Annotated in this window: 85 protein-coding genes, 1 tRNA gene and 1 pseudogene; 46 read left to right on the top strand and 41 right to left on the bottom strand. The window is 42.3% G+C overall.

What is annotated here, in order from left to right:
• Positions 1-237 precede the first annotated feature (237 nt).
• Positions 238-2,190 carry a DNA primase gene (gene dnaG, locus V7K61_RS09725; RefSeq protein WP_335053215.1) on the bottom strand — a complete coding sequence of 651 codons (1,953 nt, stop codon included), beginning with the start codon at positions 2,188-2,190 and terminating at the stop codon, positions 238-240.
• Between the two features lie 210 nt (positions 2,191-2,400).
• Between dnaG and tftA the strand changes: the two genes are divergently transcribed.
• From tftA to V7K61_RS09750, 5 genes are all read left to right on the top strand, one after another.
• Positions 2,401-3,753 (top strand): hormogonium tapered terminus morphoprotein TftA, encoded by a 1,353-nt coding sequence (gene tftA / locus V7K61_RS09730; protein WP_335053132.1) that lies wholly within the window; start codon positions 2,401-2,403, stop codon positions 3,751-3,753.
• A complete protein-coding gene (locus V7K61_RS09735; RefSeq protein WP_335053134.1) occupies positions 3,731-3,883 on the top strand; it encodes a hypothetical protein in 153 nt (50 codons plus the stop codon). The genes tftA and V7K61_RS09735 overlap by 23 nt, the downstream gene beginning before the upstream one ends.
• 535 nt (positions 3,884-4,418) lie before the next feature.
• Positions 4,419-5,300: a TauD/TfdA dioxygenase family protein gene (locus V7K61_RS09740; RefSeq protein ID WP_335053136.1), complete on the top strand. Its 882-nt coding sequence runs from the start codon at positions 4,419-4,421 to the stop codon at positions 5,298-5,300.
• A gap of 181 nt (positions 5,301-5,481) precedes the next feature.
• On the top strand, positions 5,482-6,489 hold the full coding sequence (locus tag V7K61_RS09745; protein ID WP_335053138.1) for an aliphatic sulfonate ABC transporter substrate-binding protein: 1,008 nt from the start codon (positions 5,482-5,484) through the stop codon (positions 6,487-6,489).
• A gap of 243 nt (positions 6,490-6,732) precedes the next feature.
• Positions 6,733-8,004, top strand: a complete 1,272-nt coding sequence (locus V7K61_RS09750) for an MFS transporter (protein WP_335053140.1) — start codon at positions 6,733-6,735, stop codon at positions 8,002-8,004.
• Here V7K61_RS09750 and V7K61_RS09755 read toward each other — a convergent pair.
• From V7K61_RS09755 to V7K61_RS09785, 7 genes are all read right to left on the bottom strand, one after another.
• On the bottom strand, positions 8,001-9,101 hold the full coding sequence (locus V7K61_RS09755) for an LLM class flavin-dependent oxidoreductase (protein WP_335053142.1): 1,101 nt from the start codon (positions 9,099-9,101) through the stop codon (positions 8,001-8,003). The two genes, V7K61_RS09750 and V7K61_RS09755, sit on opposite strands and share 4 nt — an antisense overlap.
• A gap of 145 nt (positions 9,102-9,246) precedes the next feature.
• Entirely contained in the window at positions 9,247-10,026 is a 780-nt protein-coding gene (locus V7K61_RS09760) for a class II aldolase/adducin family protein (RefSeq protein WP_335053144.1), read from the bottom strand.
• Positions 10,027-10,483: 457 nt separating this feature from the next.
• The gene (locus V7K61_RS09765; protein ID WP_335053146.1) at positions 10,484-11,059 is read right to left on the bottom strand and encodes a putative molybdenum carrier protein; all 576 of its coding nucleotides are present in this window, start codon (positions 11,057-11,059) and stop codon (positions 10,484-10,486) included.
• Between the two features lie 79 nt (positions 11,060-11,138).
• A complete protein-coding gene (locus V7K61_RS09770) occupies positions 11,139-12,041 on the bottom strand; it encodes a hypothetical protein (RefSeq protein WP_335053147.1) in 903 nt (300 codons plus the stop codon).
• Positions 12,042-12,244: 203 nt separating this feature from the next.
• A complete protein-coding gene (locus V7K61_RS09775; RefSeq protein ID WP_335053148.1) occupies positions 12,245-14,089 on the bottom strand; it encodes a tetratricopeptide repeat protein in 1,845 nt (614 codons plus the stop codon).
• Positions 14,090-14,212: 123 nt separating this feature from the next.
• Entirely contained in the window at positions 14,213-14,983 is a 771-nt protein-coding gene (locus tag V7K61_RS09780; protein WP_335053149.1) for a WecB/TagA/CpsF family glycosyltransferase, read from the bottom strand.
• Between the two features lie 217 nt (positions 14,984-15,200).
• Positions 15,201-16,268, bottom strand: a complete 1,068-nt coding sequence (locus V7K61_RS09785; protein ID WP_335053150.1) for a glycosyltransferase family 4 protein — start codon at positions 16,266-16,268, stop codon at positions 15,201-15,203.
• A 339-nt stretch (positions 16,269-16,607) separates the two neighbouring features.
• On the opposite strand from V7K61_RS09785, the gene V7K61_RS09790 reads away from it, so the two are divergent.
• Together V7K61_RS09790 and V7K61_RS09795 are read left to right on the top strand one after the other, a co-directional pair.
• On the top strand, positions 16,608-18,110 hold the full coding sequence (locus V7K61_RS09790; protein WP_335053151.1) for an acyl--CoA ligase: 1,503 nt from the start codon (positions 16,608-16,610) through the stop codon (positions 18,108-18,110).
• Between the two features lie 74 nt (positions 18,111-18,184).
• Complete coding sequence (locus V7K61_RS09795) at positions 18,185-18,346, top strand: hypothetical protein (protein ID WP_335053152.1); 162 nt, start codon at positions 18,185-18,187, stop codon at positions 18,344-18,346.
• Here the strand turns inward: V7K61_RS09795 and V7K61_RS09800 are convergent.
• Positions 18,328-18,966: a HesA/MoeB/ThiF family protein gene (locus V7K61_RS09800; RefSeq protein ID WP_335053153.1), complete on the bottom strand. Its 639-nt coding sequence runs from the start codon at positions 18,964-18,966 to the stop codon at positions 18,328-18,330. The two genes, V7K61_RS09795 and V7K61_RS09800, sit on opposite strands and share 19 nt — an antisense overlap.
• Before the next feature lie 23 nt (positions 18,967-18,989).
• Positions 18,990-19,820, bottom strand: coding sequence for a hypothetical protein (locus V7K61_RS09805; RefSeq protein ID WP_335053154.1), 831 nt, complete (start codon positions 19,818-19,820; stop codon positions 18,990-18,992).
• A 478-nt stretch (positions 19,821-20,298) separates the two neighbouring features.
• Here V7K61_RS09805 and V7K61_RS09810 point away from each other — a divergent pair, with 478 nt between their 5' ends.
• Positions 20,299-21,153, top strand: a complete 855-nt coding sequence (locus V7K61_RS09810; protein ID WP_335053155.1) for a DUF6602 domain-containing protein — start codon at positions 20,299-20,301, stop codon at positions 21,151-21,153.
• 64 nt (positions 21,154-21,217) lie between these two features.
• Here the strand turns inward: V7K61_RS09810 and V7K61_RS09815 are convergent, their stop codons facing one another.
• The 5 genes from V7K61_RS09815 to V7K61_RS09835 all read right to left on the bottom strand — a co-directional run bounded on the left by V7K61_RS09815 (position 21,218) and on the right by V7K61_RS09835 (position 24,602).
• Positions 21,218-22,651: a vWA domain-containing protein gene (locus V7K61_RS09815; protein WP_335053156.1), complete on the bottom strand. Its 1,434-nt coding sequence runs from the start codon at positions 22,649-22,651 to the stop codon at positions 21,218-21,220.
• A gap of 223 nt (positions 22,652-22,874) precedes the next feature.
• Complete coding sequence (locus tag V7K61_RS09820; protein WP_335053157.1) at positions 22,875-23,090, bottom strand: hypothetical protein; 216 nt, start codon at positions 23,088-23,090, stop codon at positions 22,875-22,877.
• A 77-nt stretch (positions 23,091-23,167) separates the two neighbouring features.
• Positions 23,168-23,236: transfer RNA gene (locus V7K61_RS09825), tRNA-Phe, on the bottom strand.
• A gap of 32 nt (positions 23,237-23,268) precedes the next feature.
• Entirely contained in the window at positions 23,269-23,991 is a 723-nt protein-coding gene (locus tag V7K61_RS09830) for a hypothetical protein (protein WP_335053158.1), read from the bottom strand.
• A 410-nt stretch (positions 23,992-24,401) separates the two neighbouring features.
• Entirely contained in the window at positions 24,402-24,602 is a 201-nt protein-coding gene (locus tag V7K61_RS09835) for a hypothetical protein (protein ID WP_012407952.1), read from the bottom strand.
• Positions 24,603-24,762: 160 nt separating this feature from the next.
• Here V7K61_RS09835 and V7K61_RS09840 point away from each other — a divergent pair, with 160 nt between their 5' ends.
• Positions 24,763-24,903: a hypothetical protein gene (locus V7K61_RS09840; protein WP_194044144.1), complete on the top strand. Its 141-nt coding sequence runs from the start codon at positions 24,763-24,765 to the stop codon at positions 24,901-24,903.
• Positions 24,904-24,977: 74 nt separating this feature from the next.
• On the opposite strand, the gene V7K61_RS09845 is transcribed toward V7K61_RS09840, so the two are convergent.
• Both V7K61_RS09845 and V7K61_RS09850 read right to left on the bottom strand, forming a co-directional pair.
• Positions 24,978-25,103, bottom strand: coding sequence for a hypothetical protein (locus V7K61_RS09845; protein ID WP_335053159.1), 126 nt, complete (start codon positions 25,101-25,103; stop codon positions 24,978-24,980).
• A gap of 50 nt (positions 25,104-25,153) precedes the next feature.
• Positions 25,154-29,845, bottom strand: coding sequence for a GAF domain-containing protein (locus V7K61_RS09850; RefSeq protein ID WP_335053160.1), 4,692 nt, complete (start codon positions 29,843-29,845; stop codon positions 25,154-25,156).
• A 236-nt stretch (positions 29,846-30,081) separates the two neighbouring features.
• Here V7K61_RS09850 and V7K61_RS09855 point away from each other — a divergent pair, with 236 nt between their 5' ends.
• The 4 genes from V7K61_RS09855 (at position 30,082) to V7K61_RS09870 (ending at position 34,846) form a co-directional block, all read left to right on the top strand.
• Positions 30,082-30,405, top strand: coding sequence for a YnfA family protein (locus V7K61_RS09855; protein ID WP_335053161.1), 324 nt, complete (start codon positions 30,082-30,084; stop codon positions 30,403-30,405).
• 698 nt (positions 30,406-31,103) lie between these two features.
• Complete coding sequence (locus V7K61_RS09860) at positions 31,104-32,456, top strand: ammonium transporter (protein WP_442936307.1); 1,353 nt, start codon at positions 31,104-31,106, stop codon at positions 32,454-32,456.
• A gap of 197 nt (positions 32,457-32,653) precedes the next feature.
• A complete protein-coding gene (locus tag V7K61_RS09865; RefSeq protein ID WP_335053163.1) occupies positions 32,654-33,520 on the top strand; it encodes an SGNH/GDSL hydrolase family protein in 867 nt (288 codons plus the stop codon).
• A gap of 117 nt (positions 33,521-33,637) precedes the next feature.
• Positions 33,638-34,846, top strand: coding sequence for a 4-hydroxy-3-methylbut-2-enyl diphosphate reductase (locus V7K61_RS09870; RefSeq protein ID WP_335053164.1), 1,209 nt, complete (start codon positions 33,638-33,640; stop codon positions 34,844-34,846).
• A gap of 387 nt (positions 34,847-35,233) precedes the next feature.
• Here the strand turns inward: V7K61_RS09870 and V7K61_RS09875 are convergent, their stop codons facing one another.
• Positions 35,234-35,386 carry a lmo0937 family membrane protein gene (locus V7K61_RS09875; RefSeq protein WP_335053165.1) on the bottom strand — a complete coding sequence of 51 codons (153 nt, stop codon included), beginning with the start codon at positions 35,384-35,386 and terminating at the stop codon, positions 35,234-35,236.
• A 1,424-nt stretch (positions 35,387-36,810) separates the two neighbouring features.
• Here V7K61_RS09875 and V7K61_RS09880 point away from each other — a divergent pair.
• The 8 genes from V7K61_RS09880 (at position 36,811) to V7K61_RS09915 (ending at position 44,353) form a co-directional block, all read left to right on the top strand.
• Entirely contained in the window at positions 36,811-37,305 is a 495-nt protein-coding gene (locus tag V7K61_RS09880) for a DUF2231 domain-containing protein (protein WP_335053166.1), read from the top strand.
• The gene (locus V7K61_RS09885) at positions 37,302-37,907 is read left to right on the top strand and encodes a DUF2231 domain-containing protein (RefSeq protein ID WP_335053167.1); all 606 of its coding nucleotides are present in this window, start codon (positions 37,302-37,304) and stop codon (positions 37,905-37,907) included. Before V7K61_RS09880 ends, V7K61_RS09885 begins: the two co-directional genes overlap by 4 nt.
• Positions 37,908-37,991: 84 nt before the next feature.
• Entirely contained in the window at positions 37,992-38,915 is a 924-nt protein-coding gene (locus V7K61_RS09890) for a cytochrome c oxidase subunit II (protein ID WP_335053168.1), read from the top strand.
• A complete protein-coding gene (locus tag V7K61_RS09895) occupies positions 38,905-40,560 on the top strand; it encodes a cytochrome c oxidase subunit I (RefSeq protein WP_335053170.1) in 1,656 nt (551 codons plus the stop codon). The genes V7K61_RS09890 and V7K61_RS09895 overlap by 11 nt, the downstream gene beginning before the upstream one ends.
• A gap of 125 nt (positions 40,561-40,685) precedes the next feature.
• Positions 40,686-41,351, top strand: coding sequence for a cytochrome c oxidase subunit 3 (locus V7K61_RS09900; RefSeq protein WP_335053216.1), 666 nt, complete (start codon positions 40,686-40,688; stop codon positions 41,349-41,351).
• A gap of 38 nt (positions 41,352-41,389) precedes the next feature.
• Positions 41,390-41,635 (top strand): hypothetical protein, encoded by a 246-nt coding sequence (locus tag V7K61_RS09905; protein WP_099100767.1) that lies wholly within the window; start codon positions 41,390-41,392, stop codon positions 41,633-41,635.
• Between the two features lie 147 nt (positions 41,636-41,782).
• The gene (locus tag V7K61_RS09910) at positions 41,783-43,150 is read left to right on the top strand and encodes an NAD(P)/FAD-dependent oxidoreductase (RefSeq protein WP_335053171.1); all 1,368 of its coding nucleotides are present in this window, start codon (positions 41,783-41,785) and stop codon (positions 43,148-43,150) included.
• 792 nt (positions 43,151-43,942) lie between these two features.
• Positions 43,943-44,353, top strand: a complete 411-nt coding sequence (locus V7K61_RS09915) for a peptidoglycan-binding domain-containing protein (protein WP_335053172.1) — start codon at positions 43,943-43,945, stop codon at positions 44,351-44,353.
• Positions 44,354-44,514: 161 nt separating this feature from the next.
• Here V7K61_RS09915 and V7K61_RS09920 read toward each other — a convergent pair whose 3' ends face one another.
• The 4 genes from V7K61_RS09920 to V7K61_RS09935 all read right to left on the bottom strand — a co-directional run bounded on the left by V7K61_RS09920 (position 44,515) and on the right by V7K61_RS09935 (position 47,311).
• Positions 44,515-45,150, bottom strand: a complete 636-nt coding sequence (locus V7K61_RS09920; protein ID WP_335053173.1) for a nucleotidyltransferase family protein — start codon at positions 45,148-45,150, stop codon at positions 44,515-44,517.
• Positions 45,151-45,155: 5 nt separating this feature from the next.
• Positions 45,156-46,313 carry an XdhC family protein gene (locus tag V7K61_RS09925; protein WP_335053174.1) on the bottom strand — a complete coding sequence of 386 codons (1,158 nt, stop codon included), beginning with the start codon at positions 46,311-46,313 and terminating at the stop codon, positions 45,156-45,158.
• A 360-nt stretch (positions 46,314-46,673) separates the two neighbouring features.
• Positions 46,674-46,952: an HNH endonuclease gene (locus V7K61_RS09930; RefSeq protein WP_335053175.1), complete on the bottom strand. Its 279-nt coding sequence runs from the start codon at positions 46,950-46,952 to the stop codon at positions 46,674-46,676.
• On the bottom strand, positions 46,949-47,311 hold the full coding sequence (locus V7K61_RS09935) for a hypothetical protein (RefSeq protein WP_335053176.1): 363 nt from the start codon (positions 47,309-47,311) through the stop codon (positions 46,949-46,951). Before V7K61_RS09935 ends, V7K61_RS09930 begins: the two co-directional genes overlap by 4 nt.
• A 426-nt stretch (positions 47,312-47,737) precedes the next feature.
• Here V7K61_RS09935 and V7K61_RS09940 point away from each other — a divergent pair, with 426 nt between their 5' ends.
• The 6 genes from V7K61_RS09940 (at position 47,738) to V7K61_RS09965 (ending at position 52,367) form a co-directional block, all read left to right on the top strand.
• Positions 47,738-48,037 carry an ArsR/SmtB family transcription factor gene (locus V7K61_RS09940; RefSeq protein ID WP_335053177.1) on the top strand — a complete coding sequence of 100 codons (300 nt, stop codon included), beginning with the start codon at positions 47,738-47,740 and terminating at the stop codon, positions 48,035-48,037.
• A 28-nt stretch (positions 48,038-48,065) separates the two neighbouring features.
• Positions 48,066-48,917: a phosphate ABC transporter substrate-binding protein gene (locus V7K61_RS09945; protein ID WP_335053178.1), complete on the top strand. Its 852-nt coding sequence runs from the start codon at positions 48,066-48,068 to the stop codon at positions 48,915-48,917.
• Positions 48,874-49,752, top strand: a complete 879-nt coding sequence (pstC, locus tag V7K61_RS09950; RefSeq protein ID WP_335053179.1) for a phosphate ABC transporter permease subunit PstC — start codon at positions 48,874-48,876, stop codon at positions 49,750-49,752. The genes V7K61_RS09945 and pstC overlap by 44 nt, the downstream gene beginning before the upstream one ends.
• Positions 49,745-50,599: a phosphate ABC transporter permease PstA gene (pstA, locus tag V7K61_RS09955; RefSeq protein ID WP_335053180.1), complete on the top strand. Its 855-nt coding sequence runs from the start codon at positions 49,745-49,747 to the stop codon at positions 50,597-50,599. Before pstC ends, pstA begins: the two co-directional genes overlap by 8 nt.
• On the top strand, positions 50,596-51,390 hold the full coding sequence (locus V7K61_RS09960) for a phosphate ABC transporter ATP-binding protein (protein WP_335053181.1): 795 nt from the start codon (positions 50,596-50,598) through the stop codon (positions 51,388-51,390). Before pstA ends, V7K61_RS09960 begins: the two co-directional genes overlap by 4 nt.
• 608 nt (positions 51,391-51,998) lie before the next feature.
• Positions 51,999-52,367, top strand: coding sequence for a cupin domain-containing protein (locus tag V7K61_RS09965; protein ID WP_335053182.1), 369 nt, complete (start codon positions 51,999-52,001; stop codon positions 52,365-52,367).
• Here the strand turns inward: V7K61_RS09965 and V7K61_RS09970 are convergent.
• A complete protein-coding gene (locus V7K61_RS09970; RefSeq protein WP_335053183.1) occupies positions 52,348-52,524 on the bottom strand; it encodes a hypothetical protein in 177 nt (58 codons plus the stop codon). The genes V7K61_RS09965 and V7K61_RS09970 overlap by 20 nt on opposite strands.
• Positions 52,525-53,086: 562 nt before the next feature.
• Here V7K61_RS09970 and V7K61_RS09975 point away from each other — a divergent pair.
• Positions 53,087-53,458, top strand: a complete 372-nt coding sequence (locus V7K61_RS09975) for a hypothetical protein (protein ID WP_334933115.1) — start codon at positions 53,087-53,089, stop codon at positions 53,456-53,458.
• 144 nt (positions 53,459-53,602) lie between these two features.
• On the opposite strand, the gene V7K61_RS09980 is transcribed toward V7K61_RS09975, so the two are convergent.
• From V7K61_RS09980 to V7K61_RS10025, 10 genes and pseudogenes are all read right to left on the bottom strand, one after another.
• Positions 53,603-54,532: a cation diffusion facilitator family transporter gene (locus tag V7K61_RS09980; protein ID WP_335053184.1), complete on the bottom strand. Its 930-nt coding sequence runs from the start codon at positions 54,530-54,532 to the stop codon at positions 53,603-53,605.
• Between the two features lie 424 nt (positions 54,533-54,956).
• Complete coding sequence (locus V7K61_RS09985) at positions 54,957-57,170, bottom strand: xanthine dehydrogenase family protein molybdopterin-binding subunit (RefSeq protein WP_335053185.1); 2,214 nt, start codon at positions 57,168-57,170, stop codon at positions 54,957-54,959.
• Entirely contained in the window at positions 57,167-58,150 is a 984-nt protein-coding gene (locus V7K61_RS09990; RefSeq protein WP_335053186.1) for an FAD binding domain-containing protein, read from the bottom strand. Before V7K61_RS09990 ends, V7K61_RS09985 begins: the two co-directional genes overlap by 4 nt.
• Complete coding sequence (locus V7K61_RS09995; protein WP_099103683.1) at positions 58,137-58,760, bottom strand: (2Fe-2S)-binding protein; 624 nt, start codon at positions 58,758-58,760, stop codon at positions 58,137-58,139. The genes V7K61_RS09990 and V7K61_RS09995 overlap by 14 nt, the downstream gene beginning before the upstream one ends.
• A gap of 623 nt (positions 58,761-59,383) precedes the next feature.
• Positions 59,384-59,725, bottom strand: coding sequence for a cupin domain-containing protein (locus V7K61_RS10000; protein WP_335053187.1), 342 nt, complete (start codon positions 59,723-59,725; stop codon positions 59,384-59,386).
• Positions 59,726-59,867: 142 nt separating this feature from the next.
• On the bottom strand, positions 59,868-61,037 hold the full coding sequence (locus V7K61_RS10005; protein WP_335053188.1) for a zinc-dependent alcohol dehydrogenase: 1,170 nt from the start codon (positions 61,035-61,037) through the stop codon (positions 59,868-59,870).
• 328 nt (positions 61,038-61,365) lie between these two features.
• On the bottom strand, positions 61,366-61,755 hold the full coding sequence (locus V7K61_RS10010) for a hypothetical protein (protein ID WP_335053189.1): 390 nt from the start codon (positions 61,753-61,755) through the stop codon (positions 61,366-61,368).
• 115 nt (positions 61,756-61,870) lie between these two features.
• Positions 61,871-62,026: pseudogene (locus V7K61_RS10015) on the bottom strand (zinc-binding dehydrogenase); the annotation flags it as partial.
• Positions 62,027-62,038: 12 nt separating this feature from the next.
• Positions 62,039-62,737 (bottom strand): SRPBCC family protein, encoded by a 699-nt coding sequence (locus V7K61_RS10020; RefSeq protein WP_335053190.1) that lies wholly within the window; start codon positions 62,735-62,737, stop codon positions 62,039-62,041.
• Between the two features lie 206 nt (positions 62,738-62,943).
• Positions 62,944-64,041, bottom strand: coding sequence for a DJ-1/PfpI/YhbO family deglycase/protease (locus tag V7K61_RS10025; RefSeq protein WP_335053191.1), 1,098 nt, complete (start codon positions 64,039-64,041; stop codon positions 62,944-62,946).
• Between the two features lie 484 nt (positions 64,042-64,525).
• Between V7K61_RS10025 and V7K61_RS10030 the strand changes: the two genes are divergently transcribed.
• Positions 64,526-64,918: a DUF6335 family protein gene (locus V7K61_RS10030; RefSeq protein WP_335053192.1), complete on the top strand. Its 393-nt coding sequence runs from the start codon at positions 64,526-64,528 to the stop codon at positions 64,916-64,918.
• Positions 64,919-64,924: 6 nt separating this feature from the next.
• Here V7K61_RS10030 and V7K61_RS10035 read toward each other — a convergent pair whose 3' ends face one another.
• Positions 64,925-65,341 (bottom strand): response regulator, encoded by a 417-nt coding sequence (locus V7K61_RS10035; RefSeq protein WP_335053193.1) that lies wholly within the window; start codon positions 65,339-65,341, stop codon positions 64,925-64,927.
• 615 nt (positions 65,342-65,956) lie between these two features.
• A complete protein-coding gene (locus V7K61_RS10040) occupies positions 65,957-66,754 on the bottom strand; it encodes a peroxiredoxin-like family protein (protein ID WP_335053194.1) in 798 nt (265 codons plus the stop codon).
• Positions 66,755-67,020: 266 nt separating this feature from the next.
• Between V7K61_RS10040 and V7K61_RS10045 the strand changes: the two genes are divergently transcribed.
• The 11 genes from V7K61_RS10045 to V7K61_RS10095 all read left to right on the top strand — a co-directional run bounded on the left by V7K61_RS10045 (position 67,021) and on the right by V7K61_RS10095 (position 76,357).
• Positions 67,021-67,218, top strand: a complete 198-nt coding sequence (locus V7K61_RS10045; RefSeq protein ID WP_335053195.1) for an NblA/ycf18 family protein — start codon at positions 67,021-67,023, stop codon at positions 67,216-67,218.
• A 125-nt stretch (positions 67,219-67,343) separates the two neighbouring features.
• The gene (locus V7K61_RS10050; protein ID WP_335053217.1) at positions 67,344-67,556 is read left to right on the top strand and encodes an EamA family transporter; all 213 of its coding nucleotides are present in this window, start codon (positions 67,344-67,346) and stop codon (positions 67,554-67,556) included.
• 89 nt (positions 67,557-67,645) lie between these two features.
• On the top strand, positions 67,646-68,074 hold the full coding sequence (locus tag V7K61_RS10055) for a hypothetical protein (protein WP_335053196.1): 429 nt from the start codon (positions 67,646-67,648) through the stop codon (positions 68,072-68,074).
• Between the two features lie 622 nt (positions 68,075-68,696).
• Positions 68,697-70,055, top strand: coding sequence for an APC family permease (locus V7K61_RS10060; protein WP_335053197.1), 1,359 nt, complete (start codon positions 68,697-68,699; stop codon positions 70,053-70,055).
• A gap of 33 nt (positions 70,056-70,088) precedes the next feature.
• Positions 70,089-70,247 (top strand): hypothetical protein, encoded by a 159-nt coding sequence (locus tag V7K61_RS10065; protein ID WP_335053198.1) that lies wholly within the window; start codon positions 70,089-70,091, stop codon positions 70,245-70,247.
• A 77-nt stretch (positions 70,248-70,324) separates the two neighbouring features.
• Positions 70,325-70,987, top strand: coding sequence for a methyltransferase domain-containing protein (locus tag V7K61_RS10070; RefSeq protein ID WP_335053199.1), 663 nt, complete (start codon positions 70,325-70,327; stop codon positions 70,985-70,987).
• 346 nt (positions 70,988-71,333) lie between these two features.
• The gene (locus V7K61_RS10075; protein ID WP_335053200.1) at positions 71,334-72,143 is read left to right on the top strand and encodes a glucose 1-dehydrogenase; all 810 of its coding nucleotides are present in this window, start codon (positions 71,334-71,336) and stop codon (positions 72,141-72,143) included.
• A 63-nt stretch (positions 72,144-72,206) separates the two neighbouring features.
• On the top strand, positions 72,207-73,610 hold the full coding sequence (locus tag V7K61_RS10080; protein WP_335053201.1) for a glycoside hydrolase 100 family protein: 1,404 nt from the start codon (positions 72,207-72,209) through the stop codon (positions 73,608-73,610).
• Positions 73,611-74,085: 475 nt separating this feature from the next.
• On the top strand, positions 74,086-74,388 hold the full coding sequence (locus tag V7K61_RS10085) for a hypothetical protein (RefSeq protein WP_099102090.1): 303 nt from the start codon (positions 74,086-74,088) through the stop codon (positions 74,386-74,388).
• Between the two features lie 103 nt (positions 74,389-74,491).
• On the top strand, positions 74,492-74,959 hold the full coding sequence (locus V7K61_RS10090) for a hypothetical protein (protein WP_335053203.1): 468 nt from the start codon (positions 74,492-74,494) through the stop codon (positions 74,957-74,959).
• Positions 74,960-75,715: 756 nt separating this feature from the next.
• Positions 75,716-76,357 (top strand): DUF938 domain-containing protein, encoded by a 642-nt coding sequence (locus tag V7K61_RS10095; protein ID WP_335053204.1) that lies wholly within the window; start codon positions 75,716-75,718, stop codon positions 76,355-76,357.
• Positions 76,358-76,656: 299 nt separating this feature from the next.
• Here V7K61_RS10095 and V7K61_RS10100 read toward each other — a convergent pair whose 3' ends face one another.
• The 3 genes from V7K61_RS10100 to V7K61_RS10110 form a co-directional block, all read right to left on the bottom strand.
• A complete protein-coding gene (locus V7K61_RS10100; protein ID WP_335053205.1) occupies positions 76,657-78,921 on the bottom strand; it encodes a glycoside hydrolase family 10 protein in 2,265 nt (754 codons plus the stop codon).
• A 181-nt stretch (positions 78,922-79,102) separates the two neighbouring features.
• A complete protein-coding gene (locus V7K61_RS10105) occupies positions 79,103-79,375 on the bottom strand; it encodes a Precorrin-3B methylase (protein WP_335053206.1) in 273 nt (90 codons plus the stop codon).
• A 124-nt stretch (positions 79,376-79,499) separates the two neighbouring features.
• Positions 79,500-80,699: an NACHT C-terminal helical domain 2-containing protein gene (locus V7K61_RS10110; RefSeq protein ID WP_335053207.1), complete on the bottom strand. Its 1,200-nt coding sequence runs from the start codon at positions 80,697-80,699 to the stop codon at positions 79,500-79,502.
• 780 nt (positions 80,700-81,479) lie between these two features.
• Here V7K61_RS10110 and V7K61_RS10115 point away from each other — a divergent pair.
• Positions 81,480-81,659, top strand: coding sequence for a hypothetical protein (locus V7K61_RS10115; RefSeq protein WP_335053208.1), 180 nt, complete (start codon positions 81,480-81,482; stop codon positions 81,657-81,659).
• 57 nt (positions 81,660-81,716) lie between these two features.
• Here the strand turns inward: V7K61_RS10115 and V7K61_RS10120 are convergent, their stop codons facing one another.
• Complete coding sequence (locus tag V7K61_RS10120; protein WP_335053209.1) at positions 81,717-83,000, bottom strand: MFS transporter; 1,284 nt, start codon at positions 82,998-83,000, stop codon at positions 81,717-81,719.
• A 1,093-nt stretch (positions 83,001-84,093) separates the two neighbouring features.
• Between V7K61_RS10120 and V7K61_RS10125 the strand changes: the two genes are divergently transcribed.
• Complete coding sequence (locus V7K61_RS10125; protein WP_335053210.1) at positions 84,094-84,675, top strand: NADPH-dependent FMN reductase; 582 nt, start codon at positions 84,094-84,096, stop codon at positions 84,673-84,675.
• Positions 84,676-84,852: 177 nt separating this feature from the next.
• Positions 84,853-85,041 carry a hypothetical protein gene (locus V7K61_RS10130; RefSeq protein ID WP_099101969.1) on the top strand — a complete coding sequence of 63 codons (189 nt, stop codon included), beginning with the start codon at positions 84,853-84,855 and terminating at the stop codon, positions 85,039-85,041.
• A gap of 81 nt (positions 85,042-85,122) precedes the next feature.
• Here the strand turns inward: V7K61_RS10130 and V7K61_RS10135 are convergent, their stop codons facing one another.
• The gene (locus V7K61_RS10135) at positions 85,123-85,305 is read right to left on the bottom strand and encodes a hypothetical protein (protein ID WP_335053211.1); all 183 of its coding nucleotides are present in this window, start codon (positions 85,303-85,305) and stop codon (positions 85,123-85,125) included.
• A gap of 586 nt (positions 85,306-85,891) precedes the next feature.
• On the opposite strand from V7K61_RS10135, the gene V7K61_RS10140 reads away from it, so the two are divergent.
• Positions 85,892-86,872 carry an aldo/keto reductase gene (locus V7K61_RS10140; protein ID WP_335053212.1) on the top strand — a complete coding sequence of 327 codons (981 nt, stop codon included), beginning with the start codon at positions 85,892-85,894 and terminating at the stop codon, positions 86,870-86,872.
• Between the two features lie 176 nt (positions 86,873-87,048).
• Here V7K61_RS10140 and V7K61_RS10145 read toward each other — a convergent pair whose 3' ends face one another.
• Positions 87,049-87,246 carry a hypothetical protein gene (locus V7K61_RS10145; RefSeq protein WP_335053213.1) on the bottom strand — a complete coding sequence of 66 codons (198 nt, stop codon included), beginning with the start codon at positions 87,244-87,246 and terminating at the stop codon, positions 87,049-87,051.
• Positions 87,247-87,280: 34 nt separating this feature from the next.
• Between V7K61_RS10145 and V7K61_RS10150 the strand changes: the two genes are divergently transcribed.
• A complete protein-coding gene (locus V7K61_RS10150; RefSeq protein WP_335053214.1) occupies positions 87,281-87,781 on the top strand; it encodes a DUF4174 domain-containing protein in 501 nt (166 codons plus the stop codon).
• Positions 87,782-88,309: 528 nt separating this feature from the next.
• The gene (locus V7K61_RS10155; protein WP_104909288.1) at positions 88,310-88,582 is read left to right on the top strand and encodes a GlsB/YeaQ/YmgE family stress response membrane protein; all 273 of its coding nucleotides are present in this window, start codon (positions 88,310-88,312) and stop codon (positions 88,580-88,582) included.
• Positions 88,583-88,927 lie beyond the last annotated feature (345 nt).

Consider the following 88,927-nt stretch of genomic DNA (forward strand, 5'->3'; position numbering starts at 1 on the left):
ATTTCTCGGTTTTCGCACTATCCCTCAAGCTCAACGTGCTTTAGCCAATCAAATCCAAAAGGTTTTTTCTTTCTTTGTATGAAACCACCCTGCCTTCTCCCTTGGGAGAAGGGGTTAGGGGATGAGGGCGTGAGGAATTTGCAAAACGCCTGTCTGATATTTTTCCCCACAATGCCAAGAAGTCTACTGAACTATCTTGAGGTCTAATCAAGATTTAGGTTGAGCGTGAGTGCAAGGCTATAACAACTCGGTGATGGAAAATAACCGTTGTCGGTCTATTTGTTGAAGCTTGATTTTTTCCGCGTAAAAAGCCTGATAATAATATTCATAGCGGTCTGGTTCCGCTTCTGGATCGGTTTGTTGCCATAGTTCTAAAAAGTGACGATAGCGTTTTTCAAGCATCACCAAATCCATACAAGCGATCGCAGCTTGAACTACTTGCGGAGTCCGCAGTATTTCTTTTTGGTTTTTTTCATCCACATGAAATAAATGGGAAATTAACCCGATCTCGCTGTCAAATTCTAAGAACCGATCTTGGAGGCGGGAAATTAAATTTGGTAGAGACGAAAAACTTTGCGTCTCTCCATCACCGGATGAAATTTCTAAAATCTGTTGCCATAAAAATCGATGGTGGGAAAGGCTAAATTGCAAATCTCGCTCCTCTAGTTCGTCAACAATCATTTGACGCTGTTCGGGACAATGCAAGTAAATTCGCAATAATAATGCCTCTGCGTGTTCTAAAAGGCTGCGTTCTGTCGGGAGTGGGGAGTTGGCGGAGAGTGGGGATTTGCCACCTCCCCATGCTTTCTTCGCTGATACGGGCTTAGAATATGTAGCCGCAGCTGGAGCAATTTGAGTTAACAGATTTTCGACTCTTAGGGGTATAAGTCTGGTATCTCCCAAGCTGAGTATTTCTGCACAATAAGAAACGTAATAGTTGCGTGTATCGCTGTTAGCTATATTTTTAAGTAATTTGACTATTTGCTGAGTTACTTGCTGAAAATCAGTAGCCTGTTTTAAGTCTCGGTCTTGAATAATTTGCTGAATCTGCCAGTCTAGCCAAAGTGGCGCATTTTTTAGCAGTTCTCCATAATCTTCTGGAGTGTGACTATGCAAATATTCATCAGCATCTTTGCCATCAGGTAAATTGAGAATTTTTAGCTGAACTTCCCCCTTGTATGCTAATTCAGCAATTTCACCAATCGCCCGTTCGGTGGCATTGGTTCCAGCTTTATCAGCATCAAAGTTGAGTACTAATTGTTTCGATTCGGTGTAGCGTAATATTAACCGGACTTGTTCTAAGCTTAAAGCTGTACCGAGTGAGGCGACGGCGTTATTTATACCAGCAGCGTGGAGAGCGATCGCATCAAAATATCCCTCTACCACCACGGCTTGATCGAGTTGGGAAATCCCACCTTTGGCTCGATCGAGGGCAAATAATGTTTTACCTTTACTAAAAAGTTCGGTTTCGGGTGAATTCAGATATTTAGGCTGTTCATCAGTGAGAGTTCTACCACCAAAGGCAATGACGCGTCCTTGAACATCGCGGATGGGAATCATCAAGCGATCGCGAAATACATCATAATATCCGCCTCCTTCCTTGCGTGGCTTAATCAATCCCGCTTTTTCCAGTATTTGCACTGGGTAATGTTTATCTTCCACTAAATAACGATAGAGAGTTTCCCAACCTGCGGGAGCATAACCTAAACCAAATTGCTGTATAGTTTCTTCTTTGAATTGGCGGTTAGATTGCAAATATTGAAGTGCTTTTTGCCCTTGGGATTGTCTCAAGGCGTGTTGATAAAACTGTGCTGAAGAAGCCAGAACTTCATATAACTGCTCACGCAAAGATAGCTGACGCTGTAATTCTTGGCGTTGTTCGGGTTCGAGAGTTTGCACAGGTACTTGGTAACGCCGTGCTAAATCCAGCACCACATCAGCAAAAGAACGCTTTCCCAACTCCATGACAAACTTAATGGCATTTCCCCCGGCTTGACAGCCAAAACAATAGTACATTTGCTTGGTTTGACTAACAGTGAAACTGGGAGATTTCTCATCATGGAAGGGGCACAAACCGACAAAATCCTTTCCTCGTTTGCGTAAAACTACGTATTCCGAGACGACATCTACAATATCAGCCCGTAGTTTAACTTCCTCAATTGTGTCTGGGTGCAAGCGGGGGATTTGCATGGCTTTGTTATTAGTCACTTGTACTGAGCGTTCGCGTAGCGTCTCGAAGAGAAGCCGAAGTATTGGTCATTGGTCATTGGTCATGAACTTTGGAGAAATACCAAAGGACAAATGACTTTAGACTTCTGATAGCTATTATATTCTTGTTGCCAAACCAAGAATGATGTATACAATTGCTTAGACTTAATTTTATCAGAGGAAATACTGAAAATGGGGCGTATTTTTATATCAGCAGCTCATGGAGGCAAAGAAGCGGGAGGAATAGATCAAGGTGCGATCGCAGGTGGTACAAGTGAAGCAAAAGAAATGATTCTGCTGCGGGATTTGATTGTTACGGAACTAAGGGCGCGGAGTTTGGAAATTTTGGCGGTTCCTGATGACTTGAGCGCCGCCCAAACTATCACCTGGATCAATTCCCGCGGCCGCCGGGGTGATGTCGCCCTAGAAATTGCAGCTAATGCGGCTAACAGCCCTTCTGTGCGTGGGGCTAGCGTTTTCTACATTGCTAATAATAGCGATCGCAAGAGTAATGCTGAACAGTTACTAGTGGGATTGTTGCGCCGCGTACCCCAATTACCGAATCGGGGAGTCAAGCCAGATACAGATAGTGGATTGGGTAGTTTAGCATTCTGTCGTCAGACAACGCTGCCAGCTTTGGTAATGCAAGTGGGGTTTCTCAGCAATCCAGAAGATCGGGCTTTACTGCAAACTCGTCGCCGCGATTTTGCTTTGGGAATTGTCGATGGATTGGTTACTTGGAGTCGTGTAATTGACCCCACTCCTGGAACTCCGACAGAAGCAAATTATCCGCCAATTAATATTAATATTAATGGACAAAGTTACACAGAACAAGGAGTTTTAGTTAATGGTAATGCTTACATCCCCATTGATTTAGTAGACCTTCTCCGAATTGACCTTTCAAAAGCAGCTAATGTCAATAAAATTACCTATCACAAAATAGTTTATGTCAAAGCCATCGAACTACGAGATTTTAATGTTGCAGTCAGTTGGGATGCGGCAAGTCGTACTGTCAGCTTGCGCTCGAATTTGATGGTTTGCCCTGGTCAATTTTCGCGGGTGATGTCAAACGGTAATACTTCCGAAATACAGTTACAATTATTCCTCAGAAACAATAATGAAAATGCCTTAACAAAGTTTCCTGACATCCCAAAACTGTATCGGGAAGAAGCAGGTATAGAAGGAGTGAACTATGATATTGCCTTTTGCCAAATGTGTGTAGAAACGGGATTTTTACGGTTTGGTGGTGATATTAAACCTGAGCAAAATAACTTTGCCGGCTTAGGTGCGATCGGTGGCGGTTCGGAGGCTGCATCTTTTCCGAGTGCCAGAATTGGAGTCAGGGCACACATCCAACATTTGAAAGCTTACGCCAGTTTAGAACCTTTGGTACAAGAAGTAGTAGATCCAAGGTTTCGCTTTGTTACACGCGGGATTGCGCCATTAATCGATCAGCTATCAGGGCGGTGGTCAGCAGATTTGGATTATAGTACAAAGATTTCAGCAATGCTCAAACGATTATATGAATCAGCAGGACTTCTTTGAGTCAGGAAAGGAAAATTACTCAGGTTCTGCACAGTGCGATCGCCTATGGTGGGCGAAACGCGATCGCAAACACGATCTGCTTCAGCTGTTTTTTGACAAACCGCTTCCTAATTACTTGATTAACCGTTGATTCCACAAACTCAGTTGCAATAGCTTCACCATTTCGCCAACGTTCTTCATAGTTGGGGATATATATAGGAATCCGGTTTGATTTCTGAAAAAAATTAAGTATTTGTAGGGTGCGTTATGACTTTAGTCTAACGCACCAAACCCTTGAAAATGGTGCGTTACGCTTCGCCATAACACACCCTACGTGTTGTTCAAAAATCAAATAGTAATCCTATAGCAGATTTCAAAGTTGTGAGGTACAGAAATACTCCAGCCGTATATTGCTGTAAACATTGGTTTACTTTTTGCCAGTCAAAATGGTCAAGCATTAACCATTAGCGTAGTTCGTCTATCTCTTCAATCTTGTCAGAGATATCACCTTAGCCCGTAATTTGACTGGATAACTTTGCTATATATTTTACTAAGTATTTCTGCTTTGATTCCAGCAGTCTAAAAATATAGTCATTGCATACTACTGTAAATCTATCGGCTTAGTGTATTATGTTGAAAACTACCATCGCTTCCTTACCAACTACAAAGTACAAGGAGAAATTTTTATGACATTTACTGCAACACGAATTGAGATTACGCCTACTGGAGCAGCTTTAGGAGCAGTTGTTACTGGTGTTGACGCCAGTATTGCAGCAGAACCAGAAGTAATCTTGCAACTCAAGCAGGCGTGGCGCGATCATCACATCCTCATCTTCAAAAATCAACAATTGACTGACGACCAATTATTAGCGTTTGCGAATTACTTTGGCGACATTCTCCAACAGCCTGCCTATATCCGTAAAGGAGAAACCGAGCCGTACCTGCCGCCTCTTGTTCTTACCCTTGCAAATGCTGCCTCTGAAGAAAGTTCCGTCAATCTTGCACCCAACCATCGTAAACTTTTACCCCATATCGATCATGACTGGTTGCCTACACCATCTAGCGGTTCATTTTTATATGGGGTAGAACTGCCTGAAAATGGCCCTGATACCTATTGGGTGAATTTGATTCAGGCTTACGAAGAACTAGATGATGCTACTAAAAAGCAGATTGCTGGTTTGCAGTTACGCCATTTTAATTTATATGGCAAGTATCGGGATGAGTATCCTGAACCTGGCTACGCAGCTGGGCGTTCCGTTGAACCCGGTGAACAAGTTGCTACCCATCCTTTGGTTCGCACTCACCCGGATACTGGCAAGAAAGTTCTCTTCTTAAATGCCGCTAGCGAGGTAGATATTGTTGATTACGACCCAGTGGAAGGGGCAAAGCTAATTGAGCGGTTGCGGGAACATATTAAGCAACCTCACTTTGTTTATCAACACCACTGGAGTAAGGGCGACCTGCTTTATTGGGACAACCAGGCAACGGCTCACTATCGTCCCGAATTTAATTCCAACGCAACCCGTGTTTTGAAGCGGGTTAGCATTCGAGGAAGCCGTCCTTTCTAAAGTTCAGCTAGCTAAAGATTGTGAATTCTTTCAGATACAAAAATCTACTCCCCCTTTCCTTCTCCACTTTAGAGAGCAGAGGGGGTTAATTAACAAACAGTACTAAAAAGCTATGGTCAGACTGCAAATTGGAAAGCACTCAATATCCAGGCGTGATTTACTTTACACTTTTTATGGATTAATGTCTTTTACTGCCTTAGTCAGTTGTGGAACAAACAACGGCAGCACAGGTAATAACAACAACACAACCTTGAGTGCTAATGCCACTAGTAACAATAAAGGCAGTACCAAGCTGGTTCGACTTGGCTACCAAGTTTCTGGGGATCTAACCCACGAAAAAGGCGCGATCGAAAAACGCTTGGCTCCTGAAGGAATAGGTGTTACTTGGTCGCAATTTGTGTCTGGGCCCCCGCTATTGGAAGCCTTAAATGTGGGTAGCATTGACCTTGGGCCTGCTGGCGAAACGCCACCCATTTTTGCTCAGGCAGCTGGTACTAATCTGATTTATGTAGTTAATATGCCACCAGGTACTGGAGAAGGTTCAGCAATTGTTGTGCTAAAGGATTCTCCAATCCAAACATTGGCAGGTCTTAAAGGTAAAAAAGTTGCTTATTCTAGAGGGACGGCTCAGACCTTTTTTGTGGTGAAAGCGTTTGAAGAGGTAGGGCTAAAAATCAGTGATATTGAATCAGTGAATCTACCCATTGCAGATGGAAGAGCAGCGTTTTTGAACAAGACGGTTGATGCTTTTGTAGAAGGCGATCCTAGTCTGATCAAGCTGCAACGGGAAGGCACTATCCGAGTCTTACGAGACGCGCAAGGAATTAAGACGCCAGGAAGTTATTACCTAGCTTCACGAGATTTTGCAATTAATAATACTGAACTCTTGAAAGCAATTTTGTCAGAGTACTACCAAGTTGGGCAGTGGGCAAACAAAAACAGGCGGGCTGCTGCCGAAATCCTCGCACCGAAGGTCAAGACTGATGTCGATACTATGGAGTTGGCGCTGACGAGAAGAAAATATGACATGAGACCAATTACTGAGGAAGTAATTAGCGCCCAACAAAAGGTTGCGGATCTTCTGTATGAACTGAAAGTTGTACCAAAACAAGTTGATGTTAAAGGAGCAACCTTAACTGCCCAGCAGTATGCAGCGATTACACCGGATGCCGTTAGGAATAAGGCTTAACCTTTGAATCAGCAAGCTTGCTACAAAAACGCGATGCCTGCGGTGGTCACTGAGCCTTGCCGTACCACTTGCCTACGGCAGGCACGCTGCGCGAACGTGGAAGCAAGCTACGCGCAGCGTCTGTCTGCGACACGCTGCGCGAACGTAGAGAAGTGCGGTAAACTACGCAATTACCCTATAATTATTAGATAAACTAAGTATTAGGTTATCTAATACTTAGTAAAACACAATAGAACTTTCCTGATGAAAATTTGGAACGGACAATTAGGCGATCGCGTAAGTAATCTCATCTACCAGTATTTACCCGCTTTTCGCTGGCGTAATTTTCGCCTATTTTTTGGGGGACAGTTACTATCAATGTCTGGGACATTTATGACCCAGCAGTTAACTATTCCTTGGCTGGTATACGAATTAACTCAATCGGCTTGGTTGTTGGGAATTGCAGGGTTTGTGCAATTTTTGCCGACGTTATTAGTGATTCCCTTTTCGGGCGTATTGTCAGATCGCTGGAGTCGTCGTGACTTGTTGATGCTGGTGCAGATATTGGGAATTAGCGTTTCCTTGACTCTAACGATTCTTACCTTTACAAATTGGATTACGTTTCCCATCCTATTGGTACTAAGCGTTCTCAATGGTTTCCTCAAGGGATTAGATATGCCCGTGCGTCATACAATCGTCACCGAAACCGTAGACGATCGCGCCGATTGGAGTAATGCGATCGCTTTGAATTCAGTGATGTTAAGTTCCTCGCTGGTATTGGGGCCGGCTATGGGTGGGATTTTGATTGCAACGCTAGGGGTGAAATATTGTTTTCTCTACGATACTCTCAGCTATATCCCTGCCATCTTTACCCTGCTAGCGATGCGGCTGAAAGTCAGATCCATGCAAACTCTTACGAGCCTTAGTGATACTTTGCAGAAATTGCGAGAGGGCTTTGAATATGTCTCCAAGTTCCAACCCATTAGAGCAATTTTATTAATACTGGCATTACAAGGTTTAGTCGGGATGTCTCATATCGCGCTCATGCCCGTCTTCGCGGCGAAGATTTTAAATGGGGATGCAACTACGATGGCTCAACTCAGCACCTCAGCGCCCATTGGCTCGTTGTTTGCTTGTTTGTATCTGAGTGTTAGGCGAGGAATTGCCGGCTTAGAACGTTTGATTGTAGTCGCTCAAGTCTTGATTGGGATAAGTTTGATTTCCTTCTCACTATCGCGTCAAGTTGGATTATCCATAATCATATTGGTGTTTACAGGCTGCTTTTCCATCCTCCTGATTACCAGTAGTAATATGATTATCCAAACCCTAGTTGCCGAAGATAAGCGCGGACGGGTGATGAGTTTTTATGCCCTAGCAATGGTGGGTATGATGCCCTTTGGGAATCTGTTAGCTGGAACTTTGGCACAGAATTTTGGTGCGACTAATGCCTTGATTGTCTGTGGCAGTCTGAGTACCTTAGGTGCGCTATGGTTCTCTACACAACTGCCAGCAGTGAGGCGTTGGATCGATCGCTAAACCCCAACTCCAACTGTTTGCCGTTCTCGTCGCGCAACTTCCGCACGTACTAAAGGAATGACATCACGCCCATAAGCGATCGCATCCTCTAAAGGATCAAAGCCCCGGATCAACAAGGTAGTCACACCTGCATCGTAATAATCAACCAAAGCCTCTGCTACTTGTTCTGGTGTACCCACTAGAGCAGTAGTGTTACCTGCCGCACCAGTAGCTGCGGCGATCGGTGTCCATAGGCGTTTATCGTAAATCTCATTTTTGGCGGCAAAATCTAGCAGACGTTGCGATCCTACCGCCTGGGGTCTAGCTGGGGCAGCTAATTTTGTGCCTCCTCGCAACTCTTGAATTCGCGCTAAAATGCTATGTGCTTTTTCCCAAGCCTCTTGTTCTGTAGCACCAAGAATCGGTCGCAGAGAGACGCTGAAGCTAATGGAGCGATCGGGTGGTAAGGCAGCACGCACCTCTGCAATTCGTTCTTTAACTGCGGCAATTGGCTCACCCCACAAAGCATAGACATTACTGTGTTTGGCTCCTACCTGTACGGCTGGCCCAGATGCACCACCAAAATAAAGGGGGATATGAGGCTTTTGCAGCGGCTTGATCGCAGAGAAAGCACCCTTGATGCGGTAAAATTCACCTTCGTAGTCAAAGGGAGTGTCGCTTGTCCAGACGCGACGAACAATTTCTAAATATTCATCGGTGCGACGGTAACGGCTGTCATGATCTAACCAGTCGCCATCTCTTTGTTGATCGGTATCACTGCCACCTGTAATGATATGTATTGCGATCCGACCGTTGGTAAAATGGTCAAGGGTAGCTGCCTTGCGAGCTGCCAGAGTTGGTGCGACAAAACCCGGACGATGAGCAATTAAAAAGCCCAATCGCTCGGTTGCTGAAGCAGCGAAACTAGCAACAGTCAAACCATCAGGGCTACTAGAACTATAGCCAATCAATACTTTGTCAAAGCCTCCTTCTTCATGGGCTTTGGCAAATTCACGAACATAAGCTGTATCAATGATGTCATCTCCCAGACCGCCTGATGCACTATTTAATTCCGAAGTCGGTTTTGTCCGAATCAATCCAATAAATTCAATTGGCATAATTAATTCTCCTGAAAGTGTTGGGGAGTAGAGGGAGCAGGGGAGCAGAGGGGCAGGGGAGGCAGGGGGAGCAGGGGAAGAAGAACTATTGATCAATGCCCAATCCCCAATGAATGCCCAATGCCCAATCCCCAGTCCCCAATACCTAATCCAATAAGTCTGGTTGCTCGTGGGTAATTTCATCCCATAAATATTGGAATCCACCCCAGCCTGCTTGATGAGTACCACCGCGTTGTTGGATCTTTAAGGCGATGTCGTGGTCAATTAGGATGGGTTTTCCTACGGCTTCTGCTATCAATTGCGCTTTCGCAGTATCTTCTAACCTGATGTACCACCAAGCGGCTTCATCCACACTGTGTCCCACGGTCAATATTCCGTGGTTGCGTAAAATCGCAGCTTTGCGATCGCCTAGTGCCTGAGCAATGCGTTTTCCTTCGCTTGTCTCTAAGACAATGCCTGTGAAATCATCAAATAGAGCATGATCTTGGTAAAAAGCACAGGAATCTTGGGTAATCGGATCGAGCAACCGACCTAAAGATGACCAAGTTTTGCCATAGAAGGAATGGGCATGAGCCGCTGCAATGACATCAGGGCGGGCTTCGTGGATTTGAGAGTGAATGGCAAACGCTGCTTGACTAACTTTGCCTTCACCTTGGACTACCTGACCTTCACTATTCACTAGTATCAGGTCTGATACCCGAATGCGACTGAAATGTATCCCAAAGGGATTTACCCAAAAATGATCGGTAAGTTCGGGATCGCGGGCAGTGATATGTCCTGCCAATCCTTGAGCAAAACCCAAACGCGCAAATACCCGAAAGGCTGCTGCCAAGCGTTCTTGACGATGGCGACGCTCTGATTCAATGGAAACGAAGGTTGGTGGCTGAAAGGGATTGCTGGGGCGGACGAGAGAAGTTTGCACCATAATTTTCAACTCCTACGTATGGATTGGGTAGACCTACAGTGCTGCCTCACTGCTGCTGAAAGCGTCAAGGTTTATCGATAGGCATCGGTTCACCATTAAACTAGCGAGACAACAAAGGATTTATGGTTATGGCTCGGTGGGCGATGTCTACGACAGGCTGCGCCTACGCAGTTTTTATCGCTGCAAAGACGTATTGTTCAATCATGTCCAGCGGACAATGCTACAAATAACTTTTGGCTGATAGCCATGAATACCTTACTATTTACGGTTTTTCAACTACCTAGTGAAAACAAATTTCTTAACTAGAATAATGATGCTATCAAGTAAACTACGGTTAGTCAATCGACTTAAAGGTATTTAGGTTAAAATGAAACTATCACAGTTCATTTAAATAAGCAAGCTCAATATGGAGTTCTGCTAAAAAAATATACTGGGGGAAAGTTTTATCTCTTTCTTTTTACGACTCCAAGAGCTGCTTAAGAACATATCGGGCACGGTTATAAATAACACCTGGTTGTGAACTTTCTCGTGGGCCAGCAACATTCAAAATGCGAATGTTGTGCTTCTGAATCCAACTCCAGAAACGAGCAGCGTCATTTTCACTGAAGGACAGCGCGTTAATGATCAGGACAGGGCGATCGTACTTATGCGCCAGGTCAGCCGTAAGCTTTGTTCCTCCTTCAAGCGATCCATACGCTAGGACGAGCGTCCCGTCTGAATCTCGAACGTTCCACTCGGTACGTAATGCATAGTCAGTACTCGTTGTCTCTTGAAGCGGGTATACAGGTGGTATCTTTCCATCCTCTGCAAGCCGCCCTTTTGGACACCATCCACGAACTGGTAACAAAAGTGACAAAGCTGTATCGAGCGCAGCTCTGTCAACTCCTGTCTGACCTCCAGTTACAACCCAAAGCCGTTGATGAGACGATATTGACTCTCCTTTCTCAGATGGTGTGGCGATCGGAAGTGCGATCGCTTTACTCTGCATAAGTCCTCCAACGATGAACAATACAAGTACAACGCCTCCGATCATAATGACGTTGTTAACTGCCATGAGTAATAACTTTCCTTTCACGTTTGGTCACGACCTTTAATGACAAATAGTTCTATTTTCAATATCTGACTGTTATACGGAATGCACCTGCATTATCAGAGAAAAACACAAGTGGCAATGACCCCAAATGCATTTTCTTGCGACCATCACTTAAATCTGGATAGGCTCGTTGTAGAGCCTTATAGTAGTCTTTTGCATTTTCTGATGGCGAATATTGTGAGATGACAGCTTCATTAACTATAAAAGTTAGCCAGCCGTCTTGGTCAGCTGTGAATTCTGTGTTGTTAGTAACGGAAAAAAGTTGGCTAGACTTCAATTGATTATCGTTCAAAACTTCAAATGGATCAGATTGTGTAAAATCTTTAGGTATTTTAGAAAAATCTTTTCCAGGTATTATAATCGCTAGCAATCTACCCCAAGGCATATCTTTTTGGAGCTTGCAATCTTCAAGAATATCACTTGCTTCAGAATCTCCCTCTGGACCAACCCAATCTCGATAAAAAACATTCTTGTCAGAGGGTTTAGACTGGTATCGCTGTTTGATTTGAGCAGACCACCTGTTTGCGAGTTCTTTATCGTTAACTATTAGGGGTTTCACTGACTTGGCAAAGTCATAAATTTGCTCTGAGGCAAGATGTATACGCCCTTCTGGGAAAAGAGAAATTTTCTGTCCTGTCTTCAGGAAAATGCCTGAATTCTGGAATCCGGCAGTTGCATCGACCGTCACGTGTGCCCCAAGACTTTGATAGTTGGGATCAAGAAAGATTTGCCCCGCTAAGATACGTAGTCCAAAGAATCGGGTACTGATAAAAAGTAGAGACATCAAGATAAAAAGCGTGCCTAGCACGGTTACGAGCATGAGAGCAAGAAGGCGTAGCCATTGATCTCGTCGCAATGATGTAACAGAACTGAGAATGGATAGCCATGTATGCCTCCTTCTCGGTGGTCTATTTTGTGCCATTGTAGAAAATTCCTAATCTAATGATTTCTACCTAATCTTCCTACACAACTTAATAAACCCATTACAGAAAAATGCGTTTAAAAACACTCAATAAACCACAACGTCAGTTGAAAGTCGAGCGATGTCTACGACGGGCTACGCCTACGCATTTCTTGCTTCTCTTTTCAAACTTGGGAGCAGTTAAACCTGAATCCTTACCTTTCTTACATATCTCCTTTATATTCTTCTAACAATTGCGGAATGTGATCGTACCCATCTACACCGATAACCGCAATAATTTTTGGGCGATGTTGCTGTAAAAACTTTTGGAAAGCTTCTGCACCGATTTGTCCTTGCAAAATTATCAGTAACCCTGCTGGTTGTCGCCACTCACTAGAAGCTATTTGCTCCAAAAGATACATTCCCAAGCAGCCCGTGTAAACAGTTTTTTCGGAATTTTGCAGATGATAATAAGCTTCTGCTAAATAAGCTAAGTTCCGCCCTTGGAGATACAAATCACCGGAAACTTGCGCTGTTTTAAAACCATCTTCCAGATATTTAATTGCAGTTTGGTGTTCTCCAATTACTAGATAGGCAATTCCTAAGCTGCTGACACATAAGGCTTTACTTTGAAGATCGCCTAATTTTTCGGATAATTTTAAACCTTGTTCCAAATAATTAATTGCGGCTTCATAGGTTTCTGGTTCTAAGTTTTCTAATTCTTGAGCTTGCATGACTTCGCTGTAACCTAAATTTACCAGCGCGTTTGCTTCCCCTGTGCGATCGCCTGCTTGCCGACTCAGTATTAATGCTCGTTGACTGTAGTTAATTGCCTCAGCATAATTTTGCTGTTGCACGTAGGTGCGGCTGAGGTGATTGAGATTGGCAATTTCACAGGTGCGATCGCCTGCATTCCTGGCTATCTCTAGCGCCTGCTGATGAAAATCAATTGAGCGCTGGTATTGTCCCAAAGCACGCTGAGAATAGCCCAAAAGGGTCAAAATTCGAGCCTTTTCTTGGGTTCCCTCACCTCGCCGTAGCGGTTCATCCAGATAATCTAGGGCATCTCGTAAATAGGTGCCAGTAAAAGAAGCAAAAATCCCGCCGTAAAAGGGAAAATACGGACGCTGGGCAAAGGTTCGCAAAATCTGAAGCATGATTTGAGAACAGGCATCGCTATATACTGTCCCAATGCTCCTAAAACCACTTGCTAACTGACTCCAAATCACTGCAAAGGTCAAAAAAGTGGAAATGGACAACTTTGGCCCCGCTTTCACATCGTAAGCTTGTTGGTCAAACCAGTTAATTAGTCCCCGTTGCAAGAACTGTAAAATCAATGCCATTTCCACCCAATCTCTAAGGGTGATGCCTCGTTGTCGTTCGGCAAACTCGATTGCGGATTCTTCCCTAGCTAAGGTGCGGAGCAGTGCTTGGGGTAATTCACTATTAAGTTGTTTAGCCCAACTTGCCCAAGGGCCACTTTCTCCCGGTACGCCGCCAAATCCCAAAGATTCCTTTCGCTCGTACATCCAACTGAGCAAGTTGTCTTGCAATCGCTGCCAAGAAGCTAAACCACGGGTAATCCCTTCGGAAAATTGTTGTAAATCAGCATCTGCCTGAGCAAATTGCTGCAATGCCTTTGATAACTGCTGTAACTGTTGCAAATTTAGCGGATACTTCTGATTCGGGTCAGTAACCCGGATAAATACCGCTAGACGATCGCCAGCAGGGGCTGTAGTTATTTCTGTAGCTGCGGAGGCGATCGCTTCTGTGGCTTTATTTTGCTCTTGCCAGCGTTGCCATTGACTTTGAATCGTCTTAATGGCTCTCAAACTGCGAGTCGCCTTGGCTTTCTTGAGTTCGTCTTTTTCGCTATCTACTTGGCTTTGGAGAGAATTCAGGCGATCGCTCAAAGCTAGCTCAAAGACTTCCCCTGTCCCGGAAGTGATACCTTTTAGCAGCATTTGATACACCTGTTCTACAGAGCTAATTTTGCCCTTGAGGGTGGTTTCGACAATTTCATCGATTAAGGCAAGATAGCGATCGCTTAATGGCAGAGAGTCTGGCACTTTGGCTACTAGGAGAATGTCACGTCAATTCTAATTCTAGTCTTGGCCGCAGAGGTAGGGGAAACAATTGGCCACTTTTCATCAGTCATGGTCATAACAAACGCGAAATTTAGAAAAATTTATTTAGCGATTTGTTATCATTCCTTGAGTGATTCGCTGTTTAACTACACGATAAAAAAATAATGGAATGCCTACAAGATAACGGTCTGCTAGACGAGTGGGTTCAGTAACTAAGCGTGTTAACCACTCCAGACCATTATCAGTCAGCCAACGCGGGCCGCGATATATAGAGTCAGTATAAAAATCTAGACAAGCACCCAAAGGTAAAAATACAGTATTTTCAATTTTATTGAAGTTATCTAAAATCCAGCGTTCCTGTAATGGCATACCAAAACCAATATATAAAATATCTGGTTGGAATTTATTAATTTTTTCTATTACCAAATCATTCTCTTTTCCTGATTTATCAAAATAACCATGATGTCCCTGTACGCGTAAATTAGGCGCAATTGATCCTAACTTAGTAATTGCCTTATCTACTACACCAGGTTTTCCAGCTAACAAAAATAAAGAAAGGTTTTCTTTCTCACACTTTAATGCTAAATCTTCTATGTAATCTGGTGCTGTCATTCGATGTGCAGATTGCATTGAATAACCGTTGAATCTAGCTCCTACCATTACACCAAATCCGTCACAAAATACTAAATCAGCCTTATTCAAAAAATCTCGATACCAAGACTTTTCGTAAGCAAAATTCATTGCTCTGATATTAACATGTCCTACAACTGTCTTTTTTTGGCTTTTTGCTGCTTCTATTAAATAGTCAACTAATTCTTGTACTTTAACTTTATGGAATCTTGTATCAAACAATTTCACTTCAGGAAAAGTTTTCATTTCTGCACCTATCTCACTTATTAGCCAGTATACCAAGTTTAGAATAATCCGAACAACAAAAGAATAATACTTTTCTCGTTTTCTTGACTTTTCCTAATATTAAATCCATACCTTTTCAACGCCTATTATCCTTATACAGAATCAATTCTGTCGTTTTCAAGTTCGGTATTTAATACATAGTGTAAATCACTTAAGCCTATTTTTATCAAGATGGCTTTCAATTGATAACTGCTGTATAGATGCATCTTAAAGATGTAAAATAATTATTTATGTCCAAGGGTTTAACTCTGACTCGTGCGTTATTTCCCAAAGATATTCTCAGATTTTCGTCTGCAATTAAGGATTGCATTGCCTCTGACAGTTGTTGAATATTCCCCGGATTAACTAATAAACCATTCTGGTTTTGAGTCACTATTTCGGGTATTCCTCCTACTGGGGTAGTGATAACTGCCAAACCCCAACTCATTGCTTCTAGTAGTGCCATAGGCAGACCTTCGTTGTAGGAAGGTAACACAAAGACATCAGCTTTAGTTAAAAGATCGTCGCGTTTTTCTTTATCTACCCAATCAAGAATAGTGATGTAGTCAGTAAGATTTAGAGTTGGGATCAAACTACGAGCTTGTTCTACATCTCCATCCCCCGCTATAACTAACTTGGCTTGGCTTTGTTGAGCAACAGGCATAGAAGCAAATGCTTTAATTAAATCAAAAGCACCTTTGCGCTCACCAATGCGCCCTAAAAATAAGAAAAATATCTGTTTGGAATCTATTCTCTGTGGAATTTGTGCAGGAATTTTTACTGGGTTAGGGAGAACAATAACTTGCTCTGACTTCAAACCAAGATTCTCAATGTAAAAATTTTTCCAGCTATCTGATAAAACAATGAAACGGGTACATTTACAAAACGACCAACTTAGCCACCGCTGAAGCAATTGAGGTAGTTTAGAGTAAAATAAATGAAAATCAGCACTATGAGTATGAATAATTACTGGTTTTTTAAATAACCAACCAATCAGAGTAGTAATTGAATGGCGAAAAGCACTACCTCTATCTGAAACATGGATGTGAATTAGGTCAGTTCTTTGGTTTAATAAGTTCCAAAATAACTTACCTATTGCCTGCAAAAACACTAATACTTTATGGAAAGTAGAACCATTCGGTAAAGTCGTAATGTGTTCAATTTGAATATCAGAGGTAGTTTCTTCAAGAATGAGCTTCTCCACAGAAACTATTCCACCTTGGCGCTCTAAGCTTTCGCCCAACATAGTAATCTTTATGGAACTCATTATTGCTATTAATATGTTTTGGAAATTGAGTACACGGCTATTTATATAAACTATTGAAGAATTTCTTCTAGTTTATATCCAAAGGCGCACTCCAAGAGCATTTTGAGAATTAATGCTAATAACTCTATCTGCTTGAGCGCAACTCCATAAATTTATTCAATGTACACTTTTATGATTTTACAGGATGATCTCCATAACAAAATTCTGCCATAGGGATTGTTATGAGGATATTTAAAACATTGTTGTTAATAACAGCATTCTAGCACTCTCTCACAACTCAAAGCTAAGTAACAATTTTTTGTTTAAGCTAAATCATGTATTTACAGGTCGGAAAAACTAATGAATTTATTTGAGCTTTTAGTAGGAAAAGACAATCATCCAGCCCTAGTTACACCTGAGGGGCGATCGCTAACTTATAAGCAATTACGCGAGAATGTCATTGGACTGGTATCTCAACTCAACAGCTTTGGATTGAAACGGGGAGAACGCATTGCCATTGCCATGACTAACGGTTCACCAATGGCGATTACCTTTTTGGCTGCTGCCCTATCTGGCACTGCTGCACCCTTAAATCCCAAATACAAACAAGAAGAATTTGCCTTTTACTATCAAGATACCCAAGCAAAAGCACTGATTACGTTGTCTGAGGGGTCAGAAGCAGCCATTGCTAGTGTCACACCCGATATGATGCTGATTAATGCCAAGGTAAATACTGACGGCACATTAACCTTTGAATTAGTCAAAACAGGCTCAAAACCAGCAGAATCCGCGAATCCCGTAGCCCCCAACGCTGATGATATAGCGATGATTCTTCACACTAGCGGCACTACCAGTCGTCCCAAGCGTGTGCCGATTCGTCATCGTAACTTAATCGCTTCAGCCGGCAACCTGATTAGTGCTTACTCACTCACAGCAGATGATACTACACTTTGCCTAATGCCCCTATTCCATGTTCACGGATTGGTGGGCTGTTTGCTGGCAACTCTGGCTTCGGGTGGTACATTAGTTTGTCCCAATGGTTTTAATGCTTTGGAGTTTTGGAAACTGGTAGATACCTACAAACCCACTTGGTACTCCGCAGCGCCAACCATGCACCAGACAATTTTGGCGCGCGCTAGCCGCAACCCAGAAATTGTCCAAGCAAACCGCTTTCGTTTTATTCGCTCTAGTAGTGCTTCTTTGCCGCCGATTATCATTGAACAGCTAGAGGCAACTCTGAATGCTCCTGTGGTGGAATCTTACAGCATGACTGAAGCATCTCACTTAATGACCACCAACCCCCTACCGCCAAAAGTCAGGAAACCAGGTACTGTAGGTTATGGCTTCGGTGTGGAAGTGGGCATTATGGACTCCGAAGGCAACCTATTATCTCAGGGAAGCTTGGGCGAGGTGGTGATAAAAGCACCCAACGTTATAGATGGCTACGAAAACAATCCAGAAGCTAATGCCACTGCTTTTGTGAACGGTTGGTTCCGTACAGGGGATCAAGGTGCAGTGGATGCAGACGGCTACCTCCGCTTGACTGGACGGATTAAAGAATTGATTAACCGGGGTGGGGAAAAAATTTCTCCTTTAGAAGTGGATGATGTCTTGCTGCGCCATCCCGCCGTCGCCGAAGCCTTAGCCTTTGCCGTCCCCCACAAATCTTTAGGAGAAGATATCCACGCGGCTGTGGTTCTGAAAGCAGAAGCTGGTGAAAAAGAACTTTTAGCACACTGTGCAACTATGCTGGCAGACTTCAAAGTTCCCAAGCAAATTCACATTTTAGATCAACTACCTCGTGGTGCTACCGGTAAACTGCAACGGTTGGCGATGGCGAAATTGCTGAATATAGGGGAGTAGGGAGTAAAGGAGCAGAGGAGCAGGGGAGCAGAGGAAGCAGGGGAGCAGGGGAAGTGATTTGTATCAGTAATTTCGTGAATTGGTATCAGCAATTGGGAGATGGCGATCGCTATACCAATTCAATTAATGATTGCAACACATCCTTGGGTAAAGACGCGATGAATCGCGTCTCTACAAATGGTCAATTTATCGTCAAAATCACAAACGTCTACGCAATCTACAAAAACAGAGATTGAACAGTCAGATCCTTCTGGGTAATACTGAAGTTACGCTGTTCTGCTGTCGCAATGAATGAAACGATCGCTTCACATGCCACAGCCACGGTTAACATCACTAGGTTTCTTGCCAACGGATAATCACAAACATCATCATTCACCTCGGAAGGAACGCGATAAACGTCATTCCAAATCACTTCTGCATAATCTGCTGATAGTCCAGCATGAAGACAAGGTATGCTTAATTGTTCAGCATAATCTTTCACTGCTTGACGTGCCACACTATTATCAAAGACATCGATAATTAGCTGGCTGTCTTGAAGTAATTGATTTGTATTTGCTGGTGTCAACTCCTTTGTTTTGGCATCAACTTTAGTACCAATTGCTCGATATAAATTATTCGCCAAAATCTTCGCCTTGAACGCTCCCACATCAGAACGGTAGTAAGGCTGAGTCGAAAGGTTACGCTCCTCAATGCGATCGCGATCTATCACTGTAAGTTTATCAAAACCAGACCGAGCTAAGTTTTCCGCAATGTTAGCTCCTAATGCTCCAGCCCCACAAATTGTTACAGAATAGTTTTTTAACTTTGTCATCACAGCATTAGTGCGGTAAAGCTGTTCGTGAAAAAAGATACTCATAATAATTCGTAATTCGTAATTAACTACTCTTGTTGTTCTATGACAGCCACTAAGGATTGCAAGTCAAAATCGCGATCGCGTCCACTCAGACAAATGCCAGAACTGACAACAGTCAAGTCAGTTTTTGCGATCGCACTACTATGGCGAACACCATCAGCAGTTGTCCAATCGACTGTCCAGTAATCGTTGCGATCGTGGAATTGATTTAAGGTACCGCCACCCATTTGCAATGCCTTTCTCAATCGCTTTTCATCCTGTTGGGGTTGAGTAAATCCCTCAATGCGCCGAGTTGCTAATTCATACACTGCGCGGATTTCTGGAGTAATGCCCTTAAACTGTAATTCCTCAGCAGGAATAAGTTGCTTGACGGTAGATTGCAGAGTTTCCACAATTTCCGGATCGGTACGGCGATCTACTTCCTCAAACCAGCATGAATGTCCATTCCATCGGGCAATGATTTGCTCAAAGGTAACGCCCTCGGTAACTAAGTGGACTGCGATCGGCTTAACTACCTTCAACCGTTGACGCATATCTACTTCATTTACGGGGTATGCTAACCAAGTTTGTCCCCGCAGTTGGTGTGCTAACCGCAGTCGTATTTGGGAAAAATGTTGCAGATATTCCACAATTTGGGGTAAGTCTGCTTCTTCTACAACCGTTGCTGTCTTTTCATCCACAGCCTGAAATATTCCCCAACCCTCAAATTTACTAGGCTTTGGCGTAAAGGTGTAGATCATCCCGGCTACTCGTGTGCGAACTCGTCCACCTTTGACACAGGGTGCAAGGAATTGGGTGGTATGTAATTGCGCTTCTGCGATCTCTATTTGGTTGATTAGCTTAAATATGTTAGTCATAGCTCACACCAAGGCGCAAAGACGCAAAGAAGAGTTTATACGTCAATTCAGCAAAGTTAGAGATTTATATAATTATTTCCCGCGTGCAAGTTGGTGGAGCATTGCGTGTTCTCAGTTACTAGAGGGACTCCGCTGGTGAGTTTTTACACACTCTTTCAAGGATGGCTACTTTTAAGCCTACCTCCCAGGTTCTTCGCACTCCCCGTTCACACACGCCCACTGTATTTGACAGTGTTACTTTTCCTCTCGTACTAGTATGTAGGCTCCAAGAGTTGGGGCACGCAGGATATTATCATAATACAATATACTACATAAGATTGGAAGAGATGAAAAAAAAGATTTTGGAGTAGAGCGATCGCTAAATTAATCACAACATTTTTATACTACAAAACACTACATGACTTAAGATAAAACAAAAACAATTTAGACTGAGGAGGGAATACTAAATTTTAGTATTGATATCTTTAAGCAGACAGTTATGGGTGAAGCAAAAAGACGTAAGAAAAATGATCCTGATTTTGGTAAACCTAAAGGAGCCAGTGTGCTTGAAAGGAAACTAGATTTGCTTCAAAAACAGATGGAATTAAGGCTAGAGGAGATTAGAGCTTCTTATCAACACAAAGGCAATATGGGGAGCAATGTAGAAGAAGTGATCCGTGAGTTCTTGCGAGAATTTTTACCACCTCATAACAGAATTGGCCAGGGAGAAGTAGTAGATTTTGATGGTAATTCATCTACACAACTGGATTTAGTAATTACTAATGAGTATCATCCCTATCTAAACGATTTAACAAAACCAAGTGTTTTCTTCATAGAAGGGATAGCTTGTGTTGGTGAAGTTAAAAGTGTTCTAAACAGCAATGATTTTGATAGCATACTTAGAAATTGTTTAACTTATAAACAGCTTAAAGTAAATCTCCAAGATGGAATGCGTACTTTTATAAATCCATCTGATTTAAAGAGATTTGTTGAAAAGCGCCCATATTTTTTATTTGCATTTGAATCACAGTTGTCATTGAGTACACTTTTAGAGAAAACAAAACGCTTTAATACTGATAACAATCTTGATTTCTGGCAACAGATCGATGGTATATTTATATTGAATAGAGGTCAAGTTATTAATTTCGGAGATGGTCAAGGTACCTTTCAGTTTGCGGATCATAAAGGCAATACTATACCAGGATTAATATCCATAGATATAGAAGAAGATCCCAAAGTACTGTTTGGTTTCTTATCCTGGCTAAACTCGGCAATGCCCAGAATTGAGATTCAATTTCCCATCCTAATGAGCTACCTTATGAAAGGGCAAATACCAATTAATGCAGGTAGATAGTTCAGATTAAGCTGTATTGAGGACATTGCCCACTACTTGTGATGAGCAATGTCACAAGCTAAATCTACTTATCCTCTCTTACAGGCAACGGCATATCCAAAATCTCCATCAGCAAATCCAGACGAGAGGGGCGCGTTAGGAGTGGGACGATGTTCGGCAAACTGTAGTAGTCACCCGCGAAAGTGAACGTATCTACAGGTGCTTGCTGTTGCTTCAGTTGAGTTTCCACCCAGTTGTAATGAGTACCCACACGGACAATCACCACATTGGGCATTATCGCCAACTCCCGGCAGTAGTTCTTGTAGACTTCACCGAAGTAAGGAGCAGCATTTTCGCCCTCATCCGTCACCAAAATTATCTGGTCAACTACCTGCTTCTTCTTCCGCATTGCTTCCAATGCACAGCCGATGCTAGTACCACCACCTGCATTGATGTGCTGAAAGGCACGCTCCCAGTCGCTCAACTCCTTCCCCTTTGCTGTAACAGCATAAGGAATGGTGTCGAAGGCGTAGACAAACAGTTCTGCCTTAGTGATACCAGAGATTAGGGCAGCGAGTTGCTTACCGATCGCGATCGCATTTTCCATTGAACCAGACTTGTCTACCAATAAAGCAGTTGGACGAGCGATCGCACCACGCCGTTTCACCTGTTCGTTTGTCACCTTTTCCAGTTGGGCAACGGTGTCTGCGTCAAAATCTCCTGCGTCAGTGGCAATCTGTGCTTTAAATGCTGAGACACGCCCACTCTTAGACGCTGCTTCTAGTTTGGAATCAATCAGCTTCTTGACTTGTGGGTGATCCATTGCACCTCTAGTCTGGAGAGACTTGAGGTTGTTGATCGCTTCTTGAGGAGTCATGCTGTTGATTAACGCCACTAAAACAACAGGTGTAAGTTGCTTGATTGCACCAACTGCGATCGTATATGGAATTTTGAACTCCACAATCAGCCGTGCCTGTTCTGCCGCACTTTCTGCCTTAGCAAGCTGCTTTAGCACATTTGCTAAGGAACCCTCTGGAGGAGTATCGCGGAATAGAATCGCATTTGCCCGCTCATTTGGCTTGATGTGCAGTGAAGCATATAAGTGCTTCATTGCTTTACGACCTCGCAAAGCGGCGCGATCGAACAGAGCCGGATTGCTCTCCCGTACCTTCAAGTAACGTCGTACCGCAGTGCGGGCGGAACGAGGCAGTTTATTCTGCTGCTCCTTCATAAAGTCCACCACACGAGCCACTTGATAGGGAGGAAATTCTTGCAGCATCATAAATCCAGCATCTCGGTGTTCAATCAAATTGCTGGTTAACAAATGAGCAACAAACACCTCTTTGTGGTCGCGGACATCACCATGACGCTGATACCAAACTGCCAGGTGTCCGTAGAAGATGGGATCGAGTTCCACAATTAACTGATGAATTTCTGCGACTTGCTCAAGCTTGCGGTGAGGAGTTGTGAGCAAACTGTTGAGCATTTCCAAACGCAGGTCACGTTCTGCGGTATTCATTATGAACCTCCTCTAGTTGTGATGGATGAGGAGGCAGATGTTGCACGCGGGGCGATAAAGTCACCGCGCAAGTTGTAGAAGCATTGTGTATAACTTGTGCAGAGTTATGTAAGCTTCTGCGATCGGGGCGCGGCAACAACTGCCAGTTTTGATGTAAAGTATCGAAATCGTTAGTACTACTCCCTAAAAGTAGTAGCTGCGTAAGCTGCCATCATATCTGCTGCTATTGCGACAGCATTTTTTGAAAGCAGCGACCAGAACCACAAAGACAAAGGTCATTGTTACCAAGCTTTTCTTGTAGTTCCTTGTCGCCATGAACAAGGCGATTGCCACGTTTAACAGCTTTTTCAGATGGGTAGCCACGACGACGTTTGCTTGATGGTTCAAAAGCAGAAATCGTCAAATTCGTCGAAATCTTCAGGCTCGATGTTGAAATCATTAATCTTCTTCATCGTTCTCACCTCCATATTGAAATGAAATAAAATCACCTCGTGCAAGTCGAAAAAGCTGTTGATTCACACACGGGATTTGAACCCGTAGTTGCTTGATCTTCAGTCAAGTGCCTTACCATTCGGCTAGTATGTAAGCTTTTTCAGTTAGGGCACGAAGTGAAAATTTTAGGTTTTAGAAAGTTGATTTAAAATAAATCGAATTTCTTTCTTATTACATTGCTGTTTCTTAGCAGCGTAAATCATTCGACCTGTATATGCCACAGAACGATGAATCATACCTTTGACAGCATCCGTCACATAATGAATGGGTGGCGATGGCAAATCTTCAAAGGTAATGAAATACCAAATATCGTTTAGCTTCTGGTATTGATGATAATTATCAATGATGACAATATCAGTTTGTTCCTGCTTTTGCTTCTGCTTTCGAGGTATTTTCTCGGCTGCACAAAGAATTCCGGTTTCAGGATGGATATAGAAGCGATCGCGATAGCTTGTATCTAGCTGATTTCGATACCCTTGATAAGGCTTGCTATAGAAACCACCATCAATTATTTCTACATACCGTTCAACATAGTCCCACACATGATCGATAACATGCCGTCCTGCCATTGTGCTGGGATCTAGTCGTTGACACAGTTGGCTGTAAACTTCATTCCAAGGCTGTCCGACTTTTGAGCGCAAAAACCGACGCAGGGGGCCAAGATGATCTGAAAGATACTTGGATTTATTTATTGGTTTAATCAGGTAGGGATTCAACAATCCATCCTGAATTGCATCCTGGGTGATTTTGTATAATTGCTTCTTAAAGCCAGTCACCTTTTTGAGGCTAATTCTCCTCCCACCGCGAGGACGCTCAATCACAATCTCGCTCAAACGATGTTCGCTCATATCTCACGTTGTTTAAATGCAGTTGTACTAATTGAGTTGTTATTAAACATGAGTTAGCTAACATCATTGAACTCACCTCTGTATTGAGTAAAGGTTATAGATAAATACAATTCAAATAATTTAAATTCCGCACAAGTTAGCAAAGCAGTTTTCACGATTGCCTTTACCAATTTGGCTACGCTCCCATCAAAGGGAGCGACAGGATTTGAACCTGCAATCCGTTGCCGGAGTGTGTGTAGGCTTTACAAGTTAGGGCGCGGAATAAAACTATGCATTTAGAAATGAAGCAAAGGTTTATGTTTTAAACTTTCTTACCTTCTGCTTGAAAAGTGCTAAGTTACAAGTTCAGGGTGAATAATTAAAAGTGATGAGTAAAAGAAACTAATTTATTCAAAACTCCTAACTCCTATCTAACCATAGACAGCTTCAGGGCGAACGATCAAATCGCCACTAGGACGGCGATCGATTACGTAAGCAGAGAGGCGATCGCTATTCACATCTAAATGCCGAGCAACGCGCTCCTTCACCGCCACATCATTCATCCCTGCTGCAATTCCCAATTGGGTTTTTGGCACATCAACAGAACGTCCTTCAAATCGAATATGAACCATTGCAATCACCTCTTGTTTTAATTACGAATTACGAACTTGTACTGAGCGTAGTCGTTGGCGCAGCCTCTCGTAGAGAAGTATTACGAATTACGAATTCGTATTAGTGGATCTGATCGGGATTGAACCGATACCCTCCCTGTGAGAGTTACACTCACACCTCATGCAAGTTGAAAAAGCTGTGGTTACACCGCAGGAATTGAACCTGCAACTTATCGTTTTAGAGACGATCGCTCTACCATTGAGCAAGTATGTAAGCTTTTTCTGTCAGGGCACAAGTGACATCCGGGATCTCTACCGTTAGAGCTACAGACCCAAGGAAAGCATTATTGCAATGCTTTTGAGGAGGCTTTTCTTTTGTACTACAAATGTAATACGTTATTTACATAATGTCAAGTGTCGGGATGGATCGGGCAATTGTCCTTGATGTAGCGTCATGAAAGCGATCGCCCGACAGCATCGACCATTTTTCAGCCAGCAACAGAGCAGGTTGACTTGGTGCATAATCCAAGAGCGCCAGCGTTGTACATTCCATTGCTGTAGGCAAATCGCGCTCAGTGCCCACCTGCCCCCTGTCTCCTGCCTCCTGCCTGCTTTACGACTTTGTTTTTAATTAAAAAGTATTGAATGCAGTTGACAAATTCTTCTAATTCTGAAATTAAATTAGTAGTACCTTTAAGGTCTCGATCGCTAGCTAGTTGTTCTAGTTTGTCAGTTGCTAAGTACATAGCTGTGGCTCCAATGTTGGCACTAGCACCTTTAAGGTGATGAGTTTCTCGTGCTATTTGCCCAAAATCATCAGCTGCGATCGCTGTTTTAATTATTTCTAAACGGGGTTTAATATCTTCAATGGATATTTGCAATAAATTTAATTCAAATTCTTCATCATTTCCCGATATCCGATGCAAGTGTTCCCAATCAATTGCTAAGTCAGTGGAAACTGTCTGTTCATACACACCTACCTCTTGCTGGGAAACGATCACACCTGTCCAATGCTCTAAAGTCTCAGCCAATTTTTCTTTAAATACTGGCTTACTCAAATAGTCATCCATTCCGGCATTTAGACAGGTTTGTTCGTCTTCTTTCATCACATTAGCTGTCATCGCAATTACCACAGGACGATGACCCAATGCAAAAGCATCCTCTTGCCAACGATGAATTTCTTTTGTAGTTTCCAAACCATCGAGAATTGGCATTTGGCAATCCATTAAAATCAAATCGTAAGGAATTTTTTCTAATAGCTGCAAAACTTCCTTTCCATTGGCAACGACATCGGCTTTATAGCCCAAACTCTGGAGTTGCTTGAGTGCTACTTTTTGATTTACCAAATTATCTTCGGCTAAGAGAATTCTTAACTTGGATTTAGTAGAGGAGTTAGAAGAAGAAGTAAGAATACCTGAAGTTTCTGTACTCGAAATTTCTTCTGTAGCCTCTAGCGCCCTGCCTCTAAATCCTTGTTCTGATTCCGGCTGAGGTTCTAAAATATTTATGATGGCATCAAGGAGTCGTGATGGCTTAATGGGTTTGAATAAATAAGTAGCAAATCCGATTTTGAGCGCCTGTTGTACTTCATCCCGTTGATTAGTAGAGGCGAGCATAATCAAAGGGATATTAGCAATTGCAGAATTGGCTGGAATTTGTTCTTTTATTGTCATCCCATTTGTTTGGGCTATTTGCATATCAACCAAGGCAACATGATATGATTTCCCCTCCTCGCTAGCTTGCTGAATAATTTTAACCGCCGCAGCAATACTGTCAGCTCGATCTACCTCCATTCCCCAATGAGTAGCTTGATGGGAGATGATTTTATAATTAGTAGTGTTGTTATCCACTACCAATAAGCGGCGATTTTGCAAAAGTCCGCGTTCGCATTTTGGTTCAACAGGCTCAACTTGTTTGGTAAAAAGCACCTCAAACCAAAACTTAGATCCTTTGTCCATCTGACTTTCTACCCCAATCACTCCTCCCATCAAAGTTACAAGTTGTTTACAGATGGCTAATCCCAAACCGGTACCACCATACTTGCGAGTGGTCGAAGCATCCACTTGGGTAAATGGTGTAAAGAGTTTGCGTTGGTCTTCAGGGCTAATGCCAAGACCTGTATCTGTAATGGCAAAATGGATAGTGGCTGTAGTCGGAGAAAGCATACGCAATTCGGCTTGCACTAATACTTCGCCAGCACTGGTAAATTTGATGGCGTTGCTGATTAAGTTCATCAAAATTTGCCGCAGTCTACCAGTATCTCCTTTGAGTTGAGTGGGTACATTGCGATCGATTATTGCAGCAATTTCTAATCCCTTGTTATGGGCTGAGGGAGCCAATAATTCCACCACTTCTTCCACACAAGTGGATAGGTTAAAATCGAGAGTTTCGAGAGCCATCTCTCCAGCCTCAAGTTTGGAAAGATCCAAAATCTCGTTGATTAAACTTAAAAGAGCGTCTCCACTACTCCGAATTATTTCAATAAAATCTCGCTGTTCTTCGTCTAAAGGAGTATCTAAGACCAAACTGGTCATCCCCAATACAGCGTTCATCGGAGTGCGAATCTCATGACTGATATTTGCCAAAAAAGCACTTTTCGTCTGAGAAGCTAATTCAGCTTGGCGACGGGCAATTTCAAGTTCTTGTCGCTGACGAGTTTCTGCTGCTAATAGTTGGGCTTGGGTTAAAGCAATACCTACTTGGTCGGCTATTTGCCGCAAAAGATCGGTTTCAAAGCTAGACCAGTGGTGGGAATCATCACACTGATGAACTATGAGCAAACCGCGAAGTTCTTCTTTAACAAGAATGGGCACAACTAAATTGACTTTGACCCCAAACTGTTGCATTAATTCCAGATGGCTTTGTTCAACTTCCAGGAGATCCAAGTTATCCAGTCCGAAAATCTTGCCTTGACGGTACTGCTGTAGATAGTACTGTTGGAGATATTCTGCTTCAAAGTAGGGGGCGGCGTTGTTTTGCTCTTTGATTGCTGGTAAGCCAGAAACTACTGCTTCAACAACGGTGTTTGCAGACTGATCTGGCATCAGCTGATAGATTAAAACTCGGTCAGTCTGGAGAATCTTTTGTACCTCTTCGACAGTGATTTGGAGAATTTCTTCGATGTCCAAAGATTGACGAATCTTCAGGGTGATTTCGGTAAATAGTTGCGATCGCAAATTTTGGCGTTGTATTTCTTCTTCAGCCTGTTTACGCTGGATAAATTGCCCTACTTGCTCGCCGATAGAATTCATCGTTTTTACTAAATCTTCGTCAAGGGGCTGGATTTCCCGGTTGAAGCAGGTAATCACACCAAGTATTTTGTTACCGCTGCGGATCGGAAAACCAAAAGCTGCATGTAATTCTAATTGAGCAGCTATTTTGAAGTTAGGCAAATTAATATCTTTAGCGATATCAGCGATCCAAACAGATTCAGAACTAGCCCAAACCCTTCCAGGTAGTCCAATTCCAGGTGCAAAGGTGGTTTGCCGCTTCAGTATTTCAATCTCTTGCATTTCAATGGATGCTTTATGCCAGATATCCAGAAAATGCAGCACATTTGCTTGCTCATCTACCATCCAAATTTCACCCAAATCCCATGCCAAACTCTCACAGATTCCTTGCAATATTTGGCGAGTAGCTTCGCTAATTGTGGCGGACTCTGCGAGGACGCGGGTTGCAGCATATTGTGCAGTCAGATGCTGTTGTGTTCGTTTGGCATCGGTAATGTCAATGCCAGTGCCAACGATGTATTCAACACAGCCCTCATAGTCTTTTAAGATGGTATTCGACCAGGCAATCAGCCGCCGACTACCATCTTTCATTACCCAATAATTTTCATAATTATTGGAAATTTGACCAGTTACGATCTGGTCAAAAACTGCTTTAACTGGCTCCACTTCTTCAGGAGGTAGAAACAAGTTCCAGCTATACCTACCCCTCACCTCATCAAAGGAGTAACCAGTTATTTGCTCACAGGCTTGATTGAAACGAACGATTTGCCCTTGAGAATCGAGAACTATTACCAACGCACCGACTGTATCAAGGACTGCTGAGATAAAGTTGTGTTCTTGGTTTAAGGTTTCTTCTGTCCTCTTCCGCTCAATAACTTCACGATAGATCGAGTAGTAGACTACAGCAAGAACGATAAGACTTAGGCAAATAACGATCGCCATTGTCAGAATTGTGTTCCGAGTCCAAGTCTTTGCTGCTTGTGACTGCTGTCGGATTCGTCCCCTATCCTGGTTTTCCATCTCATTGATTGCCTTGCGGATATCATCCATGAGATTTTCTCGATCGTTTTTCAGCAGTACTTGCAACGCCGCCTCTAATCCCTTTTTCTGGCGCAAGTCGATAGTCTGTTTTAGTTCAGTAAGTTTAGCCGTTATCAGAAATTCAAGCGTTGCAATCTGCTTTTGTTGGTTCGCTTGAGCTGCTGTTAAATTCCTCAGCTTGGCAATTTCTCGATCGACGTTATCAAGTGCTGTTTGATACGATTTTAGATAAAGTTTTTCTCCAGTGAAGATGTAACTACGTTGTCCAATTTCAGCATCCTTTACCTGGGACAGTATTTCCTCTAGGCTGTTAAGTTTTTTATAAGTATTTTTTACTATACTGCGATTAAAATTAGTAAATACTCTTGTATTTTGATAAGAAACTACCCCAATCAGAACTAAAATTATTGACGATAAACCAAAACTTGCTGCAATCTTTTTGAAAAATTGCTTGCGTACCCTATGTACTTGGTTGCTTTTCTTGGAAGCAAGTACCAAACTTGCTAAATTTCGGCGCAATTCCAGTTGCTTAATGACTTGACGACCTAAAGTTCGTAATGCCTCTATTTGTTCTGGAGTAAGTTCTCGTGGTGCGTAGTCAATTACACACAGGGTTCCGAGGGCGTATCCTTCAGGGTTAGTTAAAGGTACACCAGCATAAAACCGAATATTTGGGTCAGATGTCACCAGTGGATTTGTTGCAAACCGTTCGTCATCTCTTGCATCAGGCACGATAAAAATATCAGGCTGGAGAATGGCATGGGCACAGAATGCGAAATCTCGGTGCGTTTCTGGGGCTTCCATTCCGACTTTTGACTTGAACCATTGGCGATTTGTATCAATTAAGCTAATTAAGGCAATAGGAGTCTGACAAATATACGAGGCTAAACGAGTCAGATCGTCAAAGGTGGCTTCCGATGGCGTATCGAGAATCTTATACTGCAAAATTGCCTCGATTCTCTGGGCTTCGTTATCAGGTAATGGTGCTTTCATCCTTGAGCCTTATCTACATTCTGGGGAGCTGGGGAGCTGGGGAGCTGGGGAGCTGGGGAGCTGGGGAGAGTTCTTGTACAAGTTTTTTCCCCTCTGCCCCTCCGCCCCTCCGCCCCTCTGCTCTTGTGCCCCATGCCCAATTTGGTTAACAAACTTACCTTTAATTAATGACAATAGTTTACTTAAAAGCGTTAGCGTAATTTTACTGAGTTATATGTTATTAAATAATCGGTCAAATGATTAAGTCCCTGCTGTATTTTTTGTGGGCTGGTTTATTGGAAATTGGCGGCGGCTACTTAATCTGGTTGTGGTTGCGCGAAGGTAAGCCGTTCTGGTGGGGCATATTGGGGGGAATTGCTTTAGCTTTCTATGGGGTTATTGCAACTCTCCAACCGGCAAATTTTGGCAGAGTGTATGCGGCTTATGGCGGCGTGTTTATCGCAATGGCAATGCTTTGGGGTTGGAAAGTAGACGGGGTAACTCCAGACCGCTACGACTTAATCGGAGTATGTTTAGCTTTAGTGAGTGTTTTAATTATCATGTTTGCTCCCAGAACTTAAGTAAAATTTCTATATTATTTGGAACCAATAACTTTTATCGAACAGAATTCAGGAGTCAGGAGTCAGAATTCCGAATGAATTTTGACCGAAGTACGCATCTGCATATCTACGCGTTTATGTGGGAGATTATAGAAACTAACTCATGATGCAGCATTTTGCAACTACATGAGGTATAGTCCTCCCCAACGCTCACGCAATTTGCTTCTTTCTTGAGCGGCACGAGTAGGGTATTTCTGTACCTCATATTGGCCTAGCCTCTATCTCCGACACCTATTCGCGTTCGTAGAGATGTTTAAATCTGCTGTATATTTGTGTAAATTCTCTGAAAATACTGGTGATAATTTACGATACCTGTAAATTATCACCAGTATTTTGGTTTGTAACAGTAGGTAACTAAAAATTTGGAATTTTGTCAGGCTTCAATAAAATGCTATTCTTCTCTTTAAAAAAAAAGATGCAATGTAATGATTGCGTGTTTATACGCTAATTTAAATCCTGGCAACTACAATCTGGATTATATTTTTGTTAACATTTCAAGAAAATTCAGGTTAAGTAACTTTTAAGACAAAAATGTGTCCATAAAAGTAATCAAATGTAGTTAAGGATACAAATCGTTGGTGCTTAGGAAGAAAAATAAAGTGTTGAAGAAAGTTGTGATGATTGGAGCTATCACCCTACTGTTTTTAGGAGGGCCGTTGATGGGCAATGCTTTTGCCCAAACCCCAACTGCTGCTCCACCTACTGCTGATACTGGAGATACGGCATTTATGCTGATCTCAGCAGCACTTGTGCTGCTAATGACACCAGGATTGGCGTTTTTCTATGGTGGATTTGTGCGATCGCGCAACGTTCTAAACACATTGATGATGAGCTTTGTGTTAATGGCGATCGTCGGAGTTACCTGGATTCTGTGGGGCTATAGTCTTTCCTTTGCGCCAGGTTTACCGTTTATCGGTGGATTGCAATGGCTGGGGTTGAATGGTGTCGGGTTAGAGATAACCGATTATCTTAAAGGGTCAAATCCGCCGGAAGTCGTCTCTTATGCCGGAACAATACCCCATCAGGCATTCATGATCTACCAAGCCATGTTTGCCATTATCACCCCAGCCTTAATTTCTGGGGCGATCGCAGAACGGATGAGTTTTCGCGCCTATTCGCTGTTTGTCTTACTGTGGTCAACCTTTGTTTACGCTCCCCTGGCCCACATGGTCTGGGCGAAAGGTGGATTTTTAGGTTTGTATGGTGGTTTGGGTGCCCTGGACTTTGCAGGTGGCACAGTAGTTCACATTAGTTCTGGGGTTTCAGCCCTGGTAGCTGCGATCGTCCTTGGGCCTCGCAAAACCCATCCCGATCGTCTTAGCCCGCCGCACAATGTTCCTTTTATTTTGCTGGGTGCTGGCTTGCTGTGGTTTGGTTGGTTCGGTTTCAACGCTGGGAGCGCCCTATCTGTGGCTAGTGGAACCTCTGGTAATGTCGTCACAAATGTGGCAACAACAGCCTTTGTCGCCACCAATGCGGCGGCGGCGGCAGCGGCTTTAATGTGGCTAATTTTGGAGAGTGTTTTACGGGGTAAACCAACCGCCGTGGGAGCAGCTACAGGAGCCGTCGCTGGTTTAGTCGGTATCACTCCCGCCGCCGGATTTGTCACACCGCTATCAGCGATTTTAATTGGTTTCGTTACCGCCTTTGTTTGCTTTTATGCGATCAGTTTCAAGCACAAGCTACAAATTGACGATGCTTTAGATACCTATCCCGTGCATGGGGTTGGTGGTACGATAGGGGCAATTTTAACAGCCATCTTTGCCACGACTCAAGTCAACGGAGGAGGTAAAGATGGAGTGTTACGGGGTAATTTTGGTGAATTGGGAGTTGAACTAGTAGCAATTGCCGTTGCCTATGCGATCGCAGGTGTTGGTACGTGGATTATTCTCAAAGTTATCGATGCTACAGTCGGGCTGCGAGTCAAAGAGGAAGCAGAATTGCAAGGTTTGGATATCAACGAACACGGTGAAGAAGGTTACAACTCCGAGTTTGGGGATCGTCCTACTTAGTAATGAGTGCTGAGTGCTGAGTGCTGAGTGCTGAGTGTTGAGTTAGGAGTTAGGAGTTAGGGGTTAGGGGTTAGGAGTTAGGAGTTAGGGGTTAGTCTGTTTGCTTCCCCTTCTCCCCACTTTCCAATTGAAGATTGGGTAATTTGCGATCGCTAGCGTTAAAATTTGATTCAAATAATTGGTAAATTTCGCTAGTCGTGTCTACATCTGCAAAAACCTTTCCTATCTGGGCATTTTTCTCGCTGTTAACCAACGGCATCTTAATGTTGGCGGTCATCCTGCTAATTTCGCAACAGCAGAGATTGGCCGCTTTTTTTGGGATAATCGCATCCCCACAGCCAATCAACCTGAATAATTCACCGCAAATTGCTACACCTGATTTAGGTCGCCGTCACCAACTCAGTTATCAAGAGTGGGTAGATATCCTCAACCAAGAAGCCAAGGTCGCCGCTGACCAACATCCTCCGCATTTAACCATCCTGGCGGGAGATTCTCTGAGTTTGTGGTTTCCCCCTGAGTTATTACCCGAAGGTAAAAATTGGCTCAATCAAGGAATTTCTGGTGAAACCACCAATGGACTCTTAAAAAGATTAAAAATATTTGACCGCACCCAGCCAGAGGTGATTTTTGTGATGATTGGCATTAATGACCTAATTCGGGGGATGAGCAATGGGGAAATTTTAGATAATCAGCGGCAAATTATCAATTACCTACGAAAGACGCATCCCACAGCGCAAATTGTTGTCCAATCGATTTTGCCACATGGGGCAGAAGCAGCAACTTGGAAAGGACGAGATAAACTTCTGGCTGTTGCCAATAGTCGCATTCGCGAGTTGAATCAGCAGCTGCAAAGCATATCTACCAAAAAAGGTGTCAAATATCTCGATTTACATCCCCTGTTTACCAACAAGCAAGGAAATCTCCGCCGTGAATTTACTACTGATGGCTTACACTTAAGTCCTGAAGGCTATATGGTTTGGCGTTCTGCATTGCAGATTTATAGCGAGATTGAATTAAAACCCCAGCAAGAAAAAGAGGGGAAAAGGTTAAAGAGTAAAGAGTAAAGGCATTAAATCCTTTTCCCTTTGCCCCTCTCTGATAATATCTTTGAAGACAACTCTGTATTAATCGCGTCTAGGCGCGAGAAAATAAGAAATAGTGAGTTTAAGTAGACAAATCTAATGGATACAAAAGCTTTTAAGCGCAGCCTCCAACATTCAGAAAATTACAATCGCAAGGGCTTTGGTCATCAAGCAGAAGTTGCTACCCAGTTGCAATCTGAGTATCAGAGTAACTTGATTCAGGAAATTCGCGATCGCAATTACACCCTACAACGAGGTGATGTGACAATCCGACTAGCACAAGCCTTTGGCTTTTGCTGGGGCGTAGAACGGGCTGTAGCGATGGCCTACGAAACTCGTCAGCATTTCCCCACAGAACACATCTGGATTACTAACGAGATTATCCACAACCCTTCTGTAAATCAGCGGATGCAGGAGATGGAAGTAGAATTCATCCCCATTGAAGGAAAGAATAAAGACTTTTCTGTTGTTGGAATTGGTGATGTAGTCATATTACCCGCTTTTGGGGCTAGCGTTCAAGAAATGCAGATACTTCACGAGAAAGGCTGCAAAATTGTTGATACAACTTGTCCTTGGGTATCTAAAGTTTGGAATACAGTAGAAAAGCACAAAAAAATTGACTATACATCAATAATTCACGGTAAATATAAGCACGAAGAAACAGTTGCGACTAGTTCCTTCGCTGGCAAGTATTTAATTGTATTGAATTTGCAAGAAGCAGAATATGTTGCTGACTATATTATCAATGGTGGCAACCGTGAAGAATTTCTGACAAAATTTGCGAAAGCTTGTTCAGCAGGATTTGACCCCGATCGCGATTTAGAAAGAGTTGGCATTGCTAACCAAACTACAATGCTTAAAGGCGAAACTGAGCAAATAGGCAAGCTTTTTGAGCGGACTATGTTACAGAAGTATGGCCCCACTGAGTTAAATCAGCATTTCCAAAGCTTCAACACCATTTGTGATGCCACTCAAGAACGGCAAGATGCCATGCTGGAATTAGTGGAACATAATTTAGATTTGATGGTAGTAATTGGTGGGTTTAATTCCTCGAATACTACTCAGCTGCAACAAATTGCCTTTGAGCGAGGAATTCCTTCTTACCATATTGATACTGTTGAACGCCTGAAATCAGCATATTCTATTGAACATCGGCAATTAAATGGGCAGTTAATAACTACAGAAAACTGGTTGCCTGATGGAGAAATTGTTGTAGGCATTACTTCTGGTGCTTCTACCCCAGATAAGGTGGTAGAAGATGTAATTGAGAAGATTTTTACATTAAAAGCAACAGGTGCGTTGGTTTAACTGTTCTCAGAGGGACTTCCAAATAAAAAACATCCAATTACTTCTTGTGGGGTAGGCAGGGTTCGACTGAGAGTAGCCGAAGTCTTGCCTGCCTTACAAGATTGGATAATTTATTTGTTATAGATTCCTCAATTATCGATTTCATTTTTGGCGAAACACCACACCAATATCAGTTATCGGTAACTAGTGTTCACTGTTTGAATAATTTGTAAAAAACGAAAACAAATGGCTATCTATGAAGCAAATTAGCAAAGGGTATGATTTGACTCGTTGCGCTAACCCTGACATTGCTGCTCGATTAGCTGTTCGCCTGCAACTTAACCTCTCTTGGCAAGCAAACAAGGGACTATGATGTACCTTACTATGATGAGGAAAAGTTCTATTTATTTACACATCCCGCGCTTTGAAAAAATTATAGATAGCAAGGGCAATGGCTAAAAGCAACACCGCATGAATTAGATTTCCGGCAATATGAAGTGCCAGTCCTAATGCCCAAAAAGCAACCAGTATAACAACAATACCCCAAATTATACTCAACATATTATTTGTTCTGAATCAAATCAGTTTTAATTTGTTCAAATATTTTACTCCCTAGCTTCACTTTTATTCTATTTGCCCTAAGAAAGATTATTTTGCGCTATTACTCCAAGTGGCTTGGTATGCTTAATATTTCGTCACTATTTAATTAGATAAAGGTCAATACAGTTCAGTTAAGTAAAGCGCAACCCAACAAAGCTCAGAAAATGTTGGTTTATCCTTCTCCTCTGGAGACGTTACGCGTAGCTTGCTTCCCGTATCACTTCGTAGAAGGAAGCTACGTTCTTCAAACCCACCTACTCAGTTTAAGATTTTTGGCGCTAACCCAAGCCTATTGACATAAAGGTAGCGGCTGTGGGCCCATCATTATCTCATACGACAGGATGCTTTATAGTCGAGTCTCTTCGAGTCAAGCGCAACCGTATAATTGCGTTGTTCTCATTTACTGCTTTCAATCCAGAAAAAGGCAAAGCTAATTGACTGGTGCTGGTTATCAGAAACAGAAATATCTACAAAATTCACTCCTAACTTTGTGGAAGTAAAAATATCCCGTGTCCACACAAGGTCATATCCTCCTTGGTCTTGGTCGTCTTTGGCTTCACCTTTAGAAGACTTTCATGATTCTTTAACTATTCTGACTCCTGTTAGCGATAGCGGGGCGTTTAGCCCATTCTGACTCCTGAATTCTTACGTTTAAAATCTCATAGTATTTTTCTAATCTATCCAGAGAACGATAAGTAACATATTATTTGACTCAATAATATTTCAATGGTTTGTCATTTCTGTGACAACAGTATGTTTTTATTTTTAAAGTTTGTAAAATTGTAATATTTTAAAGCTCATATCCAATTCAATCACGATTTATGGTATATTCAGAGCAACTTAGATTATTGGCTAAAGCAAACTTTTTAGTTAATCAATTGAAAATACAAGATGACATTATATAAGCATTCAAAAACTTTTTATACGCATCTAGAGTGTCTCATTAGATTAGCTATTATCAAACAAGAATCTCGTCCAGAATAACCATTTTTTAGTTTTTTTAAATAACAATTGATTTATAATAATAATCAAAAGTATAGTTATTTATATAGGAATCCGGTTTGATTTCTGAAAAAAATTAAGTATTTGTAGGGTGCGTTATGACTTTAGTCTAACGCACCAAACCCTTGAAAATGGTGCGCTACGCTTCGCGATAACACACCCTACGTGTTGTTAAAAAATCAAATAGTAATCCTATAGTAAGTATGGAATCTTTTTATTTCAAAATTTGCTTAAAAAAATTTCGGTGCATCGTAAATTTTAAATATTTTTTAATTGGTTGATCTGTGACGTTAGCACAGTATTCTTGAAAATATGAATGGTGCGTTAAGTGGATGACAATTCCATGCAACGCATATATATTTAGACCCATGAAGGAGAAAGCGATGCCTGCTCTGTCTCTAAATAACCAAAATTTACCATACCCTGACCCTCTACACCCCATCATTGTCCACTTTGTAATCGCGATGGTGCTTTTTTCTTTCGTGTGCGATGTGCTGGGCTATTTCACCCGCAATGTGCGGTTGTTTGAGGTGAGTTTCTGGAATATGTTTGTGGCCTCAGCAGCTATCTTTTTAGCGGTGATTCTTGGTCAGTTTGAAGCAGGTTTGGCGAACATCTACCCAGCAGTCCAACCAACACTGAATTTTCATACAGTGATGGGTTGGTCGTTGGCGGCTATTGTCGTTGGCATTACAGCTTGGCGTTTCGTGATTCGCAACAGTACTCCACGGAAAGTTCCGCCTGCTTACCTTGGTGCTGCAACGTTTTTAGTCTGCTTAGTGTGCTTGCAAGTCTATCTAGGAAGCAAGCTAGTTTGGGTGTATGGGTTACACATCGAGCCAGTTGTGCAAGCGATGAAGCAGGGAGTTTCACCATGAACTGGCAGCTAATTGATCAGTTGAGGTTGAGGCTGAATGCTAACGGATTACCTTATGAGATTCCCATACATCCGCAACTGGTGCATTTAACCTTGGGTTTGTTCATTATTGCCATTATTTTTGATATTGCCGGAGTGCTTTTTGCTTTAGAAAAACCAATCTTCAAATTTTTAGGTCTGCCTACCCTGCGTTCTGGTTTCTTTGATGTCGGCTGGTATAACCTCATAGGAGCCGCTTTTATCACCTTTTTCACCGTGGCAGCAGGTTTTTTCGAGCTACTGCTAGCAAATCCACCAGTCGATCAAAAGAGCGCTTGGGGGTTAACTGCTGGTTGGACGATGCTTTTGCATGGTTTGGGTGGCGTTTTGTTGTTGGGAGCGATCGCAGCCATGACAATATGGAGAGGTTTGCAACGCTATCGCTGGCGCAAGGATGCTTCCAGGCAGGTGCAGTGGAGTTACTTGTTAGCAGGTATGGGAATATTGGCAATATTATTCGTTCACGGAACTTTGGGGGCGCAATTGGGAGAAGAGTTTGGCATTCACGTTACTGCTGCGAAGTTACTCCAAGAAGGTAAAAATCCAAATTTACTACTCAAATAATCAAGCGATAAGTACTGTCTTCAATTTTGAATTTTGAATACTTCGGCTACGCTCAGTACAAGTTTTGAATTTTGAATTGTTAATATGTTTAGTTTTTGGGAATATGTACTAATAGCATTTTATGTCGCAGGGCTGATAATTGTCAGTCGATGGATTGGACAACAGGCATTTTCTTGGATGCCTCCCCAGGCGACAGCAGAAGCACAACGGGTAGATGATTTATTTAGCTTTTTAGTCTCAATTGGAGCATTCATCTTGCTGGGGCTGGTTGGTGTGATGGTGTATGCGATCGCTTTCCATCGTGCCCCCCCAGAAGACTACACCGAAGGACACCCTTCTAGAGGTAATGGGAAGTTAGAAATATTATGGACAGCTACCCCAACTCTGTTAGTAATATGGATTGCCTTTCAAAGCTTCAATATTTATCAGCAATTAAATATTCTCGGTTTAAACCAAATTGTGCATTTGCACGCGCCCCTAGAATCTACGCCCGCCTACGCCGCGAACGTCAGCGATATTCCCAAACCTGCATCTGAAACAATTGATGTTTTCGTTAGGCAATGGGATTGGTCTTTTCGCTATCCAAATAACCTTACCACTAAGGAATTACACTTACCGCTCAATCGCAGCACTCGCTTAAAGATGCAGGCAGAGAAAGTAATTCACGGCTTCTACATTCCTGAGTTTCGTTTAAAGCAAGATATTGTTCCAGGGCGGAATATTGACATTGTGATTACACCCATTCGCTCAGGTAAATATCGACTGAAAGATTCTCAATTCAGTGGTGCTTATTTTGCCTTGATGGAGGCAGATGTATACGTTGAATCTCTTGATAAATATAATCAGTGGCTCGCGCAAACAATCTCTAGCGAAACTACAAATACTAAAAATCAGGCAGTTGCCGAAAATATCCAACCACCAAAGACATTATTTAAAAGCGGCTGGTACACCGTCGCACCGGCTCAACCTGCTGTAGCGAATCAAAGGAAGATAGATAATGACACATGATTTAAGTGAAGCTATAGCCAAAGATAGAGAACCTGAGAATAACTGGCGAGAATATTTCAGCTTCAGCACTGACCATAAGGTAATCGGTGTTCAGTACATGGTGATGACCTTCATTTTCTTTCTTCTCGGCGGGCTATTGGCGATGATTATCCGGGCTGAATTGCTTACCCCGGAAGCAAATCTAGTTGACCGCCCCCTCTACAATGGTTTGTTCACCATGCACGGGACAATCATGATTTTCCTGTGGATTATTCCCTTCAATGCAGGTCTTTCTAACTACTTAGTACCCCTGATGATTGGAGCGCGGGATATGGCTTTTCCCCTGCTCAACGCCATCTCTTTTTGGATTCTACCACCAGCCGGTCTGCTACTACTGTCTAGTTTCTTACTACCTAACGGGACTGCACAAGCTGGCTGGTGGTCTTATCCACCAGTTAGTCTGCAAGTTCCAGCCGGTCAGTTGATTAACGGTCAATTTATTTGGATAGTTAGCCTAGTATTAATCGGCATCTCCTCAATTATGGGGGCTGTCAACTTTGTTACTACTATCTTTTGGATGCGATCGCCAGGGATGACATTTTTTAGAATGCCCGTCTTTGTGTGGTCAGTTTTTAGCGCCCAGTTGTTGCAACTGATTAACTTGCCTTCCTTGACGGGTGCATTGATACTGCTATTGCTTGACCTCTCCTTCGGTACACAATTTTTTAAACCGGAAGGAAGTGGCGATCCCATCATCTACCAACATTTATTTTGGTTCTATTCTCACCCCGCAGTGTATATCATGGCGCTACCAGCCTTCGGTATTATTGCGGAAGTTCTGCCAGCCTTTGCTCGCAATCCTCTATTTGGCTATCGATCAGTGGCGATCGCAACTTTAGGTATTGCTGGGATTAGCATCTTCGTTTGGGTGCATCACATGTTCACTAGTGCAACCCCCGGCTGGATGCGGATGACCTTCATGGCCACCTCGATGTTAGTTGCTATACCCACAGGTGTGAAGGCATTCGCTTGGACTGCCACAATCTGGAGGAGCAAATTGCACCTAGAGACACCAATGTTATTTGCAATGGGAGGTGCAGCGATGTTTATTTTTGGCGGTGTCACAGGTGTGATGCTTGCCGCCACGCCATTTGATATCCATGTCAATAATACTTATTTTGTCGTGGGTCACTTCCACTACATCGTTTTTAATACTATTACGATGGCAATTTTTGCCGGAATTTACTTCTGGTTTCCCAAGATAACTGGCAGGATGTACGCCGAGGGTTGGGGTAAACTGCATTTCTGGTTGACCTTTATTCCTGCCAATATCACCTTTTTCTCCATGCATCCGTTAGGTTTGCAAGGGATGCTACGCCGAATTTCTTCCTACGATCCGCAGTATCAGGGATGGAACGTTATTGCTAGCCTGGGATCGTTCTTGCTTGGAGCATCTACGCTGCCCTTTATTGCTAACATTGTCGGTTCTTGGCTATATGGAGCGAAGGCAGTTGATAATCCTTGGCACGCTACAGGATTGGAATGGACAACTTCTTCACCACCTCCGCGAGATAACTTTGAAGAGATTCCTGTTGTCACCAGACCTCCTTACGATTATGGCGATCCAAAATATTCATTCGTGGAAAATTCTGATGATGGTGAGTAATTATGTGCTTTTTTAACGCAAAGGTACGCGGAGGTTAGCGCAAAGGTACGCAGAGGTTTTGTCATAATTCCCTATGTCCAAAAATCTAGATGGAACCTGAATTTATTAATTACGAATTACGAATTATGCAACATCGCAGCATCCATTTAGATGAAAGTCCGATCCGTTTCGATCGGTGGCGGCGACGCTTACCGAATTGGTTACAGCGCTTTTTGCCAAGTGGTGGCGGAAGTCATGAAGATCATCATGGCAAAGGAATGTTTGGGTTTAGTGTATTCCTATTGTCGGAAAGTATCATTTTTTTGAGTTTTATCTTTACTTATGTTGCTCTGCGACTAAATACTACTAACTGGCTACCACCCGGTATTTCTGGGCCAGAATTGTCTAAACTCGTGATTATTAATACGGTAGTTTTACTTTCTAGTAGCTTTGTGATTCAACCAGCAGAAAATGCCCTCAAACGTAATCAATTGGGTAAATTTCGCGGGCTATGGCTGATAACGATCGCAATGGGAATCTACTTTTTAATTGGTCTATTAATTGAGTGGAAAAATCTCGATTTTAAGCTCACTACAGGATTAGTTGGTTCCACATTCTATTTGCTGACAGGTTTCCACGGGTTACACGTTCTGGCGGGTGTTGTGCTTCAGATAATTATGCTGATTCGCTCATTCATTCCAGGCAATTATAATAAAACTCACTTCGGTACAAGTGCGACTACTCTATTTTGGCACTTTGTTGATGTAGTTTGGGTCTTCCTTTTCTCGCTTATCTACCTTTGGCGAGCATAAAGATTTTCAGTTCACTAAGTATTTTCAGGAGAAACTTTATGAATTTATTCATCCAAGAATTACCAGCATCAGAACTCGCGCCAAAAGCAGTTCAAGAAACTCCCGCACCAGGTAAAGATCCACTCATTGCACAAGGTTTACAAAAAGAGCAATATATTGGCATTATTGGGTTAGCGATCGCTCTCATTGCTGCTGTGGGATTTTTTAGTCGCAGAGTCGAATACGCTATTGCTTTCGCTTTATTCCTCAGCGTCTTTTTAATTGCGTTATTTTTATTTATATAGCGAATTTGTCATTGGTCATTAGTATTTTCGTAAAAGTCTTAATTTTAGACTTTTTCTTTCCACTTCTGCGCCTTTGCGTGAGACAAAAAAATCTGGATTTAAATGCGTAACATCCTAGAAAATTCCTGAGACTTTGGAGAATATTTTATGAATAGCCCAGTTTACCAAACTGTGATTCTTGGTGGTGGCTTCACCGGCTTATTTACAGCCTTACACCTAGCTCACGAACATTATCCTCGCTCTGTAATTTTGATCGATCAAAATGAAAGCTTTTGTTTTAAGCCATTACTTTACGAATATTTCAGTGGCGAGATGGATGCTTTTCAAGTAGTACCACGTTTTGCAGAATTGCTTAAAGGTAGTGGTGTCATCTTTGTTCAAGATGCAGTGGAATCGATAGACTTACATCAACAACAAGTCAAATTAGCTTCGGGAAACTCTTACAACTACAGTAACTTAGTCTTAGCTTTGGGTAGTGTTACTGGTTATCATCATCTTGAAGGTGCTAAAGAATACGCTTTTCCTTTTTGGACAGAAGCAGATGCGATCGCTCTTGAGCGACATTTAGGCGATTGTTTGCAAAAAGCAATCAAAACTGAAGATCCAGAACAACGTCGCCAACTGCTAACAGTAGTTGTAGTTGGTGGTGGTGCGAGTGGTGTAGAAATGGCAGCCACCTTAGCTGATTTACTCCCACATTGGTATAGTGCTATGGGAGGAAATTCTAGTGAAATCCGTGTGGTATTACTCAATCACGGTAAAGAAATTCTCAATGGTGATATTAACAATCCTCTGCGTCCAATTGCTGAGAAAGAATTACAAAAACGCGCGATCCCAATTGAAATACTTACGGGAGCAGAAGCCACTACTATTCATGCCAACGCCATTGAATATAAACGCAATGAGCAAATTGAGACATTGCCAACATATACCGCAATCTGGACAGCTGGCACTTCTATTCACCCACTAATTAAAGATTTACCAATTTCTCAAGAACATCGCGATCGTCACAACCGCCTCTTAGTTACTCCGACAATGCAACTACTCGACTTTCCAGAAGTATTTGCAGGCGGGGATTGTGTAGCAGTTCAAGATAATTCACTACCGCCAACAGCCCAAGTTGCTTATCAGCAAGGAGCCAATATTGCCCAAAATTTGAAAGCATTAGCTTTAGGCGAAGACCTCAAACCAGCAAAGGTAAATCTACGCGGAACTCTCTTAAAATTAGGGTTAAATGATGCTGCTGCTAACCTTTTCAATGTTTTTGAAGTTGCAGGAGAATCCGGGCATTTAATTCGTCAAGGTACTTATTTAACGCTATTGCCAACACCAATTCATGACTTTAAAGCAGCTAGTGAATGGGTGGATGAAGAGGTTTTTCATCACCACCTCGATCCTCATGATGTGGGCAAAAAAGTTGTTCAAGCAGTGGAAGTTGTTGGTGCAGGAGTTATGGGTATTTTAGCTGCCAGAAAATTATTGAAAATGTTGGGTTCGGAGGATAAAAGAGACTAGTAGTCTGTCCCATTAAATATAATGGGTGAACTCCTTCTTAACTTTTCTTCCTTCTCTGCGAGACGCTGCGCGAATGCGGTTCGTTTCTTTATCCCTCAAAATTAATGGGACAGACCATTAGTAATCTATCAAGTTTAAATTGATGGGTAAACAAGTTCGTAGAGAAGGGGGCTTCCCCTGGGTAAGGCCTTTAGGGACTTCCAAGAAATAAATTAAATTATCCAATCTTGTGGGGTGGGCATCTTGCCATTGGTGTCAACTTAACGTAAAAGCCATGTCCCGCAAGGAACTGAAGTTCCTTGCTAATAGCTTAAGTCATCTAAAGATGACTAAATATAGCCAAAAATCTTTAGTCTACTTGAGTAGACTTTAGCTAAAAGCCAAAGAAATTCATTTCTGGGCGGGCGTGGAAGCCAACAGATAAGCTATTTGTAACTTAAGTTGACACCAATGGCGAGACGCCCACCCCACAATAAATAGTTGTATATTTTTTATTTGGGAGTCCCTTAGTGCTTAGAAAATAAGGACTAAAGTCCTTACTACAAACTCTTTATTACTAGCGCAATTTCGTGCGACATAAATTTTAATACATTTAGTCATGGTTTTGTCACAATTTCGCAATAGCTTTGTCAATACGACGTGTGATGCTATAGCTCTGGCTTCGGAAATAGTCTCAGACTAAACCCACACACCAGAATCTACAGAAGAGAATCACTTAAGGCACAGTACCTTATGAAGATGACTCTTAAAATAGAAATTGCAACATCTCATACAGTTGAAAGGAACAAGAAGATGAATTGGAAAGTACTTGCTTTGCTCCCTGCTTTGACTCTAGCTACTGCTATACCTGCTTACTCTTTAACTAATAATAAAAGCCAAAATTCGGCTACTTCTACCCACATTGCCCAAAGTACTCAGCAAGGCAACACTATGAAAAAACCTAGTGCTGTAACAAAGGTTAGTGCCAAGCACAAGTCGAATCATGTGGCAAAGCGTAGTTCTGGTACTGTACTGACAGTAGGCAGCAAAGGAGAGACAGTGAAAACTGTTCAGAATTCTTTAAAACAGCAAGGATTCTATACAGGAAGTGTGAATGGCGTGTTTGATAACAAGACTCGTGCCGCTGCGATCAAATTTCAGAAATCTAAAGGATTAAGAGCAGACGGAATAATTGGACATCGGACTTTAGCCGCTCTTAAATAAAATTGTTTACTAATATCCTCATTGCTAAAATGCTTTAAAGACAAAAGGCTAGGAAATAAATTCTAGCCTTAAAATACTAACCCAACTTTTTCTATTTTTCATCTGTGTAGGTCGGAGAGCCAGCGCGGTCTTCTCTATTTGTTCACTTTTAGGAATCTTGTTCAAGATACTTCAAAAATTACTTTAGTAATTGATAGCAATTGTTCGTAATCCTTTGGTGTATCAATATCTATATCTCCTAGTGGGAACGGAATAGAAAACACTTCATTAAGATTATTATTAATAACTTTTTTTGCTCCTGAAGTTTCTTTTAAAGCGGCAAGTTCTGAAAAAAATGTCTGACTAAATAGAGCAGGTACGCCTAATGTATCTCCATATTCACAAGCAATAATTGGTTTTTTTGTCGAATAATATGCATCAACAAGTTGATTGATCGTTTGGGGAGAAACAAATGGCTGGTCGCAAAGTGTAATAACTACTGCTTCTATTTTTTGCGGAAGATTATTTAACAATTCAATACCACTCTTGATTGAAGTACTCATTCCACAAGCCCAATCCGAGTTCTTAACTACTCTAACGGGAAGTTGTTTAATTTGGGGATGAATCTGTTCTGCGTTGGCTCCAAGTACTACTACCACAGGTTGACAAACTGAAGCGATCGCAATTTCTGTAGTATATTGTAAAAAACTACGCCCTTGGTAAAGCAATAGTTGTTTCGGTGTACCCATCCGTGTAGATGCACCAGCAGCAAGAATTATAATGGCTATGGTTGATTTCTCGTTGTCTATAGCAGTCATAAAAACTATGTGGTAAGTAGCAAGTTTGAGTTGCTTTCATAAGATTGGTGAATCGGTTGATTGCGATTTCTTAAAAAATTACCATTACGGTTTGCTAGCACTGCTTGAATTTCTGCAATAATAGCGATCGCTATTCCTTCAGGTGTATCTGCTCCGATATCAATCCCAATCGGGCCATGCAATCTGGTTAATTGTTCAGTAGTATAAACTATTCCTTGCGAACCTAAATCTTCAAGCAATCTTTCAGTACGCGCCTTTGGGCCTAAAACCCCTATGTAGCGCGCAGGAGATGGCAGCAATGTTTTCAAAATTTCTAGGTCATCAAAATAATTATGCGTCATCACTACAGCAACTGTGTTGACATCTATAAATACCTGTTTTTGGACAATTTCTCGCCGAGTCAGAATCACATCACAAGCTATTGGAAATCGTGCTTTAGTTGCCTCATTAGCTCGACAATCGACTACAGTAATGTCCCAACCTAATGCTTGAGCAAACTGTGCTACGGGTATAGCATCATAACCTGCACCAAATATTACTAAAGGCGTGGGTGGTTGGATAACTTCAATAAAAACTTCTGCACTGCCTAAAGGTAACTGATAGTTTTTTACATTAGACTTTTGATTAGTAAAAGCTGCTTGAGTATCTACTTGCAGAGATTGAATTAAATTTGGATCTTTGATGTCAGCGATAATTTTACCATCAGGATACAGCAGTAAACGCGACCCAAGTTTCACATCTACCTTGCCTTCAAAGGCAAAGACTGTAGCAATAATACCCAAATGTTTTTTATGAAAGCACTCTTGCGTAAAAGCGATCGCATTTGGTGAACTTTCTTTTTCAAGACGTTCGATGAGAACTTGCACTGTCCCATTGCACCCCAAACCAAAGCCCCAAAGAATATCTTCCGAGGCGGTGTTATCGTAAGTAACAACAATTGCTTCGCCGTCCGACATTCGTTGTTGAGTATGCTCAAATACGTCGTTTTCCAAGCAACCAGCGCTGATTGTTCCAATCATCCGACCTGTATCTGTCATCAACATTTTAGCACCCGGTCGGCGATAGGTGGAACCTTGAGTTTTGACTACAGTAGCAAGAAAAGTAATTTCACCATTTTTTTGACTTGACTGGAAGCCTTCTAAAATTGCTTGTAATTCGTTCATTTGATTGCTGATTTTTCTGTTTCTAGCAGTTTATAAACTTGAGTAGGCAGTCTCAATGGAAACAATGTGATGACTGTGCCATTGTGCATCGCTGCTAGTCTCAAACACTCCTTAGATTTGCTGCCCTTTAACGATTACAGTATATACGTTAGATTGAGGTGCGCTCCCGGTGTTCTGCTATCCAAGATAAGCGAAAACACCACTGAAATCATGCCCCACAGGATAGTTGTCAACTTTAGTTATTTATCTATCACAAGAGTTAGCACGGAATACTGATTTTCCCTAAATCACAGTTTTGGCAGGATACTTTAAACTTATTCCAAAAGTTTTAATTTGAGATTCTTTGTTTTTATAAGAAGTCTATTGTGTTAATTTAAAATATCTATACTGATTTTCTCTTGGATGAAATAACCGAACTTCAGTATTGGAATCAGGCAAAGTGCCACTGATGCGAGTTCCTTTACGGAGATTACAGGAGCGACACGCAAGGGCTAGATTTGCTTTATTATTTGCACCTTGCCGAGAAATTGGAATAATATGCTCCACCTCAAACGGAAAATTGAAAACGACTTCAGGAGCTTGGCAGTACTCACAACGATGGTTGGCACGCCCAGCGATCTCAGTATAGTACGGATTCATGAATTCTCTGGCTGCATCAACGCAGCAGTGCGGGCCGTCGCCGCTCTCAATTCAGCCTCAACCAATTCATCCAGCTGTGCCTGTTGTTCTGGTAGCAATTCTTGTCCCCGATCCCGTGCCGATCGCCATAATCTCATCAACTCTGATAACCGTTCTTGTTGCTGGGCACTAAAGAATGCGTCAGGACGAAAGCTTTGAATGACCAGTAGCGCACTAAACTCAATCTCACCCAACTGGGCAGTTAACGCATCTAAAGCTTGCCCCGCAGTTTTGCCAACCGAATGTTTATCTCCTGCGATCGCACGATAGGATTTCTCACCGCTAGCGTCTCTTGTTGGTAAAATTGCTACAGTAGTCATACTTCTAGCCTAAAGTTGCTGCCTCAAATTATAGCTTTATGCCACACTCTACCTGATATCAAATAAATTGCGATCGCGCATGGACGCTGATTTTTATCGCACTATGTGCGGGTATTATCTTCTTTTGTGTTCTCCATATTTAAAAATAGGGGCTTTATAGCTTTTGGGGAAAAGTTTTTTCTTTTTCCCTTACCCGCAAATCCATTCCCCTTTTCCCTTCTTGGTAAATAGGATAAACATTAAGCTTTGGTTAAAAAATTTAATTTTAATTGTAGAGCGTGACACTTTCTACCTTAAAATATGAATCAAATTTCATATAAATTGCTATTTATTTGTGATAGCAGCAGTTGTTAATCTTCGCTGAACACGAGAGCGAGCGCTGCAACCTAACTTCGGAAACAAGAAAAACCTATTCCTTTAGAGGCAATGAAAAATAGCAGCAAGAAGCAGGTTGACTGCGTAGAAAAGCTGAAGGTACTGGCAGATGAAACTCGTCTAGCAGTATTAGAACTTCTGATCGACAGTCCCAAACACGTGGGAGAGATGAACGCAATTTTGGGCTTGGAACAAAGCCTGCTCTCCCATCATTTACAAGTTCTGCGTCGCTCCCAATTGGTTGTGCCCTCGCGTGATGGTAAAGCAATTCTCTACCGCCTAGCTCCAGAGGTGGAAGTAACTACTGGCAAAGCTTTGAACCTTGGCTGTTGTGTCCTCTATTTTAACTAAAAACCCAATTTCGGGTTGAAAAGCAATAATGAAAAATTCTCAAATTTTACCTCTGGCGATTGGGCTGGCTACCTGCGTTTGGTTACAAGGCTGTTCTTCAGGAAATCAAGTTGCAAATAATACAAATCAGCTTCAGGGAAAACTAGTACTTACTGGCTCCAGTACAATTGCACCGTTAGCGGCTGAAATTGGCAAGCGTTTTGAATCTCAGCATCCAGGTGCGCGAGTTGATGTGCAATCAGGAGGGTCTTCGCGTGGGGTTTCTGATGCTCGTCAAGGTGTCGCTAATGTTGGTATGGTTTCTCGTGCCTTGTTGAAACCAGAAGAAAACGATTTAAAAGCATTTTCTATCGCCCGTGATGGAGTGACGGTAATTCTCCACAAAGACAATCCAGTAAAATCGCTCAACAACAAGCAAGTTGTAGATATTTACACAGGGAAGGTGACGAACTGGAAACAAGTGGGAGGTACAGATGGAGCGATTACAGTTGTTAACAAAGCCGAAGGACGTTCCACTTTAGAATTATTTACCCATTATTTCAAACTGAAAAATACAGACATCAAAGCCCAAGTAGTAATTGGTGACAATCAGCAGGGAATTAAGACAGTTGCAGGAAACCCGAATGCAATTGGTTATGTGTCGATCGGATCGGCAGAAAATAGTGCAGCCAATGGAGTAGCTATTAAGCTGCTACCTGTAAATGGGATAGCTGCAACAACAGCCAACGTCCAGAATGGGACTTTTCCGATTTCTCGTCCACTTAACTTAGTAACCAAAACCCAACCTCAAGGATTGACAAAAGCATTTCTTGATTTCGCGCAATCACAACAGGTAAATGACATTGTTCAAAAGCAAAACTTTGTCGTCGTCTCTAAATGACTTTTGGTTAATTTGGATACTGCGTTTTTTAGCGGCGATCGCCGGAGCGATCGCACTTTTAATTATCGGCTTTCTGATTCTGGAGTCTCTACCAGTCCTCAATCATGTCGGAATAACACGTTTTTTTACAGACTCTTCCTGGAACCCAACCGCCGGATTATATAATCTCTTCCCGATGTTGTTGGGTACATTTTTGGCAATGGTTGGCTCAATAGCGATCGCGACACCGATAGGAATTATATCTGCGGTTTTTTGTCAATTCTACGCCCCACCAATAATGGCTCGATTATACCGTCGCTTAATTGAACTATTAGCAGGAATTCCTTCTGTAGTCTACGGTTTTTGGGGATTGGTGGTGCTGGTTCCGATGATTGGTAGGATACATCCACCGGGGCCAAGTCTATTAGCGGGTATTGCCATTCTCACGGTGATGATTTTGCCAACAATAGCGCTTGTAGCCGATGCCAGTTTAGCGAAAGTCCCAATTTCTTACCTTCAAGGAGCAGCAGCTTTAGGATTATCCCGGTGGGCAACTATCTCTAGAGTCGTGCTTCCTGCTGCCAAATCTGGATTGTTCACAGGTTTAATTTTAGAAACAGGTCGAGCAGTTGGCGAAACAATGGCTATTTTGATGGTGTGTGGCAATGTGGTACAAATGCCAAAAAGTATATTTGACCCCATCCGCACGTTGACGGCTAATATTGCTCTGGAAATGGCTTATGCCACAGGAGATCACCGTTCGGCGTTGTTTGTTAGCGGTTTAGTCTTGATGGGAATGATTGTGCTGTTAGTTGCGGTTGCGGAAGTCATCAGTCAAGGAAAAATATATGGGTGAACCTGTTGTAAGTCCTAAAGATTGGTTGCCAACAATCATTGTTTGGACAACTGCTGCCCTAGTTACTGGTATCTTTCTTTGGATACTCAGTGATATCCTTTGGCATGGGATAGGACACTTGACGTGGAAATTTCTGACGACTGAGCCAGAAAATGCTGGTAGAGAAGGGGGAATTGCTAGCATTCTTGTTTCCACTTTTCTGATTATGGCAGTGTGTATGGCGGTTTCTATCCCCATTGGTGTTGGTACAGCCGTTTTACTGGCAGAATTCACCCCCGTGGATAGTTGGTTTGGTGGGTTGGTGCGGCGTAGTTTAGATGTACTGGCAGGAGTTCCTTCTATAGTCTTTGGGTTGTTTGGCAACGTCTTCTTTTGTCAAGTTTTGGGGTTGGGATTTTCTATTTTGTCGGGAGGATTGACTTTGGGGTGTATGGTGCTACCAATTTTAATTCGCTCTACAGAAGAAGGATTTCGCGCTGTTCCAAATGAGTATAGATTAGGAGCCGCAGCCCTTGGTTTTTCTCGTACAACAACGTTATTTCAACTGTTGTTACCTGCTGCTGTCCCTGGTTTGGTTGTGGGATTGGTGCTGGGTATTGGTCGAGCGATCGCAGAGACAGCGGCTTTAATTTTTACTAGTGGTTACGTAGATAGAATGCCAGAATCACTGCTAGATTCCGGGCGTGCCCTCTCGATTCATATTTTTGATTTATCAATGAACGTCTCTGGCGGAGATGCCAATGCTTACGCCTCAGCATTAGTCTTGCTGGTATCACTGTTGGTGATTAATGGTACAGCAGCATGGATTGCAGATCGTTGGTTGCACAGGAGAATTTTTTCTGGATGAAATCGGCAAATATCGCTACTGGAATTGTTGAACCGTTGATTGAAACGGAGAACTTAACTCTGCAATACGGTCAAAAAACCGCATTTGCTAATGTCAATTTGAGTGTGAATCTGGGGGAAATTTTGGCATTGGTGGGGCCTTCTGGTTGTGGAAAAACTAGCTTTTTGAGTTGCTTAAATCGGTTGACAGACATGATTCCCCAGTGTCGAGTCAAAGGGCGGATTCGCATAGGTAGTTTAGAAGTGCTAAATGCCAAAACGAATGCGAACGCGCTGCGGCGGCAAGTTGGGATGATTTTCCAAAAGCCTAATCCTTTTCCTTTATCAATTTGGAAGAATCTGGAATTACCTTTGCGAGAACATGGTATTCGTAAAGAACAAATCGATGCGATCGTTGAGACAAGCCTGAAAGATGTTGGACTTTGGGATGAAGTCAAAGACCGACTGCAAACCTCTGCCTTAGCACTTTCTGGCGGACAGCAGCAAAGGTTGTGCATAGCTAGAGCCTTGGCTTTGCAACCAGAAATCCTGTTATTGGATGAACCTTGTAGCGCCCTCGATCCAATTGCCAGTGGAATAGTTGAAGACTTAATTACTAGTTTGCGTCAGCGTTATACCTTGCTGATTGTGACGCATAACCTAGCGCAAGCCAAGCGCATCGCGGATCGGGTTGCTCTGTTCTGGGTGCAGTCAGGTGTTGGGCAATTGATTGAGTCAGGTTCAGTAGAGCAAATTTTTGAGTACCCCCAACATCCCTTAACAGCAGCTTATATCACGGGTGCAAGGGGTTGATTTGAAAATATATAGAAATACAGAATTTTATGTTATCATTCGTGGCGCAGGAAATGAAAGACCCTGCTCCTTACCATCTATTGACAAGCATCGTTGCTCATACTCCGCAGTGAAAATCCTCGACATCAGCCAAGAACAGCGAGCAAAAATTTACTCCCGCAATGCCCAAAAGCTATTCAAATTAGAACAGTGAACTCCAATTCCTAGTGGGTCTTTATACCATTTCTTTATGAGGCTGCGCCAAACCCTTTTGACTTCTTTCTTTCTTCCTTTGTGTCCTTTGCGTCCTTTGCGGTTCGTTTTTCTTTCTTCTTTCTTGTACTTAAATATGGTTTAGCGCATCTTCATACAGAATTGGTATTAGAGAAAAAATAATAGAAAGAGTATCTGATTTAGCCACGATCAACACAATCGAACAGAGTTTTTAGAAAAACTTGAGCAATACGGCGATCGCCACCAGTATTTTGCAGCAAAATTATATTAGAAACCTATAGCATCTCACAATATGGCACAGGACGCTCCACTTACGAAAGAAGCATTTTCTAACAGCGATCGCATATCGCATCTTCAAATAAGTTGTGTTTATTAGTTTAAAGGCTTTTTAAACAATGCTAATACAAAAACTGAATGCGTGTACAGAATTCATTGCAGGTGATGGCACTATTTTGCGAGAATTATTGCATCCTGATAAGCAATCTTTGAAATTACGCTACAGTCTTGCTTATGCAGTAGTGCCAATTGGGCAAACTTCTACACCTCACTCCTTAACAACTTCGGAAGTTTACTACATTCTCAGTGGTCAGGGAGAAATGCATATAGATGATGAACTACAGATAGTAGAACCAGGAGATACTATCTACATTCCACCATTAGCCAGACAATTTATTCGCAATTCTGGAATTGAGCCACTGGTATTTATATGCATAGTCGATCCGGCGTGGCGTCAACAAGACGAAACTATATATTCAAAAGTATAAACAGTATTCTGGGAGCAGGGCCACGACCCGGATTTCTCACCCATAGTGTAGGCTTCAGAGGAAGAGGAGTGTGGGGAGTGTGGGGAGTGTGGGGAGTGTGGGGGGTAAGACTTCTTCCCCATCCTCCCACACCTCCCACACCCCTTGGATTTCTCACTTGTGAGAAATCCAGGACGAGTAGTATCTAACCCTGACACACGAGGTAGAGCGATCGTTTTGCCTGTTTGTGCCGTCTCTGCGAGACGCTACGCGTAGCTTGCTTCCCCGCAGGTGTACGCTCAACTCTCGACCACTCAGTTGGTTGAGCGAAGTCGAGTACTTCATTTACCTGAAATGTGCTGTATCTCTTTAATTATGGGTTGCGATCGCGCTACTTGCTAATTAGTGTCGTCTTACGGTTTTGTAATTGCATCGGTCTGTTATGCCAATACATTGACTTGTTATGTTAATACATCGGTCTGTTATGTTAATACATCGGTCTGTTATGCCAATACATCGGTTTGTTATGCCAATACATCGGTCTGTTATGCCAATACATCGGTCTGTTATGCCAATACATCGGTCTGTTATGCCAATACATCGGTTTGTTATGCCAATACATCGGTCTGTTATCTTAAACTATCCTTTCTAACCTTGCCCTATCTGAAAATTTCATCTTACTGTTAACTTTTTATGTTGCAATGGGTACATTAAATGTACAATTTACTAAGTATAGATGTATGCCTCCGCAAAATACAACAAACCGTTTGCGCCCTCAACTGATTAGTCAAGATATTGACTCATTCCACGGTTTACAAACCGTCAGCACCTACAACACAACTCGTGCTGATGCCTCAGCTGCTAATTTACAGGAAGCTTATCAGGCAATGTTGATTTCTCAACAAACCGAAACCGAGAAACTAGCTTTATACCGTGCGGCTGCTGATGCTGCTCGATTAGCAGAGTGGGAATTTCATAATGCTGTATTAGCGATGAAAGAAGTTGTACGCGGGCAATATGGCTCAGATAGCGATCAAGCCCAAGCTGTGGGACTGAAGAAAAAATCAGACCGCAAACGTCCTTCGCGGAAAAAGATAGTTGCGATGGCGTAACCGCCTGCTGGAAGCGATCGCAAGTTAATCAACTTGTTTGAGTTTGAAAATTGGCTACGCCTACGCATTTGCAGTACTCGGCATTGCAGTTGATGAGAGTGCGATCGCGTCATTCCTGAAAGCTTAACGGCAGCAATTAATCTCTTATTTTATATCTTGCATTTGCTGATTGCTCGAACGCTCTAACTCCAAATCGTCCCAAGAAACTGGATCTTCTACAGGTTCCAAGTGAGTTGTAACGTGGGTTGAAGGTAGCACCCCAAGAATAGCAAGCTCAATTGCCTCGCACAAATCATGCCCTTGTTGCACTGTCCAAGATCCAGGTACAAGAACATGAAAGGAAACAAAGCGACGGGTTCCAGCAGTGCGGGTTCGCAAGGCATGAAACTGGATGTCCTCACGTTTGTACTCGTTAAGGATGCTCTTAATTGCGTCAATTTCTTTTTTAGGCAAAGCTGCATCCAGTAACGCGCTACTGGTTTCCCGCAGCAAACGAAATCCTGTCCAAGTAATATTTGCTGCTACTATCAGCGCGACAATTGGATCGAGTATGAGAGTGCCTGTTACCTGGACGAGTAAGATTCCAACGATCACACCACCTGAAGTTACCACATCGGTAAACAGATGGTGAGCATCAGCCCTGAGTGTAATGGAACGCAACCGTCGTCCTGCCCGTAGCAAGATAAAGGCAACAACGCCGTTGATTGCGGTTGCAAATAGGGAGAGTACCAACCCCCATCCTAGCTGTGTTAATGGTTCTGGATGCAACAAGCGTCCCCAAGCTTCAACAGCAATGCTAATGGCTGCCACTATAATCAACGCACCTTCTGCACCACTGGAGAAGTATTCAGCTTTAGAATGCCCAAAGTCGTGTTCGGCATCGGCTGGTTTTTCAGCATAGGTCAATGCCCATAGAGCAACCAATGCAGCTAGGAGATTTACAATTGATTCAATAGCATCTGAAAGCAAACCTACTGACCCGGTTAGCTGGTAAGCGCCAAATTTTATGCCAATAGTGACGATTGCCGCTGCAATCGACAAGAAAGCGTAGGAGCGGGCTGTTGGACGACTCATCTCGGTAACAAGTGTAATTACAGTGATTCCGAGTTAAGAGTACCAAATTTTACTTGCGTGGTCATCAGTCCTGAGTCTTCTACTGATTGGTATTTCAAGACGCGATAAATCCAAGACGCGATAAATCGCGTCTCTACAAAAGACTGATTGTTGTAGAGACGGCAATTCATCGCGTCTTTAACGAGCAATAATTTTCATCAAAAACCTTAACCGAACCGTATTGAGTCACCACCTGCGCGGACTAACGCAAAACCAAGGCTTTTCAACCTGCGGAGGCAGGTTTTGTCTGTGTAGCCGCAACTTCTAGCAAAAAAATTGTAGGTTGGGTGGAGGCTTTGCGTAACCCAACATCCTGATATGTGTTGGGTTGCGCTCCGCTCCACCCAACCTACGTTTAATGCACTATTTTAAGCTTGACACGCCACTACAGCAGTTTGTCTAATGTAATTGGCAAATCGCGGACGCGCTTACCTGTGGCATGATACACAGCATTAGCGATCGCTGCCGCAGCTCCGGTAATTCCAATTTCACCAATTCCTTTGACACCAAGCGGGTTGATATGTGGATCTTGTTCATCCACAAACAACACCTCAATATCAGGAACGTCTGCATTCACTGGTACGTGATATTCAGCTAAATCATGGTTGACAACGCGTCCTCGGTTCGGGTCTGTTAGCGTGTGTTCCATCAACGCCATGCCGATGCCATAAATAATCCCACCGATCATCTGACTGTTGGCTGTTTTAGCATTGAGGATGCGTCCCACGCCAAAAGTTCCCATCCACCGGGTTACTCGCACTTCACCCAAATCAGGCTCAACGCGTACCTCAGCAAACTGCGCTCCAAATGAGTGCATTGAGAACTTCTTTTGTTCCTCTCCAGGTTTGGCATCTGCACGCGCTTCGATCATTTTCTTTCCATGCCGTGCCAAGATTGCCTGATATGTTTCGCTGGCGGAGGATTTATTTTTTAAGAAAAAGCTGCCATCTCGCGCAATCACATCCTCAGCCTTTGAACTATAAAGCGGCGATTTTTGATCGGCAAGTGCTAGTTGCAAAAGCTGACTGCGAGCTTGATTTCCCGCTAAATGTACGGCTGAACTGACACTGGCGGCGGTTTGCGAACCACCAGAAACGGGGGTTGCTGGCATCTTGGTATCGCCTAGTTCAAAGCGGACTTTGTTAACTGGTAAACCGAGTGCATCGGCTGCAACTTGAGTCATCACAGTATAAGTCCCTGTACCAATATCTTGCGAACCGCTTAGGACAACGGCTGTACCATCTGCCATAATTTGAGCGATCGCTGATGCTGGAGAACGGTTGGTAGGATAAGTAGCTGTTGCCATCCCCCAACCAATTAAATAATTACCATCTCGCATCGAACGGGGCTTGGGATTGCGCTTTTGCCAGCCAAACTTTTCTGCTCCCAATTTGTAACACTCTCTCAGTGACTTGCTCGACCAAGGCAGTCCTTTACTAGGATCGACTTCAGCATAGTTACGCAGACGCAGTTCCACCGGATCGATATTGAGTGCATAAGCTAGTTCGTCCATTGCCGATTCTAAGGCAAACGACCCAGAAGCTTCGCCAGGGGCCCGCATATAGGTTGGTGTTCCTTGATCGAGTTGAACCAGACGGTGGCTGGTTTCGATATGCGGACAAGCGTAAATCATCCGGGCGCTTTTACCAACAGGTTCGATAAATTCATCGAAAGTTGAAGTCTGCGAAGTGCCGGCGTGTCGCAAAGCAGTCAATTTGCCATCGCGGGTTGCACCGAGAGAAACCTGTTGAATAGTCTCTGGTCGAAAGCCCACAGGCCCATACATCTGTATCCGTCCCAAAACTAATTTCACTGGGCGATTAACTTGCTTTGCGGCGATCGCAGCTATTGGCACGTGCGACCAAGTTGATCCTTTGCAACCGAAGCCACCGCCAACAAAGTAAGACATAATGCGGACTTTCTTTGGTTCAATTCCTAATACCTCCGCAACTTTTTGTTGAGCCGAAAAGATTCCCTGAGTTGCGTCATACAGCAGCAGTTCATCGCCTTGCCAAACTGCTGTTGTAGCATGAGGCTCCATCGGATTATGATTTTCTACTGGGGTGGTATAGGTTTGCTCGACGCGGACATCTGCCGCCGCTAGTCCCTGGTTGACATTGCCGTGTGATGAATCGGGCGCTTCGCCTCCGGGGATTTTACCTTTAGGTAAGTATGCCTTAGCGAGATTCTCCCCCATATTAATGGTTGGTTTCTCTTCGTCATAGCGAACTTGTACCAGGGAGGCAGCATACATCGCTCGTTCAAAGGTATCGGCAACGACGACACCAATATGCTGACCGCTATACAGCACAATGTTATCTTGCAGGACTTGCACCTTATGACCGCCGCCCTTTTCTCCAGAAGCTTTGGGCGCGTTGAGGTGGGTAATTACTGCTAATACACCCGGTACTTGTTCCGCCGCCTTGGTATCGATTTGGGCAATTTTCCCTTTAGCGATCGCACTTTGAATTGTCACGCCATAAGTCATTTTTGCCACCGGAAACTCAGCTGCGTAACGTGCGCCACCAGTCACCTTGAGCCGTCCATCAACTCGATTTAACGGTTTGCCGACAACTATATTTTTATCCCCAGTATTCATGCCATCCCTCCCACCGTTGTCAGCGCCTTAACAATTGTGCGTTTAGCCAGTTCGACCTTAAAGCCGTTGTATTTTTGAGGTTTAGCACCGGCGATCGCAGCCAATGCAGCTGCTTGAAATGTTGCCTGGTTTGCCGGCTTGTTCAAAAGTATTTTTTCTGCTTCAAAGGCGCGCCAGGGCTTTGTGCCAACGCCACCAAGGGCAATGCGTGCCGAGCGAATAATGCCATTTTGAATATCTAATGCCGCCGCAACCGATGTCATCGCAAAAGCATAAGAAGCGCGATCGCGGACTTTTAAATAGTGTGATCGCTTTGCGAAGTTTAAAGCAGGTAAATCAACGGCAACAATTAGCTCTCCGTGTTCTAAAACTGTTTCCCTTTCTGGCGTATTACCCGGTACGAGATGAAAATCTACCAGCGGAATACTGCGCTCTCCCTTCGGCCCGCGTGTTTGCACAACGGCATCGAGTGCGATCATTGCCACCGCCATATCAGAAGGATGAGTGGCAATACAGCGATCGCTACCACCAAGAATCGCATGAATGCGGTTATAACCCTCAATTGCCGGACAACCTGAACCAGGAACGCGCTTATTGCAGGGGAAGGCAGTATCGCGGAAATAATAACAGCGGGTACGTTGCAGCAAATTTCCGCCCACACTTGCCATATTTCGCAGTTGCGGTGATGCCCCAGATAGCAAAGCCTCCGACAGCACCGGGTAACGCTCCTGAATTATCGAATTATAAGCAACGTCGCTATTGCTTGCCATTGCTCCAATCCGCACACCGTTACCCTGTACTTCTATCTTGGTTAACGGTAGTGGGTTAATGTCAACTAACTGTTTTGGCGTTTGTACATTCAGCTTCATCAAATCAATTAAGCTTGTACCCCCTGCCAAGTAAGCAGCTTGTACCTCTGGAGTCACCAAAGCCACGGCATTCTCTGCTTGTCCGGCTTTTTTATAGCTAAACGGCTGCATCTTTTTTTCCCTCTAAGACATCGCGGACAGCAGCCACGATATTTGGATAAGCACCGCAACGGCAGATATTGCCGCTCATCAGTTCGCGAATGTCGGCATCCGATTTAGCGTGTCCCTCGTTCACCAAACCCACTGCCGAACAAATTTGTCCCGGCGTGCAGTAGCCGCACTGAAACGCATCGCGGGACAGAAACGCGGCTTGCATCGGGTGCAGATTGTTTCCTTGCTCCAACCCTTCAATAGTTGTAATTTTTGCATCGGTGTGCATAATTGCAAATGTCAGGCACGAATTAATCCGTTGCCCATCAACCAGCACCGTGCAAGCACCACACTGACCATGATCGCAACCTTTTTTAGTACCAATTAATCCTAGATATTCCCGAAGTGCATCAAGTAAGGTAACACGCGGTTCAATTTGCAAACTATGTGGTGTTCCATTCACTTGTAGCGTCACCTTCACAGTTTCAGATGTCGAAGTTGCCAGCATTGGAGTAGTTTTTTTTACTTGAGTTTCTGCTACAGCTTTCTCTACAAAATTAGCGATCGTAGCCGCTACTGTGCTGAAGACCATCAATTGACCCAGCTTGCGGCGTCTTAAGACAAACCTCATTTGTTCGCTCCATTCTGTTTTTGTTAAAAATATTGAGTAATTATCTCTACTAAAATAATTGATAAACAACCATGCTTCCTTACAAGCATTTTCTCTAAAAAGACATTGTTAATAGAATACAATTTCATCTTGTTATGTCTCTCTATCAGAAGGTTTATGCCATAAGTATTATCTAGAATTCTCAAAATAGAATTAATATCAAGTCCGGGTAATTAGTTATGATTCCCTCAGTTATTGCACCCCACCCTAACCCTCCCCTTATAAAGGGGAGGGAACTAGCCCCCCTTTATAAGGCTACGGTGTATACACAAGTCTGAAATATCTGATGAATCTGGGTTTTACCCCACCCTAACCCTCCCCTTATAAAGGGGAGGGAACTGGATTTCCGGTTTCCTCCCTTTATAAGGGGGGATTAAGGGGGGTAATTCGAGTTGTGTATACACCGTAGCTTTATAAGGGGGGATTAAGGGGGGTAAAAATGTGATAAAAATCACAGCTAAACCCTTTTAAAACAACCTCTAAGCTGCAAAGCACAGTAAAAAGGAGAACAAGAATATTGTTCCCCTATGAATGCTTTATGCTCCAGCCATTAAAAACGGCTATAAATTTTTAGCGATCGCAAATCAGTTTTCATCTCGCCCGTGAACTTGAGCAGGTGGACTGGTTGCTTCAACAGCAGTAAATGGTTCTAGAATTTTATAGGTGTGGCTAGCTCCTTTTGGTACTATCCAAGAACTCCCAGGTTCTAGTAAAATCGTTTGCCCTTCAAGATGTAATTCAGCACGACCATTGATTACATAACCAACAGTTTCGTATTCGCGTGCTGTTGGCTCTTTAGATTCGTTCGGTTGTTCATTTTCCCACAGACGCATGGAAATATTTTTGCCAGATGCAAGATATTTTTGACCAAGTTGGCCTTTTGGAGAATGACTAGAGTCTACTTTGCTAACAGTTGTATCAGACATATTTTTTGCCTCTTTATAGTTTTAACTTTGGTCATGGGGAATGGGGCATTAAGCATTGATTACTATCCTCTGCCCCCCTGCTCCCCTGCTCCCCTGCTCCCCTGCCCCCCTGCTCCCCTGCTCCCCTGCTCCCCTGCCCCCATCAAGGTTTGAGTACAACTTTGATGCAGTTATCTTTCTTCTCCTTAAAAATTTCGTAGCCGTGGGGCGCTTGTTCTAGAGGTAAGCTGTGAGTGATGATAAATGTTGGATCGATATCACCGTTTTGGATGTGTTCTAGCAAAGGTTTTAGATACTTGTGGACGTGTGTTTGTCCCATTTTCAAGGTTAGACCCTTGTTCATCGCAGCACCCATCGGCACTTTATCTACAAAGCCACCATATACACCCGGAATTGATACGTGACCACCTTTGCGACAAGAGACAATTACTTGTCGTAATGCCGTTGGACGGTCTGTTTCTAGACGTACTGCTTGCTTTACCTGATCGTACATCGCCATAAAATCTGTGCCATGTGCTTCCATTCCCACTGCATCAATGCAAGCATCGGGGCCACGACCACCAGTCATTTCTTTGAGTGCTTCGCCTACATCCACTTCTTCGTAGTTGAGAACTTCAGCTTTGCCGTATTCTTTAGCCATTTGCAGACGTTCGGGAACGCGGTCAAAGGCGATTACCCGTTCAGCACCTAGCATATATGCGCTTCTGATGGCGAATTGCCCGACAGGGCCACAACCCCAAACGGCGACAATATCACCGGGTTGGATGTTGCAGTTCTCGGCTGCCATATAGCCTGTGGGAAAAATATCTGTTAAAAATAGTACTTGCTCATCCGTTAAACCATCGGGGATTTTGAACAAGCCGACATCAGCAAAAGGCACTCGTGCATACTCTGCTTGACCACCAGCGTAACCGCCGAATAAATGAGAGTAGCCAAATAGACCTGATGGCGAATAGCCCATTTGCTTTTCTACTAACCAACCATTGGGGTTAGAGTTATCGCACAACGACCATAAATCACGATTGCAAAAAAAGCAGTTACCGCAGGAGATGGTGAAGGGAACAACGACGCGATCGCCTATATTTACATTTTTAACTGCACTTCCAAGTTCTACAACTTCTCCCATGAATTCATGGCCAAGGATGTCACCCTTTTCCATTGAAGGGATGTAACCATTGTAAATATGCAAATCAGAGCCACAAATTGCTGTGGAAGTAATTTTAATAATGGCATCACGCGGGTTAAGAATTGTGGGGTCAGGAACCGTTTCTACCCGCACATCATTTGCTCCATGCCAGCAAACTGCTTTCATAATTATTTAGTCCCTAGTTATAATTTCTGGAGCATTCATATCAAGATAAATACTACATTTAACTTGATTTTGAGACGCGATATAGCGGTTATCGAATGGAAGCAATACAGTTTGACCTCTCTCCAAACCTCTCTCCTTTTAGGAGAGAGGCTTTGAATCTTACTCCCCAACGCTAGCAGGGAAGGGGCTGGGGGTTAGGTCTGTATTGCACTCAACCGAGAAGTGCTATAGTTATCGCGTCTCAGTAATCGCTAAAAAGTTATTCAACAATAGATGAGTCAACAATCTCGACCCAAAATTTGTTAACCGTCTAGCTGCTACCTCTCAGTTAGTTACTAGAAGGAGTGCGATAATAACCTTCTTTAGTTTTACTTAATGATGAAGTCTCATCTCCGGTTTTGTTTGAAGTAGGATCAAAAAACTCTTTTGTTGCTTCAGGAGGTTTTTCATCCAAGTTTAACTTTTCGCGGATATTATCAACAGTGCTTTTGATTGGGTTTTGTGATTTTTGGGTATTATTTATTTGGGTATCGTTTCTAATTTCACCTTGCTCATTTGGTGTTCCTTTGTAATAAGTACCCTCTGGAGTTTTAACGTCAGCCAGTGCTATGTTACTGTAGCTAAAAGCTTGACCCAGTAAGAACATAAATCCTACGAGGAAAACTACAACGATTTGGGAAATGCGAATATTTCGCAGCCATGAAATTGCTCGATTCATAAAAAACCTCAATTGCATTATGTTGGGTGTACAATTCAAAACCTTAAATGACTGTTCACCATTCAGGTTTAAGAATAACTTTGATAGAGTTATCCTTTTTTTGTTGAAAAATGTGATGGCCTTCTATACCAACAGCATCGATGCAAGCATCGGGGCCATAGCCACCAGTCATCTGTTTCAACGCTTTTCGCCAGCATTAACTTCTTCGTAAGTTAATCACTTCTGCTTTGGCAAACTTTTTCGCCATTTTCAGGCGTTTGGGAAAGCGATCGCTTCATCGCAACTACTTGCGTCCACTTGATTGTCCTTCGGTGGTGGCAATTTCGCCTGCTTCCATTAGCATCTTGAAGCGGCGCAATTCATCACCAATCTGCTGTTCTGGTTCTTCACCAAAAAGTTTAGCTACGGTAGCTGCCAATGCTCCACCCGGTGGGTTATACTCCAAGACAATCTTTACTTCCGTGCCGCGATCGCCTGGTGCTTTTTTGAAGCGGACAAAACCAGAATTATCAATATCTGCACCTTCTACAGAAGCCCAAGAAATAAACTCATTTTCCCGATCTTCGAGAATATCTGCATCCCATTCCACGCTGTTACCCAATGGTGCATTGGCTATCCAATGAGAACGTTTTTCGTTATACACCCTTACAGACTTGAGATGCTTCATAAAGGTGGGCAAATTCTCAAAGTTATGCCAAAAACGATACAATTCTTCTGCCGATTTATTAATTGTTACCGTCTTTTCAACTTTAATGGGTTGGTTTATCCCGATTGCTTCCTGTGCTTGCTGGATTGTGCTTTGTTTAGTTGCACCTTGATAAATCAAACCACCACCAGCCAAAGCCGTCAGCGCTCCCCGCAAAGAACCTTGTTTTAAACCCATCAGCACCATAGCACCGCCACCGATGAGAGATGCCCAACGCTCTACTTCACTAGCTTCACCTTGACTAGTAGTAAGTTTATCGCCTGATGTCGAAGCCACTTTTTTCTCTCCATTACATACAGTAGATAACTCCAGATAACTCCAGAAATTAAATATGCGTTATCCAGAAACCTTGTAGAGACGTAGTAGTACTACATCTCTAATTCTTTTTCATCAGATGTCTAGTAAAATAACCAAAACGCAAATACTCACGAGACATTAAGCATGGCTTGGTTCTCCATAGGAGTATGCGCCTCTGCGATTGGTTACATTGATATAGCTGCGCCTGTAGTCGGCTTAGGAGGCTGAACCTGCGCGGTTATCCGCGCTCGATACAACTCTACTAATTGCTGTTCGGATTTCAATAAATCTTGGTAAATTTCTTTGAAAATAGCAGTTGCTACTGGGTCGGTGAACATCGCAGACAAATTGCCAATATCGCCGATACCAGTTTGCACATCACCTAAAGCAGAACGTAACTGATATATGTCATCACTTCCAGTTAAGGCAGTTTTCACCTTGGCATACTGATTGGCAATATTTGCACCTAAAGAAGGTTTTTCGCCCAATAACTGAAGATAGGTTTCCAGTTTTTGAATGTGGCGCTGTTTATTAGTAATTATTTTTTGAAAGACTGAATTAACTTCGCTATCTGATTCCTTTTCCAAGTAATTTTCAAATGCTTCTAGCGAATAACGTTCACCAGCAAGAGCATTATTTAAACCTCTGGTGATATCACCTTTAGTTGAGCCACCCCAAGCATCTGCAAGTTTCCACCATTCAGCACTTGTGTCTTTCTCATTTGGCAATGCAGCATCTTTGCCACCATAACCCAAACGGCTCAAAATAGCTGTGGTGAAAATTGCCAAGTCTCCAGGTTCGCGAGATGTAATCAAATTCCCGTCAACTACTACCGGCTCATCTAAATAATTTGCGCCAGCGTTAGTTATATCCTTGGCGATAGCAATAAACCCAGTGACTTGTTTGCCTTTGAGCAAGTCGCCTTCAATCAAAACTTGTGGCCCGTGACAAACAGCAGCGACTAATTTTCCTTGTTGGATAGCCTCTTGTACGAAACGTACTGTATTAAGGTTCCGTCGCATTTTGTCGGGAGCCATACCGCCGGGAATCACTACTGCATCAAATTCAGCTGCGATCGCTTCCGTTGTAGTACCATCGGCTTGTATGCTAAGTTTGCCGCGTTTACCCTTATATTTTTCATTCATTCTGGAACCAAGGACTACTACCTCCATTCCTGCTTGTTTGAATCCATTATATGGAACTGTAAATTCTGCATCCTCTACTGCTTGTTCAATGAGGATAGCGACTTTTTTATTGCCGGAGTGATTGTTATGTTGAGTCATAAATGGTGTTACGTTTTTATTTCTCTAGTCTCTAACTAGTTACAAAAATATTTATCGATGAATACAGTTAAACAGCCAAACTTTTGACTGAATAAATAATTTTGAATTACTTATCCTCTTTATCTGCTTCCGTTACTCAAATAATTTTGAGTATTCCATTGTTTAGCATTTAGGTAATTAGAAATATGTATATTAAGTTAAAATGCTAAACTTAAAATTTTATTCTTGTTTGTCTATTTTTGTCGACCAAAAAATAGTTATGAGTTAAAAGTCCGCTAATGAATAATTTCGGTTGGATAACTTCTAACTCATAACTTCAACTACAAGTTCCTTGACCATCAATTCATAGCTACAATCTTATGGCGCGATCGCTAGTTTAGCGTCGTACCCAGGGGATAGATTATTTTATAAGTTATACACCTCTAGTTAGACAAATTGCTGACAAGAAAACGTTATTGTGAGAATGCACAAAAGGGCTAGTATCATGGCAGAAAAAAATCATAATGACAAAATTAAAAGCAATGATTTGCCACAAGAGATTACCGAATCCTACGGTACTGGTGTAAAAGACTTGCCGGGATACAATATTGGCGGACGCTCCATGCAGGATGAAAGATACGAATACACAGAAACTAGTCCAAAACTGACTGGTGGGGATGTTGATGCTTATTGGCAAGATGCAGATGCAGTTGGAGATGAAGCTGTTGGTGGTAGTACTTCCACTCCCGATAAAAATGTCACAGAGGACTTAGAAGCAGCAGTAGGGCTAGAAATGGCTGATTCTGAGTTTCTACATACCAACGATATTTTAGAGGATCGTGATGGCGATCGCTGGGAGTTAGATCCAAAGTCTTCTGAAGATTATCAAGATCGATGAGAATAATTACCAATGACAAGAAGCAACCAAATTAGCCACTATCTCAACTAGTTCTTCTGGAGCGATGGGTTTAGATATATGAGTGTCAAAGCCAGCTTCCAAGGCACGGATACGAGCCTCACTATCAGCAAAGGCTGTTAAAGCAATAGCCGGGACTCGTCCACAATTATTTGGTTTAAGCGCACGTAATTTGGAAATGAAAGTGTAGCCATCCTCCCCAGGCAACCCGATATCACTAATTAAAACATCGGGTTGCAATTCAGACAATACATTACGTGCATCTGCTGCTGATATCACTGCTATAACTGTTGCTCCATCCATTTCCAAGACAGTAGTGATAAAAAAGCGAGTATCATCATCGTCCTCAACTACCAAGATATCTAAACCAGTAAGAGTTCCAGAAGTTTGCATAAGAAATGACATTTTATTTGCTATATTTGTAATTCGTAATTAAGAGTAGAGAGCAAGCAGTGATTACAACTACGAATTACGTTAGCGAGTCAGCAAGCGTCATTATCAATTACGAATTATTATGACTTTTACACCCATTAGAGCTTCTTTTAGAGCAGATTTTAGATTTACAAAAGTAGATTGATCTGCTCGGAGTGTTGATGAGATACCGAAGCAGGCTCTTTTAACAAGAAATGATTTAACACCATAATTTCAAACATATAGCTTGATGGTTACTACTCCTTTATCTATTTTCCTACTGGAAGACCACTTCGCACAAATGAAATTCAAGCGTCGTTAGAAAAGTCCTCACTTCTCTCGATTTTCAGCATAATTCAGGATTCAGGAGTCAGAATTCAGGATTCAGGAGTCAGAATTCAGGAGTCAGTTGGGTATTCTGTACGACTGGCGGATAGCGTAGCGTGTCGCAGACAAGGCTCTCGAACGCGAGCCTGCGTACTATTACAGAGAAGTAAGCTATGCAGTCTTAATTCTGACTCCTGTTAGCGGTAGCGGGGCGTTTAGCCCATTCTGAATTCTGAATTCTTCTTCAAAGTTTTATTGTGTTAGATATTATTGAAATAGCAATTAGTGAGTTGAAGTAAAGCTATCCGTTTCGATCGAGGATAAAAATGATAGGGGCTGACTCATATTAGCAGCAAAGCCCAGAATTCCTGGATCTCGATGTTCGTAAAGTAACTGGCCTTTGGTATCAAACAGAAAAGTTCCACCACGCTGAGTTAAGTAGGCAGAATTAGGTACATAAGTATGCCAATTGCTGAGAACTTCCACCATATTCCGTAGGCGTAGAGTAGCTAATTCAAAGGGACGTTGAAACCCACTTCCGCCAGCTAATTTGAAAAACGAGCCTTGAAAAGCAGGTAGAGGAGTACCTTGAATAATTTCATCATCTTCAATTAATTGAGGGGCTTGACGATCTCCCCTGTATCCCCGAAAAACTTCTCTTAGCGTTCCAGGACTTCCAAACCCTGCACACATTAACACTAGATTTAGCCAAGCTTTCTGAGCAGGAGAAAGTCCAGGTAGAGTCAGATTCAGACCTGAATAAAGTTTGAGTTGGTGATGTAGCTCTCCATTAGGTTCAACAAATAAATTTTCAGGTGGAAATCCTGTATATTCACAGAATCTTGTTCCAGAGGCGCGATCGCCAATTCCCACTGCACGAATAGCGAGTTTTTCATCTGACAATTTTTTAGCTTCGCGCTGTAACCACCACGCATATTCAAGACTATCAAAATCCCCAAGTTGGGGCCAGACTAAAACAAGGATATATGAGGCAGTCTCGCAATTTTCTAGTAGGGGGCGGGTCATGCCATCACTAACACGCTGAAGTCCGGTCTGATTAAGGATAGTGTAAGAATTCATGACAAATTGATTACTCGGATATTTGGGGTATCAGTGACACAGGATTTACTAAAGCATTAATTTGCCATCATCCCAGGTTTGTAAATATTTTGTTATACTAGTTAACAGAAGTTCATATTTAGGTTTGACACCGCTAAGTAAGGGAATACCCAGTAGGTCGCTTGATGAGTGTATTACTGCTAACGGCAGCTAGATATGAAAGCTTCTTCTCAAGATTGCCAACATTGACCCTTTAATTTTCGCCTAGTTGGGCGATTTACCCTGCGATGAATCAACCCATTACATTATCTTTAGAACAAGAATTTAGCCTTAGAACTTTTGCTGACCAAGTGGAGCAGATGTCCCGCGAACAAGCTCAAGAGTTTTTGCTTATGCTATATAAGCAGATGATAATTCGGGAAACGACTTATCAAGAATTGCTCAAACATCACTGGGAACTTGATTCAGACTCAATCTTGGGCTAAAGCATACAAGTAAATAAATGTTTTGAATTTAGCAGCGACAAAGAAATATTGAAACTTGTGGGAGAGAGGAGCAGCCATTGATTGCTCCTCTCTCCCATGTTTTTAATTGATTATAATCGTCTGGTATATTTGCTTCACCAACTGCTTGGTTGGGTTTTAGTTATGTCAGTATTTTCAGTCAGTTCCTGGCTTTCTTTGCTTGGTATCACGGGATGAGTATCGGTAGTGTTGCAAGGGTCAGTCAGATACAGTTACTACAACTACTACAACCGTTTTTGACGATTATATTTTCTGGGCTATTACTAGGTGAACAAATTACGCATAGAGAAATATCCTGAGCAAAGCTGGTATATTTACAAGTTTTAGTAGTAACATTTTTTGAATAGAATTAAGAGATTAACCTGGTATTTTTACAAGCCTTGGCAGTATGAATATGGAATTTTTTAACAGGATTCCTTTGATGCCTTTAGTATTACTCTTATTGGCTTACATTCTCCTGGGATGGTATCTTGCTGCTAATCATATTATTTGGTTAGTAGGAGCTTTTGTTGTTGCTATGGTTATAGCTGTAGTACGAAAGAGCTTTTCTTGGTTCGAGCGTTTAGTTGAGTTTGGCTCGAAAACTCTAGTTGTCATCTTGTTTTTAAGTATATCAATTGCTTTGGTAGCAACTTGGTCGATATTATTAAGTCTCTTTATTATCCCCTTAGCCACTACGCTTTTAGCTGATTTGGAAATGCGCTTTTCTGGCTGCAATAAACTAGATTCATTTTGGATTATAATTGTTCTAGCTGTATTGGGTTTGGTAGTAGGTGAAGTAATAGATATTTTACTTTTTCCCAGTAGCAGATACTAAAGAATTAGGGATAAAAAGCTGACACATTATTTATTAATTAACAGCGCATAAATGTGCATTTATACTTAATCAAAACTATGGAGCGATCGCTGTCTGTAGTACAGCAGGGTGTAAATCAAGCAAGCATCGATTATAAATCAATAAAACGTTTCTGCTATAAAAATTACGCATAACGTGAATAGCTTTTTCTATAAAAATACACGATTATGCGTCATTAGTCAATCATTCTTTAGATTAGTATAAATATCGCTATGGGAAGACGTTTTACCAATCACAATTTTCTATTCTATTTGGGGAATAATGTTGTCTAGTAAGAGAAGTTAGAGCGATACCTACGGCGGCAAGCTACGCACAGAGATTAATCTTAATCTTAATGTGGATTGATGGAAATTACGGTTTCAAGACATATCACTGGTGACTGTCACTTTCTGGTCATATTTCTTGTTAATCATAAAAGTATAGGTACTTTCTCAAAAGTTAAATTTTGGGATAGTATCCCCAATCTCAAAGGTTTTATTGAATTGTGAGTTCCCAAATCTGGAGTACATAGATGATTCCTCTGTTGAACAAAGACTGTAAAACAAAGCCAAAAGTCCCAACTCAACACTAATAAGGAAGTAACGTGAGTAGACGTAAAAACTTCAATTTGCTCGATCAGACAACATTAACTGAAGTAGCAACACCCAAACCATCCCTGACATTACCAGACGCAGTGGCTCTAATTGTCGGTATTGTCATCGGAGCCGGGATTTTTGAAACCCCGGCTTTAGTGGCCAGTCAAGCAGGTAGCAATATTGCTGTACTGCTTTTTTGGCTAATGGGTGGTGTGATATCTCTGGTAGGAGCGCTATGCTATGCAGAGTTGGCCACTGTCTATCCCGACGTTGGTGGTGTCTACTATTATTTGAAACGTGCATTTGGGCGGGGAGTCGCCTTTTTATTTGCTTGGGCGCGGATGACAGTGGTTCAAACTGGTTCCATTGCTCTTTTGGCATTTGTTTTTGGTGATTATGTTTCTCAGATATGGCGGCTAGGCACATTTTCGTCTTCTATATATGCAGCCATAGCGATCGCACTTTTAACTGCTTTGAACATCGTTGGTTTGCAACAGGGTAAGTGGACACAAAACTTGCTGAGTGCTGCGAAAGTTCTAGGTTTGTTGCTGGTAGTAATTATTGGGCTTACGGCCATTCCTAATTCTGCCACCCCTGTAGAATCTGCATCATCGGGAACCTGGGGACTAGCGATGGTGTTTGTGTTGCTATCTTACGGCGGTTGGAATGAGGCGGCTTATATCTCCGCAGAAATTCAAAATGGACGACGTAATATTGTGCGATCGCTAATGTGGAGTATTAGTATTATCACTGCCATTTATCTGCTAATCAATCTGGCTTACCTGCGAGGACTGGGATTAGCAAACATGGCCCAGTCAGAAGCAGTAGCCGCAGATTTAATGCGCTCTGTTTGGGGCGAACCGGGAGCTTTGTTTATCAGTGTGCTGATTGCGATCGCTACTTTAGGAGCAACCAACGCCACAATCTTTACTGGAGCGCGTACCAATTACGCACTGGGACAGGATTTTTCGCTATTTGGTTTTATGGGACGCTGGCAACAACGTCCGAGCAGTCCTACCTATGCCTTATTCTTGCAAGCTGCGATCGCCTTAGCACTGGTTTTTTTAGGCACGCTCACCCGCAAAGGCTTTCAAACAATGGTGGATTACACTGCCCCAATATTTTGGTTCTTCTTCCTGCTTTCTGGCATATCACTGCTGGTCTTGCGCATCCGCGAACCCCACATAGTTCGCCCTTTCCGTGTGCCATTTTATCCTTTCACTCCATTACTGTTTTGCGCCGTCTGCGCTTACTTGCTGTACTCTAGCTTGGTTTATACAGGTGTGGGAGCGATCGCAGGTGTTTTAGTGGTGGCAGCAGGTATTCCCCTGTTGTTCTGGAATAACTACCGTCAAGGTAGGACGTGAGATGAGGGAGCAGGCGGACTGGATTTCTCACTTGTGAGAAATCCAAGGGGTGTGGGAGGTGTGGGAGGTGTGGGGGGTGTGGGAGGATGGGGAAGAAGTCTTACCCCCCACACTCCCCACACTCCCCACACTCCTCTTCCCCTGAAGCCTACACTATGCGTGAGAAATCCGGGGGGAGCAGAGGAGAAATAGCAGTAAGTCTTTCCCCTCTGCCTCTTCCAATGCCCCCATACCCAATACCCAATAACTATTGACAAAGGAGAAAATTCATGAACTTCAAAAAAATTCTGTTTTTACTGGTTACAGGCGTTAGTGTTACCAGTTTAGGAATTGCTGGGTGTACGCCGCAACAACAAGATTTGGAAGCCGGGACACAACAACCTTCTACTTTAACAGGCCAGACCGAAACCGAAACACCATCGGCGACAACTCCCACAACTCAAGTCCAAGAACGTCCTGGAGATGTTCCTTATGTGCCTACACCACAGCCAGTGGTAGATGCAATGTTAAAAGTGGCAAAAGTGGGTAAAAATGATGTGTTGTACGATCTTGGTAGTGGTGATGGCAGAATTGTGAATACTGCGGCACAAAAGTTTGGTACGCGCGGCATCGGTATAGATATTGACCCCGATCGCATCAAAGAAGCGAATGCTAATGCCCAAAAGGCAGGAGTAAGCGATCGCGTCAAGTTTGTCCAACAAGATTTGTTCAACACTGATTTTAGTGAAGCAACGGTAGTTACACTTTATTTACTGCCAGAGATCAACGCCAAACTCCGCCCCAAGCTGTTGAAAGAACTGAAACCTGGGACTCGCATTGTCTCCCACGCCTTCGATATGGGTGATTGGAAACCACAACAGACTCTCAATGTAGAGGGCAAAACTATTTACTATTGGGTAGTTCCTGAACAAGTGCCAGCGAATTTGCGATAGGGATTAATACCAATTCGTAGTTAAGAGGTGTCAGATTCAAGTTAATACCAATTTGAGAAAAGAAAGCGACAAATAGACCATTTGTAGAGACGCGATGAATCGCGTCTTTACGCAAGGATGTGTTGCAATCATTAATTGAATTGGTATAAGTTTCCATCTCTTGAATCTGTAGCCTGATTTTTGAGAATTGTTTTCAGGAATTCAAAATTATCAGATACTTATTTTTAACTTTAAATTCCCTCCAATGGGGGTTGACAGTACCAGCCTTAAATGCTGAAAAGAGTAATCTAAAATCCACAATTATTTGACTGGTGCAAATTCAAATCAAGCAGCCTCGGGAGGAAATATGATAGGCTTAAAAGGAAAGAATGCTTTAATTACAGGTGCAACTTCAGGTATCGGTCAGGCGATCGCTATCAGACTCGCTCAAGAAGGGTGCAACATCGCCATTAATTACCGCTCATACCCTGATGCCGCGGCAGACACAGAAGAGATGGCATTGCAAAAATCCTGCGGAAATATCGAAAATTGTGGTGTGAAGTTGCTGCTAATTCAGGGAGATGTCTCCCAAGAATCAGACATTATTGAGATGGTTAACACCGTAGTAAAGGAATTTGGCAGTTTAGATATTCTAGTTAATAATGCTGGCATTCAAACAGAAAGTCCATCCCACGAAGTTACCACAGCAGACTTTGATCGGGTAATTGCAGTCAATCTCCGGGGTGCTTATCTCTGCGCCCGTGAAACTATTAAACACCTCCTGTCTGTTAATCGTCCAGGAGCGATTATTAATATTTCCAGCGTTCACGAAATTATTCCGCGACCGATGTATATCAGTTATTCCATTAGCAAAGGCGGGATGGAAAATCTCACCAAAACTTTAGCTTTGGAATATGCAAGCCTTGGTATTCGTGTCAACGCTATTGGCCCCGGAGCAACAATCACGCGAATGAATCAAGCTTGGATAGACGATCCTGAAAAAAAGGCGATTGTGGAAAGTCACATCCCAATGGGGCGTGCTGGCTCCTCTGAGGAAATGGCAGCCGCAGTAGCTTTTTTAGCTTCGGATGAAGCCGCCTACATCACCGGACAAACGCTATTTGTAGATGGTGGATTGACTCTATATGCTGACTTCCGGGAATCTTGGTCAGCTTGAGGTTAGGCTGGCGTACTTTCCACAATTAAGCCGATACATACCAATTAGTGGAATTAAACGCCTATGACTAGCGCGATCGATAAGAACAGTCAGATGGAAACAGAAGCTTGGGAATTATTGGAAGATTCCGTAATTTATTACCAAGGAAAACCTATTGGGACTGTAGCCGCCAAAGATGCGGAGTCAGATGCACTCAATTATGACCAGTGCTTCCTCCGCGATTTTGTCCCTTCTGCCTTGGTGTTTCTCATGTATGGGAAACCAGAGATTGTGCGTAACTTCTTGGTAGAAACACTGAAATTACAAAGTCATGAAAAGCAGATAGACTGCTTTGAACCAGGAGCGGGATTAATGCCTGCCAGTTTCAAAGTACATTCTAAGGGGAATGAGGAATTTTTGGTCGCTGATTTTGGTGAACTGGCGATCGCTCGTGTTCCCCCGATTGATTCTTGTATGTGGTGGATTCTCTTGCTACGCGCTTATGAAAAAACTACAGGCGATTTGTCACTAGCGCGTCAGCCAGATTTTCAAGCCGGAATCAAACTAATTTTGGATCTTTGCTTAGTACATCGGTTTTCCATGTACCCAACAATGTTAGTTCCCGATGGCGCGTTTATGATTGACCGTCGCATGGGAGTTTACGAACATCCTTTAGAAATTCAGGTGTTATTCTACGCGTCTTTGAGGGCTGCTGGTGAATTGCTGTTACCAGATGGGGATGGCGATAGCTACCTTGGCAAAGTCAATAGGCGATTGGGATCTTTGAAATATCATATCCGCAACTATTATTGGCTAGACCTGAAGCGATTGGGAGAAATCTATCGTTACAAAGATAACGAATTTGGTAAAGAAATTGTTAATAAATTCAACATCAACTCAGAATCAATTCCTAGTTGGTTGACCGAGTGGTTGCCCGAAACGGGAGGATATTTAGCCGGAAATTTGGGGCCGGGACGGATAGATTTTCGCTTTTTTGCGCTGGGAAATCTGATGGCAATCTTAACTTCCTTAGCTGGCGAAAAAGAATCTCAAAGCATTATGAATTTATTTGCCCAACGTTGGCAAGACTTAATCGGCTATATGCCTGTTAAAATTTGCTTCCCCGCAATGGAAGGTTTAGAGTGGAGAATTGTTACAGGATGTGACTCTAAAAACAGGGCTTGGTCTTATCACAACGGCGGTAACTGGCCGGTTTTACTGTGGTTATTTACTGCTGCGGCACTAAAAGCAGGTCGAACAGAACTTGCTCAAGCAGCGATCGCTATTGCCGAAAGGCGTTTATTTAAAGATAAATTCCCGGAATACTACGATGGCAATAATGGTCGTTTAATTGGCAAAGAAGCCCGAATTTATCAAACTTGGAGCATTGCCGGATTGCTAGCTGCTAAAAGGTTTGTGGAAAATCCAGAATACTTGGAATTAATCAGTTTTGCAGAGGGTCTGGAAGTCCCAGGCTGTAGCATTTAGGTAGATTGTAGAGACGGCGATTCATCGCGTCTCTTGCCTTGACCCCAAAAATGATTTAGTGGTGTAATTATACAGGGTGTTTCTACTAACTAGTACAACTTGGTGTAAATCCAGTTACCATCTCAATTCGGCAGACAATAGGCAGACAAGTTGTTTTGAGCAACTGGTTAAAGGTAGGCAAACTTCCGGTTGTACAAGCTATACTGACGTAATATTACAAGGGGGTAAACTTTTGGTAAGTATAAGTTAGCAAATAGTATATTTGTACCATAAAAATCTTGATTAAAAGGTTGCAGCGATCGCACAGCCTGCTTGTCTATGAAAGTTTACACCCACAAGTTACCCTGCCTCTGAATACCCTTCTCAAATACCCGATAACTGATACACTATATTGTAAGAGGTATCTGAAGTGTCATACTTAGTAATATCACCAGATAGTCTTTGCATAATTAGCACGTTTTGACGTGTATTAACCATGAAAACTACTTCAGATTTAATTCTAGAATTTGAAAAACTATTCAGACAAAAATTACAACTAAATAATTGTAAACTTAGAAAGAAAAGACAAGAGAATAATTATGAAATTATTACTCCAGCTAAAGACATCTTTTTAATGTATTGGTCTGAGTTCCCAGAAGTTAACTTAATATATCAGGCTGTAGGGGTACGCACTCAGCAGACTAGTGTTTATGAACGAGCTATTCGCTCCCACATTAGTTCTAGTTTGAGTAGTATTCAGGAGAATCCTCACTCTGAATCACCATTATTGGTGAAATAGCTGACGCTCAGATAACACAGACAATATTTACCAAGCTCTCGCCAGTTTTGTTATATAACTGACGAGAGTTGATCGCCGAAAATGTGTTGTTCGAGAGATAAAAATGCAATCCGAAAAAAATCAAGATCAGCTAGATTATAAAGCCTTGTTAACCAATGCAAAGCAAGCCTTAAAAGTTGAATATCAAAAATCAGCCGCTTTAGCATCCCAACTGAAAGCCATCAAAACTCAGTTAGAACAAGTTCTGGCTGAAAACAAAACTCTGAGAGAAAGTGCCTATGAAGATGTAGTTAAGCACTTTGAGGCGCGTACTCAAGCAGCAGAAGCACTGGCACTAAAAACAGAAGTACGCCAAAAATTCCTAGAAGCCAATGGTTGTAAGGACGATGAAAGCTTCGATGCTCTATGGGATATTATTAAAAATAAGATTCAGATCCAAGACAATGAAGTGAGAATCGTTGCTCAAAATGGCACTCCTAAGTTCACGTTAACAGGCAGCATGATGACTTTGAGAGATTTTATTCAATCCCTCAAACAAGATCCAATCTCTGGAAAATTTTTCTTGAACTAGAGAGCCAAATTCATGAAAGCCTCTGGCTAAAAGCGGACTAAAGATTGTAGTCAAAAGTTATTTATCTTCGCCTCCTGGCGACCGTTCGATTTGACTTTGTTGGGCATTCCACTCCAAAGCAATGCACTCCCAATAAGTAGGTAGACATAATTAAATATAAAATAAACTCCTAGTTTGTAGTGAGCGATTTATCAGGACTAAAGTCCTTACTACAAACTTTAAATTTATTTATGCCTAAATACTTACTTCTTCGGTTAACTGGAAAAGGTAAAGAGAAAACCTTTAACCCTTCCCTTTTCCCAAAACCCGATTCCGAATCAAAATGCACAAAGCGAGAAGTTACCCTGATGATTTACAGCGAATTTAAATCAAAGGTGCCACAGATAAAAGTACTAAAACCAATACTGGACTTTGTTTTAGGATTTATTTTTGTGGTGGGTTTGATAAAAAACTGCTGTAATAAAATGGTTGTATAGCAGTGAGTCTGCAAAAAGTGACTTGCTCAAACTTGTGCAAATATTTTATAAAAATTTGTCGAGTTCTTAGAGGATGTTTGAAAAGTGGTATGTTGTGTTTTTAATCGAATTATTACCCCCCTTAATCCCCCCTTATAAAGGGGGGAAACAAGAAAATCCGGTTCCCTCCCCTTTATAAGGGGAGGGTTAGGGTGGGGTAAATATTTGATACATCAATCATGACTTTTCAAACATCCTCTTAGTTTGATATTTGAGATTAATTATAAATATAACGAGCCAGATGACATCACAAGACGCACGAAAATACGCACCAGCAACCGAACGTAACCGCGAATCAATTCTAGAAGTACTTTTACAAGTGTTGCCGGAGAGCGGCACTATTTTAGAAATAGCAAGTGGTACTGGTGAACACGCAGTCTTTTTTGCATCCAGGCTCAGAGATTATCTATGGCTGCCAACCGATGTAAATCCACAATCAAGAGCCAGCATTATTTCATGGACTGAACACAATGTATGTGATAACGTTTATGCACCGCTTGAACTAGATGCAAAAGAACCAGTTTGGGCTGTGGAAAATGGTGGATTTGATGGGCTGAATACGAAGCCGATTGTCGCCATTGTCAACATTAATATGATTCACATTTCACCTTGGTCAGCCTGTCTGGGGTTAATGGCAGGGGCAGGTCGTATCTTAAAAGCAGGAGGTATCCTCTATTTATATGGCCCCTTCAAACAAGGTGGAGAACATACAGCTGTCAGTAATGCGGCTTTTGACGAATATTTACGCACTGAAAACCCAGAGTGGGGTGTGCGTAACTTGGATGATGTCGTCGCAGTAGCTAGCGCCCAAAATCTGATATTGCAACAGATTTACCAAATGCCAGCTAATAATCTTTCAGTAGTGTTTCAACGTTCTACCTAGTGATTGACTTTATTGGGCTAAAAGCCCATACGTTTGGGTTAAGGGTTATTGGTGTAAATATAGCAGTCCTATTTGATTCGTGAAAAATTATAAATAAGAAAACGAACCGCAAAGTACGCTAAGGGCGCAAAGGTAAGAAAGAAGAAAGAGGTATATAATTTTCACAAATGATTTAGGACTGCTATAATTGGTCTTCCAAGACGCGATAAATCGCATCTCTACATCTGAGTTTCGGCAATGTTTGTGTAAATCCTGGGTTAATTGAACGCTATCTGAGTAAGCAAGTCTTTACTTTTTTCTTATCGCCGACTGCGAAAACCCTGTTTACCATTAACTTGGTCAAAGAGTACATCGTATTTATCAAATAAGGCGATTCCAGGATTTACAAATATAGCCAGTTCTGATTGTGGCGAGATACTCAAATTCCAGCGATTAAATCCGTCACGGGTTCCTGGTGTCAAACTGTAATCAAAAATGCCATTAATTCCTACTTTCACAGCATTTGCTGACCCTAATACTCCGGGTTTGAGTTTACCTGCTGTAGAAGCTGACTTGAATTCAGTCAAACCATTAATAGTTCCAGTATCAGCGATCGCTCTGCTATTACACAAATTTTTTGCAGAACTCCCAGCAAGAGTTAAACAAACTTTGCTCAGTCGAGAATCCCATCTTTTACCGGGTACACCATTAATTTCGGGTTGTTGACTCCAAGAAGCCATTTTGAAACCTGCTTGATTCTCAGGAGTTAAACCGAGAATAAGGCTGCCATTTTTGTTACTACCACCATTGCCAGTGACAATAAATCCGTTACTCAGATTGCCTGATAATTTTCTTAACGGGTTATAGGGAAGTGATTTTTCAAAATAGTTAACACCGATAATTCCCGAAAATGGTACACCACTCTTTGCTGAACACTTAGGTTTGTCGGGGGTACATTGGCGACTAGTAACAACCTGTACGGGAACAGGTTCGGCGGTGGGAATCAAACCAAACCGGACATTAGTGTAAACTAATTCTCCTTCCAGGATAGTACCATCACTTAATACTTCCTTGATATTTTGACCTGTTCTTTGGATGGGAGAATTACCTAAAAACTCTTTGGGAACTCTTAGCCCTACTGACCCTGTATCTAATAAAATACGTTTTGGTTGACCATTTGCGATCGCAACTTCCAAAAAATAGCCGCGAACACGTTGCCCAAGGGAAGGTTTTGGATATAAAGGTAAGCTTACGGTGTTAAAATTTGGCTTGCGGGGTGTATTTTGCGAGATATCGCGCAACGCTGAATTTGGAAAAAGAGCCGCAAATGCCGACTGGCGTTGTGCTGCTGGTTCAGGGGCAATATCCCAAAGGCTTTCGTAGTAGAAAAAACCGATACCTAAACCGCGTTGTTGCACTGCTTCTACCTGGGATTTGATTTGTGGGATAGCAACTGGGCGATTTCGTAACCCCGCCATAATCCCGATACCAGTTGGGATGATTTGTTGGGTTTCTAAAATTTCTGGGCGGGTAATTTGAGCGATAAAACTTTCCAAATCATTACGGTACACCTGCATAACCAACTCATCGACAATACCCAAGCGTACCCAGTTGAGCCAGTCTTGCAGTTGCATTTTATAGGCGAAATTATAGTAATTAGGAGCAACTGAAAAAATGGCATTCGGTTTTCTGGCTTTCACTGTTTGGTAAAGGTCTACCATGAATGCAGTAATTTTATCTGCCCGCCATTTTATCCATGCTTGAGCTTGGGGATTAGGTGGTGGAGGATTCCCAGTTTCTTGAGTATATAGACTAATCGTGTACTTATCGTAACCAAAATCTACAGGTAAACTCATGTGGTCGTCAAATTGAACGCCATCAGCATCGTATTTAGCAATAACTTCGACGACAAGTTCCCTGATAAAATTTTGCACTTCCGGGTGAAAGGGATTCAACCACGCTACTTCACCCGCAGCACTAATTGAAGTTTGAGTCCCATCCCCTTTTTGTGTTAGCCAATCTGGATGCTGCGATGCGAGTTCCGAAGTTAGAGGAACCATAAAACCAAATTCAAACCAGGGTATTGCTAGTAACCCTTGGCTGCGGGCTTGAGTAATAATGTCTGCAATCACATCTTGTCCATCTATTCCCTTGAAGAAAAAGGGTATCCCCTTTTCTTGCATGATGGCGCTGGGGTATTGTGTATAACCATCATTCCAAACTACGGGATAAACAGTATTAAAGTTTAACTGCCGCAGTTGGCTCATGGCTGCTTGCACCTGTGAACGATTTCTAAAAACGCTAAAATCGTTACCACTTAGCCATACTCCCCGAATTTCCTGACGAGGTTGAGGAGGGAGTTGGGCAACGGCAGGGGCAAAGCTGTTTAGTAGCAATACTAGAAAGAATGATATCAGACATAATAATGGCAGCAGACGCTTTTTCAAAAGCCACGGCGATGTCTCTTGACTCGCTACGTGTAGCTTGCTTAGACCTACTAGTACTCGTCTGTGTACAGGCTTAAATAGTAAGTTAGTTAGAGTTGCATTAATTTCTCTACTTTTTTCCCAAAACTGAGTTGTCATTACTTCTGCTTACTAAATGAGGTTAATTGGTTATATTTAATACTATATAAACGTTAAATTACTACATCAGAAAAACTGATGCAGTAATTTAGCTGCAAAATAGTTGACGCAGTTATAAGGTTAGTGGTGCCAAATAGAAATGTTTCAAATGTAAGCTGGTCTTCAGGTGGGTAACTATAAATTAGATATATTTTGATTTTCGTGCTGACTTTGGCGGCGTTCTATGTGCGCCAAAATATTTCTCACTGCGGTAACGCAACCACACCCGCAACACTTGCGGAATCTGGTCTTTTTGTTCCTTAGTCAGAGTATTGTAAAGGGCTAAGGCGCGATCGCGTTCGCCCCGACAAGCAGCATTATTGTGAGCATCCCAATAGCTGCGGGCTACTCGAATCCGCCGACAGACTTCTTTAATCAGTGCGTCTCCCGTAAGTGGAGTTTCTTGCTTGGTCATACTCAAATGCTGTAATTTTACAATGCGATCCTAGCGAGTCAGATTTATCTTGACAATTGCAAATAATACCAATCAAATACTTGATTAATGACGGTTTTGTATTAAACTTATTAAACATTCTTTTTTAAGTGTTGTCACTTTGAGTAGGTAAGAATAAAGTTTCTTCGATGTCTTGTTTTAATTCAGGAGCTAATTTACTCTCATTGAGACACTTTATGATTAATAAATTTTTCTCATAATATTTCTTTAATAATTCCTTTTGATGTTCGCTCAATACTAAATCATAACCAATTAACTGTTTTATTCTATCAAGCCAGTTTTGACCATATTCTTGTCGCCATTCCTCAAATCTTACTTGTTCTGTTTTTGGATTAGGTAATTCGATTTTTAATTGTTGCAAAGCTAGCTTGAGTTCAGGCTCAATATCCACTATCAAAATTGATGCAAGGACATTAGCCGGATCAAACTTAGAGTTAAATTTAAAAGAAAGTTCAAGTCCAAGAGCATTTACACGATTGAAGCTGTCAAAAAAATTCCGAACTTTGCTATTACTATTTACAGTCGGGTCACAATTACGAACAAAGCCAAGACCAAATATACGGATGAGAGCTAGATAAAAAGCTCTAACTTCTGTATGTTTATAGCTAGTATCAACTAAAGATGATTTCTTATGTATCCAAGATAAAAGAGTCTGTAATTTATCATCTTGGGCTACTAAAGTATCAGCCTCTTCCTTCATCTCCCATAGCAGTTTAGATGATTCATCGACATTCATTGAACTAATAGTTTTTGAATAGTCTACTGGCAATTCTTCGGAAATTTGATTGGATTTGAGGAACTCGTCAACAGCATCCTTTATGAAATGTTTGATTAGCCAATCACTAGCTAAAGAAAAATTGCGATCATAGTGTAGATATATGGCTCCAAATAAAGCTTCAAACATTTCGGCTAAAAGCTCTATTTGTTTGTTTTCTTCTTTTAAACGTTCACTTCCTCCCAATACGCATAAATCCTTCAAATTCAATTTTTTGGCAAACTTGTAGCAGGTTTTTCTACTTACAATTTGACTTTTTATATCAGTAATTTTCTGTTGATTAAAATCTGGATATTTTTGATATAGATAGTCAATTATAGTAGTACCTAAAATAGTATCTCCTAGAATTGCTAATCTTCTATAATCACACTCCTGTTTATCTTGCTGCTGTCGGTTGTTATAATTTTCATAAATGCGTGAAGGATGAGTCAAGGCAATTTCAAGTAAATCTGTTCTTTTGAAATTGAGAATGCAAATTGCTTCTTGAACTTTTTCAATATCTATACTCATGTTTTTATCCCTCTAGTTTTTACCGATTACTGTAGACATTGCATCGCATAGAATCACTACTTCATCCCAGTGCAGTACCTATTTCATTCACAGGCGTTGCTGAATTAAGGGATGATTCTTGTGGGGTATCCTGCCCGCCCGGAAATACAAGGGACGGGCAAGATGCCCATCCGACAAAAATAGTAAAATCATCCCGCAAATATGCAACCCCCATTCACAAATCAGTTGCTAATTCTAAGTAGTCAACCTCAGATATGCAGAGTATCTTAGCTTTTATATTGGTATACAGAAACAGATTTGTAAGATTTATGACAATGTTTTGCCTAAGCAGAAGTTCTTGCAGGGAAGGCGGAAGTTGCTACAGACTGCGCAAAACACCGAAACGTTAAGGCGGAAGTTCTTGCAGGGAAGGCGGAAGTTGCTACAGACTGCGCAAAACACCGAAACGTTAAGGCGGAAGTTCTTGCAGGGAAGACGGAAGTTGCTACAGACTGCGCAAAACACCGAAACGTTAAGGCGGAAGTTCTTGCAGGGAAGACGGAAGTTGCTACAGACTGCGCAAAACACCGAAACGTCAAGGCGGAAGTTCTTACAGGGAAGACGGAAGTTGCTACAGACTGCGCGAAACACCGAAACGTCAACCCTGGAACAATATTTTTTGATGGATGCTAAATGTGGGATTTAGGCCAATACGGTTCAGTTAAGGCTAGCACTCTTTGTCAAAGCTGTTTTTTTAACGAACCACAGAGGCAAGGCAGCGCGGTCTTGGGGGTTTCCCCCATGAGCGACTGCCGCGCAGAGGACACAGAGAGAGAAGAAAGAGAAGAAAGAGAAGAAAAAAATTGCTTAACTGAACTGTATTGGGATTTAGGCAGCTATGAGCAGCCAGTGCAAAATGTGCTGACTGCTTCAAGCAAACTGTTGGTTTTGTTCCATCAATGCCATGTGTCCGGTGTATGAGCCTATAGCACGCTAACACATTCGGATTAGGGATTACGAATTAATATCAAATGCTTACTACTCAGGCAAAACATTAACTGAATCGTTACTAAAATTTTCTTCAAGATAGCGTGGATCGCTTACTCCTACGTGTAAAAGCAGTGCTGTAACTAATGCACCGATAGCTGCTACTAAGAAGGTAGTTCTATAGTCAATATTCTCCACTATCCATCCACCTAGTAGGGGAGCAAGGATGGTGGCAGGGGCAACAAGGGTATTACCAAGACCAATATAGGCTGGTCGTTGGTACTGGTTGCCAAACTCTAAAGTCATTACCGCAGCAATGTTTTGCAGAGCCATGATACCTATTCCCGCTCCTATGAATACCAAGTAAAACCAGTTTGCATTGGGTGCTAAACAAGCTAAAATCGAACTGAATGCACAGGCAATACAACCAGTTTCCAAGACTAACTTACGACCCGTGCGATCGCCTAACCAACCCAAAACCAATCCAGAAATAGTTTGCGTAACCATCAATAGAGTAGTAATTAACCCAACAGAAGCTTCTCCCATCCCATATTGATGTACGGCATAGAGTGTATAGAAGGGAAGCGGCATCAGTGCTAACTGTGAGATCATACGTGCGATCACAAAGCAACGAAAATTCTCATCGCACCGGAGAATTACACCCAGACTATCCCAAAATTCACGTCTAGTTTCAAAGGCTGATGATGTTGTGTTTACTGGCTCTCGCATCCTAGACATAAAAAACCAAGATAGAGCCATTGCCAAACTGGCACACAAAAAACACAGAGCAAAGTTAAATGGTTGAGCAATTTCCTTAAGTAGTAAACCAGCGATCGCAGCACCACAAATACTCATAAAATTACCAGATGCTGCTAAGGTACCGTAAAAAATACCAAGCTTTTTGGAGGGAACAATTTTAGCAATCATGCTTTGCCAAGCAGTGGCGCTAACCCCACCACCTAGCCCTTGCCAAATGAGTATGGCAAATGTCAACAGTAAGATAGTTTGGTGATTGAATTCTAGTTGTAATAAAGCCACCAGTGCTAATCCCAAAAAAGGAAGCTTCTGATGAATTGTCAACAACATTACAGTTGGTTTGTAACACTTTAGACGAGATACTTTATTAGCTGTTAATAGCTGAGGTAATTGCCAGCCTAAGCGTGGAATAGCTGGGATCAGTCCGATGAGCAATGCAGAATCGGTAAGAGTGCTAACAAATAACGGAAGAATCGTGAAAAATGAAGCAAAACCACTCCCAAAACCAAAAAATCCACTTTCAATAACACTGACAGTAAAGTTATGGCGAAGGTCTTTTTGAATTTCAGAATTAAGCATTTTTATAGATATTGCAAGTTCGATGATTTATTCACGTTTGGGGAAACTCAGGCTGTATTTTGAACAGGTTTATCTTCTTTTTGTAGGTACTTAGATGATTTCTAAGTACCTACAAAAACCTGAGTTCCATAGATTGTTCCCAAATGCTTTACTTAAATCACCCTTGAAAAATATTTTTGTAAAATCTCCCAATTTTTGATGGTGAGCCTTACTGCAATGGAGTTGGGTCAGTGGTAGGTATAGGTTAACCTTGAAGTGGTGAGTGATTGGCAAACGGTGTAAATTATGCGCTCACAAAGCTCACACCTATTAATCACAGAGATTGACTTCGCTATCCGCCCAACAAGACGATTTCCAGCTTACCCTCACAAAGCTCACACCTATTAATCGCAGAGATTGACTTGACAATAAAATAGCTAAAGCATAAGCGTAGATCGTTGTAGACATCGCCCAAAAGTTATTGATAAAGTTTGATTTGAAGCTGAACTCTTTGGGTTGAGTCGAAGGAAAACCGGAAGTGTGTCTATTAGTCTGTTGACCTACAAGATTGTCGTGAGTTAATTTTGGGGCAGTGAGTAAATCAGTTATCAGTTATCACTGGAGAGTCAGAGCTTGAGACTTTGTGTTGAGTAGACCTCTTGCATAAATCAAAAATAAGAAAGAACCCTACCCCGCCAAAGCTACGCTTTGTCTCCCCTCCCCACTTGCGGGGAGGGGTTGGGGTGTTAGGGACTTTTGCAAGAGGTGTAGTGTAAACTTTTTACTGTTCGCTGATTTGGTGTCAGTCACCGATAATAATATAGATGTATACAGCATTTCCTAATCACATGAGGTACATCTTAGCCCCCTCCTCGCAAGCGGGGAGGGGGTTGGGGGTGGGGTTCTTGTACACTCACAAGGGCCGAGAACCGCTATATACACCAGTCACTGACACCACCACATAAGACATTCTCCAAAAATTGCAAAAGGTTGTGAAAACTAGTGCTGCCCAAGGCTGGAAAAGATTGGGGGCGGGTGCGAATCTGTGGTGTATGATTGCTTGTTGGTGGTATCCCTAGACTTAAAACTATTTAGTTATTAAAAATCATCGATCGTGAAATTCAAAACAATAGTCTTCTATGGTTCCTACAGGAGCGATCGCCAGGGCATCAAAGCTGCTAGATTCATGATTAACCAGCTTAACCAAAGAAACCATGAGGTAATTTTTGCGGATGCAAAGGAGTATGACTTTGGTATCTTAGACCGGATGTATAAAGAATATGGCAAAGGTCAGGCTCCTGCAAAGATGGAAGAACTAGCAGAACATATCCGAACCGCAGACGGTTTTGTAGTTGTTGCAGGAGAGTACAACCATTCCATTCAACCAGGGTTAAGCAACCTGATGGATCACTATCTAGAAGAATATTTTTTCCGTCCTGCTGGTATTGTTTGTTACTCGGCTGGTAGCTTTGGAGGAGTGCGGGCAGCCATCCAGTTACGTGCTTTTCTTTCAGAGATGGGAATGGCTACTATTTCAAGCATTTTTGCTATTTCTAAAATTGGAGACTCTCTGGATGAAGCCGGTGTTTCACAGGAAGCTGCTTTGACCAAAAGAGTCGGTCAATTTTTGGATGAATTAGAGTGGTACGAAGAAGCATTGAAACGACAAAAAAAAGAAAAAGGAACCCCCTTCTAATCAAGTCAGCTTTACCTGCTTTGTATACCAATTAGCTTGGGGATATCGTGTTTCTTTCAATATTGAGGGACAAACTCAACCTTTAGTCACCCTTTAAGAGGAACTTGTGTGAAGCTGTAAGAGAGTGAAGAATCAAACTCTCTTCTACTAATCAGTTCTGACTTACCCTTTGTAAATATGCCTTCAATTAGCTACAATCGCACCGATAGCCAGCAGCCACAAAGCATTACCATTGAAGGTTATGTTGTCCGGCCAGGATTACACATTCTCAGTTACCAGCAACTCAAGTTGCTACGAGAGCAAACACAGCATCATTCTCAGCTTGAATCTCTAGTTAGCCAAGGTGTCATTAAGTTGACTGGTTAATAGTCGTCAATTCACTTGCAATTCATCTCATCACCTGCTTATTGGGTAGGTGATGAGATGAATTGCTATATCAGCTAAGTTCTAAATAGATGAGTCTGAACGTTCTATTTGCTGACGAATGGTATCAATAGAAGCATTAATACCAGCCAGTTTGGACTCTAAATCATCTCGCAGCCAAATTAAGAATTTTAATTTCCGCTCTAAGCTAGCTTTGTGCGAAATGGGTTCGCTTCCATAACATGGATTACCCCAAAAAGGAAACATAGTTTACCTCTGAATTTAGCTTTTGTAAGAGTGCAATAGATTGCACCACTACATTCTGACGAATAAAAATCAGACTGGTGTATGTAACAACCGACCATTATTGTGCGTGCTTAACGAACTTTTACTAAAAGTTGTCTCTTAAATTGGTGGAGGTATTTGACCAAACTGCCATCAACTCTATCCACTTCTCCTCTAAGACAAAGTTGAAGTGACGATACCATGTTCAAGGTTCTGGCAATTTGGCATCACAACTCTGTATTTTGCAGTTTAAATAAGATACAGAACAGAACAACCACAAATCGCCAGTTGTTGACCCAACGCTGTAAAAATAACTCAGCAGCCAATTTACAGCTTTTGGTCATCGCTTCTTTACAACTGGCTAGTAATTTACTAGAAAATACATAATAAATGTGCGTAAGCTAGAAAGCTGTTTTAACACGGCTGGTAAAATGAATGTGAAGTACCCGCAAATCAACCTACTTATATCAGTAAATACTTCTAATAATAGATGACTTGGTGGAAGGGAAAGGGATAATGCTGAAAAGGGTAATATTCTAAGACCAATTACTGAGTAGGAAATTATTTTATGAAAACCAGAAAGCTAGGCAAACAAGGGTTAGAAGTTTCAACTATCGGACTTGGTTGCATGGGAATGTCTGAGTTTTATAGCGGTCGTGATGAAATTGAGGCGATCGCGACAATTCATCGAGCATTAGAACTTGGAGTGAATTTTCTTGATACTGCTGATATGTATGGGCCATTTACCAACGAGGAACTAGTAGGCAGAGCAATTAAAGATCGCCGAGATCGAGTAGTTTTAGCAACTAAATTTGGCAATGTCCGTACTGAAGATGGTGGCTTTAAAGGGGTTGATGGTAGACCAGAATATGTCCATCAAGCTTGCGATGCCTCGCTAAAACGTCTGGGAGTGGAAGTAATTGACCTCTATTATCAACATCGTGTAGATCCAACTGTCCCCATTGAAGATACTGTTGGGGCAATGGCAGAGTTAGTCAAGCTGGGAAAAGTGCGTTATTTGGGGCTTTCGGAAGCTGCCCCCGCGACGATTCGACGGGCTGTAGCAGTTCACCCGATTACTGCACTACAAACAGAATACTCTCTTTGGAGTCGAGAGCCAGAGGATGAAATTTTACCTACCGTGCGGGAATTAGGAATTGGGTTTGTTCCCTATAGCCCATTAGGAAGAGGATTTTTATCAGGTGCGATCGCTAGCCCTGACGATCTTGCACCGGATGACTATCGAAGAAATTCTCCTCGTTTTCAAGGTGAGAATTTTTATAAAAACCTGCAATTAGTCGAGCAAGTCAAAGCGATCGCCAGCGAAAAAGGAGTAACTTCTAGTCAGCTTGCTTTAGCATGGCTATTCGCTCAAGGAGAAGATATTGTCCCAATCCCTGGTACAAAACGCCGTACTTACTTGGAGGAGAATGTTGCAGCTACCGAAATTATCCTGACTGAACAAGATTTGAATCGACTGGAAACAGTTGCACCAAAAAATGTGGCAGCTGGCGATCGCTATCCTGACATGAGTACTGTTAACCGTTGATCTATCTGAAAAGCTGGAGTATTTTTTCAAATTCCGCTTTAGATGCACAAGCAGGCAGACATTACCGCAGCTTAACAAAGTAATCACCCAGAATTCTCTGAGGAAATGTCAAAAGTAGCGTAGGCGCAGCCCGTCGTAGACATCGCTATTTTATCGGCTACATTCTCAATACTCATTCAATCATCTGGAAACTGCCAGCACGAGATATATTCAACATCTTTGCTGCCGCATTTGCTACAGACTGCATCCATCACAGAGTCCACCCATTCATAGCTACAACTACGACAATGACAGAAAATGTTATTGCGGTTAGCCATTTCAATACCTTGATGCCACTGTTGCAGTTGAGAAGAGTCTGTCCAAGCTTCTGACATTTTATCAAACCTTATTCATGTCATAGTCTACATTATGAGCCTAACAACCTCCAAAGTGAATAACTCAGTATTAATCGCTCTGACGATCGCCGCATCTATAGTCCTATCGCCCGTCAGCATTGCCGATACTGTCCAAGGTTCAACCCATACTATCAAAATGTCTTCATTTAATCTCAATTCTCAAAAATGGCAAAACCGGGTGCTACTAATCTTTGCACCGTCTGTTGATAACCATAACTATCAGCAACAGATGCAGGTATTTAACCAGCGCCAAAACGATTTTAAAGATCGGGATTTAGTTCTAGTTAAAGTCTTGGCAACAGATAAAAGCTATGCCAACGGACAGTTAATAGATGAGTCTTCTGCTGCCAATTTGCGAAATCGCTTTGGGGTTGATAAACAAAATTTTCGCGTCATTTTGATTGGCAAAGATGGTGGTGTTAAGCGCCAAGAAACTACACCAGTGCCAGCGACAGCAATTTTTGAGCAAATTGACGCTATGCCCATGCGTCAGCAAGAAATGCAAGAACGATAAATTGGCAAAGCAGTTGGTTTTATTGTTTAACACTAATGCAAGTACAGGCAATTGCCGTTTAAGCTAAAACACATTTAATTTGCATATTAAAATTTTCTCAATGTCTTGTGGGGGTGGGCATCTTGCCCGCCCTGATTATGCAACTTTAATGCTGATTAGCTTACTAAGCTGCTACGCCAATCCCTAAGCGCAAACCTCTTACAGCACCAGAATTCTACAAGTTGAGTAAAAAGCGCGAACCTACAAGAGTATCTGCTTTCAAACCTGAGTTCAATGCTGCAAGTAGATGAGAACAATCATTAAAAATGCATATACTGCAATTATCAAGCAATGAATTTATTAGCTCCTGGTTTTAGACTTACTAGGAGCTTTTTTTTATTATTCATCTCAATAAAGGGAGTTCATCACGAGAAGTAATAGCGTTCATCCTCAAGGCTATTAGTAATTGCTTCTGTTGGTAGATTGAATGTCAATATTTGGATTGCTATTGTGTATTTGTCACTAAAAAACGTTTATCAAATAAAAACAATGAATATTCTTGCTTGGATTGTTTTAGGTCTAATTGCTGGTGCGATCGCAAAGGCTATCTACCCCGGTCATCAAGGCGGCGGAATTTTAGCAACAATTTTATTAGGAATCGTTGGTGCTTTTATTGGTGGTAGTTTGGGTGTATTCTTCAGTACAGGAAGCTTTGCTTTAGCGGCTCCCTCTTTGAGTATTCCCGGTATTGCAGTGGCAGTTCTGGGTGCAATTGTTGCAGTCTTCTTGTGGAATGCGTTAACTAGCCGCAGTGCTTTGTAATAAATTAAATTGAATTAACTAATTTAGAACTTACGCACTTTTTGTCTTACCTGTCAATGCGTAAGTTCTGTTTATCAACAATTATTGACATAATTTGCCGCTTGTCATACTAATAGCCTCAACATTATCAACCTGAATAATGTTGAGGCTATGATTTTATTTTGGATGCCCTATCTATTGCAAACGTTTTTTGAATTGGTATTAGAGAAGTCGTAAATCTCTGCCTTACAGACTTATAAGGTCTGTGGTAACTATGCTTTGAATCATAATGTGAGAAAAATTTTGATCCATAAATTAGAAAAAAGTTAACGAAAATTCAGGCTTTCGCGCTAATCACAAATTACA

It is taken from the genome of Nostoc sp. (assembly GCF_036918015.1).
In the GTDB taxonomy this organism is placed as follows: domain Bacteria; phylum Cyanobacteriota; class Cyanobacteriia; order Cyanobacteriales; family Nostocaceae; genus Nostoc.

Coding starts and splice junctions, on each gene's coding strand:
- dnaG (WP_335053215.1), bottom strand. CDS start 2,190: ATGCAAATCCCCCGCTTGCACCCAGACACAATTGAGGAAGTTAAACTA.
- tftA (WP_335053132.1), top strand. CDS start 2,401: ATGGGGCGTATTTTTATATCAGCAGCTCATGGAGGCAAAGAAGCGGGA.
- V7K61_RS09735 (WP_335053134.1), top strand. CDS start 3,731: ATGAATCAGCAGGACTTCTTTGAGTCAGGAAAGGAAAATTACTCAGGT.
- V7K61_RS09740 (WP_335053136.1), top strand. CDS start 4,419: ATGACATTTACTGCAACACGAATTGAGATTACGCCTACTGGAGCAGCT.
- V7K61_RS09745 (WP_335053138.1), top strand. CDS start 5,482: ATGTCTTTTACTGCCTTAGTCAGTTGTGGAACAAACAACGGCAGCACA.
- V7K61_RS09750 (WP_335053140.1), top strand. CDS start 6,733: ATGAAAATTTGGAACGGACAATTAGGCGATCGCGTAAGTAATCTCATC.
- V7K61_RS09755 (WP_335053142.1), bottom strand. CDS start 9,101: ATGCCAATTGAATTTATTGGATTGATTCGGACAAAACCGACTTCGGAA.
- V7K61_RS09760 (WP_335053144.1), bottom strand. CDS start 10,026: ATGGTGCAAACTTCTCTCGTCCGCCCCAGCAATCCCTTTCAGCCACCA.
- V7K61_RS09765 (WP_335053146.1), bottom strand. CDS start 11,059: ATGATCGGAGGCGTTGTACTTGTATTGTTCATCGTTGGAGGACTTATG.
- V7K61_RS09770 (WP_335053147.1), bottom strand. CDS start 12,041: ATGGCACAAAATAGACCACCGAGAAGGAGGCATACATGGCTATCCATT.
- V7K61_RS09780 (WP_335053149.1), bottom strand. CDS start 14,983: ATGAAAACTTTTCCTGAAGTGAAATTGTTTGATACAAGATTCCATAAA.
- V7K61_RS09785 (WP_335053150.1), bottom strand. CDS start 16,268: ATGAGTTCCATAAAGATTACTATGTTGGGCGAAAGCTTAGAGCGCCAA.
- V7K61_RS09790 (WP_335053151.1), top strand. CDS start 16,608: ATGAATTTATTTGAGCTTTTAGTAGGAAAAGACAATCATCCAGCCCTA.
- V7K61_RS09800 (WP_335053153.1), bottom strand. CDS start 18,966: ATGAGTATCTTTTTTCACGAACAGCTTTACCGCACTAATGCTGTGATG.
- V7K61_RS09805 (WP_335053154.1), bottom strand. CDS start 19,820: ATGACTAACATATTTAAGCTAATCAACCAAATAGAGATCGCAGAAGCG.
- V7K61_RS09810 (WP_335053155.1), top strand. CDS start 20,299: ATGGGTGAAGCAAAAAGACGTAAGAAAAATGATCCTGATTTTGGTAAA.
- V7K61_RS09815 (WP_335053156.1), bottom strand. CDS start 22,651: ATGAATACCGCAGAACGTGACCTGCGTTTGGAAATGCTCAACAGTTTG.
- V7K61_RS09820 (WP_335053157.1), bottom strand. CDS start 23,090: ATGATTTCAACATCGAGCCTGAAGATTTCGACGAATTTGACGATTTCT.
- V7K61_RS09830 (WP_335053158.1), bottom strand. CDS start 23,991: ATGAGCGAACATCGTTTGAGCGAGATTGTGATTGAGCGTCCTCGCGGT.
- V7K61_RS09835 (WP_012407952.1), bottom strand. CDS start 24,602: ATGGTTCATATTCGATTTGAAGGACGTTCTGTTGATGTGCCAAAAACC.
- V7K61_RS09840 (WP_194044144.1), top strand. CDS start 24,763: ATGCAAGTTGAAAAAGCTGTGGTTACACCGCAGGAATTGAACCTGCAA.
- V7K61_RS09845 (WP_335053159.1), bottom strand. CDS start 25,103: ATGCACCAAGTCAACCTGCTCTGTTGCTGGCTGAAAAATGGTCGATGC.
- V7K61_RS09850 (WP_335053160.1), bottom strand. CDS start 29,845: ATGAAAGCACCATTACCTGATAACGAAGCCCAGAGAATCGAGGCAATT.
- V7K61_RS09855 (WP_335053161.1), top strand. CDS start 30,082: ATGATTAAGTCCCTGCTGTATTTTTTGTGGGCTGGTTTATTGGAAATT.
- V7K61_RS09860 (WP_442936307.1), top strand. CDS start 31,104: ATGGGCAATGCTTTTGCCCAAACCCCAACTGCTGCTCCACCTACTGCT.
- V7K61_RS09870 (WP_335053164.1), top strand. CDS start 33,638: ATGGATACAAAAGCTTTTAAGCGCAGCCTCCAACATTCAGAAAATTAC.
- V7K61_RS09875 (WP_335053165.1), bottom strand. CDS start 35,386: ATGTTGAGTATAATTTGGGGTATTGTTGTTATACTGGTTGCTTTTTGG.
- V7K61_RS09880 (WP_335053166.1), top strand. CDS start 36,811: ATGCCTGCTCTGTCTCTAAATAACCAAAATTTACCATACCCTGACCCT.
- V7K61_RS09885 (WP_335053167.1), top strand. CDS start 37,302: ATGAACTGGCAGCTAATTGATCAGTTGAGGTTGAGGCTGAATGCTAAC.
- V7K61_RS09890 (WP_335053168.1), top strand. CDS start 37,992: ATGTTTAGTTTTTGGGAATATGTACTAATAGCATTTTATGTCGCAGGG.
- V7K61_RS09895 (WP_335053170.1), top strand. CDS start 38,905: ATGACACATGATTTAAGTGAAGCTATAGCCAAAGATAGAGAACCTGAG.
- V7K61_RS09900 (WP_335053216.1), top strand. CDS start 40,686: ATGCAACATCGCAGCATCCATTTAGATGAAAGTCCGATCCGTTTCGAT.
- V7K61_RS09905 (WP_099100767.1), top strand. CDS start 41,390: ATGAATTTATTCATCCAAGAATTACCAGCATCAGAACTCGCGCCAAAA.
- V7K61_RS09910 (WP_335053171.1), top strand. CDS start 41,783: ATGAATAGCCCAGTTTACCAAACTGTGATTCTTGGTGGTGGCTTCACC.
- V7K61_RS09915 (WP_335053172.1), top strand. CDS start 43,943: ATGAATTGGAAAGTACTTGCTTTGCTCCCTGCTTTGACTCTAGCTACT.
- V7K61_RS09920 (WP_335053173.1), bottom strand. CDS start 45,150: ATGACTGCTATAGACAACGAGAAATCAACCATAGCCATTATAATTCTT.
- V7K61_RS09925 (WP_335053174.1), bottom strand. CDS start 46,313: ATGAACGAATTACAAGCAATTTTAGAAGGCTTCCAGTCAAGTCAAAAA.
- V7K61_RS09930 (WP_335053175.1), bottom strand. CDS start 46,952: ATGAATCCGTACTATACTGAGATCGCTGGGCGTGCCAACCATCGTTGT.
- V7K61_RS09935 (WP_335053176.1), bottom strand. CDS start 47,311: ATGACTACTGTAGCAATTTTACCAACAAGAGACGCTAGCGGTGAGAAA.
- V7K61_RS09940 (WP_335053177.1), top strand. CDS start 47,738: ATGAAAAATAGCAGCAAGAAGCAGGTTGACTGCGTAGAAAAGCTGAAG.
- V7K61_RS09945 (WP_335053178.1), top strand. CDS start 48,066: ATGAAAAATTCTCAAATTTTACCTCTGGCGATTGGGCTGGCTACCTGC.
- pstC (WP_335053179.1), top strand. CDS start 48,874: ATGACATTGTTCAAAAGCAAAACTTTGTCGTCGTCTCTAAATGACTTT.
- pstA (WP_335053180.1), top strand. CDS start 49,745: ATGGGTGAACCTGTTGTAAGTCCTAAAGATTGGTTGCCAACAATCATT.
- V7K61_RS09960 (WP_335053181.1), top strand. CDS start 50,596: ATGAAATCGGCAAATATCGCTACTGGAATTGTTGAACCGTTGATTGAA.
- V7K61_RS09965 (WP_335053182.1), top strand. CDS start 51,999: ATGCTAATACAAAAACTGAATGCGTGTACAGAATTCATTGCAGGTGAT.
- V7K61_RS09975 (WP_334933115.1), top strand. CDS start 53,087: ATGCCTCCGCAAAATACAACAAACCGTTTGCGCCCTCAACTGATTAGT.
- V7K61_RS09980 (WP_335053184.1), bottom strand. CDS start 54,532: ATGAGTCGTCCAACAGCCCGCTCCTACGCTTTCTTGTCGATTGCAGCG.
- V7K61_RS09985 (WP_335053185.1), bottom strand. CDS start 57,170: ATGAATACTGGGGATAAAAATATAGTTGTCGGCAAACCGTTAAATCGA.
- V7K61_RS09990 (WP_335053186.1), bottom strand. CDS start 58,150: ATGCAGCCGTTTAGCTATAAAAAAGCCGGACAAGCAGAGAATGCCGTG.
- V7K61_RS09995 (WP_099103683.1), bottom strand. CDS start 58,760: ATGAGGTTTGTCTTAAGACGCCGCAAGCTGGGTCAATTGATGGTCTTC.
- V7K61_RS10000 (WP_335053187.1), bottom strand. CDS start 59,725: ATGTCTGATACAACTGTTAGCAAAGTAGACTCTAGTCATTCTCCAAAA.
- V7K61_RS10005 (WP_335053188.1), bottom strand. CDS start 61,037: ATGAAAGCAGTTTGCTGGCATGGAGCAAATGATGTGCGGGTAGAAACG.
- V7K61_RS10010 (WP_335053189.1), bottom strand. CDS start 61,755: ATGAATCGAGCAATTTCATGGCTGCGAAATATTCGCATTTCCCAAATC.
- V7K61_RS10025 (WP_335053191.1), bottom strand. CDS start 64,041: ATGACTCAACATAACAATCACTCCGGCAATAAAAAAGTCGCTATCCTC.
- V7K61_RS10030 (WP_335053192.1), top strand. CDS start 64,526: ATGGCAGAAAAAAATCATAATGACAAAATTAAAAGCAATGATTTGCCA.
- V7K61_RS10035 (WP_335053193.1), bottom strand. CDS start 65,341: ATGTCATTTCTTATGCAAACTTCTGGAACTCTTACTGGTTTAGATATC.
- V7K61_RS10040 (WP_335053194.1), bottom strand. CDS start 66,754: ATGAATTCTTACACTATCCTTAATCAGACCGGACTTCAGCGTGTTAGT.
- V7K61_RS10045 (WP_335053195.1), top strand. CDS start 67,021: ATGAATCAACCCATTACATTATCTTTAGAACAAGAATTTAGCCTTAGA.
- V7K61_RS10055 (WP_335053196.1), top strand. CDS start 67,646: ATGAATATGGAATTTTTTAACAGGATTCCTTTGATGCCTTTAGTATTA.
- V7K61_RS10070 (WP_335053199.1), top strand. CDS start 70,325: ATGAACTTCAAAAAAATTCTGTTTTTACTGGTTACAGGCGTTAGTGTT.
- V7K61_RS10075 (WP_335053200.1), top strand. CDS start 71,334: ATGATAGGCTTAAAAGGAAAGAATGCTTTAATTACAGGTGCAACTTCA.
- V7K61_RS10080 (WP_335053201.1), top strand. CDS start 72,207: ATGACTAGCGCGATCGATAAGAACAGTCAGATGGAAACAGAAGCTTGG.
- V7K61_RS10085 (WP_099102090.1), top strand. CDS start 74,086: ATGAAAACTACTTCAGATTTAATTCTAGAATTTGAAAAACTATTCAGA.
- V7K61_RS10090 (WP_335053203.1), top strand. CDS start 74,492: ATGCAATCCGAAAAAAATCAAGATCAGCTAGATTATAAAGCCTTGTTA.
- V7K61_RS10095 (WP_335053204.1), top strand. CDS start 75,716: ATGACATCACAAGACGCACGAAAATACGCACCAGCAACCGAACGTAAC.
- V7K61_RS10100 (WP_335053205.1), bottom strand. CDS start 78,921: ATGACAACTCAGTTTTGGGAAAAAAGTAGAGAAATTAATGCAACTCTA.
- V7K61_RS10105 (WP_335053206.1), bottom strand. CDS start 79,375: ATGACCAAGCAAGAAACTCCACTTACGGGAGACGCACTGATTAAAGAA.
- V7K61_RS10110 (WP_335053207.1), bottom strand. CDS start 80,699: ATGAGTATAGATATTGAAAAAGTTCAAGAAGCAATTTGCATTCTCAAT.
- V7K61_RS10115 (WP_335053208.1), top strand. CDS start 81,480: ATGAGCGACTGCCGCGCAGAGGACACAGAGAGAGAAGAAAGAGAAGAA.
- V7K61_RS10120 (WP_335053209.1), bottom strand. CDS start 83,000: ATGCTTAATTCTGAAATTCAAAAAGACCTTCGCCATAACTTTACTGTC.
- V7K61_RS10130 (WP_099101969.1), top strand. CDS start 84,853: ATGCCTTCAATTAGCTACAATCGCACCGATAGCCAGCAGCCACAAAGC.
- V7K61_RS10135 (WP_335053211.1), bottom strand. CDS start 85,305: ATGTTTCCTTTTTGGGGTAATCCATGTTATGGAAGCGAACCCATTTCG.
- V7K61_RS10140 (WP_335053212.1), top strand. CDS start 85,892: ATGAAAACCAGAAAGCTAGGCAAACAAGGGTTAGAAGTTTCAACTATC.
- V7K61_RS10145 (WP_335053213.1), bottom strand. CDS start 87,246: ATGTCAGAAGCTTGGACAGACTCTTCTCAACTGCAACAGTGGCATCAA.
- V7K61_RS10150 (WP_335053214.1), top strand. CDS start 87,281: ATGAGCCTAACAACCTCCAAAGTGAATAACTCAGTATTAATCGCTCTG.
- V7K61_RS10155 (WP_104909288.1), top strand. CDS start 88,310: ATGAATATTCTTGCTTGGATTGTTTTAGGTCTAATTGCTGGTGCGATC.